This is a genomic window from Clostridium sp. AN503 (assembly GCF_040719375.1).
Taxonomy (GTDB): domain Bacteria; phylum Bacillota; class Clostridia; order Lachnospirales; family Lachnospiraceae; genus Brotaphodocola.
The window spans coordinates 230686-346028 of record NZ_JBFDTP010000002.1; the positions used below are offsets into that span (position 1 = coordinate 230686).

Consider the following 115343-nt stretch of genomic DNA (forward strand, 5'->3'; position numbering starts at 1 on the left):
AGCGGAAACCCAGTCCATATCATCCGGCATTTTGATCAGCATTTCCTCGGGGTGGGTGAAATACTCCGCCATGCCGCCGTCTACGTGAACGCCAAGAACGTGAAGATCCGTACAGCAGTTGGTGCGTCCGATCCCGCAGGCATAGCAGTGGCCGCAGTACAGATAGGGATCTACAATGACCTTATCGCCGGCTTTTAAGCCCTTTGGATTGTTTTCTGAAATTTCCTCCACAATCCCCGCAAGTTCATGGCCGATGATGCGGGGATAGGATACCAGCGTGTTCGTGCCGCGGAAGGCTCCAATGTCGCTTCCGCAGATGCCTGCGGAACAGATCCGTATAAGTGCCTCGCCGGGTTTTGGAACTGGTTTTGGAAGCTCGATACAGGAAACTTCTCCCGGTTTTGATAAATTGATTGCTTTCATAATAAACCTCCTTATTCAAATGTAAGTACAATTTTGCGGATGGACGGGTCATGGCTGTCAACAAAGTCAAATGCCTTCTGCGCGTCAGCCAGCGGAAAGGTGTGAGAGATGGAGCCTGACAGGTCTAACCTGCCTTCGCAGATCAGCTCGATCGCACGCCCAAACATCTGATTCTGCAGCCGGGAACCGCGCACATCCAGTTCTTTGGATGTGATCAGAAACTGATTTATTTCTGTGGGTGCCGTGGAAAAACCCATAGTCATGACCCTTCCCGCATTTCCGGTGATCTTTAAAAGGCTCATAAGGGAATCTTTGGTGCAGGCGGCATCGATGGATACGGTTGCGCCATGGCCGCCGGTATACTCTTTGATCTTTGCATCCAAATCCTCCTTCAGTACATTGATGGTGTGTTTTGCACCGTTTTGCTTAGCGGCTTCCAGCTTGTCATCCAGGATGTCGGTCACTATGATATGGTCGCACATCAGGCGGGCGATCTTTAAAATGGAACTGCCCAGAGCGCCTGCGCCGTAGATCACCAGCATATCATCTCTGCTCAGCTCTGCGCGGGTGCAGGACTGGATGCCTATGGTGGTCGGTTCGATCATAACGGCGTCTTCATCTGATATATTGCCGGGAAGGACGTAGCAGTCTGATTCGGGAACAGCAATATATTCCTGATAGCCTCCGTCGATATGTACGCCCCGTACGGCAAGGCGATCACATACGTTGCCGCGGCCGATGCTGCAGGGGTAACAGTGTCCGCAGCTTGTGACCTGATTGACGATGACTCGGTCGCCTTTCTTTAAATGATGTACATTGCTGCCCACATCAGCGACCCGTCCAACCATCTCGTGCCCGATGATCCGCGGGTAGGTGGCGGCAGCATTCGTTCCGTGATAGATGCCGACGTCAGAACCGCAGATCCCGGCCGCTGTCATTTTAATGAGCACATTGTTGCGGGAATCTATGACTGGTATCTTCGCGTCGAGCACCTTTATCACTCCTGGTGCAAAAACTTGTACAGCTTTCATGTCGATTTCACTCCTTGATTTGTTGAAAATTTACTAAATGCTACAGAACTACCATACCAGTATCCTAGTGATTTGGCTTTGAAATGTCAAGCAAATGTTGCGACGAAACGAAAAAATGTGAGATATACACAAAATTTTGGTGTAAATTTATGAAAAATTACAGATTGATAAAATTTAACTTTTATACTACCATACTAGTAGCGAGCGAAATGCTTTCGATGTGATGTTGTAAAACTATTTTAAGAGAAACGAGGAGGATCATGTGATGAGAAAGATCAAAAAACTGGCAGCACTTGGAATCGCCGCAGCGCTTACAGCAGGAACCCTGGCGGGCTGCGGAGGCGGTAAAGCGGCAGAAACCAGGGCTGAGGCCGCAGCTCCGGCAGGCGGAAATGGGGCGGCTCCCGCAGAGAACAGCGGAGAAAAGATAGAACTTGTTGTCGGGCATATCAATGCGGAGGACCACACCTGGCATCAGATGGCGCTGAAGTTTAAAGAACTGGTTGAAGAGAGATCCGGCGGACAGGTGACAGTGACCATTTATCCCAACTCCCAGTTGGGAACTGAGATTGAGACTATTCAGTCAGCCATCGCAGGCAGAGGGGATTGTGATATCGTATTTACAGGAGAGTCCATGCAGACCTACGCGGAGGAGCTGGGCATCATCGGTATGCCTTATGCGATCACCAGCGATGAGCATATGAAGGCAGTTCTGGAAGGGGATGTGGGAAAAGAGCTGGATGAGCTGATGCTGAAAGCAGGGCTGAGAAATCTTGGGGCGGTCACCCGCGGACCCCGTAACATTACTTCTAATAAGGTGATCAAAAGCCCGGCTGATCTACAGGGGTTTATCATCCGTACACCGGAATCCAAGATGACGATGGCTGCGTTTGAGGCCATGGGTGCCAAGCCGACGCCTATGGCATTTTCAGAGATTTTTACTTCTCTGCAGCAGGGGGTCATCCACGGGCAGGAGAATCCGTTAGCTAACATTTATGATGCATCCCTGTACGAGGTTCAGGACTATGTGATCTCTACGGAGCATCTGAGAGCGTGGGTATATTTTGCGATTTCTGAGGCAAGGTTTAGTTCTTTCCCGGCGGACATCCAGACACTTATTTCTGAGGCAGCAACTGAAGCGATCGCATATGAACATGAATTGTTCCTTGAAAACGAGGCTGAGCTTCGCAGCAGGTTAGAAGAGAAGGGAATGGAATTTATCGAGGTGGATCAGGCGCCGTTTAAGGAAAAAGCAGTTGCAGGAGTACTTGCGGTACTGTCTGACAAACAGAAGGCGATCTACGACAAGATCGCGGCAGCAGACCCGGCAGCAAATTGACTGAGTTGACAAACGGACGGGTGTCGGCAAACCATTCGTGGAATGCCGGCACTTTTCCGGATTATGGAGGCAGAGATGAAGAAAATAATTTATGGCTATAAAATGCTTATGACCTATCTGGGAATCCTGGGACTGGCGGGATTTATCGCCTGCGTACTGATCCAGGTCATAAGCCGGACATTTCTCCCGACAGCTCCCAACTGGACGGAGGAGGGCGCCCGCTTCCTGTTTATCTATATGGTAGCGTTTGCGGGGAATGCGGCTGTGATATCGGATGAGTATGTCGGTGTGGATCTGCTGCTTGAAGCGCTGCCGGCATCGGCCTGTAAGGGCATCCGTCTGGTCACACAGCTTGCGCTTTGCGCATTTTCTGCATTTGTATTTTATAATTGTGTCATTGGACCTGACGGTCTCCTGGCTGTGACGCCGCCGGCTATGGTTTCGACGGCGCTGGAACTTCCGATGAAAAATATTTACTTTGCACTTGTGATCCTGTTCGGATGCTATGTGATCAGTTATCTGTTCCGCATTTATCTGATGTTTACGAAGAAAGAGGAGGTGTAGAGACATGGTGGCGCTGTTGTTTATTACGTTTGTTATCTGCCTGGCGCTGGGAGTGCCGGTGGCGTTCAGCCTTGGGATCTCCTCGCTGGTGTATTTTATTGGGGAAAATATGTCCCTCTACATGTTTGCGCAGAGATTTTTTGCAGGATTGAATTCCTTTACGCTGCTTTGTATACCAGGATTTGTTTTTGCGGGGAGCCTGATGAACCAGGGCGGCATCACAGAACGGCTGATCGGGTTCTGCAATAAGATCGTAGGCCATATCACCGGAGGCCTTGCGATCGCCAATGTGGGGGCGTCCATGCTGTTTGCGGGGATCTCGGGAACGGCTCTGGCCGATACGGTCAGTGTCGGCGGCGTTTTGATCCCGGCCATGAAAAAAGAAGGCTATGACGCTGATTTCTCCTGTGCAGTTACGGCGGCATCCTCCTGCATTGGACCTATCATTCCACCGTCCGTGCCGATGATCATGGCGGCGACCATGACCAGCCTTTCTGTATCCAAGATGTTTATAGCAGGCATGGTTCCCGGTGTTTTAATGGGAGTAGGCATGATCGCAGTGTCCTACATCATCTCGAAAAAGCGCAATTATCCGAAAGCGGAGCGCCGTTCCAGCCTGAAGGAGATCCTGGTTTCGGCAAAAGAATCTTTCTTTGCGATCATGATGACGGTCATTATCCTGCTGGGGATCATCGGAGGCATGGTAACGCCCACTGAGGCATCGATCATTGCGGTGGTTTATGGAATCCTGGTTGGATTTTTTGTCTATAAGGAGTTGACGGTCAAACGCCTGATCGAGAGCATGAAAAGTACCGTGGTTTCCAGCGCGGCTATCATGGTGTTAGTGGGGCTTGCCAACGTATTTGCCTACATATTGACGAAAGAACAGATCCCTCAGATGGTGGCAGATATGATGCTTTCCATGACGACCAATAAATATATCATCCTGTTGATGGTAAACCTGCTGTTGATCTTTGTGGGTATGTTCATGGAGACGATCGCAGCGATCCTGATCCTGTTCCCGGTGCTCCTCAATCTGGTCGTGGCGGTTGGCGTCGATCCGATCCAGTTCGGCGTCATCTGTGTGCTCAATCTGGTTTTGGGGCTTTGTACCCCGCCGGTAGGCGTGTGCCTGTTTGCAGCTACCAATATTGGGGAGACAAAGCTTACGGGGGTGATCAAAGAATTGACACCCTATCTTATCAGTAACTTTACGGTATTGCTGCTGGTGACCTATGTGCCGTTTTTGACTACGGGAATCGCAAACCTGATCATGGGGGCGTAGTTTCAGTTTATCATGAAATGAAAAGAGAATACGTCTGTAAGCTCGGTATGGCTTACAGACGTATTTTTGTTTTTGGGGTAAGGATTTTTTTGCACCCTTTTCAGTGAAATCAGAGATTTGTCACCGTCCGCTTTTTCCAATATACTAAAATCATCAAAACTTAATGCATTAGGGAAATGGAGAGGAGAAGCTGTATGAAGAATATTTTGCTTGCCTGCGGTGCAGGCGCTTCCAGCGGATTTATCGCGCAGAAGATGAGGAAAGCCGCACAGAAACAGGGGCTGGAGATCAGCATCCGGGCGGTCAGCGACACGGAGATCATGGAGAACATCGACGGGGTGGGCGTACTGCTCATCGGCCCTCATCTCAAGCATAAATTTGCGGAGATCGAGGAGGAAGTCGGAGGCTTTGGCGTAAAAGCGGCAATCATTGACCGGAAATTTTACGCGACACTGGATGGGGAATCGGTGCTTAAACTGGCGCTGGGGTTGATGGAATAGGAGGAACGGTATGGAAAAGTTTATGAACTGGATGGGCGATGTGGTTGCCCCGAAGATGGAGGAGCTGACGGGAAATGCGTGGCTCTCCGCGATGCAGAAAGCGATCATTAAGACACTGCCTATGGTACTGGTAGGCTCTCTGATCACCATTTACAACGTTCTCAGGAACTTTATCCCGGCGCTGCCGGTGCTCACGGCATTGAGGGATTATACCTTTGGGCTGATCTCGCTGTTCATGGTATTTTTGATCCCCTACTATGTGCTGGAATTAAAAAAGAACAACAAGATGAAGCTGATCGCCGGGTTCACCGGAGTAGCCTTATTCATGATCCTGGTTAATCCGGAGATCACCGATGGGGGATATGTATACCAGTTCTCGGCCTTTGGCGCAGGCGGCATGTTTGTTGCGATCGTGGCCGGTCTGTTTACGGCGTTTATCATGAACCTGTATGCAAAGTTTACATTTTTCAAAGAGGATTCTGTGATCCCGGACTTTGTGAAAGAGTGGTTTGACTCCATGCTTCCGATCGCCACGGTGGTGCTGATCGGCTGGCTGGTGGTGATCCAGCTTCACTTTGACATGTACGCGTTTATCGTGAATTTCTTTTCACCGTTAAACAATATTGCCCAGTCCCTGCCGGGCATGATCCTGCTGTATCTGATCCCCACGATCCTGTATTCCATGGGTATCAGCGGATGGGTGTTCCAGCCGATCTTAAACCCGATCGCTCTGGTGGCGATCACGGCCAATGCGGACGCGCTGGCGGCTGGTTTGAGCGCTTCCCAGCCATTTACCAACGAGGCTGTCTATGCATGGCTGAGCCTGGGCGGGCGGGGCGCAACACTGCCTTTGTCCATTATGCTTTTGTTCGCTGCATCGAAACAGCTTAAGGCGCTGGGGAAAGCGTCGATCGTCCCGAGCCTCTTAAATATCAATGAGCCGGTGGTGTTCGGCTGTGTGGCCTGGAATCCGCTTTTGATGATTCCGATGTGGATCACGGCGATCGTGCTTCCGGTCATTACCTGGTTGGCGCAGGTAACTGGACTGGTGGCGATCCCGGTGGAGGTGTTTAACATGTGGTACTGCCCGGTGTTCATCAGTTCCTGGCTGGTGAACCACAGCCTGTCCGGGCTGGTGCTGACTGTGATCAACCTGGCAGTTGCAACGGCGATCTTCTTCCCGTTCTTCAAGATCTATGACAGGCAGCAGCTTAAGCTGGAGCAGGAAGAAGCAGAGTGACAATTGAGTGATTATGAGGGAAAATAAGGAGTTTTCTATGTGTGAGACGATGAGCAGCTATGAGGAAGAAAGAGAGAAAATGGCGACAGTAGCCATGCAGATCGTGATCCATGCCGGGGATGCCAGGAATCTGATCATGGAGGCCCTTGACTGCGCCGCAGAGGGGCAGTATGACCGGGGGGAGGGCGCGCTTAAGGAGGCTCAGGAGGAGCTGCGGCAGGCGCATATTTTCCAGACGGAGATCGTCCAGTCGGAAGCGGCAGGGAAGAAATATGAGTATTCCCTTTTGTTTACCCATGCCCAGGATACGGTGATGACGATCTGTACGGAGATGAATCTGGCTAAAAAGATGATCGCCATGTATAAAAGATTGGATGGGCGCATAAAAGCGCTGGAAGGAGGGGCCGGGGAAACGGATGTGGCTGGAGAAAAAGATACGGCTGGGAGGCAGGTATGATGAAAGTACAGCGGGGATTCCCGAAGGATTTTCTGTGGGGAGGCGCGATCGCGGCAAACCAGGCGGACGGGGGATTCGGGGAGGGCGGCAAGGGTATGTCCATTGCCGACTTCCACCCCTACCGGGATATTAAGAATCGTGATGACCGGAAAGAGGACAGCACGATCCGAAACGATGAGAGCGCCCTTGTGACGGAGCCGGGGCTTTACTATCCGAAGCGTCACGGGATTGACTTCTACCATCGGTTTGAGGAGGATTTAGGGCTTATGGAGGAGATGGGGCTTAAGGCCTTCCGCACTTCCTTCGACTGGAGCCGCATTTATCCCAATGGGGACGATGAGGAGCCTGACCAGGAAGGGCTGGAATACTATGACAGGTTGATCGCTTCCATAAAAAAACATGGTATGGAACCGTTTATGACCCTATCCCACTATGAAATGCCGGTGAACCTGGCGGTTAAATACGGCGGATGGATGAACCGGAGGCTGGTGGAGTTTTTCAGCCGGTACTGTGAGACGTTGTTTGAGCGGTACCATGATCAGGTCCGCTACTGGATCGTGTTCAACCAGATCAACCTGACGACGTTCAACTCTCTTGGCATACTGGGGAACCGGGCGGAGGATATGATGCAGGCGGAATACCAGGGGATCCATCACCAGTTTCTGGCCTGCGCCAGGGCGAAGGAGCTGGCAGGCAGATATCAGGGTGAGATTCTGGTGGGGACCATGCTCAGCGACAAGCTGGCATACCCGGCTACCTGCCGCCCGGAGGATATGCTTTTTAATACCCGGAAGAACCAGATGCAGTATTTTTTCCCGGATGTGCAGCTTCGGGGATATTACCCGGGCTATGCGGCAAGGTTTTTTGAAGATAACGGGATCAGGCTGGAGATCAGTGGGGCGGATGAACGGCTGTTGCAGGAAAATACGATGGATTTTCTCTCCACCAGCTATTACTATACAAAGATCAATGACGTATCTAAAAACACTTATGCGCCCATGGACAAATCCTCCAACCCATATCTGGGAAAGACCCAGTGGGGGTGGGAGATCGATCCTGTGGGGCTTCGGGTGAACTTAAATAACTACGCGGACCGCTATCCGGGCGTACCGATCTATATCACGGAAAATGGATGCGGGGCGGTGGATAAGCTGGAGCTGGACGGGACGGTTCATGATCCTTACCGGACCGAATATCTGAAAGAACACGTGATCCAGATGCGGGAAGCCATTGCGGACGGTGTGCCGTTAAAAGGCTATCTGATGTGGACGCCGATCGACATTGTCAGCTGTTCCTCCGCGGAGATGAAGAAACGGTACGGCCTGATCTACGTGGATCAGGACGATGAAGGCCGGGGCAGCGGGAAACGGTACCGCAAAGACAGCTTTTACTGGTATAAACAGGTGATCTCGTCAAATGGGGAGATCCTGTGATAGTGAAAGCGGTGTGAGAGCATTGTAAAATATGTCAGTAAAAAACTGGGAGTGGCAGATATATGAACAGGCAAAGAAGAAAGGCAGTTTTCTGTGCGGCAGCAGCGGGCAGTATGTGGGGAACCATCGGGCTGTTCGTCAACCTGGCGGGCCGTTATGGCATCCGCTCCCTGGAGCTGACTGTAGTGCGGATGGTGATCGCCGCCGCGGCCCTTGGAGTGTGGCTGCTGGCTGCCGACAGGAAGCTGCTTCAGATCAGGGCGTCTGATGTTCCGTGGTTTGCTGTTGCGGGAATCCTGTGCCTGCTGCTTTTTAATGTGAGCTACGGGATCGCTATCGAAAAGTCCTCCATGGCTGCTGCGGCTGTCCTTCTGTACACGTCGCCTGTGTTTGTGACGGTGATCGCGGTCCCGGTGTTTGGGGAACGGATCACCAGGCGAAAGCTGGCGGCGGTTTTGCTCGCTGTCACGGGCTGTGCCTTTGTATCGGGGATCATGTCTGGAACTGTGATGTTTCCGGCAGACGCCTTTTTCTGGGGCATCCTGGCGGCATTTGGCTACGCCATGTACAGCATTACGGCGGGGGCGCTGCTGAAACGGTACCATCCTCTGACGGTTCTGTTTTACGCATTTTTATCGGCGGCGGTTGCGGGATGTGTGCTTGCGGATATGGGACTGGTAGTGTATAGTATTACTCAAAAGCCTCAGGTGGTACCAATTTTGGCAGCAGCGGCGTGTGTCTGCAATATTTTTTCTTATTTGCTGTATAATACGGCCCTGAAATCCATGGAACCGGGCAGTGTGGCGGTCATCGCGTCGGTAGAACCGGCTGCTGCGGCCATACTGGGAGCGGTTGTGCTGGGGGAACGGATAGGATTTTTCGGCGCGGCGGGGATCGGGTGCATCCTGGCGGCGATCGTGGTGTTAAACGGACAGGCGGGGAGAAGGAAATATGAGAGAAAAGCATCTGGCGCTTATCAGGATCCTTGTGGATCAGGAGGGGTGGATGACAGCGAAACAACTGTCCCTCCAGCTTCACATTTCGGAGCGCAGTGTGAAAAATTACATAGGGGAAATTAATTATTTTGAGAACAGCCTGATCGAAGGCTCCAGGAAAGGCTACTGGATCAAACGGGAGCGGGGGAGGGAGCTGCTTGGGCGGCAGCAGGGCAGCCTGCCGGAAACGCCCGGCGAGCGGGTCAACTATATGATCGCCCAGCTTCTCACCAGCGACAGTGAGCATGGGGGAGGGATCGATCTCTATGATATCAGCGAGGAGATCTTCGTAAGCTACGAGACTCTTAAAAAGGACATGGTCAGGGTGCGGAAGAAGCTGAAGGAATACGGGCTTTATGCCAATGTCTCAGGTCCGGAGGTGACGTTAGAGGGGAGGGAGCTTGACAAGCGCCGTCTCTTAAGCGGCATTCTCTATGAGGAATTTAACAAGAATATCATGAGCCTGGATATGGTGCAGAAGGCATTTCCTGATTACGATATGGAGCTTTTGCGGGATATCGTCCTGACGGAATGCAAGCGGTATCACTATTTTGTCAATGATTATGCCATGGTGAACCTGATCCTGGATCTTGTGATCAGTATGGACCGGATACGGAAAAACTGCACGTTCCGCACCCACACGGCCCAGAGGCATCAGTACGGCATCCGGGAGACGGAGCTTTCCGGGAGGATCGCGGACCGGATTGAGGCGGTTTTTGCAGTGCGGTTTACGGAGCTTGAGATGGAGGAGCTGACGGCCCTTTTGATCAGCCATCTGATGAAGGTGGATTATGATACCTTGAACCGCGAGAATATCCAGGACTTTATCGGGCCGGAATGCGCGGATATTGTGGGGAAGATCCTGGAATATTTAAATGAGAATTATTTTATTGATACGGAAAATGATGAGTTTGTAGTGAAATTTTCCGTCCACATCCATAATCTGCTGCGGCGTCTGGAACATGAATACACCACCAAAAACCCGCTGACGGAGCATATCAAAAACTCCTGCCCGCTGATCTTTGAGTGTGCCGTGGGCGTGGCCAACTGTTTGAGCCAGATGACCGGCTACCGGGTGGACGAGGATGAGATCGCCTATATCGCCCTGCACATCGGCGGGAACCTGGAGACCTGGGAAAAGCAGAAGGATAAGCTGGGCTGTATCCTTTTGTCTCCCCAGTATTACGATCTGGCGGATATTATGATGGAGAAGCTGGAGGGGAGTTTTTCTGACGACCTGGTGGTAAAGACGGTGATCACCAAGCCGTCGGAGCTTAAGTCAGTCCGCCGGGAGGAACTGGTCATCTCAACCATTGCGCTTGAGCCGGAGGATGGACAGCAGGTGGTACAGGTCAATCCCTTCCTCCATGAACGGGATCTTGCGGCGATCCGAAAGAAGATCGCAGAGCTGAAGCAGGCAGGGAAGCGGAGACGTCTGCGGGAGATGCTCCTTCAGATCACATCCCCGGAGCTGTTCTGCAAAAATGGGGATATGAGTGACCGGAAGCAGGCGCTTTCCCATATGGTAGGCGCCCTGGAGGCGCAGGGATATGTGGGGGAGGGCTTTATGGCTGAGGTGGAGGACCGGGAAGCGCATTCTTCTACGGCCTTTGGCAGGCTGGCGGTGCCCCATTCCCTGAAAATGGAGGCCAGCCGGACCGGCATGTATATCCTGCTGAGCGACAAGCCGATCACCTGGGGGGAGCATATGGTGAACGTGGTGCTGCTGTTTGCCATCAACCGGCAGGACCGGGAGCTGTTCCACGAGATCTTCGACAATCTGATCGTGCTGCTTTTAGAATACCAGAGTCTGGAAAAGGTGCTTGGAAGCGGCAGCTATGCGGAGTTTATTGAGTCAATATTAGAATGTGAGCCGATATAAACGGCAAGGGGGAGATTGCCATGAGGATATACCGGTATGTGATCATGAATCCGGAAGGACTCCACGCAAGGCTCGCCGTGGAACTGGCAAAGATCTGCCGTGACGCGGAGAGCCGGATCGAAGTGTCCTGCGGTAAAAGGAAGGCCAACGGGAAGGAAGTATTCACGGTGATGAACCTGTATGCGGTCAAGGGGGATGAGCTTGAATTTCTGGTGGAGGGCGGTGACGAGGAGGAGATATTGCGGTTGATCGAGGAGTTTTGTGTTTTGCAGCTATAGGGGAAAAGCAGAATAGAAACACCGGTCGGACGAGCATAACAGGCAGATATTCAGAGATAATTGCTACTCTGGATATCTGCCTGTTATGTTTCAAAAGAAAGTTATTCTTTTTTGTAAGGTTTGAAATATTCCTGCACAAAATCACGGAACAATCCGGCCGCTGGGGAAAAGTATCCCCGGCTTCTCCAGGACAGGTTGATGTAACGCTTGCACTGGGGGGATTCAATCGGGATCAGTACCAGGTTTTCCGTCTCCATCCCCTGCCAGGTGATGGAGGGGATAAAGGAAATACCGATACCGGCACGGATCAATTCCCGCACTGTTTCCGGGCTGTCGCTTTCCAGGACGACGGAAGGCTCAAAACCTGCAATACGGCAATACGTATCGGTGATCGTCCTAAGGCTTTTTCCACGCTGCAGGCAGATGAATTCCTCATGAGCGACTTCACTTAACTGCAGGGAAGAACGATGCGCAAGAGGGTTGGATTCGGGCAGCGCCAGAAAGATATCCTCGGCGAACAGGGTCACGGAGTATTCACTGTCACTGGGCTGCATGGAAGAATAAAGGGTCAGGTCGCATTCTTTAGAAGGGTCTTTGTGCAGGTTTTCCTGGATGATCTGGAGCCGGACGGCCGGATGCGCCTTTTTAAAGGCCATGACCAGACCTGGAAGCAGCTTTGAGGCAGAGTACAGCGACAGGCTGACCGTCTGGCTTTTTTCATCAGAAGCTTCTTCCAGCTCCCGCTCTATGTCTTTGATCTCCTGAAATATCTGGTCTGTATGCTTCAGAACAATCTTTCCATAATCATTCAATATAATATTTTTCCCGGACCGTTCAAAAAGCGGTACGCCTAGTTCCTGCTCCAGCCGTGCGATGGTGCGGCTCAAGGAAGGCTGCGCCACATGGAGTTCTTCTGCGGCGCGGGTGATATGCTGCAATTCTGCGATTTTCTTAAATTGACTGAGTGCATGTAAATCCATAGTCCACCTTCTGATCATAACAATTTTGATATTAATATGTAACAAAGTATATATTGGACGGTATAAAAAGTCAATGATAAGATTTTATTAAAAGTACAGGGAGATGATGCTCCCGGGAGAATGGCAGGAGGTGGGGGTATGTTGGCAGGACAGATGATCAGCCTTGGTGATTCCTTTATTATTTCCCTGACAGGGATCATGGTTGTCATGCTGGAACTGGCGTTTCTGGCGGTGTTTATCCAGGTGATGTCAAAAGCTCTGAATGCAGTTGTAAAAAGAAAAGAGGCATTGGCGGCAGCTGCAGTGCCGGCCGTATCATCGGAAGAAGAGGATGAATTGGCGGTGATCATGGTGACGGTCCTGGAAGAGACGGGGCTGCCGGCGGAGAATGTGGTTTTCCGGTCAGTCACGCGGGTGCAGTGACAGGTGCAGTGACGTGAGATGGAGCCTGGGCGGACATTAGGGAGCGGGATTGGAATCAGAAAAAGGAATCTATGTATGAGAATTATGGTAAGGAGGAAGAGAAGATGAAATATACGGTAAAACTGAATCAGAAAGTCTATGAGGTGGAGATAGAGCGGGCGGGAGGCCATGCAACCTCGGAAGCGGCATCAATATCAGCAACACCACCCGCAACATCGGTTGAGGCCGCGGCCCCATCATTCGCTAAGCCCACATCCGCCCCCGCCCCATCATCCGGCGGTGCAGGGATCCAGGTGGAATGCCCGATGCCGGGCAAAGTGCTTTCCATCGCTGCATCCGTCGGGCAGACGGTAAGGGCAGGGGAATGCCTGTTGGTCATTGAGGCGATGAAGATGGAAAATGAGATCGTGGCGCCACAGGGCGGGACCGTTAAGCAGATCCTGGTATCCCAGGGGACGGCGGTAGACACGGGAGATGTTCTGGCAGTACTGATATAAGGGAAGCGGGAGGAAGCAGATATGAATATTGTTGACGTACTGGTTAATACGCTGCAAAGCTCCGGGTTTGCAGCTCTGACCGCCAGGCAGGGGATCATGCTTTTGGTCTCCTTTGTGCTTCTGTATCTGGCGATCGCAAAAAAGTTTGAGCCGCTGTTGCTTCTGCCGATCGCTTTCGGTATGATGCTGGCAAATCTTCCTCTTGCTGGATTAATGTATGACGCAGCGGAGGCGCCCCAGGCGGCTCTTCAGGCAGCCATGAAGGGCGGTTCCCAGGCGGAGGTCCAGACGGCCTTAGCGGAACTGGCGTCGGTCCACTGGTATGATTCGGGGGTGCTGAGGATCCTCTATATGGGAGTAAAGAGCGGGGTATTTCCCTGTCTGATCTTCATGGCGGTAGGGGCGATGACAGATTTTGGGCCGCTGTTGGCAAACCCGGTGAGCCTTCTTTTGGGGGCGGCGGCGCAGTTGGGGATCTATGTGGCGTTTATGATCGCAATTGCGCTTGGGATCTTCACGCCGCAGCAGGCGGCATCCATCGCCATCATAGGCGGGGCCGACGGGCCGACAGCGATCTTTCTTACCACGCGTCTGGCTCCGGAGCTGCTTGGGCCGATCGCGGTTGCCGCATACTCCTATATGGCGCTGATCCCGCTGATCCAGCCGCCGATCATGCGCCTTCTGACCACCAAAAAGGAGCGGCAGGTGAAGATGCAGCAGCTTAGAAAAGTATCAAAAGCAGAAAAAATTGTATTTCCCATTGCAGTTACGGCGTTCTGCGTGTTGATGCTGCCGTCGGTGGCTCCTCTGATCGGAATGCTGATGCTGGGCAATCTGTTTCGGGAGAGCGGCGTGACGGACCGGCTGAGTGATACGGCCCAGAATGCACTGAGTAATATTGTTACGATCATGATCGGGGTCACGGTAGGGGCAACCACAAACGGAGAGCAGTTTTTGCAGGTGCAGACGCTTGCGATCGTGGCGTTGGGACTGGCAGCGTTTGCATTTTCCACGGCAGGCGGCGTGCTGTTGGGAAAACTGATGTATTATCTCACCGGAGGAAAGATCAATCCGCTGATCGGTTCGGCGGGAGTTTCCGCAGTTCCCATGGCGGCCCGGGTGTCACAGGTGGAGGGAAGGAAGGCGAACCCGGCCAATTTCCTGTTGATGCACGCTATGGGGCCAAATGTAGCCGGGGTGATCGGGTCGGCTGTGGCGGCAGGGTTTTTGCTTATGCTGTTCCAGTAGGGGGGAGTAATGCAGATCGTACAGTGAAACAGGGAATCGGCGGAGGAAACATACCTTTCGCCGCTGTCAGGAGGCAATCGATGGAAGAAAATAAGAAAAACTGGGATACGCTGAAGCGGGACCGGATAAAACGGGTCCGGGAGGCGATTCCACTGGTGAGCATGGGAAAGATCGTAGATGCGTCTAATGCGGTGAAACTATTGGAGACGGTGATCAGACCGTTCGACAAGGTGTCCATAGAAGGGGACAACCAGAAACAGGCGGATTTTCTGGCGGAGTGTCTCTGCAGGGTTGACCCGGAACGGGTGCACGACCTGCATATGGTACAGTCGGCGATCTCCCTGCCTGCCCATCTGGATCTATTTGAGAAAAAGATCGCGCGGAAGGTGGATTTTTCCTATTCCGGGTCCCAGGCGGGACGGCTGGCGGAGTTTGTGCGGGATGGAAAGATTGAGATTGGCGCGATCCACACGTATCTGGAACTCTTTGGGCGGTATTTTATCGATCTGACGCCGAGAGTGGCGATCACAGCGGCGGTATCGGCGGACCGGGACGGGAACCTATACACCGGGTTTAATACGGAGGATACGCCGGTGGTGATCCAGGCTGCCAAGTTCAAGCAGGGGATCGTGATCGCGCAGGTCAATGAGATTGTGGACCGGGTCCCCCGGGTAGATATTCCGGGAGACTGGGTGGATTTTGTGATCCAGGCGCCGAAGCCGTTTTATGTGGAGCCGTTGTTTACCAGAGATCCGGCCAATATCACGGACTCCCAGATCCTGCGTGCCATGATGGTGATCAAGGGGATCTATGCGGAGTATGGGATTGAGAGCTTAAACCACGGCGTCGGGTTTGATACGGCGGCGATCGAACTGCTGCTTCCGACCTATGGGGAGGAGCTGGGGCTGAAAGGAAAAATCTGCAAATACTTTTCCCTGAATCCTCATCCCACCCTGATCCCGGCTATTGAGAGCGGGTGGATCAAGTCTATTCACAGCTTTGGCGGGGAATCCGGTATGGAGGATTATGTGGCGGCACGCTCCGATGTGTTCTTTGTGGGGCCGGACGACTCGCTGCGTTCCAACCGGACCTACTGCCAGGCGGCGGGGCATTATGGGATCGATTTATTTATAGGCGGCACGCTGCAGATAGACAAGTATGGAAACAGCAGTACGGCAACGGCCTCAAGGATTGCCGGGTTTGGGGGCGCGCCCAATATGGGCTGCGATCCGAGGGGGCGGCGGCATTCCTCTGATGCCTGGCTGAAATGCGGTTCTGAGGATGGGCTCCAGAGGCAGCTCATCGGAGAGATGCCCCGGGGACGGCGGCTGGTGGTGCAGCTCCAGGAAACATTCCGGGAGAAGATGGCGCCCGGTTTTGTGGACCGTCTGGATGCATGGAAGCTGGCGGAGAGCGCGGGGCTTCCGATCCCGCCGGTGATGATCTATGGAGATGATCTGACCCACATTGTCACGGAAGAGGGGATCGCCTATCTGCATAAGTGCGCGTCCCTTAAAGATCGGATGGCGGCGATCCGCGCGGTTGCCGGATATACGGAGATTGGGCTTTTGGAAAATCCAGAGGAGACGAAGGAACTTCGCAGGAAAGGGATCGTAAAAACCCCGGAGGATCTTGGGATCGACATAACCCGGGCAAACAGGAATCTGCTGGCGGCAAAAAATGTCAGGGATCTGGTTGCATGGTCCGGAGGGCTGTATCATCCGCCCGCTAAATTCCGCAACTGGTAGACCGTACAGGCAGCAGAAAGGAGTATTTTATGGCATTACAGGAGTTGAATTTCACATGGAAACCGGCAGACCCCTATGAATCCTTTGCGCCGGAATGGTCCCACAGCGGCGTGGCAGGCTCCGGGGATATGGAAGTCCTGATGGAGCATCGGGCGCAGGAGGGGAATGTGACGGTGAAGGTAGTGACGCCGGTGCGCGGGTTTGAAGGGGTATGGGAGAAGGTTCTGGAGAGATTCGTGGCGGAAAGCCATGTTGGAAATTTACATATGGAGATCAATGATAACAATGCGACGCCGTTTATTGTCTCCATGCGGTTAAAGCAGGCGCTGATCGAGGCGAAGGGAGGGCAGGGCGCATGAGAAGCTGGGCTGAGATGCAGGGGCAGAGCTTTTTTGAGTCCACCGCCAGACAGCGCGCGGTAGGCCTTGTGGATGAAGGGACATTTACGGAGCTGTTGTCTCCCATTGACAAAATGACAAGTCCTCACCTGCCGGTCCTGGGGGAGGCGGTCTCTTTTGACGACGGCGTTGTGACGGGAGTTGGAAGGATCGGAAAACGGACGGTATTTATCATTTCCCAGGAGGGGCGTTTTATCGGCGGCGCGGTGGGAGAGGTCCACGGTGCAAAAATGGTGGGGGCCTTCCGGCTGGCGCAGCAGGTATATGAAAAGACGATTGAGAAGTATCCGGATGATCATGAGGACCGCACCCCGGCGGTGATCATTTCTTTCGAGACGGGCGGCGTCCGCCTTCACGAGGCCAATGCAGGGCTGCTGGCCCACGCGGAGGTGATGGAACAGATCCAGCATTGCAGGGGCAGGGTGCCGGTCATCGGGCTGGTGGGCAGCAAAGTGGGCTGTTTTGGCGGTATGGGATTTGTGGCAGTATCCACGGACTTGGTGATCATGAGCCCTCTTGGAAGAATTGGCTTGACCGGCCCGGAGGTCATTGAGGAGGCCATGGGCAAGAAGGAATTTGACGCCTCCGACAAAGGGCTGATCTACCGGATCACAGGGGGGAAACACAAGTACATCATGGGGGACGCCGCCTATCTGGTTAAGGACTCCGTGGGAGCCTTCCGGGAACAGGTATGTCAGGTTTTGGAGTTGTCCTATGAGGAGATTGCCGCCCACCGGAGTATTGGGAGCCGCAGCCTGGTGGAGGATCAGCTTAAGCTGGTGCGTCTGGCAGCAGAGTTAAATCCGAAGGATGCCACGGATGTGTGGGAGTATTTTGGGAACGAAAACAGCAGGGCGATTCCGGATATGGACTATGAGACGTTTATGAGGGAAGTAAAAGTAAGGCCAGGGAGGTAGAGCGATGGGTACGACGATGCTTGGAAAGGGCAGGAAAGCGATTTCCATGATCCTGGATGAGGATTCTTTTGAGGAAGGGCGGATCGACGGGCTTGTGCTGCCGGAGATCGGGCCTGGCGCGGTCATTGGGACTGGAATGCTGAAGCGCCGCAAGGTGACAGTCATAGCCAATGACGCCATGGCTGCCAATCTCCGGTTCCCGGTGGTCTACGCGGGGATCATCGGTATGGAGGAAGCATATAAGATGGCCCTTGCGGTGTACAGCACCATCGAGGCGGACGCAGATAAGCCTTTAGGCCAGAAGCGGCCGCTGGTGCTGATCGTGGACACACCGGGCAACGGACCGGGAAAAGTAGAAGAAATCTTTGGAATGAACAAGGCGACGGGGGCGTATCAGCTTTCCCTGGCGGAAGCCAGGGAGCAGGGGCATCCGGTGGTGGCTATGGTCATCGGACGCGCGATCAGCGGGGCGTTTTTGTGCCATGGGCTGCAGGCGGATCATATCCTGTCCCTTTCGGAGGAATACCAGACCATGATCCATGTAATGCCTCTGGCGGGCATTGCCCGGATCACCAAGCGGGATATCGAGTCGCTGACAGAGCTTTCCCGCACGAATCCCGTGTTTGCCTCCGGAGCAGGATTTTTCTATCAGCTGGGAGGCGTGGAAGAGCTGGTGACGAGCGTGGATGAGATGGCGGATATGATTGACCGCCATATTTCAGAGATCATCCGGCGGAATGTATCAGGCAAATCCGAGTTATGCGGCCCATGGGGACGGGGGATTCTCGGGGACGAGCGGGGAGGAAGGACCGTTCGGGCCAGAGTGATTGAGAAGATGTATGAGGAATTCCGTGCGGTGGAGGAATCGTATCTATAGGGCATACGGATGTCTTTAGCTGGCAGTTGCAATATTGGAAAGGGGAATGGTCTATGGATAAAGTGGCTCAGTTAAGGGAGTTTGTTTTGGAGCTGGGGACTGCTCCGGCATTTTCGGAAATGGAACGGCGCAGCTTGAAGGATAAGGGCATCGATGGGCCCACCGGGGCGCATGTGATCGAGGAGATCCATGCGCCGCTTAACTTTGCCTATATTACAGCTACAACAGGGAGCAGCGCCTTCCAGAACCTGGTGGGTGTCACCTGGAACGAGATTGCGGACCGGGTGCAGGCTGCAAAAAAGCTTTTTGAGCTGGCGGATATCCGTCCTGGCTGCCGGATGCTTGTGACTTACCCGCCGCTTGTCAGCGTGTTTTCCAAAGCGGCGCTTATTGAGCTTGGGGTGGAGGTGGAGTTCATGCTGCGTTCTGAGCGGGCGGCATTGATCCTGGCGGTCTGTGAGAAAAGGCCGGATGTGGTTGTGGGGGAATCTTCTTTTTTAAAAGCCGCGCTCCTGGACGCAAAACATATGGGGATGCTGGGGGGATTTCCGGAAGGGCTTGTCTTTTTGGCAGCGGGCACGCCGCTGGACCTTGAGCTGTTGGAGGCTGCCAGGGATCTGCCGGGGGCCTGTGTCCATGATCTGTACGGCTGTCAGGAATTCGGTTTTCTGACTCTGGATGGGATACCGCTTCGGGATGATCTGTCTCTTTTAAAACGGAGAGAGGGGTATTATGACGTGTTTGCAGGCGGGCTTCCTACGGGGGACTGCTTTGCTGTCTCGGAAAAGGGGCATATCTGTAATCCGGAAGGCAGGATACTCACGTATTCCCGGGTCAGGCAGGAGGAAGAATGCCAGGTTGTGATCAGGCGGACCACGGCGGGCAGCCGTGATACGGCGGCGAGGCTTGCCAGGACGATCCTGCGGATCAAGGCAAAGATCGTCAGGCTGGACCCGGAACTGGAGCTGGGGGCGGACCACACGCAGCTTTTGATACAGAATGATGCAGGAAACAGTATGGTTTTGGATGGCCCGGTGAAGACCAGGCTGTTTGACTGTCTGATGGAGGCCCAGAAGGATTACCAGTCCAGGCAGAAATCAGATCCGGTGTGGAGAAAAACGCGGTGAAGGAGGATTCAGATTGTGAGGGAACATAAAACGTGCATTTCAGATATGAAAAATAGAACTGGCTGGATGCGCCATACCCTGATCTGGCTCACTCCCGCAGGACGGCGTTTTGCTGCGGCGCATATCCGGGGACAGCTGTGGACGGACAGCCAGTGGACGGGGAACCAATGGACAGATAGTCAATGGACAGGCAGCAGGCAGGGGGAAGAGGGGGATGTATGGAGAGAATCGCTTGTCATGGACAACAGGATTCCTGGAATCCTCTGCCGTCAGCCTAAAGATCAGTCTGGTATATGGACCTGCGGTTTTTCTCACTGGGAGTTTGAGGATGGACGCCGCAGACGCCTGTTGGCGGATTTCCGTGTGGAGGATGTGGAAAGGACATGTTCTCCGTTTGAACTCTGTTCCGGGAAACAAAAGGATGATCTGTGCCGCCGGTATCCGCAGCTGCGGGCGGTATTTTCTGCTGCGGAAGCTTGCGAACTGGAGTGTGGTATCTACGGTTCCACTGCTCTGGAATGGGTGACGGGGCTTATGTACCGTCATGCAGATTCAGACTTTGATCTTTATGTAAGGCAGAAGCCGGGAGGGGATGCCGGGCGCTTTGAACGTGAACTGGCCCGCCTGGAGCGGGATGAGGGAATCCGGCTGGATGTGGAGCTTGAACTGGACGGCTGCGGCGTCAAGCTGAAAGAACTGGCTGCGCCTGGAAGAACAGTCCTGGGAAAAGGGCTTTATGATGTCAGGCTGTTTGAGAAAAAGGAAGGGACCGTTATTCCATGTGGGATGGAATAGCGGTCTCTTCCTGCTGTGTTTCAGTCGTCCTCTGTCCTGTCTGCAATCTCACGCAGTCTTTCTACATCCCGGATGATATATCGGCTTTTTTCTTTTGCCAGGATCCCGTCGCGGATAAAATTAAGCATCGTATTGTTGGAGGTGACCCGGCTGGTATTGGCGATGGCCGCCAGCTCCGTGCAGGTGAAGCGGATATTGAGGAGGGTTCCGTTCGGGGTTTTCTGACCGTAGTTTTCGTACAGGCAGAGAAGGAGCCGTGCAATGCGCTGGGGCGCTTTCTCAAAGGCCAGCATGGTGATCTGGGAGATCAGCAGCCGGTTCTTGCGCGCCTCATACTGAAGCAGCCAGTCCGCAAGACAGACCTCGCTGTGGAACAGTCTTTGGACTTCCAGAGAGGGGATACTGTAGACCTCTGTCTCAGTGATAGCCGTGGCAGTAGTTACGTGTGTCTGGCTAAGGATACAGGCCACCTCGCCGATCATAGCGCCGGTGCACGCAATGTACAGATGCTTTTGCTGACCACTGCTGTGAAGGATGCTGACACAGACGCGGCCCTTCGCTATGATGTAGACGTTGGAATGCTGCTTGTCCTGCCAGTAGATCTCCTGGTTCGCCCGGAACTTGATACGGGGGCGGTCTTTGATGAGCGTCTCCCAGATATCCATGCTTACGGAAATCCACGGGGAATTAAGATTTCCCCAGTCCTTGCTTGGTATGGTAATCATGTGTGTTTACTCCTTCTGGTTATGCAGATTCGCTTTAGGGCAGTTTGTTGACGGTTGGTTTGTCACCATTATAATATCCTGTGGGTTGCTTTGTCAAATAGATGGGGACCGCGCGAAAGCTGATGTTGGAGGGAGCGGGGAAAGGTAACAGGTGGAAAGAAGGCAAATTAAAAGTGAAAAAATATACTGAAATATAAAATGCTTAACATCTTTTTCTCCGGTTTTTTGTTACATTAAAAAACAGAAGGGGAGCTGTTTTGGGCGGCTGAACCTGAATGAAGAAAGGAGAGATGATGATGGGAAAAGTGGAGGAGCGTTTGGAAGCTGCGGGTATCGTGCTTCCGGAAGTGCCGGTGCCGCTTGCGGCTTATGTGCCGGGGGTGGTGTCGGGGAAGATGGTGTATACTTCGGGGCAGCTCCCGATGGCGTCCGGTTCTCTGGCGTATAAAGGGCGCCTGGGAGAGGATGCTTCGGTTGAGGAGGGGTATGCGGCTGCCAGGCAGTGCGCGGTCAATTGTCTGGGCGTGTTAAAAAGCCTGTTGGGGGATTTGGACCGGGTTACCCGTGTGGTGAAGGTGGTCGGATTTGTCAACAGCGCTGCGGATTTTGAGGGCCAGCCGAAGGTGTTAAACGGAGCGTCGGAGCTGTTGCAGACGGCTTTTGGTGATGCGGGAGTTCACGCGCGGTCCGCGGTGGGAGTGTCGTCCCTGCCGCTCGGAGCCATGTGCGAGGTGGAGATCGCTGTGGAGTATCATGATTGGTGATGTCTGCGCAGCAGACGTGTCCATTTACCAAATAAAACCAGTAGAAGAAAAAGATAAGGAGCGATATGATGATGAATAGCAAGATTGACTGGAAGAAGATCCGTGAGGAGGAATTCCCGGTATTAAAGACGATGACATTTTTGGATGCAGCCTGTGTCAGCTTTGCGCCGCAGCGTGCGGTCAATGCGGTGAAGGCGTTTGCAGACATGACGGCGCGCCAGGATGAGGCCAACAGCAGCGCCCACCATATTGCGATGGACAGCCTTCGGGGAAAGGCGTATGAGGAAGCGGCTAAGCTTTTTAACGCGGACCCGGAGGAGATCGCACTGGTGGAGAGCACATCCCACGGGCTGAACATTGCCGCCCAGGGCATTGAACTGAATGAGGGGGACAGCATTATTACCACGAATCTGGAGTTTATACAGGTGGCGCTGCCCTGGTGTGTGATGCGAAAGGACAAGAAGATTGATATCCGTGTGTGCAGGACTCCGGACAATCGGTTCCGGGCAGAGGATTTTGCGAAGCTGGCGGATAAGACCACAAAGCTCCTGGTCATGTCCACGGTAGAGTGGTGCAACGGTTGGGCAAGCGATTTAAAAGAGATCGGAGACTGGTGCCGGGACAACAATATTATATTCGTGGTGGATGCGGTACAGCAGATGGGCGTCACGAAGATCGACACGAAGGAGTGCCACATCGACTTAATGACCGCAGGCGGACATAAATGGGGCAACAGCCCATACGGAACCGGAATCCTCTATGTGAATAAGAATTCTCTGGACAAGATCAAACAGAGCTATGCAGGCTACTTGAATACGACGGTGCCGGAGGGCGGATGGGGCGCTTATTGGGAGAAATGCGACGCTCAGGCGGTGTCTGACTGGACCTTCCCCAACACGGCGCGCAAGTATGAGATCGGCGGCACCTCCAACTATGCGGGAGCTATTGCCCTGGGAGAGTCTTTGGGGCTGGTCAATGAGATCGGCATTGAGAATATACAGGAACATGTCTGGGAACTGGGCGAGTACTGTATGGACCAGATTGAGGCCATCGGCGGGACGCTGATCACCCACCGGGACCCGGGGCGCCGTGCGGGGATCATTATCGCCCGACTGTATGATGATGTGGACATCGACAGGAAGATCATGAGGGAGCTTCATGCGAGAAAGGTATTTGTGGCGCAGCGGTTTACAGACAATGTGGGCGGGTTCCGCATTTCCTGCCAGTGGTTCAATGTGAAGGAAGATATTGATGCGATGATCGCAGCGATGAAAGATATCATTGCCCTGATTGGCCGGGAGCCGGATTATAAGGGGTAAGTGGCAAAAGGGGGTGAGATCCATGGGGCAGAGGCCTCATGGATCTCCATATTTCAGGAGGAGATACAGATGAAGTTTTTACAGGTGAAAAACTATATTGAGGAGCACCGCAGGGAAATGCTTGAGATGTGGAGGGATTTTGTGGAGACGCCCAGCCAGGCCAGGGACCGCGCCGCCGCTATGAAAATGAAGGAGAAGCTTGCAGGGATCCTTGGACAGATGGGGATGGATGTGAAGGAATACGACGTGGGTCCGGTCAACAGCCAGACCATTGAGGCGGTCCTTGGGGCGGACCGCCCGGGGAAGCCGGTCCTGTTTGCGGGGCATTACGATACGGTCAACTGTTCTCCGGTGGAGGATGCAAAACCGGGGGATGAGAGGGAATTTGACGGCACGCCGCATTTTCGCGTGGACAGCCAGGGAAGGGCATACGGCCTGGGGGCGCTGGATATGAAGGGTGGGATCGTGATCGCCATCTGGGTCATAAAAGCGCTTGAGGCGGCGGGGTATCAGGACCGTCCGATCAAAGTCCTGCTGGCCGGGGATGAGGACAAGGGACATTTTGACGCGAATACGCCGGAGGTCCTGATGCAGGCGTCTGCGGGGGCCCTCTGCTGTTTCAATATGGAGACTGGACGTGTAAACTCTGATATCTGCATTGGCCGTAAGGGCGGCGGGGAAGGCGAGATCTGGGTCAACGGCACTGCAGCCCATGCGGGGAATGATTTTGTGAGCGGGCGCAATGCGGTGCTTGGGATGGCGAACAAGGCCATAGAATTGTCGCGCCTGACGGACCTCTCAGAAGGCACCACCATTGCGCCGACGGTGATCAGGGGAGGGACGGTTCCAAACGGGATTCCGGACTATTGCCATATGTATTTTGATGTGCGCTACCAGAAATCGGAGGAGGCCAGGCGGGTGAAGGAAGGATTTGCGCGGATCGCGGGGACGACCCATATCGAAGGCACCTGCACTGAATATATCTACAAAGAATATATGCCGCCCTTTGATGTTACGCCGGAGGGGGAGGCCCTGGCGGATCTGGTTGCGGAGGTATCCCGGGAACAGGGGCTGGGGGATCTCGGAAAGATCTTTTTAGGGGGAAGCTCGGATGCCTGCTATTTTACGTTGGCGGGAGTCCCAACTATCTGTGCCATGGGAGTCTGCGGCCAGTTTAACCATTCCAGCAGGGAGTATGCGCTGGTGGAGAGCCTATATACCCGCGCGAAGCTTTTGGCATGCACGGTACTGGATATCGAAAAATTTGCCGGTCGTTGACCGGCGGCAGATGGAGGAAGGTCATATGGGGGCTGCAAACGGGAGATTCAGGGAAAGTGATACAGGAGTGTGGCGGAAATATCTGGAGCTGGCAGCCGGCACCATGATCAGCGTGCTTGGATTACAGCTCTTTATTACTCCCGCCGGTCTTTATAACGGCGGGACCATCGGTGTTTCTCAGATTATCCGGACGCTCTTGACGGAATATCTGGGCCTGTCAACAGGGATCGATCTGGCTGGTGTGATCAATCTTGTGATCAATATCCCTCTGATGGTTATGGCATATTTTATCCTGAGCAGACGTTTTTTTCTGCGGACAGCATTTGTGATGGCAGTGCAGACCGTCGCCATATCTGCTATCCATGTGGGGCAGCCGATCATCAGTGACAGGCTGACAAGTTGTCTGGTGGGCGGTATGGTGGTGGGAGTCGGATGTGGGATGATCCTGCGTGCAGGAGGGAGCGGAGCGGGTTTTGATATTATCGGCGTGTGGCTTGCCAGGACGAGGGTGCGGGCCGGGGTCGGAACCTTGACTACATTTATGAATGCCTGTGTTTATTTGGCCTGCGCCGCCCTGTTCAGCCTTCCTACGGCTATTTATTCCATTATCTATGCGGTATTTTCCGCTATGATGATCGACCGGGTGCACACTCAGAATATCAGCTGCGGCGTGATCATCATTTCCCGGAAGGAAAACCTGCACCAGCGTATCATGGCGGAGCTTGAGCGGGGAGTCACTTACTGGAAGGGCAGCGGCGGGCAGAGTGGGGGTGGCATGTATATCTATTATACGGTGGTCTCCAAATATGAGGAGATACTGCTGCGCCGTCTGCTCTGGCAGGAGGATGAACACGCATTTATCGTGGTGGATGAAAATCAGAGGGTATACGGGAATTTTATACGCCGTCTTAATTGAAAGATTCATACGGAAAGAGAAAAATATTGATAAATTGTAAAATACTTGATAGTTTACGGTACTATGTTTTAGTATAATTTCCCTAAACCGGGGGGATTCAAAAGACAATAAAGAATGATTCATCAATTTGCGCGCAAAAAAGAAACAAATTACGGTTGTTCTGGATGCCGGGCCGCTTCCTGTTTTGATAATACAGGGTTTTCCCCTTGAGCGCGGCTTCGGTGGTCCATCCACAAAAGGGAAAGGATAAAGTATGAAAAGAGACAGTGAAATCTTTGGTGCAGCCTGCGGCTATATTGACGCGCACCACGACGATATCATTGCCATGTGGAAACGGTTTGTGGATCTGCGCAGCGATGCCACTGAGAAGGAACGGGCGGATGCCATGGCAGTGCTTTTAAAATCGGAGCTGGAAGCAATCGGGTGCGAATGCAGGCTTTACGACGTGGGTGAGAAAAACGGATATGGCTTAGAGGCAGTTTTGGGCAAAGAACGTCCTGGCAGGCCGGTGATGTTTACCGGGCATTATGATGTGGTACCGCTGAAGGGGGACCATAAGTTCTTTATCGATGAGGAGAATAAAGCCCATGGCCTGGGGTGCCTGGATATGAAGGGCGGCATTGTAATGTCTATCTGGATCGCAAAAGCGTTGACTGAGGCAGGATGGAACGGGCGGCCCATCAAATTCGTGTTCGTGGGAGATGAGGAAAATGGGCATCAATGGGGAGATACCAAACACTTTTTAGTTTCCCATGGAGGCGGGGGCGTCTGTGCATTCAACATGGAAACCGGGCTTTTAAACAATGCGATCTGCATTGGCCGGAAGGGAACCGGGCAGGCTACGGTCACGGTCCGGGGAGTTGCGGCTCATTCCGGTAACAATTATTCTGAAGGACGCAGCGCTATTACAGAGATGGCGCAGAAGATCCCGCAGATAGAAGCGTTGACGGATCTGGATGCCAATACAACCGTTGCAGTGACTATGATTCAGGGTGGAACCGTGCAAAATAGCATACCGCCAGTCTGTTCCTGTACCGTTGACCTGCGGTTCGGGAGTGTGGCGGAGCGGGACAGGGTTCTTGCGGCGCTTGAGGAGATCTGTGGACACACCACAGTGGACCAGACCACAGCGGAATTTGAATTCCGGGAGTTTATGGCGCCGTTTGACAGCTCAGAGGAAGTCCTTAAGCTGGCGGATTTTGTGGGCGGTATTTCGGAGGAATACGGTTTTGGGAGTATGGGAAGGGTGTTTTTAGGCGGCGGCTCAGATGCTTCTTTCATCTTACTTGGCGGTACTCCGGTGATCTGTTCCATGGGCGTTCAGGGCCAGTTTAACCATTCTGACCATGAATATGCGCTGGTGGACAGCATGTTTAAACGCGCAAAGCTGCTGGCGGCGGCTGTCTTAAGAATATCGGATTTAGAAAAACACTGATGGGGTGCAAATGAGGAGGGTAAGAAATGTTCAGTTCAGTATATTTCTATTTAATGATCGTGGTGGTTGTATTTGCAGTGGGGGATTTGATCGGACATGCTACCGGTGGAAAGCTGTCCGGAATGATGATGGTCATGCTGCTTTTCCTGGTGGGATTTCTGGCAAATGTGATCCCGAAGGATATCATTGACCAGGCGGGGCTAACAAAGCTTGCGACGGCAGCTACGGCAATGGTTTTGTTTAACATGGGGTCTACGATCAACATCAGGCAGCTGGTCCAGGAGTGGAAGACCGTTCTGATGGCGGCGCTCTGTATGGTGTTCTCCTGTCTGGCTATGCTGTGTGTGGCGCCGCTTGTGGGATTTGACACGGTTCTGGTGGGCATGCCGGTTATCAACGGCGCCGCTATGGCTACTTCGCTGATGACCCAGGCAGCGACAGAGCGGGGGCTTATCACAGCGGCGGCCCTGTGCGCGGTTATCTATTCTGTGCAGAAGTTTGTCGGCGCGCCGATCGCATCTGCGATGGGTCTGCGCTATGCGAAAAAACTGGTAGCCGAATTCCGGAAGGACCCGGCCGCCCATATGGAGGCTCTGGCGGTCAAGCAGAAGGGAACGGCGTCCAATAAGCCCATGTTTTATGAGAAGCACAAGGAATTATTTACGGCAAATGTGCTGATCGCGATCGTCTGTATCGGCGCCTGGATCTCACAGGTACTGGGGTCCATCACACCGGTCAATTACAGCATCTGGGCCTTGCTGTTGGGCTCGGTATCCGGTATTGGAGGTTATATTCCGCCGAAACCGCTTCAGCGCAGCAACTCCTACGGCCTTATGATGATCGCAGTATTCGGTTCCATCATCCCGTCCTTAGGAAAGGTATCGCCTGCGGACCTGGGGACCATGGCATTTCAGACAATCGTGCTGTTTGCAGCGGCCTGTGTGGGAATTATCGTCATTGGCTGGATCCTTCCCGGTTGGAAGCTTGTCGGAGACCGTGATCTGGCTGTTGGGATCGGAGTAGAGCAGTTTTTGGGGTTCCCGTCCAACGTGGTTATCTGTCGTGAGGTCAGTGAGGCAGTTGGCAGGACGGACGACGAAAAGACCTTTATCGAGGAGACCTTAAGCGTTCCGTATGTGGTAGGCGGCATTACGGTGGTGACCATTTTGTCTACAATGCTGGCGGGAGTTGTCATAAATTTCCTGTAGTCAGTAGAAAAAGAAAAACCAGAGTATCCCGGTTGGATTCCGGTGTGTACTCTGGTTTTTGTATACTATCCTCAGCTGTTGCCGGCTGCCTGTCCGGCAAATACTAGTGGCCTGAGGCTGTAGTGCAGAAGGTTTGCGGCAGATATTGTGTCAAATACCGGGATATTTAAATAGTCTGACACATCGTGGGAATAGGTAGCAAGATTGCTGCATTCCAGGATCACAGCCCTGAGATCCGGAGTGCCGGCGTACAGATTTTTGGCAGCCTTAAGGACATCCCGCCGCATCAGATCGATATCCAGATGTCCAACGCCGTTGATCACGACTTCTGAAAAATGCTGCATACACTGCATTCCCTCGATGGACAGCGGTATGCTCTCCTGCCAGCCGGAATTTTTCAGATGGGTTTCTTTTAAGAAACCGGAATGGCCGGTGATGATACCGATGGTGCCGCTGCGCCCGATCATCTGCCAGATGACCGGGATCTGGCACAGGGAAGACCCTGCAAAGGGAATGTGTAGAGTTCGCCCGATCTCCGTTTGATAGAGAGACCAGAGTCCGCAGTCGCCCACGATGCCCCGGATTCCCTGGTGTTTTAAAGTCCTGCATGCATCGATCAGCCGGTCATGGATGGCGGGGGAACCGTCGATCAAGTCTGAAAATCCTCCGTCCACGATCTGATAGCGTACCGGATAGGAGAAAGTCCCCGCATGTCCGGCGTCGCCGGGGATCCGGGGGGCCGTGCCGGAAAATACCAGGATACCGATATCCTGGCCGTAAAAAGAGTAACCGGATTGTGCGCTCATAAATACCTCCATATGTTCAATATTTTTAAGTGAATATAGCATGGAATAGCAGGGACGGCTGTCAACTGGTTTACAAATAAGAAAATTCTTGCGTTGCCTTCCTGCATCCTTTATAATAAAAGTACGAGTAGAGTTTACCGCTGCTGCCGCATCAGAAAGGCAGGAGTATGGGGGAGAAGAAAGCATTTTATGAATTACAGTTTCCGGATGCGTTCATGTTTGCGGCGACGATGGAAGATGAGGAGATCTGCCGCGGCGTCCTGGAGCGTGTGATGGGGATTCCGATCAGGGCGGTAAAAGTTATAGGAGAAGCGAGCATGCTGGTGAATCCGGACTACCGGGGCGTGCGCCTGGATGTCTATGCGGATGACAGGGCGGGAAGCGTATACAATGTGGAGATGCAGACCACGAACAAGAAAAATCTTCCCAGGCGGAGCCGTTTTTATCAGAGCCAGATGGATATGGTGGAGTTAAAGCCGGGAGAGGAGTTTAATGAGCTTCCCAAGAGTTTTATTATCTTTATCTGTACCTTTGATCCGTTTGGGCACGGGCTTTACCGTTACACCTATATGAACCGGTGCAGTGAGACCGGTGAGGAACTTGGAGACGAAGCTTATAAGGTGTTTTTGAACACGAAGGGCAAGAATGATGCAGAGGAAGCTCCGGAGCTGGTCCGTTTTTTAAAGTATGTGGACGGCGCGGCTACTGCGGAGGAGAGTCAGTCAGATGAGCTGCTCAGTAAGATTGAGGCAAGGATTGCGGAGATCAAGCAGAGCCGGGGAATGGAGGTGAGGTATATGCTGTTCAGCGAGATGCTCAGCGATGAGCGGAAGGAGGGACGTCTGGAAGGCCTTGAGGAAGGTCGGAATAAGCTTTTGCAGCTTATGAATTCCATGATAGCTGATGGAGATGCCGATAAGTTACCTCTCCTCAGCAAGGATGCAGGATTTCTTCAGGAGATGTTTGAAAAGTATCATATAGAGGCTTGACATATCGGGCTTCGCCGCAGCCGGTATCTATACCGGCTGCGGGAATCTAAGGTTTTCAGGAATTAATCTTTTATCTTTTAATTCCGGCAGAGATTGTGAAAATGACAAATGAGTTCTACAAATCATAAAAATCATATGATAAAAGATGCATTGGCAGCGGTAAATCTATTCGGCACAGTGTGATCAGATTTGTATCTTTTAGTTACTTGGCGTATCGCCGCAGGTTTTCAAAAATTTTGGAATTGAATTGAGGATGGAGGGATGTCTCTGTGGTTGCAGCCTGATTTGGAGGATTTATGTTGAAATACACGCAGATAGACTTTATAATGGAGGTATCAGATACTTATATGCAAGGAAGTACGCAAAGAGTTACAGGAAACTGTGAGGAGAGAAGTTTTGGAAGAAGGCTCATGCCTTTTTCTGATCGGACAGGTCTGGAAAAAACTGGACAAAAGCGCAGCAAAAGCAGATATGGCAAAATTATGATAAGGGGATATGAAAAATGATAAAGATGGGGATTATCGGGGCGGGCAGGATCGCCGGCTTCATGGGGGAAACGTTACAGGGGATGGAGACAGTGGCAAGGTATGCGATTGCGGCACGGAATCTTGAGCGGGCAAAAGCCTTTGCGGACCAATATGGATTTGAGAAAGCATATGGCTCTTATGAGGAGATGCTTGAAGATCCGTCGGTGGATCTGGTGTATGTGGCTACGCCTCATTCCCACCACTATGACCATGTGAAGCTGTGTCTGGAGCACGGCAAGCATGTGCTCTGCGAGAAAGCCTTTACGGTCAATGAGGGGCAGGCGCGGGAGCTGTTTGCCATGGCAAAGGAGAAAGGGCTTCTCTTAACGGAGGCCATCTGGACCAGGTATATGCCGATGCGCAGGACACTGGAGGAGGTGCTGGCAAGCGGGATCATCGGGACGCCCCATATGTTGGCGGCCAATCTCTCTTATATCATCGACTGGAAGGACCGGATCACAAAACCGGAACTGGCCGGAGGGGCGCTGTTGGATATCGGCATTTATACCCTGAATTTTGCGTCTATGGTATTTGGCGATGATATTGAGAATATTACCGGTACAGCGGTATTCAATGAACATGGTATGGACATGCAGGAGAATATCACGCTTGTGTATAAGGACGGCAGGATGGCGGCCTTAAATGCCAGCGCCCGCAGCTTAAGTGACCGCAGAGGGATCATATATGGCGATAAGGGATATATCGAGACGGAGAACATCAACAACTGCGGAGGGATCAAGGTATTTGATACCGACCGGAAACTGGTTGCCGCCTATGAGACGCCGAAGCAGATCACCGGCTATGAATATGAGGTGGAGGCCTGTGTCCATGCGATCGAGCACGGGGAGCTTGAATGTCCTCAGATGCCTCATGAGGAGACGTTGCGTATGCTTCAGTGGATGGATGAGCTGAGGCGGCAATGGGGGATCGTGTATCCGATGGAATAATGTGGATTTATGCCGGGAGTGCTGCTTGTCCCACTCCGCCCGGTCCTTACCCGCAATAAAAGCCTCAGCATGATCCTTCCGATGGCGTTGGTTTTTATTATTAACGCATTTATTCCATTGGCTGGAAAAGAAGGGTTTGCTGTTTTGCTCTGCATGGCGGTTACTGCGGCTGGGGCATTTGTTTTATATAAAAAAGGAATCATTACGATGACACATAAAAGTGGATTGAAATAATAGACATTTTTTATACCACAAGTATAATGACAAATCCACCAAAAGATGTTATAGTAACATCAGAAAGAAAAGCGGACTGAAAAGTCCAGAAAGGAAATCAGGATGATGAACACAGTTATCAGGCGCGATTATTTTATAAGCGAACACTACCCGGCACTGAGTGAAAACCAGAGCCTGTGTTTCATGCACTCATTTAAGATAATGCGAGAACGATACTGTGTAGAGATCTGTTGACAGATTTCCTGTATATGCAGCAGTATAGTTTAGTATGGAAACCGCTTATCTTTTATGAGATTGGCGGTTTTTTTGATGCCTGGAGACGCGCGTTGCTTGTTTTGGTGAGAGAGATTTTGGCGGAGGATCCAGGCGGAAGATTCAGAGAAACAGGGAAAGGAGAAAAAACATGTTCGAGATAAAAGGAGCAGTGAACACGGCAATCTGCTACGCGAAGGTAGTGGAGGAGGAAGCTATAGCACAGATCAGGAGAATGTGCGATTATGAATTTACAGAAGGAAGCCGGATCCGGATCATGCCGGATGTCCATGCGGGGAAGGGCTGTACCATCGGAACGACCATGACGATCACCGATAAAGCGGTGCCGAATATCGTGGGGGTTGACATCGGCTGCGGCATGTATACGGTGGATTTAGGGAAAGCCGACGTGGATTTTGAGAAGCTGGATGAAGCGGCCCACTATGTGCCTTCCGGCATGCACATCTGGGAGGGGCGGCAGGAGAAGTTTGATCTAGAGGAGCTGCGCTGCTACCGGAGCCTTAGGAACACCAAATGGCTGGAGCGGAGTATCGGTACGCTTGGCGGCGGGAACCACTTTATTGAGGTGGATCAGGCGGGGGATGGCAGAAAGTATCTGGTGATCCATACCGGCAGCCGGAACCTGGGAAAGCAGGTGGCTGAGTTGTACCAGCAGCTTGCCATTGACTTAAATAAGGGGAAAGAGACCTATTTCCAGCAGAGGGATGAGATCATCCGGACTTATAAAGAACAGGGACGGCGCAGTGAGATCCAGGCAGCTCTTGAAGCGATCTCATGGAGTAAAAGGGAGGCCACGATGCCGGAGGACCTGTGCTATCTGTACGGGACGTATTTTGAGGATTACTTACACGATGTGGAGATCTGTCAGCGGTTTGCAAAAAGGAACCGGGAAAAGATCGCGGAAGTGCTCTTGGCCCGCACGGGAATGTGGGGCGGCGAGAGCTTTCACACCATCCACAATTACATTGATACAGAGGAAATGATCTTAAGGAAGGGCGCCATTGCGGCCCACAAGGGAGAGAAGGTGCTGATCCCGATCAATATGCGGGATGGAAGCGTGCTGGCTGTGGGGAAGGGCAATCCGGAATGGAATGACTCCGCGCCCCACGGGGCAGGGCGTCTCATGTCCAGGACCAGGGCAAAGAACACCCTTGACATGGAGGAATACAAACATGTGATGGAAGGGATTTTTACCACATCGGTGAATGAGGCTACCCTGGATGAGGCACCGATGGCATATAAATCCCTGGAGGACATCATAGACGTCATTGAGGAATCGGTAGATGTCATAGAGGTGATGAAACCGGTTTATAATTTTAAGGCATCCGACTAGGACAGACCTGTCCCGGTCGGAGCCGGAACAGGAGGAACAGGAAATGGTGACGATACCAGCCATTGATATGGTGGGAACCGGACGGAATATTGCGGAGTTAAGACAGCGGGCCGGGCTGTCGGTGAGGGAGCTGCAGGCGGTGTTTGGGTTTGCCACGCCGCAGGCGATCTACAAGTGGCAGCATGGGACCGCCATGCCCACGATCGATAACCTGGTGGTCCTGGCGGTTTTATTCCAGGTACACATTGATGATATTCTGGTCCTGGATATTGCAGGGACGGAGGCAGAGGAAGAATGTATGGCGGAATATCACTATGGGTATCAGCCGGAGTATGCCAAAATAAAGCATGCTGAATCGGAGTATGCGGTATCCGCCTGCGCGGCAGCCTGTGCATAAATGGTGCGCAGATTTATATAAAAGTCGCTGGCTCTGCACACGGAGACTGCGCATAAGCTGCAGGCTCTGCATATGGAGCCTGCGCCGGGTCCCCTGGTCTAAAGGGAAGGACGCCAGCCTTTCACGCTGGAGATGTCGGGTTCAAGTCCCGCGGGGATCATTTTGGATGGGTATGCCCAGCGGCGAGGGCAGCAGACTGTAAATCTGTTACAAGGAAACACCGCAGGTTCGAGTCCTGCCCCATCCATTTACGTTTACGTGACCGAGAGGCTTAAGGTGCCGCCCTGCTAAGGCGGTGTGCAGTTTTGCACCGAAGGTTCGAATCCTTCCGTAAACGTTTTTTGTGGTTTATCTCTGATAGAATCCATGGTCTGTATCATTTCCTAGAAAAACTATAGGGAAAATAGAAAAAAGTGCTTGACAATACATACTGTAACAAATATAATAACAGTATAAACGTAACAAAAATAATTACAATTAGGAGAATAGATCATGGATGAGAGAGCGAATACTAAAACATATGATGCGGTTGTGATCGGATTTGGAAAAGGCGGGAAAACCCTGGCAGGAGCCTTGGGCGCGGCAGGCAGGACGGTGGCGATCGTGGAGCAGTCCAACAAAATGTATGGCGGTACCTGCATCAATGTGGGCTGTATTCCAACCAAGCTGTTGGTGAACCGGGCGCGGAGCGCGGCGAAAGAGGTGGAGATGGCAGCTGCCTTTGAGGGCGTGGCAGGATCGGACGGGACACAGGGCAAAAGCTTTGAGGACCGTGACAGGGTATTCCGTGACGCCATGAAGAAGAAAGAGGAGCTGGTGACCAGCCTCCGGGGTAAGAATTACGGCAAGCTGGACAGCAATCCCAACGTGACCGTGATCGATGGGAACGCAAGCTTTGAATCCCCTCATGTGGTAAAAGTGGTGCATAATGGCGAAACACAGTATCTGGAAGGGGCACAGATCTTCATCAATACCGGTTCTTCCTCCTGGATGCCGCCCATCGACGGATTGAAGGATAATCCTTACGTACATAACAGTGACGGGATCTTAAGCCTGGAGAAGCTTCCGAAGTCCCTGGTGATCATAGGCGGCGGCTATATCGGCATGGAGTTTTCTTCTATTTTTGCTGATTTTGGATCAAAGGTCACGATCCTTCAGGATGGAGCAGTATTCCTTCCGAGAGAGGATGCAGAGATCGCGGAGGCCGTTTGGCAGACGCTGGCAGACCGGGGCATCGAAGTAAAAACAGGTGTCCGGGTGACTGGGGTGGAGCAGGCGGACGGCCATGCGCTGGTGGTGACTGAGGATGCAGACGGCGTGAAGAAGCTTCCGGCCGATGCGGTACTGGTGGCTACAGGCCGCAGACCCAACACGGCAGGTCTGAATCTGGAAGCAGCAGGAGTGGAGACAGACGCCAGAGGCGGGATCGTGACGGACGATCATCTTGCCACAACGGCGCCGCATATTTACGCTATGGGAGATGTGAGAGGCGGGCTGCAGTTTACGTATCTATCCCTGGATGATTACCGGATCGTAAAGTCGGCGGTGCTGGGAGACGGCAGCTATACCTTATCGAAGCGCGGGGCGGTTCCCTACAGCGTATTTTTGAGACCGGCATTTTCCCGTGTGGGTATGAGTGAGAAGGAAGCCCTGGCGGCTGGATACCGGGTCAAGGTTGGGAAGCTTGCGGTTGCGGCCATTCCGAAGGCTCAGGTATTGGAGGAGCCGGTTGGCCTTTTAAAAGCAGTCGTGGATGAGGAGAGCGGCAGGATCCTTGGAGCACATCTTTTCTGCCAGGAATCCTACGAGATGATCAATCTGGTGAAGCTTGCCATGGACGCGGGCCTTCCTTATACGGCGCTCAGGGACAATATTTTTACCCACCCGACCATGAGTGAAGCGCTGAATGATCTGTTTACAGGAATTTGACATAGTTAAGACAGGATAGATGAAAAGGAGATAAATTATATGGGTTTTTCTTTAGACGTAAGCGTACCGGCGATGACCGTGTTTTTCCAGGGGCTGATCAGTTTCTTCTCCCCCTGTGTGCTCCCGCTTCTGCCGCTGTATATCGGCTACCTGTCAGGAGGTACAGGTGTCCGCCAGGAGGATGGGAAGATCCATTATAAGCGGAGCAAGGTAATGCTGCATACGCTGTTTTTTGTGATCGGGGTCAGCTTTGCATTCTTCCTGCTGGGCTTGGGAATGTCGGCGGTCGGGACCTTCTTTAACTCGAAACAGGCGATGTTTGCCAGGATCGGCGGCATACTGGTGATCCTGTTTGGACTTTACCAGCTGGGAGTGTTTGGGACCTCCGATGTGATCGGGAAAGAGCGGCGTCTGCCGTTTCAGCTTGATAAACTGGCCATGTCCCCGCTCACGGCGCTCATCATGGGATTTACCTTCAGCTTTGCCTGGACCCCCTGTGTGGGACCGGCGCTGACCAGCGTACTTCTGATGGCGGCATCGGCATCGACCAAAAGTATGGGATTTTTGCTGATCGGCGTATACACGCTTGGGTTCGTCCTGCCATTTCTGGCGGTCGGGCTTTTCACCACCTCGCTTCTGGAATTTTTCAGGAAATACCGGGGTGTTGTACAGTACACCGTAAAGATCGGCGGTGTACTCATGATCCTTATGGGCTTCATGATGTTTACAGGAAAAATGAATGCGATCACCGGATATCTCTCCTCCGTAACGCCCGGGCAGGGCGTGGAGCAGACAGCCGAAGCGCGGTCAAATGGAGAGGAAGCTTCCGCAGGCAGTCAAAGCGCAGTGGGCAGTGAGGACGCAGCGGGCGGCCAGAGTGCGGCGGATAATGAGAACGCGGCGGGCGGCCGGAGTGCAGTGGGCAGTGGGAACGCAGCAGGCGGTCAAAGCACAGCGGACAATGAGAACGCAGCGGGCGGCCAGAGTGCAGCGGACAGCGGCAGAGCAGCAGGCGGTCAAAATGCGGCGGATGGCACAGGTGCAGGCGGCAGCGCCGCAGCGAACAGCGGGGATGCGGCAGCTTCGGAGCCGGTTGTCCTGCCAGCGCTTGATTTTGAATTAAAAGACCAGTATGGAAATACCCATACATTGGAAGATTATAAAGGAAAGACCATTTTCTTGAACTTTTGGGCGACCTGGTGCCCGCCGTGCCGTGCGGAGATGCCGGATATCCAGAACCTGTACGAGAATGCGGAGACAGAGGGCGATGATGCGGTGATCGTGCTGGGAGTTGCGGCCCCGAACATGGGGCAGGAGAAGGACGAGGCCGGGATCAAGGCATTCCTGGAGGAGAACGGATACACCTATCCGGTCCTGATGGATACTACGGGAGAGCTGTTCAACGGCTATGGCATCTATTCCTTCCCGACTACCTTTATGATCGACAGGGAAGGCAATGTATTTGGTTATGTCAGCGGAATGTTGTCGGAAGATATGATGCACAGCATTATCCGCCAGACTTTGGAAGGGAAAAGAGACGGAACGTAATGGAGAAAAGACGAAACAGCAGTACATTGCGAAGGATAAAAGAGAGAAGAAAGAAAAAACGCATAATGTTAGCCGCAGCGCTGGTCTCGGGAGTGTTAATTTCCGGGCTGGCGTTTGCCGGCGTCCGGGGATTGGTCCGGTCGATATCAGGCGGAGAGGTGAAAACTGCCGGTGAGAGTTATCCGGATAAGGACCTGGGCCTGCTGCCGGGAAATGAGACGAAAGGAACTGAAGAACAGGCGTCTGTATCCATACCGCAGGAGGTATTTCCTGCGGGTGTCAGTGCAGGCCGTGTGGATCTGACGGGACTTACCATGGCGCAGGCGGAGAAAAAGCTTAAGGAAGCTTACCGCTGGCGCCTCCAGGTATCGGATGGAGCGGATCAGGTTGTAGTCCCGGATTATCTTGCGGGATGGCTGGAGGATGTGACCGGCAGGCTGCGAAGCGGTGTGCTGCCGGATACAGAAGAACTCCAGCCGGATTATGATGCGTTAAAACAGCGTTTTAAGGAGTTTGCGTCGGAGCTGGCAGGGCAGTGGGACAGTCAGCCGGTAAGCTCCCAGGCCGAATCCTTTGACAGAGCCAGCGGAGTGTATACTTACTCGGAAGAAAAACGCGGAAGGGCGCTGGATCAGGAAGCGCTGGCGGACAGTCTTTTACAGGCGGTGGAGGAAGGCCGCATGGACGCTGTGGTCCCTGCGGGATTTGCTGTGCTGGAACCGGAGCGGACGAGACAGCAGGCGAAGGCTCAGTACCAGGTCATCGGCACGTTTACGACAAAAACAACGGATAATAAAAACCGGAACCAGAATATCAAACTGGCGGTGGACGCCATTGACGGCACAGTTTTGCAGCCGGGGGAAGAATTTTCATTTAATATGGCGACAGGGAACCGGACCAGTGAAAAAGGGTATCAGCCCGCCGGCGCTTATAAAAACGGCGTCCTGATCGAGGAACCGGGAGGCGGTGTCTGCCAGGTTTCCACGACGCTGTACCATGCCATCATTGAGTCGGGGTTTCGCACTACGGAGCGCAATGCCCACAGCTTTGCGCCCTCCTATGTGGAAAAAGGCCAGGATGCCATGGTCAGCTTTGACGGTTACGCAGGACCGGATCTTAAATTTGTCAATACGGGCAGCGCCTCCGTTGTGCTCCGGGCGGCATTTTCCGGCCGGGAGCTGAAAATGTCCATCGTAGGGCTTCCGATTTTGGATGAGGGAGTGGAAGTTTCCATCCGTTCTGAAAAAGTCCGGGACGTAGAACCGGGTGAGGCAGTGTATGAGGAGAATCCAGCACTCGCCTATGGGAGCGAGAAGGTAGTGGAGGCTCCGACGCCCGGTTCCGTCTGGAAAAGCTACCGGGTGCTTAAGAAAAATGGGGAAGTGATCGAGGAAAAACCGCTCCACAACAGCAGCTATAAGCCTAAGAATGGTGTGATCCATAGGAATACGACGGTCCAGAACCCGGTTGGAGCGGAAACCGGCGAGGCGGCAGGAGGTGGAGCGGGTACCACCACAGGTACCGGAGATGTGACGAATGCCGGAACAGCAGGAGGAACCGGGGAAACGTCCGGGACTGGAGCTGCAAATCAAAACGGTGCAGAAAACGGTCAGGCTGGTGCGGCAGGGCAGACCGGTGCGGCAGGCGGCCAGACCGGCGCGGCAGGAGATCAAACCGGTGCATCAGGCGGCCAGGCCGGTGCAGGAGGCCAAACCGGCACATCGGGAGGCCAGACCGGTGCATCAGGTCAGACCGCGACAAGTCCTTCCCAGGGCCAGGTCTCAGGAGGACCGGAAGGGATCCTGGTCGAGCCGCACAATGCCGTGGATCAAGCGCAGTAATGTGTGGAAACAGGGAAGGAAAGACAACCAGGAGATATTTACCAAAGAACAAGGGGGAAAAGAGGTATGACAAGCGAATTTACTGTAGCTGTACATGCTCTGGTATATCTAAACCACAGGCATGACGTCCAGTCCAGTGAAGCGGTGGCTGAAAATGTCTGCACCAACCCGGCCAGGATCCGCAAGGTAATGTCAGGTCTGAGCAGGGCGGGGCTGGTGGAAACGAAAAAAGGGATCGAGGGCGGTTATCAGTTTGTGAAAAAGCCGTCCCAGGTCACCCTGCGCATGATCGCGGACGCGCTGAACGTCTCATTTGTCTCGGCAGGCTGGAGGACAGGAGACCCTCACCTGGCCTGTCTGATTGCATCCGGCATGGATACGGTCATGAGGAATTTGTACCGGGATCTGGATGAGGGCTGCAGGACACGTCTGGGTCAGATCACCATCGAGGATATCGACCGGCAGATCTTCGGGGCTGCGCAGGGCGTGTCTGCCTGATCCTGCAGCGCGGCAGATACACGGTTCAGCGTAAGCCTGGCACTTGATAAATAAAGCCCCCCATGGTACATTATAAGTAAGAAAGAATTGGAAGACAGCCGGAAAACAGGAGGACTTACATATGTATCAGGACGGAAAGATATTGATCGGCAGGACAGGGGACAAAAACGTATATATTTACCCGAAGATGGCGAACCGCCACGGCATGATCGCGGGGGCTACGGGCACTGGTAAGACCATTACCTTAAAGGTCATGGCCGAGTCCTTCAGCGACTGCGGCGTGCCGGTATTTCTCGCGGACGTGAAGGGCGACCTGGCGGGGATGTGCCAGCCGGGGCTCATGAATGAAGCGGTGCAGAAGCGGGTCGACAAGATGGGGCTTGCGGCGGAGGGATTTCACTTCCAGCCATATCCCACCAACTTCTGGGATGTGTATGGGGAGAAGGGGCTGCCGCTGCGCACCACGATCTCCGAGATGGGGCCGCTTTTGCTGGCTCAGATCATGGATCTTAACGATACCCAGACAGATGTGCTGACCGTGGTGTTCAAGATCGCGGACGATGAGGGGCTGCTTCTGATCGACACCAAGGATTTGAAGGCTATGCTCCAGTATGTGGGAGAGAATAATAAGGAGTACGCGCTCCAGTACGGCAGCGTTTCCAAACAGAGCTTAAGCGCCATCGTCCGTTCGGTGGTGGCTCTGGAGGCGGAGGGCGGAGACCAGTTTTTCGGTGAACCGGCCTTAGACATCCGGGACTGGCTCTGTACGGACTGCAACGGCAAGGGGACGATCCAGGTGCTGGACTGCCAGAAGCTGATCCAGAATCCCACCATGTATGCAACCTTCCTTCTGTGGATGATGTCAGAGCTGTTTGAGACCCTGCCGGAGGCTGGAGATTTGGAGAAACCGCGGATGGTGTTCTTCTTTGACGAGGCCCATCTGCTGTTTGACACGGCCTCCAGGGCGCTTCTTACCAAGGTGGAACAGGTGGTGAAGCTGATTCGCTCCAAAGGGGTGGGGATCTATTTTATCACCCAGACTCCGCAGGACATTCCGGACGGGGTACTCAGCCAGTTGGGGAACAAGGTCCAGCACGCCCTTCATGCCTATACGCCCAAAGAGCAGAAAGCGACGAAAGCTGCGGCAGACTCCTTTCGCACCAATCCGGAATTTGACACCTATGAGACGCTGCTCCAGCTTGGGGTAGGCGAAGCGCTGGTTTCCGTGCTGGATGAAAAGGGGGTTCCCACTGTGGTGGAAAACTGCAAGATCCTGCCTCCCCAGAGCCTGATGGGGGCGCTTAATGACGCAGTGCGGGACAGCCTGGTGAAGGGAAGCCTTCTGTATATCAAATACGACCAGATGGTGGACCGGGATTCCGCGTATGAATTTTTGCAGCGCAAGTCCCTGACTGAGGCGGAAGAAGAGCAGAAAGCCGCGGAAGCGGCCGCTGCGGAGAAAGAACGCCAGAGAGCGGAGCTTGCCGCGGAGAAAGAGCGCCAGAAAGCGGAGCTTGCCGCAGAGAAGCAGCGCCAGCGGGAGGAAGCGGCGGCGGAAAAGCAGCGCTTAAAAGAGGAGGAAGCCCGGAGAAAGGCGGAGGAAAAAGCAGCCGCAGCCCGGGAGAAAAAGGTGAAATCCGCGGTGGGCAATGTAGCCAGCAGTGCAGCCGGGACCCTTGGCCGGGAGATCGGCAATGAATTCGGAAAGCATATCGGCGGCAGCTTCGGGAAGAAGCTGGGCGGCAATGTGGGCGCGTCCCTTGGCCGGGGGATACTGAGCACTCTGTTTAAGTTGTGATTGATTTGGGCAGAAGATGCCCGGGGAGGTGCGGATATGAGCTTTTTTGGTAAAGACATGGTTGATCCCAGGCCGACAGCGGCGGATTTTCCGAGACGCATGTGGGAGTACGAGGACATTCCCAGGGAATACAGGGCGAATCTGAGAAACTGCATCCGGGGAGAGCTGGACTATGAGCGGCTGATCTTTGTCCCACAGTCCAGGTACCGGAGAGAACAGCATGAATATATGCTGACCCGAAGCCCCCACCATCTGGTCTATCTGGAGCGGGAGCCGGACGGCAGTGTGAAGACGATCCGGATCCGCAAGGAGCAGATCTGCTGTGTCTGTGTAAAGGAGAATCTGCTGAAAGGCAGCTATGTGGTGTATTGGACCAACAACAGCGTTACCCAGCACATAGAGATCATGTTCAACACCAGCCGGAAAGAGCTGTTCCAGCCATTTTTAAACTGGATGCTGAACGCGGATGAGATGCTCAATGTGCATACGCTGTCAAAGCAGCGGGAGAGGCCCCAGGCGCTGAAAAAGATGCAGCTTGCGCTGTACAATTATTCAGAAGAACTGTTCCGGTTCGGCGGCACCCGGGGAAGCTGGCGCTGGTGGGATGTGCAGCGGCGGGGATTTTTCGGCAGGATCAGGGACGGCCAGTCCGCCTGCCTTTTAAGCGAGATGGACCAGGGCCAGACCGTTATCTGGTTCAGGGACACGGCAGTGGACATCTGGTATTTGTTCCAGGGAAAAGCCCAGGCCCAGATCTTAAACGAGAACGGTAAGACCAATATCCGCATTTATGCCGGAAAGGAAGAGGCCGGAGCGGTCACAAACCTGGCGGCAGACTAGGCGCTTCAAAGCTGCGGCCGATAGGACAAGCTGGCGGAGGCGTCATCCATCTCTGAAACATACATGGATGACGCCTCCGCCGACGGTCCTGCTGAAGGTAACTATTCTTTTTCTTCCAGTTATCTTGCGTCCTCATACACTTCTTTTGCCAGATTAAACGCAGCCCATGCATTAGGCCATCCGGCATAGAACGCCGCGTGGGTGATCAGTTCCGCCATCTCTTCGGCAGTCACGCCATTCTTTTTCGCATTTGAAATGTGCGTTTTCATAGAGCTGTCAAAAATCCCTTTCGTCATCAGTACGGTTACGGTGATCATACTGCGGTCATGCAGAGAAAGCTTATCCTCTCTGGCCCATACTTCGCCGAACAGCACATCATCATTTAACTCTGCAAATTTTGGAGCGAAAGCCCCAAGCCGGTTTCTTCCTGCTGTCTGTTTTTCCATGATTTTTATCTCCTTTATATTAAATTTAAATAGGTTTCATCCTTCACAGGTTCCAGCCATTCATTGGAATTGTCCTCGCCGGGAACCTCTATCGAAATATGGCTGAACCAGGTATCCGCTTTTGCCCCATGCCAGTGCTTTACGCCCTCCGGTATCGTGACCACCATGCCCGGAACCAGGCTGACTGCCGGTTTTCCTGCCTCCTGATACCACCCCTCTCCGGCGGTGCAGATCAAGATCTGGCCGCCTCCGCTTTTAGCATGATGGATATGCCAGTTATTCCGGCAGCCCGGCTCAAACGTCACATTGGACATATGAAGGCCTGCTTCCGGGGCTGTTAATGGCTTCAAAAAAGAATTGCCGATAAAATACTGTGCATAGGCCTCGTTGGGATTGCCCTTCCCAAACACATTGATTTCTTCAAATTTCTCTGCATTTTGATATTTCATGATCATGTATCTCCTTATTTAAACAATATGTATCATCAAATCACTTTATAGTGCTTCCATTTGCCCTGCTTCATGCGGAGCAGGAAGATAATCCCACGAACGGTCCAGTCCAGGCACATCGCCAGTGCGATCCCGATGACGCCCATTTGCCACACTACGGCGAACAGCATGGAAAATACCAGCCGCACTCCGATGGTTGTGAACAGGGAGATCCCTGTGGTAAAGGCCACATCACCAGTTGCGCGAAGCCCCTTGCCAAGGGAATCCGCCAGCGGCAGGATACCTGCGCAGAATACGTTGTGGATCAGTACCAGCCAGAAGATCAGTCTCTTTGTTTCGCTCTCGAGAGTATAGATGTGCAGGATGATCGGCGTCAGCGCCAGGATCAGCATATTCCAAACAGCGGAGAAGATCATGGTGATCTTTAACAGCTTCCGAAAATACAGGCCGGCAGCCCTCACATCCCCCGCTCCCATACACTGTCCGATCACCGTGATGAAAACCGGTCCCATAGCCACGCAGGCCAGCGCTGCCATGCTCCAGAAAGTCTGTGCCACACCATTTGCAGCGATCTGGTAAGTGCCAAACATGGATATAACGCTGCTCAGCGCGACCTTGACCAGTTGGAAAATGCCGCTTTCAAAACCATTTGGCACGGCGATGCGCAGGATTTTTGCCTGCAGGCCGCTCTCCAGGCGCAGCAGCCAGTTCCAACAGTAGGATACCGGATTTTGCTTTGAAAAGCAAAGCGCAGTAATGACAATGGCCGAGAACAGTCTTGCGATCAGAGAGGGCCATGCGACCCCGGCCACACCCGCATGGAGTACGAAGACGCCGATGCAGTTGCCCACCAGATTGATGAGATTCGACACCACGGAAATATACATGGTGACACTGGTTTTTCCGAAGCTGCGGTAAAGGGCGGCGCCTGCATTATAGACAGCCAGGGCCGGATAGGAATAGGCTGAGATGCGCAGGTATGTAACGCAGGCGGTCATGACCTCCGGCTCTACTTTACCGAACAGCATCCGCAGCAGCGGCTGGCTGCCAAGCAGGATCAGCAGGGCCGCCGCTGCCGAAAAAAGCGCTGCGGATGTGGCCAGCTGGCAGGCACAGCGTCCTGCCAGTTCATTCTCTTTTCTGCCGATATACTGGCTGATGACCACTGCGCCTCCCGCCGCCAGTGCAGTAAACAGATTCAAAAAGATCGTGTTGAACGAGTTTACCAAAGACACACCAGAGACAGCAGCCTCGCCTACAAAACCGATGACAAAAACATCCGCCATACCGACCAGCGCGACCAGAAGCTGCTCTAAAAACAGCGGTATGATCAATTGTTTCAAATCCTGATTGGAAAAGTGTTCCATCATCGTCATTCCCCTAACAAAATATCCTTTCTAATCCAGACATTCTCCATTTGATTCAATCAGCTTCTTGTACCAGAAGAAGGAATCCTTTTTCAGCCGTTCATAGGTTCCGTTTCCATTGTCATCCACATCCACATAAATCTGCCCATATCGTTTCGCCATCTCTCCGGTGGATGCAGATACCACATCAATGCATCCCCATGTGGTATAAGCGATACAGTCCACCCCATGGTCCATGGCAGCTTTCATAGCTTTAATATGGTCTCTGTGGTAGGCGATCCGGTAATCATCGTGGATGCGTTTGTCTTTTTCCACCTTGTCGTAGGCGCCGATTCCATTTTCCACGATCATCAGCGGGAGCCGGTAGCGGTCATAGATGACCTCCATAAAATACTGCATGCCGTCCGGATCCAGAGACCAGCCCCAGTCACTGTAGGTCAGATATTCATTTCTGGCGCCTGAACTGAAATTCCCGCCTACAAGCTCGGTCACCTTGTGGGTCGTTACAACATTGGTGTGGTAGTAGGAAAAGGTGTACATATCAACGGTTCCCTGTTTTAAGGCTGCCGCATCTTCCTCTGTAAAATCCAGCTCCACATGATGCTCCTTCCAGAGCCTTTTTGCATAGCTGGAATATGTGCCGAAGCAATGCACATCTCCTGCATAAAAAATATTCTTTTCCCATATATGGCGGTTCCATAGTATGTCTTTCGGATCCGGTGTCATCGGGTAGTTGGTAGATCCGCAGATCATACAGCCGATCTTATTTTCCGGATCTATGGCGTGGCCGATCTGTACTGCCTTTGCACTGGCGACCAGTTGATAATGGACCTTTTGATAAGCGTCTGCATAGTCCTGATCCGTCAGCGGCCTTCCGCCTGCACGGATAAACTGAATGGTATTGTTGATCTCGTTAAAGGTCAGCCAGTATTTTACCAGTCCTTGATACTCCATAAAGCAAGTAGTTGCAAAACGGACATACGCGTCGATCAGATCACGGTTCAGCCACCCGCCGCAATGCTCCTCCAGATAGAGAGGCGTATCAAAATGCCAGATGGTTACTAACGGCTCGATCTTATATTTGCGCAGCTCCTCAAACACCCTGCGGTAATGCTCAACTCCCGCTCTGTTCGGCTCTTTCTCCAGACCGGTCGGATAGAGGCGGGACCAGGATATGGACATGCGGTAGATCTTAAAGCCCATCTCGGCAAACAGGGCGATATCCTCCTTGTAGCGATGATATCCGTCATTTCCATTGTGATTTGGATAATAGTATTCATCCAGCACTGCATAGCGTGCGCCTTCCGGAAGCTTTCCGCCCCGCGTCATGGTCCCGCCTGTTCCATCTGCATTCCGGTATGTGATCCTTCGTTCCTCATTTGCCGCACCGCCGGTTGTCACATCCGTCAGCGCCGGACCCCTTCCGTCCTCATCCCAGGCCCCCTCAGTCTGATTGGCGGCTGTTGCACCGCCCCATAAAAAATTCTTTGGAAAGCTCATTGTTCTCCTCCAGTCTGTCGTTCTAATCTCAGGAAATCCTGACCTGCAGTGATCGCCCCTGCCGCATCAAACAGAACATCCTTATATTCGGGCGTATTGGTAATGAGTACCATGGTCTGGGTGGAAAATCCGGCCTTCCGGATCTCTTTTATATCAAAATCCACCAGAGGCTGTCCTTCTCTTACCCTGTCACCCTGCTTAACAAGCGCCTGGAATCCTTTTCCGTTCATCTCAACCGTATTGATCCCGATATGTACCAAAACCTCTGCGCCATCTGCTGAAGTGATGCCAAGTGCGTGGCCCGTCGGAAATAACGCAGAAACGATACCGTCGCACGGAGCGCATACCTGCCCGGCAGATGGCTCGATCAGGGCGCCTTTTCCCAGGGCTTCCTTTGCAAAAACCTCATCCTCTGCTTCTGATAAAGGCCGGGCCGTTCCTGTTACCGGAGCTTTTATCACCTCGGTTTTTATCTCGGACGGTGCCGCCTTTTCAGCCTTTATGCTGCCTTTGACCGATTCCTTACCATCATATTTCTGAAACAGGACTACGGTTATCGCCGCTGTGATCACGATGGTAATGCCGAGTGCGATCAGGATGTTATAGAAAAATGCCATGGTTCCATCACCGATGTACATCACCACAGCCGGCAGGCCTGATGAGCCGGTGGCATAGCGGTGCACATGGGTGAATCCTGCATACAGACCTCCGAACCCGGCGCCGATGGCGCCTGCCACCAGCGGGTATTTCTTTGGGACGTTCAGACCGTATAGAGCCGGTTCCGTGGTTCCCATGAGACCGGTGATCCCGGCGGATGTACCGATCTGTTTTGTCCTGCTGTCTTTAGAAAGAAGGCCGGTTACGAGCGCGGCCGTACCCTGTCCAATGTTGGCGCAGAGGACACCCGGCCCGAAGATGCCGTCATATCCCATCTGTGCCATCTGCATGGTCCCCAGCGGTGCAAGTCCATGGTGCAGGCCGAAAATAACCAGGGTAGAGTAGGTGGCGCCCATCAGGGCAGCTTCCAGCCAGCCGACATTTTCACTGAGCCAGCCAAAGATCAACGTAAAGATCTTACCTGCGTAATCCCCAAACGGGCCAATGATCGACAGGGCAAGGACACCCATCACAATAAATTCGATCATCGGTGCAAATACAAGGCGGACAGAACCCGGGATATGCTTATTCAGCCATTTTTCAAAGGGAGCCTGTACCAGCATGACCAAAACAATGGGGATCACGGAATTGGTATACCGCACCAGATACAGAGGAACCACATTCAGGAAATACACCGCTTCCTTTGCTGCGACTAAGTCAGCCCAGCCTGCATGGCACATGATCCCTGCCGTTACCGCAGCCAGGATCGGATTGCATTTTAATTTCTGCGCGGTGGTATATGCCAGCAGGATCGGCATAAACGCGAAGGTGGCATCTCCGATCATATTTATGATAATATAAGTCTGTGCCGTTTTGTCCACCAGGCTGAAGGCTGTAAGCAGCGCCAGCAGCGCTTTTACCATACCGGCCCCGGCAAGCGCCGGTACGATCGGTGAAAAGATACTGGAAACAAAGTCGGAAACGATGTTGAAGACACTCTGTTTTTCTTTTGTCTCCGCCCCCTTGTCATTGCCTGAATCCTTATTTGAGATCAGTTTCGCGACCTCATCATAGACAGCGGCCACTTCCATGCCGATGACGACCTGGAACATACCGCCCTTGTTGATCACCTGTACTACACCATCCAGTTCTGCAATGGCGGCTTCGTCCGCCTTTGCAGCGTCATCCAGTTTAAAACGAAGCCTTGTCTGGCAATGATGTAATGAATGAATATTGCTGTCCCCTCCAACGAGTTCTACGATCTGCTTTGCCAGGAACTCATAGTTTTTAGTTTGATCCATTACGGTTTTCTCCTTAACGTTTGAATTTGCTTCTTTATGGCCAGTAAAGAATCACCCGCGGTTTTTATGTAACCATAGGATACAACCCTTACTGCCTGATTTCAAGAGCTTTCTGCCGGTCAGACTGAAGTTGAAACAGCGGTTCGCGGTTTGGGCGGTGATCACGTTTTATCCCGAAACAAAACGAAACACAGGGGACCCGTCTGCTGCCGTTGGTCCCCTGTGCCGCTTAGTTTTCGGCGGTTGAAGTTTCCCTTGAAACTTCAAGAGCTGTTGAACTTTTTGTTTTGTATTCGTAATTGTTCTTATAGTCTTTTGAAAAGCAGTAAGAAAACAGTACGTTAAAGATAAACTGGATGGATTCCTCTGTAGTATAATTGGCGATCTTCGTATAAAGCCGTTCTCTTGACGAGATGGTCAGGCAGATATCTGAGTTTTGGCGCAGATAATTTTCTCCCTGACTGGTAATACCCACGATCGGCACCCCGCGTTCCCGAAGCCCCGGGATGTATCTGGTCGGAACACGAAACGGATTGTTGCCGGAATAGGAAACGATGACCGCGCAGTCATCCTGGTTTAAGGAATTGGCGATCAGCCCGCCCTCATCACTGCTGGCCAGATGGACCAGTATACGGATGCTCTCCATCTTACGCTTAAACAGTTCCCCCAGAAAAATATTGGGCGACATGGAAAATATCACGATCTTTTTGGATTTTAACAGCAGGTCACCCGCTTTTTCGATATCACTGTAATCCATCTGATCTATGGTATCCTTTAAGCTTTCCATCTGGATCCGGCAGATCTTTTCGATCATTTCACTGGTGTGGTCGTTTTCTGAAAATGGGATATTGGGGTCAACGTCCGTAAAATGGCTTTCAAGGTACTGGCATTCCGCCATAAAGTCAGCAAAAAAATCCGTCCATCCATTATATCCCAGCTTCTTGGCAAAACGTGACAGGGTTGGTTTTGAGGTAAATGTTTTCCGTGCAATATCCTGCATGGAAAATTCTCCTGCGCGAGAACGCTCCGTCAACAAAAACTCTGCGACATTTTTTCTGGCGTCATGATACTGCAACGCCAGTTCATCCATCTTTTGAAATAAATACATAGCGCCCTCCCCGTATACACTTTTCTGTATTCTATCATTATACGTTTCGTTTTGAGCAAATGCAATTATAATTTCAAGAGGCTGCGGACTCCGCGCGGCGCACTATGCCGTTAACCGGATCTGGTATTTGCGCATCCAGTAATCGATCTGCCAGATATAGGCCAGCATCTGCGGCCCGGCCATCAGCTGTCCATACCAGGGTTTTCCGTAGTCGGAGGGGGCGTTTAAAAAGGCGTCCACCTTCTTTAAGTCCAAAAATGGAAGGACCGGGGAGGAGGAGTCCGCAAGGATCTCCCGGACCTTTTCTGCAAGCAAAGCTTCGTAGCGGGTGTCATAAGTCTTGGGATAAGGGGATTTCTTCCGGTAAAGGACCTCGGCCGGCAGATAGTCCTTTCCGCACTGCCTCAGCAGGCTCTTTACCACGCCGTCCCGGGTCTTCATATCCCACGGCACATTGAAAATATATTCATTTAACCGGTAGTCGGCAAAGGGGACGCGGGCCGCCAGGCCGGAATACATGCTGGCCCGGTCCATGCGGTCAAGTAATGTCTGCATAAACCATTTCTGGTTCAGATATGCGATCTCCCGGCGGCGGGCCTCCTCTGCCGTGTCAGATTCCAGACGCGGCGTCTCGCTGACGGAAGCTTCATAGCGCTCCGCCACATATCCGTCCATGTCAAGATAATCCACAAACTCGTCTTTTAACAGGACCTTCCGGGCCCCTAAGTCCATGGTCCAGGGAAATGTCCCGGCTTCAAAGCATTCTTTTTTGTGAAACCAGGGATAGCCGCCGAAGATCTCATCGGCGCATTCCCCGGTCAGGGCTACTTTGCTGTGGTCTTTTACCAGGGAGCAGAAGTAGAGCATGGAGGAATCCACATCGGCCATAGCCGGCAGGTCATGGGCGTCCACCGATTGCTTTAAGTAATCGGCCTGGTCCTGGATGCTGCATTCCAGATACCGGTGCTCGGAGCCGAGAAATTGTACCATCTGATCCACATAGGGCCGGTCCAGGGAGGGTTGGAAGGAGTTGGCTTTGAAATACCGGTCATTTCCGGTAAAGTCAAAGGAAAATGTGTTGAGCCGTTCCCCCTTCTTTTTAAGTTCTGCCGCACAGACCGCGGATACCAGGCTGGAGTCCACACCGCCGGATAAAAAGGTGCATAAGGGCACGTCGGAGACCATCTGGCGGCGGATGGAGTCCAGCACCAGCTCTGTTGCCGTCTCCACAGTTTTTTCATAATCATCCTCATGGGAATGGCTTTCCAGCTTCCAGTAGCGGGTCTCATCCATCCCCTGCCTGCCGTAAGTCAGATAGTGCCCCGGCAGAACCTCGCTTACGCCTTTCAATATCCCGCATCCGCAGGTCCTTGCGGGGCCAATGCTGAAGATCTCATTCAGCCCCTGGCGGTCCAGGCGGGTTTCCATGCCCGGCCATGCCAGGATGCCTTTTAGTTCCGATGCAAAGACCAGCCGGTCATCCTGTTTACAGAAGAACAGGGGCTTGATCCCGCTGCGGTCCCGGTAAAGCAGCAGAAGCTCCTGGGCCGGGTCCCAGACAGCGAAGGAAAAGACGCCGTTTAAGCGTTTGACAAATTCCCTGCCATATTCCAGATAGGAAAGGAGGATGATCTCCGTGTCGGTCCCCGACTGAAGGATCTGTCCCCGGGAGGCCAGGTCCGCCTTAAGCTCCCCGGCATTGTAGAGTTCGCCGTCCAGCACGGCGGCCCAGGTCCGTCCGCCGATGGTCTTAAGCAGAGGCTCGCCCCCGGCATCTAAGTGGGTGACGGAAAGCCTGGAGTGGGCCAGGCCGATGTGGGGAGCCAGATAAACGCCCTGGCCGTCCGGTCCCCGGTGTGCCTGCGCCCGGTTCATGGATGCGAGGATCTGGCTGTAGTGTTCTGGGTCCTGGCTGTAATCGGTTGTAAAATCACAAAATCCACTGATACTGCTCATAATTTCAAGTCCTTTCTGTTATATCAAGAGACAGGCCAGCACAAAGGTGCAGGCGAATCCGATCATAACCGGAATCAGGTTTTTCCGCGCCAGCTCCATGGGGCTGACGTTGCAGATCGCAGCCACCGGGATGATCCCCCAGGGCACGATGGTACCGCCGCCCACAAAGATTGCGGTGATCTGGCCCAGTGCCGCAAAGATGGGAACGGAGCCGCCGGTGATCAGGGAGAACGTGTGGGACAGGGCGCCGGTGAGGGGCAGCCCGGAGAATCCCGATCCGTCCAGGCCGGTCAGCGCGCCGACCACCATCTGGAGCAGAGCGGCCATATATTTGTTCAGCGGAGCCTTTCCTGCCAGCCAGATCGCCCAGTCGCTCATGATCCCGGTCTTGTACTGCTCACCCAGGATCGAGGTGATCCCTTCTCCTCCAAGAAAGAAAAACGCGCCGATTAAAATCACCGGAGCGAAGATTTTGATGGCAAATAAAAATCCGTGGATCAGATAGTCCGTCACCTTCTCCGGGGCCTGCTTCCCGAATCCCAGAATGGCGCCCAGCACCATAAGGAGCGTGGCGGTGCCCGATACCAGGCTGGTGGCGTCCCCGCCCTTAAGGCCGTAAAAGAACATCATGGCGATATCGGCGAGAAATGCAAGGGGTGTGAAGATGGCGATAAACCGGGCCGCTTTCCTGTGATGAACGGCTGCGTCGGAGCTTAAGCTGCTGCCGGACAGATCGGCAGTTTTTGAATCCCTGATGGATCTGCGGTTCATCATAAATGCGGCTGCTACGGTGACAATGCCCATGGTGAGAAACAGCGGAGTTCCAGCTGTTACGACCTCGATGGTGTCGATCCCCGCGGAGGCTGCCGAGATGGCGGGCGCACCCTGGATCACGAAGTCATAGCTCAGTGCAAAGCCGTGGCCAAACAGGTTCATGGCCATGGCGGCCATCAGAGGATTTAAACCCTTGCGGATGGCTAAGGGGAGCATGATGGCCCCGACCAGCGCAACCGACGGGGATGGCCACAGGAACAGGGAGAATATCATCATGACGATCCCCAGGATCCACCAGGCGGCTGACGGGGTGCGCATGATCTTTGACATGGGTTTCATCATCAGATAGTCGCTTCCAAGGTCTGAGAGGCACTTGGAGAGGGCGGTGATCAGGGCGATGGTCGCGATGATCTCCATAAACTGGTTTGCCGCGTAGAGCGTGGCATTGAATACGGTCTGGATCCCTCCTGCCAGGGTTTTGGTAGCGGCCAGGCCGATGAGAAACAGGAATGCGATACAGACAGCGGGGGTATCCCGCCTTAAGACCATAACGGTCAATATGGTGATCACGCCTATCAGATAGATTACATGGAGCGTAGTCAGGGTAGTTGTTAATTCCAGCATATCGTTACCTTCCGAAGTTGATATAATAAAAGGATATGCGGTGGCGGCGGCATAGGTCCGGAAACCGGGGATAAATATTTTTGGTAAAAAGTCGTTGGGGAGGATCTGCCGGATAAATTGCCGGATATAAAATGCCGGAAAAGAATATGGAAATGCGGCTATGCCCGGTATGGACAATAGCCGCATAAAAATTCTGACTGATTATAAGCAATGATAATTAAAATTGATATAAGCGCCGCTTATTTCCCAATGGAATCAAACTCATCACAGATCTCTTTGGAAGGCGGAGCCGTGGCGAGAGATACGATGAGGATCGCTGCGGAAGCCACGATAAAGGCCGGGAGCAGCTCGTAGACGTTCCAGCCGCCGCCCAGCGGACGGACGCCGTATTTCCAGGCAAAGACCATGATACCGCCGGAGATCATGCCGGCCAGGGCGCCCTGTAAGTTGGTGCGTTTCCAGAACAGGGAGAACAGCATCACCGGGCCGAAGGAGGCGCCGAAGCCCGCCCACGCAAAGGATACGATCGTAAACACGGAGCTGTCCGGGTTCCATGCCAGGCCGATAGCCACCAGGGCGATGCCGATGACCGTAAGGCGCGCTGCCGTCATGGAAGCCTTATTGTCCAGTTTGATCTTCAAGAAATCCTGCAGCAGGTTCTGGGACACGCCGGATGCGGCGGTCAGAAGCTGGGAATCTGCTGTGGACATGGTGCAGGCCAGGATACCAGCCAGTACCACACCTGCGACGATGGAGAGCAGCAGGCCGTGGCGGCCCAGCAGGTCAGCCAGCCGGATGATAATGGTCTCAGATTCGGCGCTGCTGGCAAATGCAGGAATCTTCCCTGCAAGAGAAACGCTGTAGCCGATGATTCCGATCAGGATCGCCACAAACATGGAGATCACAACCCATACGGAAGCGATACGGCGCGAAGTCTTTAACTTGTTTTCGTCCGCAATTGCCATAAAGCGCAGCAGGATATGGGGCATCCCAAAGTATCCCAGCCCCCACGCGAATGTAGAAACGATGGAGATAAAGCCGTAAGGGGCTGCGGTCCCGGTGGCGGTGTCATGAAGGTGCGTCATGGACAGATAACCGCTTAAGGATTTTGCGTTTAGCATGACCGTATCCCAGCCTCCCGCCATGCTGATCCCGTAGAAGACGATGATCACCAGTGCGATGCTCATGACGATGCTCTGGATCAGGTCCGTGGTGGATACCGCCATAAATCCGCCCAGGACCGTATATCCGACGATGACAATGGCGCCCACGATCATTGCGGCATGATAGTCCACTCCAAACAGGCTGTTAAAAAGCGTCCCTACCGCCTTAAAACCGGAAGCCGTATACGGAATGAAGAAGATCAGGATCACGATGGCTGCGATACACATCAGGATATTTTTCTCATCCCGGTAGCGGCGGGAGAAAAAGTCCGGTATCGTGATGGCATTGCAGGCGATGGAGTAGCGGCGGAGCCGTTTGGCTACGATCAGCCAGTTCAAATAAGTCCCCACTGCAAGCCCGATGGCAGTCCATCCCGCGTCGGCGATCCCGGTTAAGTATGCCACGCCCGGGAGCCCCATCAGAAGCCAGCTGCTCATATCGGAAGCCTCCGCGCTCATGGCGGTCACTAAAGGTCCAAGCTTCCTGCCTCCAAGATAGAATTCATCCGCGGAATCACCGCTTCCCTTTTTGCTGAAATAGAACCCCACATATACCATTGCGATCAGATAGACAATGATGGATGTGAGAATCCCGATCTGTCCAGATGTCATAATCAACTCTCCTCCCTGTGCATTCCCATGAAATATATTTCGCCATTATAGCACAAAGAAAAATAGACTGCAATGCAGAACAAAGTATAGACTATATACTGTACTGTTTATTTTGGTTATGCAATTAAAGCTATAAAATATATAGGAAAATTGGCTGTACGATAATAAGAATAAAACACAGATAAATATTAGTAATATGAATATGTGATGTATTTTTTTGAGTACAATGTATGCGGCCTGTCCACCGTTTCTCATCCATATGACCGACCTGTCAGTTTTGCGGAAAAACTGACAGGTCCCGGTTTTGCGACCGGAGCCGGAACTGATGATGGGGTGATCTTACGGCAGAAAACTGCTCAAAAATCCCGGCATGACCCGGCAGCTATACTGGCGGAGGGAGTACTCGCCGCCGCACAGGCACCAGTCGTAGAGCAGCGCCCGCTCGCAGAGGGCATAGAGCTTGACCATCTCACTGACGCTGGACTGGGCGCTGAGCTGTCCGTCTGCCTGGCCTTTGGCGATGATCCTGCGCAGCAGCTTATAATAGATGCGGTTGTGGTCCAGAAGGTGTTTTGCCCCGTTTGTCGTCAGCTGGGTGGAGTAAAGGCGCGTCAGCAGATCCAGGGAAATACTGTTTTCGATCATGCCAAACAGCTCGCTGTTCAGAAAGAGAAGCTGGTCCATGGCAGGCATCTCAGGATCCAGAACTTCAGTGAGTTCCTCGTATTTTTCATCAAACAGAGAACTTAAGGTGCTCAACAGGGCGTCCTTTCCATCAAAATAATGATAGAAAGACCCTTTGGAGGTGCCGGAAAGCTCGATGATCTCCTCCACGGTCGTATCCTCATAACCCTGTTCGTAAAACAGCTTCCAGGCAGCGTTTACGATCTTTCCACGGGTATTTCGCGCGTTTTTCTTTGCCACAGTCCGTACCTCCCAGTATTTTGCAGTGATCCTGCGTACCAATAAACTGATTATAACAGAGGAAAGTGTTTAAATCAATTGATGTGGGGCGGCTTCTGTATTATAATAATAAAGATTATGAGGAGGGTAAAAGCAATGCCGGAACAGATTAAGATAGCGCATATTGATGCGGCGGCCGCGGTTTATGCAGTGAACGCCACATTACGAAGGATAGACGAGCGTCTTGTGGATCATGGAGAGAGGGTTGCTTTTATAGCCTGTGAACTGTGTGAGGAAGGGAATCTTCCGATGGATATGAAAACATTGTTCCTCCTCTGTGCATTCCATGATATCGGCGCTTATAAGACGGATGAGATCGACCGTATGCTGGAGTTTGAGACCCATGACGTGTGGAACCACTCTGTTTACGGATATCTTTTCATGAAATATATGTCGCCGCTGAAAGAGAGCGCGGAGGCGATCCTGTATCATCATACGTCCTGGGACGACCTGTGCCGGACAGATACGGATCAGAGAGACTATGCCTCTCTGATCCATCTGGCGGACCGGATCGATATTGCATTTACTTATGGGCTGGACGCCGCGGGGATTGAGCGGCTGATGCATGATGTAAAGGACCTGTTCCGGGCGGATTATTCAGAGATTGCCAGAACCTGTTACCATAAACATGAGATGTTTGAGCAGCTTGCCGACGGTTCTTATCTTCAGAAGAACCGGAAGCGTTTGGAGGAATTTTTCCCGATAGCAGATGAGACGCTGGAGTATTTAAAGATGATCGTGTATGCCATTGATTTCAGGAGCGAGCATACGGTGACTCACACGATCAATACAGTGTCCCTGGCCCTTGACATCGCCAGGCATTTTGGGTTTACAAAAGAGGAGCTTGAGAAGATCTATCTGGGTGCGCTTCTTCATGACGTGGGCAAGATCGCGATCCCCGTATCGATCCTGGAATACCCGGGAAAGCTGGCTCCGGAGGAGATGGAGGTCATGCGTACCCATGTAAAGGAAACGGAGTATCTGATCCGGGGGATAGTGCCGGAGGAGATCTGCCGTATTGCGGTACGCCATCATGAGAAGCTGAACGGCAGCGGTTACCCCTATGGGCTTACCGGTGACGATCTGACCTTGCCGGAGCGGATCGTGGCGGTGGCGGATATCGTGAGCGCTTTAAGCAGCAGGCGCAGCTATAAGGAGCCGTTTCCCAGAGAAAAGACCTTAAAGATCCTGGAGCAGATGAGCAAAAGCCAGTTAGACCCGTCAGTCTGTGCTTATGTATCTGAGCATTATGACAGTATCATGAAATCCACAGAGCCGGACCGTATCCGGATCATTGAAATGTACCAGAGTATTATGCAGGAGTATGAGAGGGTAGCGGCGCGGATGGAGGCAATGGGGATGTAGTTGAAGGGCTGTTGGCCTGTGGTCGTGAAAGACCGGGCGGACGGCCCTGTTCTTGATTTTGGTCCTGGTACTGTAGACGGGATCCGTTTCAGGACAAAAAACAAAAAATTTAAAAAAATATCGCAATACCTCTTTACTTTATAAAAAAAACAAGTAAACTGGTTTAGTAGATGGCGTTTTTTGCGGCAGACAGAGGAAACGCGGAGGTGAAAATGGAAAAAAAGATGAGTATCAAGAAGATTTCGGAGCTGGCTGGGGTATCTCCAACTACAGTTTCTTTTGTCCTGAATAACCGGAAGGGGATCGGTGAGGAGACCAGGAAAAAAGTGATGGAAGTCATCGAACGGGAGCAGTATGTCCCCAATATCAATTCCAGAAGGCTCAGCCTGAACCGGAGCTTTAATCTGGGCTTTATTACAAATGACAATTTTGCCATGCTGACAGACGCGTTTGCTTCCAGAGTCATGATCGAGGCTGTCAGAAAAGCCAACAGCCTGGGATACAGCATTACCCTGATCCCAGTCACGGGGAATGACATGGAGAAGGCCCTGCGTAAGTCCATCAACCAGGGCAATATAGACGGCGCGATCGTGATCCATGATATCAGCCAGACGGAGTATAAGGCGCTGAAGCAGGAGGGCGTCCCGCTTGTAGTTATCGATTCCCATATGAAAAACCCCGCGTATTCCTGCGTCAATGTGGACTACAAGGACGCTGCCTATAAAGTGGTGGAATATCTTTTGGATCAGGGGCACCGGGACATCGCCTACATTGGCATTGAGAGCCTGCCGGACTTATATGTCAGCTGCCTGCAGGGATATTGTGAAGCGCTGGCGACCCGGAGTATCAGCATTAATGCAGAGTGGATCATGAGCGTGGTGGACTACGAAAATGGTGTGGACGACAAGATTGCGGAGAAATTCCGGAAGGGAAACCTGCCTTCCGCTATTTTTTGTGCAAATGATTTTACGGCGATCGGTACCATCAACGGGCTTTACAAGCTGGGCCTTACGGTTCCGGGGGATGTTTCTGTGATCTCCATTGACGATATTTATCTTGCCAAGATGTTCCGCCCCTCCCTGACTACCATGAAGATCGATATTGAAGATATGGGCAGCAAGGCGATCGAGATCCTGGACCGCCTGATCAGCAAGAAGACAGACAGGGAAGTCCATACCATGAAGGCAGAGAACCTGGTGATAAGAGAATCTGTCAGGAAAATTAATAAATAATCGGGTTTTGTAAACCTGCAAATCTGGAATTACCTTCCATTTTTTGGATAATTCTCACTAATTAATCTCAAATATCAAAAAATATATGTGAATATTATTGACATTACTCCCAAATACGAATATACTTAACTAAACCGGATTAGTAGCGCGCACTAATTCAAAAGTTGTAGTTTCTGGCACATTTGACCAAAGAAAATGTATTGAAGGAGGAACCTATGAGAAGGAAAATATCTGCAGTCCTGTTGACGGTGGCAATGACGATGGCAATGACCGGATGTTCGTCCGGCACGCCGCAGACGGCGGCTGAGACCGGTGCTGCCAGGACAGAAGCGGCAGGACAGGGAGAGGCAAAGCAGGGCGAAGCAAAGCAGGAGGAGGCTTCTGCGCCAAAGAGTGATATCAAGCTGGGCTTCACGGTCAGCTTTATCACCGGATATTACAGTGCTATGGTGGACGGGGTCAATGAAGCGGCTGCCGCTCAGGGCGTGGAGGTGGTTTTGCTGAATGCGGAGAGCGATACGGTGAAGCAGAGCCAGCAGATGGAGAATCTGATCGCTCAGAAGGTAGATGCGATCCTCTGCAACCCGGAGGACGGAACGGCAATCTCTGCGTCGGTGCAGAAGGCCATGGATGCAGGCGTGCCGGTCATCGGAATGGACCGTGAGATCACCGAGGCCACGCCCGCCAAGCAGATCATTGCCAACAGCTATGACCTGGCTTATAAGCTGGTGGATGATTTTGGGAAATCCGGGGACTGTGCGGACTTGTCCGAACCGTTAAAGGTCCTGGTCATGGTGGGGACCATGTCGGATTCTTATGCGGTTAACTGCCTGGAGGCCCACAGAAAAGCCATTGAGGATAATCCGGACAAATTTGAGCTGGTTGCAGAGATCCCCGGTGAATGGAATCAGGATACGGCTCTGAAAGGACTTCAGAATGCACTTTCCGCCAATCCGGATGTGGACCTGATCATTACTCCCTCTGACATGTACCTTCCCTGTATCCAGAGCGCTTTAGAGCAGATCGGCAGATGGAAGAAGATCGGGGAGGAAGGCCATACCATGGTGCTTTCCATGGATGGAGATACCAACGGGATTCAGGCCATCAAGGACGGCTACACAGAGGCGGATGCCGTCATAGACGCCAAGGAGCTTGGGCGGATGGCAGTGGAAAATGCCATAAAGATCATAAACGGGGAGGAAAAATCCGATGGGGCCTATCTGGACATTCCCGGATTTATCGTTACCTATGAGAATTTCGACACGGAGGCGCCTAAGGCATACAGCTATGGTGATCTGAAGTAGGATTGGGGAAGGTCAGATGAAGAAAACAGGCGGTATTAAAAAATTAGTTTTGGATTACCCTGCAATTCTGTTTGTGTTGGTGACAGTTGTATTAAGCGTCCTGTTTGTCCCATATTTTGTTTCGGAGTATAACATAAAGAACCTCTGCCTGCAGATGTGCGACCTTTTGATCATTGCCTGCGGCCTCACCTTTACGGAGCTGAACGCCAGCACGGATTTTTCCTGTACGTCCGTGCTGGCAGTGTCCAGCATGACCGGGGCGTATATCATGGCGATGTCGCCCCTTAAGTCCCATCCGCTGCTGGCCGTGGCTGTGGCGATCCTGGCAATGCTCCTGATCGGCGTTTTATTCGGCCTGATCAACAGCTTTGCGATCATCAAGCTGAAAATGCCTGCATTTATTGCAACCATGGCAACCATGCTGATCGGATCGGCCTTCGCTTATTGGTTTGCCTCCAGGGTGAACTCGGGAAAGACCAGTATCGGCGGCCTTCCGGCGGTATTTGTAGCTCTGGGCGGTTCGGGGAGATTCTTTTTAGTCCCGATCGTGATCACCGCAGTTATGTGGTTTCTGGCGGATTTTATTCTGACAAAGACGAAGCTGGGCAGGGATATCTATGCGGTTGGGACCAACCCTACGGCGGCATTTATCTCCGGAGTCAGCGTAAAAAAGACCATTTTCTGGATGTTCATGCTGACGGCGGTATTCTCCTCCGTGGAGAGTATCATCCTGACAGCCAGGAGCGCAGCGGGGATGTCCGGCCTTGGGAGCACGATGTTTATCAATATCGTGTCTGCGGTCATCATCGGAGGAACCAGCGTCAGCGGAGGCTTCGGGGGTGTGAGGCAGACGCTTCTGGGAGCGCTGTTCATTGTCATCATCAACAATGCCATGAATCTGATCGGGATTGAATGGTATACGATCATGCTCTGCCAGGGGCTTTTGATCCTGGCGGCAACCGTGATCGATTACTTTATCAAGAAGTCACGAATGCTGGGGAAGGGAAAAACATGATGAGTGAACCAATTTTGCGTTTGGAGAACATCTGTAAGAGCTTCTTTGGGGTGCAGGTGCTCTATGATATCTCCCTTGAACTGTATGAGGGGGAGGTCCTGGGGCTTGTGGGAGAGAACGGAGCCGGAAAATCCACGATGATGAACGTGGTGGGCGGAGTGCTTCCCGGTGACAGCGGGACGATGTACGTGAATGGGAAGGAGTATAAGCCTTCAAGCCCGAGGATGGCAACGGAAGCCGGCATCGGTTTCATCCATCAGGAGCTGAGCCTGTTCACCAATTTAAGCGTGGCGGAGAATATTTTTATAGATGATTACCCGAAGAAATTTGCAGGCTTCATTGACAAGAAAGAAACCTGCAGCAGAACGAAGGGATTTTTGGAGCGTTACCATGTAGATGTTAAGAATCCCAACACGGTTGTGGGCAGCCTGTCCATGGGTACCAGGCAGATGATCGAGATACTAAAAGCCCTGGTCAAGGAGGCGAAGATCCTGATCTTTGACGAGCCGACCACATCCCTTTCGGGGCGTGAGAAGGAAACGCTTTTTGAGACAATCCGGGAACTTAAAAAATCTGGATATTCCATCGTTTATATCTCCCATATCCTGGAGGACGTGCTGCTTTTGAGCGACCGGATCAGCGTACTGAGGGACGGGCATGTGATCAGGACGGACCGGACCGCCAACTGGACGAAGGAAGAGATGATCCGCCAGATGGTGGGACGCGATATGAAGCAGGTATATCCGGAAGTGCAAAAGACCATCGGCAGCGAGACCGTTCTGGAGACAAAGGGGCTTTGCTGTGCGGGTTTTGTGAAAGACGTCTCTCTACAGCTCAAAAAGGGTGAGATACTGGGAATGTTTGGCCTTATGGGGGCCGGCCGCTCCGAGGTGGCAAGGGCTGTCTTCGGCGTGGATCCTATAGAGAGCGGAGAGGTGATCATAAAGGGAACGCCGTTTACAAGGATCACGCCGGAGCTCTGTATCCGGAATAAAATGGCGTTTGTCACGGAAAACAGGCGGGAGGAAGGACTTTTGATGCCCAAAACCGTGTGTGAGAACGCAGCGCTTGTACTGGAACGGGATCTGGTGGGGCGGCTGGGGATCATCGATGTGGCCCGGGAGGAGCAGATGACAGAAAAAGCGATCAGCGAGATGGGCGTAAAGTCTGCGGATCCCCGAACCCAGGCGGTCAACAGTCTGTCGGGCGGAAACCAGCAGAAGGTGGTCGTGGGCAAATGGGTGGTCACAGAGCCGGAGATCCTGATCGTGGACGAGCCTACAAGAGGCATCGACGTGGGGGCGAAGTATGAGATATACAAGCTGTTAAAAGGGCTGGCAGCCAGAGGCGCGGCTATCCTGTTCATATCCTCGGAGATGGAGGAGCTGATGGGGATGTGCGACAGCATCATCGCCATGAAGGACGGCGTGATCTCCGGGCGCGTGGATCGATCGGAGTTCAGCCAGGAAAATATTGGCACACTGGCTTTATAGGGAGGAGAGGTTACAGATGGGAAATGTGAAGGTTTCTGAGTGGACGGCAAAAGACATCCTTGTGAAGTACGGCGTATACCTCATCCTGGTAGTTTTGATGGTCGTTTTCAGTTTTGTCAATAAAAAGTTCCTTACCTTTGATAATTTTATGCTGATGCTCCAGCAGCTGGCGCCGTTTGGGATTGCAGTGATCGGAATGACGTTTGTCCTGATCACGGCCGGGATTGATATTTCTGTAGGCCGGATCATGTTTATTTCCGGCGTGGTGGTCGGCGAGGTGCTCACGAGGCTGCCGGCGCAGGTGGCGGAGTCTCCATTTGTCATCGTGATCTGCACGTTGATCGTTATGCTGGTGGGAGCGGCTTTTGGGCTGGCAAACGGGCTGCTGATCACAAAGATGAAGATCTATCCTTTCATCGCAACGCTGATCATGGGCTACATAGCAAGAGGGCTTGGGCTTTCCATAGCCGGGATCACAAAATATGATGTGAGCGTTCTTGGAAAGGTGACAAATGCCAGGATCGCCGGCGTTCCCGTGGCGTTTATCATCTTTATCATCCTGGCGGCGGGCATGAACTTTGTGCTGAGGAATACGAAATTTGGACGGCACACCATGGCGATCGGGAACAATCCCCATGCGGCGGAACAGATCGGGATCAATGTGACCAGGCATAAGATCATCATCTATGTTCTGTGCGGAATCTTCGCTGCAGTTGGAGGGATGTTCTCGGCAGGCCAGATCAGCGAGGTGTTTACGACCTTTGGTGAGAACAACGAGTTTCAGATCATATCAGCAACGGTCATAGGAGGGACCAGCCTGTTTGGCGGCAGGGGGACAATCCTTCCGGGGGCGATCTTTGGAGTGCTGCTGATCCAGGTGGTTTTAAACGGATTATCCATGATGAATGCGTCGGTGTATGTATTCAATATTGTGAGGGGCGTCATTATCTTTATTGCGGTGGCTTTGGACTGTATCAACTATAAAGGAGAATTGAGGTAGCAGATGGAAAGAATATGTATTCCCGATCATGAATTTAAGGAGAGGGTGAGGAAGGCTCAGCTGGCTATGGCGGCGGAGGGCGTGGATATCCTGTTTGCGTTTGCCAACGAAGCGGAGCCTCAGTTTGTGAGATATTTGAGCGATTACTGGCCGTCTTTTGAAACTGCGGCTGTCATGATGGGGCAGAAGGGGGAACCGGTCCTGTTGATCGGTCCGGAAAGCCTGACATTTGCGTCGGACCGTTCCAGGATACCGGACATCCGCCGGGTGAAATGCCTGCGGGAGTCCTCCAACCCGGAATATCCCGGACATAAGCTCGATACCATAGCGGAAGCGATCGAGAGCGTGAGGAGCGGGCCGGTCAGACGGCTGGCGGTAGCCGGATACAATCTGGTGCCGAAGATCGTGTATGATGATCTGCGGGAAGCCCTTGACGAGCTGGGCGGCGGCGAGATCGTAAGAGGGGATCAGATCATCATGGATCTCAGGATGGTCAAGTCGGAGAATGAGATCGCCTGTCTGAAAAAAGCCGGGGAGATTACGGTGAACGCACTCAAAAAGGTCCTGGAGAATATCAGGCCGGGGATGACGGAGCAGCAGGTCTGCGGGATCGCCATGGGGGAGATGTTGGCGCAGGGAGCAGAGAGCGAGGCTTATCCCTTCTGGGCGCTGGCCGGGCAGGGAAGCGACCAGGCCATCAGCAGGCCAAGGGCCAAGGTGATCGAAAAGCACGATTATGTCCATCTGGGGGTAGCTGCACGATATGAAGGTTATGCTGCGACTATCGGGCGCGGAGTGTTTTTCGGGGAACCGGACGCCTGGGTTCTGGATGCCATGAAAGCGGGCTATGAGGCCGCCGCAGTGGTGGAGGAACAGCTGTTTGACGGGAACAATGCGGGGACAGTTGCAAAACGCTATGTGGAGTCCCTAAAAAAGACAGGCCATGACCAGTATCTTCTGTACGGCCCCTGCCATGCCACAGGGTTGATGGAAGGGGAGCCGCCATGGATCGAGACCAATTCTGATTACGTGATCCATGAAAATATGTGTTATTGTATCGACATATTTATGGGAGACGGCAAAGGGAAAGGGCTGCGTGTGGAAGAGAGCGTGAGGGTTGGAAAGGAACGGGCGGATATCTATACGCCGTTCCCGAGAGAGATCATACGCCTGTAAGGGAAAAAGGAGAACGTATGGCTGAGAGAGCAAAAATAAGCAGGGATGAATTTAAAGAACGGATTGAGGTCATCCGGGCGCGGATGAGGGCGGAAGGCGTGGATGCCCTTTTCGTATACGGGGACGAATTCCGGAGAGAAAACTTGAGATATGTGTGCAACTACTGGCCGATCTTTGACCGGGGCGCTTTCCTGATCCCGATGCAGGGCGAACCGATCCTGCTGGCGGCGCCGGAGAGCATCACCGTTGCCCAGGAGATGACTCCCTGGAGTGATTTAAGAAATGTTCCGGATCTGTGCGCCGCCTATGTGGAGGACACGATCGATTATCCGCTGGCGTCCTACTGGAGCTTTTCTGCGCTGGCTGAGGAGCTGAAGGGGAGAGGTGCCTTCCGATGCCTGGGCGTGGTTGGGGTGGATGCCATGTGCTATGATCTTTATCTGTCGGTTGAGAGGGGCTTTGGCTGCCGGATCGTGAATATGGACCATATGTTTTATCAGATGCGGGAGATCAAGAGCGAAGCGGAGCAGGCATGTATGAAGGAAGCGGGACGGATTGCCCAGGAAGGGATCCGGGCGCTGCTGGAAGCGGATATTGTGGGCATGAGCGAGACCGGGGTGTGCGGGATCGCGGAGCAGGCAGCGCGGGCGGCCGGGGCTGAGGCGGTCGTATTTACCCTCTGCTCCTCCGGGGACCGGACGAACTACGTGGTTCCCAGGGCCTCCACCTCGAAGAAGATCGAGGATGGGGATATGGTTTCCTTTGGGCTTGCGGTGATGTATGAGGGATACACAGCCACCTGCCAGATCCCCTTTGGAGCGGGCAGCTGCAGCGAAGAGAGCAGGAGGGTCATAGACACGCTGATCGGGGCGTGGAAAAAGGGGCTTCCGGAGCTTAAGCCGGGCAATCCCATGAAGAATTTTGTGTCTGCTGTCAGGGACTATTTCCGGGAAAAAGGGCTGGAGGAGTATGACGTGTATCCGCCGCTCCATGGCTCCGGCCTCGCAGAGGCGGAAAACCCCTATCCAGATGAGAACACAGACCGGTGCTTTGAGGAGGGTATGGTCTTTAATACGGATATCAGCCTGTTTGGCGCTCCGGGCGATAGCAACCGCATCGAGGCCGGCTATATCATCACGGCGGATGGGTGCGAGCCGATCACTCCCTTTGTGGATGAGTATTGCCTGAAATGGCTCAACGGCTGATTCTGACCGCGGCGGCAGGCTGCTGCTTCTTTCTGGGATTTGAGAGCGGGAGCTATCAGTATGTGCTGGTAAAGGCTGCTGCCGAATTCAAAGTAAATGCGTTTGTTATGGGAGCTTTTGTGGCGGTCCAGTTTCTGGCTTCCATGATTTCCCCCGCCCTGTGCGGGGGACTGGCCGACCGGTATGGGAGAAAACGGATATTTGGCCTGTTTACGGGGATTTTCACTTTGGGCTGCCTGTGGGTTTTTGTCTCAAAAGGAGCGGCGGTATTTGCTCTGGGGATTTTTGTGACAGGGTTTGGCTACAGCATGTGTGAGAGCCTGGCTTCCGTAGTGGCTGCGGAGGAAACAAAACGGTGCCCGGACGGCGTGGTGAATCTTATACAGTCTGCATTTAGCTTTGGGGCGGTTACGGGCCCCTGGGCGGCTGATTTTATCATAAGGGTGTGGAGGCTTGACTGGCGTTTTGTGTTTCTGACAGCCGGTGTGGGCAGCGGGCTGATGGCGGTCCTGCTGGCTCTTGGGAGAAAAGGGGCTTCAGACGGGAGGGCGTCCTGGAGCCGTGCCAGTGAGGCGCGGAATCGAAAACACCGAAAACCAGGGAATGCTTTGGATCATCCGTTTGCGTTTGGGGGAAGCCTCTGGGTATTGGCTGTTCTCATGTTTGGATATTCCATGATAGAAACAGGCGGGATTTATTTTATCGGCACGCTGCAGGGCAGCCTGGGCGGAGGCAGGGAGAGCGCCTGGGGGATTTCGGCTGTCTGGCTGAGCATGACGGTGGGGCGTCTGATCGCTTCCAGAATAAGAATGAAAAGGCTTCCCGTGATTGCAGGAGGTTTTTTTGCAGCCTCATCTGCCATATTGGGACTTTCCTTTTGCGGCAGCGACCAGGCGGGCGGAGCCTGGATGATGACGGGGCTTTGTGCGGCCATGGGCATGTCCATGGGGCCTGTTTGGCCTGCGCTGGTCAGCTGCGCCATTGAACGGTATCCGCAAAAGGCGGCGCTGGCTGCCAGCAGGATGGTTATGGCGGGCAGCGCTGGCGGGGCGGTGATGCCGCTTTTCATGGGAGCGGTGACGGATGCGTATGGAGTGCGGACGGCTTACTGGATGGCAGCGGCGGTTGGGGCCGCAGCCTGTGGGACCGCCTGTTTGTGGGGACTGAAAAAGACGCTGTGTAAAAGCAAGTGAGAAGGGAGCTGGAAAATGGATTTTAAGCTGAAGAGAGAGCAGATCGAAGACTGGTGCAGGATACCGGCCAGGCAGCTGATGGATCGGGACGACTTAAATATGGAACTTCATGTGGAGAAGACCAAAGCTGAGACGATGGAGTATATTGGAAACCTTATGGCAGATGAGGTGATTCAAAACAATAAAATGGGGAGAGTCACCAGATGGATCCTTCCTGCGGGGCCGATGGAGGAATACAATACATTTATCAGAAGGGTCAATGGGGAGAGAATCAGTCTTAAAAACCTTTATGTTTTCCATATGGATGAATTTCTGGACTGGGAAGGGCGCCCTTACCCGGTAGAGCTGGCTTACCGGAGCTTAAAAGGAACCATGCTGCACGGGTTTTATAACAGGATTGACGGGGAACTGAACGTGCCGGAGGAGCAGAGGATCTGGCCGGATATAAACGATATAGATGCTTTTGACAGACAGATAGAGAAAGCCGGGGGGATAGACACCATATGGGCCGGGATCGGCTGCAAGGGCCTGGTTGCATTCTGCGAGGCGCCACATTCCAGATATTACAGGATTACAGAAGAACAGTTTAAAAACAGCAGGACGCGGATCCGGGAGATCAATGAGGACACTCTGGTGGCTTTGGCGGAGCGTGAGGCGGGCGGTTTTTATGACGCGATTCCTCCTATGGCGGTGACGATCGGGATGAAGTCGATATTGTCCGCGCGCCGGGCCGTGTATATGATCACCACAGGGTCCTGGAAAAATACAGTGATCCGGATCATGCTGCTTAACAGGGAGGTGACGCTGGAATATCCGGTGACATTTATGGTGAAGCATATTCCGGAACAGATCTTATGCTGCGATGAGCGGACGCTGGACCATCCGCTTGCACACCCGGCAGCGCTTTGGTGAGCTTATGGCGGATGTGATCGTTTTTAATAATCACGGAGTTGGGCAGAGCATCCGTCTGGAACGGCTGCCCCAGTGGGGAGAAACGGTCCAGGGTTTGGGCTGGAAGGTTGAAGAGGATGGAGGAAAAGGTTCAAATGTGGCAGTTGCTCTGGGCCGCCTGGGTGTGGATGCTGCTTTTATGGGGAAGCTGGGGGAGGATGACTGGGGACGCCAGGGGATTGGCTGGATGGAGGCTGCGGGGGTAGATGTCAGCCATGTCAGGACAACCCCGGAGGTCTCCACCTGCGCCGGGCTTGTCATAACCCGCAGCGATGGGCAAAATGCTATTATTGTGGGGAAAAGCAGCTCGGATTTCATGACAGAAGAGGAAATCTGCCGGGATATGGACGCGATGAAAGGAGCCAGGCTGTTTATCACGGGTTTTGAGATAGACAGGAAAAAGGCTCTGTTTGCAGCGCGCCGTGCGAAAAGCCTGGGCATGGTTACCATCCTGAATGCCAGCCCGCTGGACGGAACGGTAAAAGAGCGGCTGACGGGGATCGATATCCTGATCGTCAATGAGACAGAAGCGGGGATGATGCTGGAAGGCGGGATGGGACGGGAGGCAGAGCATAAGGCAAGGCTTCTGTCGAAGGTTTATGGGGTGAAAACAGTGATCGTCACACTGGGCGGAAAGGGCTGCGAGACCTGGGAATCCGGCAAAGAGACCTGGTTTCCTCCTGTGCCGGCGGAAGTGGTGGACACCACGGGAGCAGGAGATGGTTTCCTGGCGGCGTTTGCAGCGAATCTGGTCTGGGAAAAAAGCTTTGAGGAGGCATGTGCCAATGCGGGAAAGTATGCGGCTTACACGACCACGAAAAAGGGCACGGTAGCTGCATATCCGCATTACCGGAAATACAGGGCAATCCTTTCGGGGCAGGACGGGCAGGCAGGAGAGAAGTGATCAAGATGTCTGCATAAAAGCAGGGCGTGGCTAATAAGATGTAAAAAAGCTTTTCAGGGGAGAAGCCCATGAAAGATTATATCGAAGAACGTGCGGTAGCCATCGCCAATTACATCATAGACCACAATGCGACTGTGAGACAGACGGCGAAGAAATTTGGCATCAGCAAATCGACGGTACATAAGGACGTGACAGACCGGCTGGAGCACATTAACCCCACTCTGGCTGCACGGGCCAGGGTAGTCCTGGATGTGAACAAGTCAGAGCGCCATATCCGCGGCGGGCTGGCTACAAGAGAGAAGTACCAGCACCGGCTGGCGATATGCAGTAAAAAGGAAGATTAGTATTAGGTCAGTATTGGCATGACAGCGGGGGCAGAAGGCCGGAGAGAAGGCCTTTTGCCCCTTTTGTCTGCCGATGCCGTGTAAGGGTGCGGCAGTCAGTGGATGAAAACGCAAAAAAGCTTGATTTTTTTACCAGGATGTTTTATGTTGTGAATGTTATATATACAGTTCATAGATACAGAGGTAAAAAGCATGATCTTAAAAAGGCGGATTTCGGGCGCAGTAACAGATATGACAGAGGGAAATGCAGGAGAACTGATCCTGCGTTTCTCTCTTCCTTTGATCTTTGGAAACCTGTTCCAACAGCTATATGCGATCGTGGACGCGGTGGTGGTCGGTCGATATGTGGGGGTGGACGCGCTGGCTTCCATCGGCTGCATCAGCTGGGTCTGCTGGATGATCAACGCATTTCTGCGGGACTGTGCCAATGCATTCAGTATCTCTGCATCCGTCCGTGTGGGCAATCACAATGATAAGGGATTTCGCAGGATCGTGGGCAACGCTGTCCTGATCTGTGTGATTCTGGGCGCTTTGGTGACGGTTCTGCTGCTTGGCGGGATCCCGGTCATCCTGCGTCTTTTAAATGTACAGCCCAATGTGGCGCATATGACCAGGCAGTATCTGACGGTGTTTATCCTGGCGATCCCCGCCGGACTGGTGTACAGCGTTGCAACCGGGCTGCTGCGGGCGTATGGGAACAGTGGGATCACTTTTCTGTCTATGACCGTATCTACGGTGGTGAATATCGTGCTGGATCTGGTTTTTGTCCTGGGGTTCGGATGGGGCGTTCTGGGCGCGGCGGCGGCAACCTGGATCGCGCAGGCGGCTGCCATGGTGATTGCCCTGCGGGCGGTGGTGCGGGAGCCTGCCTTTTGCATCGGCAGGGAGGATCTGCGCCTGGATAAGGATCTTCTGAGAGAGCTTTTGCGGCTCTGGCTTCCGATGCTTTTTAACAGCCTGATCATCTCGGTTGGCGGATTGTTTGTAGAGAGCCGGACAAACCGGATCGGGTCTTCTTTTACAGCCGGGATAACGGCGTGTATGAAGGTGTTCAGTGTGATGGAAGCGGTGATCATGGCGATCCAGACAGGAGTCAGCGTGTATGTGGGCCAGAACCTGGGCGCAAGGCAGTTTAGGCGTATCCGGGAGGGGCTTGTAAAGCTTGTGAAGCTGGGGTTTGTCCTGACGGCGGTCATGATCCTCCTTGTTTTTGCAGTACAGCGCCAGATCCTGCCTTTGTTCCTCTCGGCGGAGGATCCGGCCGCGTATGAACGTGCATACTGGGTGGCTAATGCGGACACCCACATTATTTTACTGTCCATGCTGCTTATGACGCCCATGTATCTGCACCGGGTGACGATCCAGACCATGGGATTCTCGGTATATGCGGCGGCTGCAGGGCTTATGCAGCTTGTGATGCGGGTGGTGACGATCCAGTTTGGCCCGGCTGTGTTTGGGGAATATGCATACTTTATTCATGACGGCCTGGCCTGGCTGGCCTCCCTGCCGATCGTCGCCATACCCTGTTACCGGTATCTGCGGAAACAGATTGTCAGGGAGATCGCCAGTGGGGAGAAAAGCTTGTTTACAGATCAGAAAGAAACGGTATAATAGAACCGATGGCAGCAAATTCAGAACAGAGGAGCAAAAGAAATATGAGCAAAAAACGAATCCGCGACTACGGGATCCTGCCGGGCCGTTTGGAGACTGGAAAACGGAATAAGATCACAGATGTCCCCGGGGTGAAAGTGGGGCATTGTACCATAAAAAATGAGGAAAACCATACGGGCGTGACGGTCATCCTGCCTGGAGATGACAACAGCTTCGCGAACAAATACACGGCGGCGGCCTTTATCCACAACGGATTCGGGAAAAGCGCCGGTCTGGTCCAGGTGGAAGAGCTTGGCACTCTTGAGACGCCGGTGGCCCTGACCAACACGCTGAACGTGGGCCTGGTGTGGGACGCGGTGGCGGGATATGTGATCCAACAGTGCGAGCGGGAGCAGGTTCCGGTCACCAGTATCAATCCGGTGGTCGGCGAGTGCAATGACAGCCGGATCAACCATATCAGGCGCCGGGCGGTGCATGAGGAGCATGTAAGACGCGCGATCGCTGATGCGGCGGAGGACTTTGAGGAAGGCGGCGTGGGGGCAGGTACAGGGACGGTCTGCTACGGGCTTAAGGGCGGGATCGGTTCCGCTTCGCGCCTGGTGGAGATCGCAGGCAGGACGTATACGGTCGGCGTGCTGGTCCAGTCCAATTTCGGCGCTACCGCAGATTTCGTACTGAATGGGAAAGCAGCGGGAGAGCGGATACTGGAACTGAAGGAGGAGAAGGATCACATGGCGGAGGCGGAGCAGGATCAGGGTTCTATTATGACGATCCTGGCCACGGACCTGCCGGTGGACAGCCGCCAGTTAAAGCGGATCATCCGGCGGACGGCGGTGGGGATCGCCCGCACCGGGTCCTATACGGGCCATGGCAGCGGGGAGATCATGATCGGTTTTACTACGGCGAACCGGATCCCTGCTGCTGCGGTCGGCGGGGAAGAAGTGCTGCAGACCGTATCCGTGATCCCGGAGGATACCATCAACCGGGCATTCCAGGCGGCGGCGGAGGCTGCCCATGAGGCGATCCTAAATTCTATGGTCTGCGCGGAGACGACAAGAGGGATCGGAGGGGAGATGTATTATAGTTTGGCGGAGTTTTTGGCGAAGATAGGGTGATGTGTTGGGGGCATGAACCGAAGGGATGAGAAGAAAGCATAGGAATGGCTGAGAGCGGAGATTGACGGTAAAGGGTAACACGATAGCGTCAGGGTGTCGTGAAATGACAAGTTCCTTTATTGCGAAATTTGTGATCGAAAAAGATAAGATGTATGTGGAAAATGCAAGTCGTGCTTCTAAAGATGGCCTGATTACACCGGATAATCTGGAGCCAAATCCAAAGAATCCGATTATTGCGGCATTTTTTAGGAATATCGGGTATTCAGACCAGCTTGGTTCCGGTGTTCGAAATTTGTATAAGTATACGAAATTTTATTCCGGCAAGGAGCCACAACTAAAAGAAGGGGACATTTTTCGGATTATGGTTCCTCTTGATGATGAGTATTCCTTTGATTATGAAGTTGGAAGTGAGACTAACGGAAAAACTAACGGAAAAACTAACGTAAAGCAAATGGAAAATCTGACGCAGACAGAAAAAAGCATTTTGGAGGCGATTCGTGATAATCCAATGATCACGCAGCCGCAGCTTGCACAGAAGATTGGGATATCTGTTGAAGGAATCCGTTATTCGATCAGAGGATTGAGAAAAAAAGGAATTTTGAGCCGGATTGGATCGAATAGAAAAGGGAGTTGGTTCATTCATTGAGTATAAAATTTTCCGTCATACAGACAGCCTTCCCTGAATAGATTAGTAATAATCAATTTCATGGGGAGGCTGTTATGCGTAGAAAAATGAATGGTAAAATGCTGCTGGTTGCCTGTCTTTTGCTGTGGGCGTTTGTGGTAAGGTTTTTGACGGGCTGCAGCGTGGAAAAAGAGCACCAGGATAAAGTGCGTGATTTGGATTTTGCGGTGGTCGGCGAAACGGAACTGCCGGAGGAGCTTAAGAATCTGGTGGAAGAAAAAAAGCTGCGCCCTTTAAGCTGACCTACAGCAACGACCAGGGACTTTACATAGCGGTGGGATACGGAGAGCAGCCGACGGGCGGATACAGTATCTCCGTAAATGAGCTTTATCTGACGGAAAATTCCATCGTGATCGATACGGAACTGAAAGGGCCGGAAAAAGGTGAGGAAGTAGGCGTTGAGAAATCCTATCCTTATATTGTGGTTCAGACGGAATATCTGGAAAATCCGGTGATCTTCCAGTAGAGATAAACGCTCGAGCCGGACAGCCAGAAAAAACCGGCATATTGAGAGAGAACGGGCGTCGTTATCATCTGATCTGTTGAATTTAGAAGCTTGAAGGACAAAGTGATAACGATCGCCTGGTTGTATTGTGTTTGGCTTTTTCGTTATCGTTTTGCGGCTGCGGCCTATGGGCGTAGTTCGCGGCTTCGGTTTATATCTTTGGTTTACAGAATAATCTCCAGCGCAATCTATAGCGCAATCTCCGTCATAATCTGTTATTGGAATTTTCTTCCATACATCTCCGCATAAATAAAATAAGTAAAATTTTATCAACTTAAAAAAGAAAAAATAAAATAAACTGAAAATATAAGCGAAAATTATGGTAAATATAGCCAAAAACAACACTACAAATTCATGCAAAACAGAAAAACACACAACTGATTTGGTAAAATTATTGATTATTTTACCAAAATATAGTATCCTGAATTTACCAAATATAGAGGAGGATTTAACATGAAGAAAGGTGTTGTAAAGGTAGCGGCGTTAGGTCTTGCGGCGGCGATGGCGCTGTCAGGCTGCGGTGGCGGCGGAAGCGGCAAGGAAGCGGAGGGCGGTAAAGTGAAGCTTCGTTTCGCATCCTGGGACAGTGCGGAGGATCTGGATACCCAGCAGGAGCTGGTGGACAAGTTCAACGCCAGCCAGGACAAGATCGAGGTAGCGCTGGAGGCATACGGCCAGGACTATGATACGAAGATCAGCGCCGGCATGGGGTCGGGCGATACGCCGGACATCATGTATATGTGGGACTACCCGGCGTATTATCAGGGACTGGAGCCGCTGGATTCCTACATCGAGAAAGAGGGCGCGGACTTTAAGGCAGACTACTATGAAACGCTCTGGTCTTACAATTCCATGGATGGGAGCATCTATGGCATGCCGGTTGGCTTCACGACCCATGCGCTCTACTACAACAAGGATAAGTTTGACGAGGCAGGCGTGGAATACCCGACGGCAGACTGGACCTGGGATGACCTGCGCGCGGCGGCAGCCACGATCACGGAAAAATGCGAGGGCACCAAGGGCTTTGCCTTCCAGGTAAAAGCAGATCCCTACGACTATGAGATGTACTTATGGAGTAACGGCAGCAGCCTGGTGGATGACGCTGGTAAGTTGGAGGGATGTCTCAATTCCGCAAAATCCGTAGAGGTATTTAACTTCTTCCAGACTATGGAGAAGGACGGCATCGCCCTTCCGACCGAGAAGAACGGCACCGATGAGATGAAGAACGGCAAGTCCGCCATGTTCATCTACGGTTCCTGGGCGCTGGAATCCTTTAAAGAGGCGGGACTTAACTATGGCGTGGTGGAGATCCCGGCATTTGCAAACGCAGGCCATGATTCCGTCAGCATCTTAAGCTCCTCCGGCGTGTCCATTTCCAAGGATTCCAAGCATAAAGAGGAAGCCTGGGAATTCGTCAAATACTGGACCGGAGAGGAGATGAACAAAGCCCGTATCGGATATGAGCTTCCGGTGCTCAACTCGGTCGTGGAATCCGAGAACCTGATGGGCGATGAGTTCAAGGCGCCGTTCTACCGTATGCTGGAGCAGAGCGCAGGCTACACGCCGGCATGCTTTAAGACCGAGAGATGGTCAGAGCTTAGAGAGGGTCTGGAGCTGGCTTTGGAGCGGATCTACAATCCGAGCACATTAGAGGACCCGCAGACCGTTCTGGATGAGGCAGCGGCTGACCAGTGACCGGTGATGCCAGATAGTGGCAGGAGGAAAACGGATGAATAAGAAAAGTTTTTTGAGAAAAGCAACTCCATTCCTTTTTATAGCTCCATGGATCATTGGCTTTGTGGTGTTTACCGCAGGCCCGCTGATCCTGTCGCTGGTCATGAGCTTCTTTGACTGGCCCATCACGTCCAGCCCCACATTCCGGGGGCTGGGCAACTACATAGAGATGTTCACGGCGGATAAGCAGTTCTGGAAATCCCTTACGATCACGCTGAAGTATGCGGCGATCTTTGTTCCGCTGAACATGATCATTGCCCTGTTTTTGGCGATGCTGATCACCCAGCCCCTTAGCGGAGTGAAGATATACCGGACCATATTCTATATCCCGGCTGTCATCTCCGGCGTGGCGATCTCCATTATCTGGGGATGGATCTTAAACGGGGACTACGGCGTGCTCAACTACCTGCTGTCCCTGATCGGGATCGACGGCCCCAACTGGCTGGTGGACCCGGCATGGGCGCTGGTAGCGGTCATCATGGCAAGCGCGTTCGGCGTGGGGACCATGATGCTGATCTTTTATACAGACATCAAGAACATTCCCATCGATCTGTATGAGGCGTCGTCCTTAGACGGTGCAGGCCCGGTGCGGCAGTTTTTCAGCATTACCCTGCCGATCATCACGCCGACCATCCTGTTTAACCTGATCACGTCCCTGATCAGCGCATTCCAGCAGCTTACCCTGGTCATGCTCCTTACAGGCGGCGGCCCGCTTAAGTCCACTTACTTTTATGGAATGTACACCTACAATAACGCGTTTAAGCATCACAAGATGGGGTATGCCAGCGCCAATGCCTGGGTCATGTTCGTGATCATCCTGATCCTGACCGCACTGGTGTTCAAGTCATCGTCCGCATGGGTATTTTATGAAACTGAGGCGAAGAAATCCGGAAAGAAGGGAGGAAAGAAAGCATGAGTATGTCGAAGAAATCGAAGGCGCTTTTGTATACGCTTCTGACTATTGTGGCGGTTTATTTCCTGGCGCCGTTTATTTACATGCTGTTTACGACCTTCAAGACGGAGGCGGAGGCGATCGCATATCCGCCGAAGCTGTTTCCGGAGGTCTGGAGACTGTCAAACTTTGCGGATGCCTGGGGCGCGCAGGATTTTGGCAGGTATTTTATAAACTCCATGCTGGTCACCCTTGGAACCACCGCAGGGCAGATCATTTCCTGTTCCCTGGTGGCATACGGCTTTGCCAGATATGAGTTTAAAGGAAAAAATATCCTGTTCATGATCCTTCTCTCCACGATGATGATCCCGTGGGATGTGACCATGATCCCGCAGTACATGGAATTTAAAATGTTCGGATGGATCAACACCTTAAAGCCGCTGATCATCCCGGCCTGGTTCGGTTCGGCTTACTATGTATTCCTGATGCGCCAGTTCCTTATGGGAATCCCCAAGGACTTTGAGGAGGCGGCGCGCATCGACGGGGCAAATCCGTTCCAGATCTATTATAAGATCTTCATGCCGATCTTAAAGCCCCAGCTGATCCTGGTCGGGGTGCTCAATATGATCACGGTATGGAACGACTATCTTGGGCCGTTGATCTTTTTACAGGACCGGAGCAAATTTACCCTGGCTCTGGGGCTGGCGTCCTTTAAGGGCGTGCACAGCACACAGATCATACCCATGCTCTGCATCACAGTGATCATGATCATCCCGCCGATCCTGGTGTTTATCGTGGCACAGAAGTATATTGTGGAGGGTACCAGCGGTTCGATCAAATAACAGAATGAGGAGACTTGTATGGGAAACAGAATAAAAAAAAGATGGGAAGACCAGGAGCTTCTCCATATCGGCAGACGGGAAGCGAGAACTTCTTTTTACCATGACAGCGCCAGGAGCCTGTCGTTGGACGGACAGTGGAGGTTCTGCTATCTTAAAGCTCCGGAGCTGTCCCCGGAAGGGTTTTACGAGGAAGCAGCAGGGCAGGGCTGGGATGAGATCCGGGTCCCGTCCGCATGGCAGATGGAGGGGTATGGGCGGATGCATTATACGGATGTCCTTTACCTGTTCCCGATCCGTCCGCCCTTTGTTCCAACGGAAAATCCCACAGGGATCTACAAGCGGAAATTCCATCTGGATGCAGACTGGATGAAGCAGGACACGATCCTTAAATTTCACGGCGTGGACAGCGCTTTTGACCTGTGGATCAACGGGGTTCACGCCGGGTTTTCAAAAGTAAGCCGTCTGCCTGCCGAGTTTGACATCACCTCTTATGTGAGAGAAGGCGAAAATGACATTACCGTTCGGGTATACCAGTGGTCTGACGGTACTTATCTGGAGGACCAGGATATGTGGTGGCTGTCCGGCATCTACCGCAGCGTGGAGCTGATCAATGAGCCGGTAGACGGGATTCTGGACTGCGTGCTGGATGCGGGTCTGGATGACAGCTATGAAAATGGCTGTCTGAAGGGGATCTTTACAACGAAAAAAGCAGAGACAGAGCTGACCTGGAGGCTGGAAGCGATCGGAGATCCGCTGATCCAGGAGGGCAGGCTGTGTACAAAAGACGGCAGAGGCGAGATTTCCCTCGCTGTAGAAAATGTCCGCAGATGGACAGCGGAGACGCCGGAGCTATATCTGTTCACGCTGGAAACCGCTGAGCAAAAGATCCAGGTGCGCATTGGCTTCAAGCGCATTGAGATCAAGGATCACCAGTTTACGGTCAACGGAAATGTGATCCTGTTAAACGGTGTAAACCATCACGACTACAACCCGGAGACGGGCAGGACGGTGGGGGAGGGCCAGCTTCTGGCGGACATCCTTCTGATGAAGCAGAACAATATCAACGCCCTGCGCTGCTCCCACTATCCGTCGCTCCCTGTGCTGTATGACCTTTGCGACGAGTACGGCCTGTATGTGATCGACGAGGCGGATCTGGAGTGCCATGGTTTTGAGTGGGTGGAGCGGTACGACTGGATCAGCGATGATCCATCCTGGGAAAACGCCTATACGGACCGCAGCGTCCGCATGGTAAAACGGGACCGGAACCACGCCTGCATCCTGATGTGGTCCCTGGGCAATGAATCCAGCTTTGGCCGCTGCTTTAAAAAGTCGGCGGAAGCGGTGCGCCTCCTGGATCCCAGCCGTCTGATCCACTATGAGGGGGATTTTGAGGCGGAGATCACGGATGTCTATTCCACGATGTATACAAGGCTTAAGGCGCTGGAGGAGATCGCACGATCCACGGACAAGGGAAACAAGCCCCACGTCATGTGTGAATACGGCCATGCCATGGGCAACGGACCGGGCGGGCTTTTGGCTTACCAGAATCTTTACAGGAAATACCCGAGGCTTCAGGGCGGATTTATCTGGGAGTGGTATGACCATGGTTTTCTGACCCATGATGAAAATGGTGCGCCCTATTACCGTTACGGCGGCAACTATGGAGATTTCCCCACCAACGGGAATTTCTGTATTGACGGGCTTCTGATGCCGGACCGCACGCCGTCCCCGGCGCTTTCCGAGTATAAGCAGGTGATCGCTCCGGTGGAGATCCTTCGCAGACCAGGCAGGGAGTATGAGATTACCCTGAAAAACTGGTATGATTTCCGGGATCTATCTCACCTGGAACTGGGATGGGAGATCACCGACGGGGAGTACGCGATCGCAGAGGGGACCGTGGAGAAGCTTTCCGCGAAGCCGGGCTGTGAGGAGGATGTGACCATCCCGGCGCCCCAGTGGGAGACAGCAGAGAACACAAACTATTATCTGAACCTGTCAGTCCGCTTAAAGAAGGATGCTCCTTATGCAAAGGCAGGGCACGAGGTATCCGCAGGGCAGTTTGAGTTAAAGGCCTTCCGGCAGGCTCTGTGCCGCCATGAAGCAGGGGAGGCGTTAAAGACCCGCCGTGAAAACGGGCTTCTGATCGTGGAGAACAGCCAGGTCTGCGCAGTGTTCCATGAGGTGTTCGGCAGGCTGGAGCGTGTTTTGAGCAAAGGAAAAGAGTACATTGCCCGCGGGCCGGAGATGACCGTCTACCGCGCCACCATTGATAACGATATGTACAAAAAGGACGACTGGATGAACCGTTATTTTATCCAGCTTCCGGTAGAAGAGACAGAAGGATTTGCATACACGGAAAACGGTCAGGAAGTGACGGTCACCATTGACAAATACTTTGGCTGCTATAACCAGTCCTGGGGCTTTGAGTGCACCTATGAGTACCGCGTGCACAGCGATGGGACGGTCACCAGCCGGATCTGGGGCAAAGCGGTCCAGGCGGGCAGACTGGAGCCTCCGTTTTTACCGAGGATCGGGATTGTGATGCAGGCGGCAAAGCAGCTACAGAAGACCGCATGGCTGGGGCTTGGGCCGGGAGAGAATTATCCGGACAGCAGATCGGCAGTAAGGCAGGGCGTTTACCGTTCCACCGTGGACGGGATGGGGACCAGTTATGTATATCCCCAGGAGAACGGGCACCGGGAGCAGGTTTCCTGGTGGGCGCTTGCGGACGAGTCAGGCAGCATGGTCGTGACCTGTGAACAGCCGGTCGGGTTAAACCTCCACAACTATACGGAGGAGAGCCTGGAAAAAGCAGCTCATCCGCAGGAGATCGAACCGTCGGAGCATGTGGTCATCCATATGGACGCATTCCACTCCGGGCTGGGGAGCAACAGCTGCGGCGAAGAACAGCTGCCGGAACATAAAGTAAAACTCCAGGATTTCTTCCTCGGATTTACCATGCGTTTTACGGACGCGGGCCGGGAAACGGAGGAGGCAAAAAAGCGGTACCTTGATTGAATGACCGGAAAGGATAAGGACAGAGAGTATGATACGGGACAGATTTGGGACAACATTAAAAGATATGCTTTCAGAGGACAGATGGCTGGTGCTCCAGGACTCCTACGATGAAAAAGAGAATTTGAGCAGCGAGACCCTGTTCTGCCTGACAAACGGTTATATGGGGACGCGGGGGAGCTTTGAGGAGGGGACGAAACGGACCCTCCCCTACACCTACATAAATGGGATCTTCGACAAGTCGGAAACCTTTATGAGGGAGCTTGCCGCGCTGCCGAACTGGCTGGGGATCCGGCTCTACGTGGAGAAGCAGCCCATTGCCCTGGAGGACTGCCGCATCCTCTCCTTTGCCCGGGCGCTGGATATGAAGCAGGCGCTTTTGGCGCGCAGGACCATCCTGGAGGATGCAAAAGGGCGGCAGACCCTGATCGAGGGCGTCCGCTTCCTAAGCCGCAGCAATGTGCACCGCATGGGCGTCCGCCTGTGGGTGACTCCGCTTAACTACAGCGGGATCATCGAGGTGGAGAATATCCTGGACGGGACCATCTATAACTTCTACGATGCGCCCCGGTTCAAGGTGAAGCATACGTATCTTGTGGAAAATGGCAGGCTGGATGAGGAAGGCGCCTATATCGAGGTGGCAACCCGGGATGATGATATCAAGGCAGCCATCGGCTGCCGCCTGGAATGCCTGAGGGACGGAAAACCAGTTTCCAGGGCAAGGCAGTTTGGGGCCTTCGGGGAGCAGGCGGTGGAGTTCACGGATTTTGACGCCTGCGAAGGGCAGGCCACGGAGATCGTGAAGTATGCGGCGGCGTATACGGATAAGGACATTAGGGACAGTTCCCTGCATGATCTGGTACGGCGGGAAGTCCACAGCTTTATGGAAAACGGTTTTGACAGGGAGCTTGAACAGCACCGCAGCGTTTACGACCTCATGTGGCAGAATGCGGATATCCGCATTGAGGGCGACGGGGAGCTGGACAAGGCTGTGCGGTTCAACATCTTCCATCTGATGAGCACAGCCAGCGAGCACAGCGACCGGGTCAATGTGGGAGCCAAGCTGCTGCATGGCGAGGAGTACGGCGGACATGCGTTTTGGGATACGGAATTGTTCATGATGCCATTTTTTGCATGGACCTTCCCAAAGACAGCCAGGAACCTGGAAAATTACCGCTATCATCTGTTAGACGCCGCCCGCGCCAACGCCCGGAAGAATGGATACCAGGGCGCCCAGTATCCATGGGAGTCTGCGGACGACGGAAGCGAGCAGTGCCCGGACTGGACCATCGAGCCGGACGGAAGCTGCTACCGGTGTTATGTGGCTGTGTATGAGCATCATGTGACGGCGGCGGTGGCTTACGGGATCTGCAACTATGTAAAGATCACAGGGGACAGGGAGTACTTATATAACCAGGGCGCAGAGATCCTTGTGGAGACAGCCCGGTTCTGGAACAGCCGTTGCGAGTACAATGCGGCGCAGGACCGCTACGAGATCCGGAAGGTGACAGGACCCGACGAGTGGCATGAGCCGGTGGACAACAACTTATATACCAACTATCTTGCCCGGTGGAATTTGAATTTTGTGCGTGAGCTGCTGGCTGATTTAAAAGAGAACCAGGGCGTTATCTATGAAAAACTGGCGGAAAAGACTGGTCTTTTAGAAGAAGAGCTTTCCGACTGGAAACAGCATGCGGACAAGATGTATCTGCCCCGTAAGGAAGGCAGCAAACTTTTAGAGCAGTTTGAGGGATATTTTGACTTGCTTAACGTGACCATCGAGGAGTATGATGAGAAGGACTGGCCCATCAAACCTGAGATCTTAAACCGGGTAAACAAGAGCGAGACCCAGATCATCAAGCAGGCGGATGTGGTGATGCTGCTGCATTTAATGGGTGAGGAATTTGACGGGGAGACCCAGAAGGAAAATTACGCTTATTATGAGAAGCGGGCGCTCCACGGTTCTTCCCTAAGCCCCAGCATCTATGCGATCATGGGCCTGAAGGTGGGAGATGCGTCAAAGGCGTACCGGTATTTGAGAAGGGCGGCGCTCTTAGACCTCTTGAACCTGCAGAAAAATACCAGGGAGGGCTTCCATGCCGCCAACGCAGGCGGAGTGTGGCAGACGGTGGTATTCGGATTTGCCGGGCTGTCCAAACATGACGACGGCACCCTTCATTTAAAACCGCAGCTTCCGGAGCAATGGGAATCCTTAAGCTTCCGGGTGCGCCAGGAGAACTCCTGGCTGGAGATCACCATAGAAAAAGGAAACCAGGCGACCGTCCGGACGCTGGAAGGCGAACCGGTGACAATCATCGTAGAAGGAGTTTAAGACCATATGAAAAAATATCTTGCGATAACCGGCCTGATCCTGGTGACGATCATCTGGGGAAGCGGTTTTGTGGCAAGCGACATGGCGCTGGATGGGCTTTTGCCCTTCCAGATCATGACGGTGCGGTTTTTCCTCGCCGCTGTATTGATCGGCGCGGTCAGTCTTCCGGGGATTAAAAAAGTCACGCGGGAGGAGCTGCGGGCGGGATTTCTCATGGGGTGCGCGTTGTTTGCGGGGTTTGCCCTTCAGATCATTGCCCTTCAGTACACAACCCCTTCTAAAAATGCGTTTCTGACGGCTACCAATGTGGTGATGGTCCCATTTATCGCTTTTGTGATCCACCGCAAAAAGGTGGGGATCAAGGGGATCATCGGAGCGGTCATGGCGATCGTGGGCGTGGGGGTTCTCTCCCTGGAACGGGATTTTTCCCTGGGAGCCGGAGACGCCCTGACCCTGGTATGCGCGGTAGGGTTTGCATTTCAGATCTTTTTGACCGGGGAGTTTGCTCCCAAATACCGCGCTTCCGCCTTAAATATGGTTCAAATGTGCACGGCGTTTATCCTGTCGCTCATTTGCCTGTTCCTTTTTGGGGAGTTTCATTTTGAGGCGTCCTCCAAAGCGTGGATGAGCGCGGTCTACTTGGGCGTGTTCAGCACGACCCTGGCTTACCTGCTGCAGACGTCCAGCCAGAAATATATCGACGAGACCAAAGCGGCGATCATCCTGTCTATGGAATCGGTGTTCGGCACGCTGTTCTCCGTGCTGCTGCTCCACGAGGCGGTGACCGGACGGATGATGGCGGGGTGCGTGATCATCCTGGCGGCGGTGATCATCTCCAATGCCTCCGCCGAGGCAGGCGGGACATGCGGTGAAGGAAATTGTGCCGGAGGTGAGGAGACCGGGTGAGGCGCCGCTTGCGGAATTGACATATTGTGAGGAGAAGAATATGAAATATAGAGCAATTATTTTTGACCTGGATGGTGTGATCTGTCATACGGACAAATACCACTATCAGGCATGGAAACAGATCGCGGACGAGCTTGGCATCTATTTTGACGAGACCATCAACAACCGTCTGCGCGGCGTGAGCCGGATGGAGAGTTTTGAGATCATCCTGGAGCGCTGTGACAGGAGCCCTGGCGCCGATGAAAAGGAAATGTATGCCGGTAAGAAAAACGAAATTTACAAAGAGCTTTTGAAAAATATGACGCCGGAGGATTTAACGCCCGAGGTGAAATCCACCCTGGATGAGTTGAGGAGCAGGGGCCTTAAGCTTGCGATCGGTTCCTCCAGCAAAAATGCCGGGTTTATCCTTGGCAGGCTGGGACTGGACGGCTTTTTTGACGCGGTGTCCGACGGAAACAATATCACAAGATCCAAACCGGACCCGGAGGTATTTTTAAAGGCCGCGGAGTACTTGGGGGAGAAGCCGGAGGACTGCCTTGTGGTGGAAGACGCCCAGGCCGGGCTTATGGCGGCGAAAGCCGGAGGCATGGACTGCGCGGGCATCGGGGATGCGGCGGGAAGCCAACTGGCGGACTATTCCCTGGGAAGGTTCGGGGACCTGCTTTCTATCTGATTGAGTGTAACAGTTCAGACGGTATTTTCCAGCAATATCTAAGGATTGTATCAGACTCCGGGTTGTGTTAAAATAAAAGCGTCTGTCCATGTGGCCGGGAAGCCGATGCAGGGAGCACGCCATACAGGACAGCTATGAATGGGGCCGGCAGCGAATGCCGGGACAACGGGGGAAGTTATGGCGACGATTAAAGACATTGCAGAAAAAGCGGGAGTGTCCATTGCAACCGTATCGAGAGTGTTGAGCTACGATGAGACGCTCAATGTACCGGACACCACGAAGGCGCGTATATTTGAAGCTGCCGAAAAACTGGAATACAAGAAAAAAGCAAAAAAGCGGCAGGACAGAAAGTATAAGATCGGAGTCCTCTATTCCTACTCTCTGGAGGAAGAACTGGAAGACCCGTTCTATCTATCTGTCCGTGTCGCCATTGAAAAAAAGCTTGCGGACGACGGACATAAAAAGTATCAGATCCGCAGCAGTGACAAAGCGGAGAATTTAACCGGGCTGGACGGGGTCATCTGTCTGGGAACCTTCAGCCATTCCATGGTGGAGCGCATAGAGGCCTTCGGGAAGCCGGTGGTATTCGTGGATGCCTCGCCGGATGTGGAGAAGTTTGATTCCGTGATCAATGATATGCGCAGCTGTGTGAATAAGGTACTGGATTATTTGACCGGGCTGGGACATGAGCGGATCGCATTTATCGGAGGCCGGGACATCGACGGCGACGGAATTGTTGTGCCGGACGACCGGGTGGAGGCTTACCGGGAATATATGGACAAGAAAGGGCTTTACCGGGAGGATTATGTAAAGATCCAGGGGTATGCGCCCAAAGACGGTTATGTGAAGATGAAGGAGCTTTTAGAGCTTGGTGACAGGCCCACAGCCGTTATGGTAGCCAACGATTCCCTTGCGGTCGGATGTTATAAGGCGGTGAGCGAAGCGGGACTTAAGATCCCGGAGGATGTGAGCGTTGTGGGGTTCAATGATATTTCATTCGCCAGGTATCTGGTGCCTACATTGACGACCGTGCGCCTGTATATGGAATTTATGGGGGAGCAGGCCGTGACCCTGATGGCGGAGCGTCTGTCTTCCAAACGGGATCTGTGTGTGCAGATGCGCATCCCATCCAGGCTGATCGAGCGGGAGAGCGTAAAGCGGCTGACGCCGGACGCGGGATAGGATGAGAACTTGCTGTGGAAAGAGGATAGAGATGAATTGTGTGGAGAATCAGTTTTTAAAAGAGATATTGAGCACGGTTTCGGTATCTGGCAGGATTGCTGAGGTACAGGAGGTCGTGAAGAAATATATGGAGCCGGTTTCTGACGAGATCCGGGAGGACGAGATCGGGGATGCGGTGTGCGTGCTGAACCCGGAAGCGGGCAGCAGGATCCTTGCGACGGCCCACGCCGATGAGATCGGGCTTGTGGTGACCTGCATTGGAGAGGATGGGCGCATCCGCGCGGTTGACCGGGGAGGGATCATTCCCAAGTCCTATCTGGGGCATCAGGTGCAGATCATGACCAGAACCGGGATCTGTCACGGCTGTGTTGCAGCGGCCCGCCCCATGTGGGATGAAAAGGAGCTGAAGGCCTCTGCTCTGGTGATCGATATTGGAGCGGAGAGCAGGGAGGAAGCGGCGGAGCTGGTTGCGGTCGGCGATACCATCACCTTTGACAGCCATATCCGCGCGCTGGCAGGCGGACGTTTTACCGCCCGGGCTCTGGATGACAGGCTGGGCGTATTCATCATCATGGAAGCCCTGAAATACGCAAAAGAGCTGGGCTGTAAAAATGGGATATACTGCGGGGCGACGGCAGGTGAGGAGACCACGAAGAACGGGGCTTACTGGACCGCCCAGCGGGTGAACCCGGATCTGGCGGTTGTGGTGGATGTGACCTACGCCACGGATTATAAGGGGGCTGATCCGGCGGAGTCAGGAGATGTGAAGCTGGGACAAGGGCCGGTGCTATTAAGAAGCCCGATCGTTTCCGACACCCTGAATGACAGGCTGGAAGCCTGTGCGAAAAAGGCCGGGATTCCGGTCCAGTGGGAGGCGGCGAGCCGTCTTAGCTACACCGATGCGGACCGGATCCATTTTGCAGGCCAGGGGATCCCGGTGGTGCTCATGTCCATTCCGCTCCGCTACATGCATACGCCGGCGGAGGTCGCGGACAGCAGGGATGTGGAGAACTGCATCCGGCTGCTGGGGACGTTTTTTGCCGAGGGTTCCGTTTAATGGGCTAAGCTCTGTCTTTCATTTGAAAATGGAGTGCTGCGTTATCAGTATGCGGCACTCCATATAAGTTATGGCACTATGATATTTTCGACTGAAGAAATGCAAAGATATCTTTACGTTTTGTCACAGACAGCGTATGGGTCTTTCCAGTCTTAAGGGTAACCTTGATCCCGGTAGGAATGAACCGGACGAACCCGCCAACATTACACAGCTTCACTGACTCAATTTCAGAATAAGGAATCTCCAGTGCCGTGGTAAAACCGCCTCTGAATATGATCCTTTGATTTGTGAGCCAGTATTTTCCACGCTTCTGGCTGTAAAAACAAAGGGTTTTCTCCCAGTAATCAGATTTGAATTCTTTTTCAACTGCCTCACCGTCATGCAATTCTAATTCGTCTGCCATGATTTGATCTCCTTTTATGTATATGATTGTGATTGAAAAGCGTTTCCATTGTATCATAAACTATGGGGATTTACTACCTGATCTTATCCTGGATTTCCTCATTTTTTTGCCGCCTTGCTCTTTTTTTGATCTTACACTATAATTGGGGGTGGAAGACGGATAGAGCGAAGATTGGGAGGTGGATTTGCATGCAGATGGAGCAGATGTCCCTGTTTGACGACAGGGAGGTATATCATCCGTTAGCCAGCAGGCTGCGGCCGGAGACACTGGATGATTTTGTGGGGCAGAAGCATTTGCTTGGAAAGGGGAAGATCCTGCGCCAGTTGATCGACCAGGACCAGATCCCGTCCATGATCTTCTGGGGGCCGCCGGGCGTGGGCAAGACCACCCTCGCCAGTATTATCGCGCACCGCACCCATGCGGAGTTTATCAATTTCAGCGCGGTGACCAGCGGCATTAAGGAGATCAAGGAAGTGATGGCGCAGGCGGAGAGCAGCCGGCGCATGGGCACAAAGACGGTTGTGTTCGTGGACGAGATCCACCGCTTCAATAAAGCGCAGCAGGATGCGTTCCTGCCCTATGTGGAAAAGGGGAGCATTATCCTGATCGGGGCGACCACGGAGAACCCTTCTTTTGAGATCAATGCGGCGCTTTTGTCCCGGTGCAAGGTATTTGTCCTGCAGGCATTGGAGAAGGAAGACCTGGTGGAGCTGCTCAGGCGGGCTTTATCCAGTAAACGGGGTTTCGGTTATCTGAACATCGAGATAACCGACGATATGCTTGGGATGATCGCGGAGTTTTCCAACGGGGATGCCAGGACTGCCCTCAATACGCTTGAAATGGCCGTAAATAACGGGGATATCCAGGCGGACCGGACGGTCGTGTCGCCGGAAACCTTGAAACAGTGTATCGGGAAGCGGACCCTGATGTATGATAAAAAGGGCGAGGAGCATTACAACCTGATCTCGGCCCTGCACAAATCCATGCGCAACAGCGATCCGGATGCCGCTGTGTACTGGCTGGCCCGGATGCTGGAGGCGGGGGAGGACCCGCTTTATGTGGCGCGCAGGCTGGTGCGGTTTGCCAGCGAGGATGTGGGGATGGCGGACAGCCAGGCCCTGCCGCTTACGGTGGCGGCGTATCAGGCCTGCCATTTTCTGGGGATGCCGGAATGCAACGTGCATTTAAGCCATGCGGTCATCTATCTGTCCATGGCGCCCAAGACCAACTCCGCCTATATGGCCTACGAGACAGCGAAGCTGGACGCCCAGGAGATGCTGGCGGAGCCGGTTCCGCTCCAGATCCGCAATGCGCCGACGAAGCTGATGAAGGATCTTCACTATGGGGATGATTATATCTATGCCCATGATACGGAAGAGAAGGTGGCGCGGATGCAGTGCCTGCCCGATGCGGTGAAGGACCGGGTGTATTACCGTCCGGGTACCCAGGGGGCGGAGCGGGCTGTCAAAGATAAACTGGAAGATATCAAACGATGGAAACAACAATAAGCGGTATTGGAGTTAGATGTGGTTTGAATACTCTATATATAAGTAAATAAGGCGGCTGGATGGAAAAATACAACAAGAGAGAGTAAAAATGGCGCCGAGAAGAAGAAAAACAACTATAAAGAGTAAAATAAACTAAAAATGCAGGGAAATACAAATGAAAAGAGTAAAATGGAGGCAGGTAAATCAAAATAGAACTAGAGAAAGCAGACAAATGAAATAAGTAAAACGAAATAAGTAAAGTGAAATATATAAATCAGAATAAGTACAATGAAATTAAATGAAGTAAATACAACGAAATTAAACATAATAAAATAAGTAAAAGTGAAATTACACATTAAAACTAAGATAAGCGGATAAAGCAGGAAAAGCAAATCATATTAAATGAAGACAAGAGGAGATTACGATTATGACGTTTACCTACCCGGCGATCTTTACGCCGCATAAGAATGACAAAGGCTTTCATGTGGAGTTTCCGGACCTGGAGTGCTGCGAGGCGGACGGCCCGGATCTGGAGGATGCCATGGATGAGGCGCGGGACGCGGCCTACAACTGGCTCTGCCTGGAGTTGGAGGAGGGCGGTGAGTTCCCGGCCCAGACCCACGAAGCAGATATGGAGCTGCCGGAAGGGAGCTTTGTGAGAAAGATCATGGTGAGGATCAAGCTGCTTCCGGATAATGACTAGACGGGATGGGCAGCGAAGGAAAGGCTGTTTCCTGACTGACTGAAACATTTTTCCATCCTGAAAACGGTTGACTGTTAATCATATCAGTGATAATCTTAGTAATAAGAACAACTTGATCACGACCGATTATTCAGGAGGAGACCATGGATAAAAACCTGTATCAAAATTACGTACGGATTCTGGACAATGAGCTGGTTCCGGCCCTGGGCTGTACGGAGCCGATCGCGATCGCCTATGCTGCCGCCAAGGCGCGGGCGGTCCTTGGAGCATTTCCGGACTGTGTGGAGATGTGCTGCAGCGGCAACATTATTAAGAACGTAAAGGGTGTGACCGTACCGAATGCGGGGGGCCTGCGGGGGATTGACGTGGCGGCGACCCTGGGAGTCGTAGGAGGGGACGCGGACAAAGCGCTGGAGGTTTTGGAGCAGATCACGGAAGCAGATATTGAAAAGACAAAAAGGCTGGTGGCGGAAGGCTTTTGCAGCTGCACGCTTCAGGAGGGCGTGGAGAATCTGTATATTGTTGCCAGGGTTGTGAAGGGGGAGCATTTTGCGGAGGTGACCATCATCAATCGCCATACGCTGATCACCCGGATCGTGAAGGACGGCGAGGTGCTGTATGAGCATAAGGTCAGCGAAAAGTCCCCGGAGTATGTGGACAAGTCCCTCCTGAATGTAAAGGATATCATCGCGTTTGCGGATGAAGTGGCGATTGAGGATGTACGTGAGGTGCTTGGAAGACAGATTGCCTTAAATACTGCCATCTCAGACGAGGGCCTGAAAAACTGTTATGGCGCGGAGGTGGGAAGGACGCTTTTGGAAGTGTATGGAGATGACGTGAAGGTTCGTGCCCGCGCCCGCGCGGCGGCTGGTTCAGACGCCAGGATGGGAGGCTGTTCCATGCCGGTGGTCATCAATTCCGGCAGCGGCAACCAGGGGATGACGGCGTCCCTGCCGGTCATCGAATTTGCAAAGGAACTTGGAGCGCCGGAGGAGAAGCTGTACCGCGCGCTGGTGGTCAGCAATCTGGTGGCGATCCACCAGAAACAGTATATTGGCAGCCTGTCCGCTTACTGCGGAGCAGTCAGCGCGGCATGTGGTGCAGGAGCAGCGATCACGTATCTGTACGGGGGCAGCGCAGAGGAGATCGGCCTGACTATCACAAATACCATCGGCAATGTGGGGGGGATCGTGTGCGACGGGGCCAAGTCGTCCTGCGCGGCCAAGATCGCGTCCTCTGTGGAGGCGGCAATCCTGGCTCATTATATGGCCAGCAGGCATCACTGTTTCCAGCCGGGCGAGGGTATCGTACAGGATGATGTGGAAGGGACCATAAAAAGCATGGGCTACATCGGACGTGTGGGCATGAAGGCCACGGACACGGAGATCTTAAATATCATGATCGACCGGGTCCGGGTGGATGAGGCGTAGTGGATCATCGGTCGGTTATGCTCAGCGCTTCAACAGCCACGCTTCCGCCCCGGACGATCTCGATCCGGTTTACATAGCATTTTTCAAGGAGAGCGATCAGTGCATTGTTCCGTTCCTCTGTCTGCACACATTCCAGAAGGGCGGCAGAGGGACGGTAATCAATCATATCGATCCGGAAAATACGGCAGATCCGCTGAAGCTCCTCTAAGTCTTCGGCGGAACAGTTATTTACGGTGATAAACATCAATTCCTTCATATGAATGGCAGTGTCTGTTAAGTCAACCACTTTTATGACCTCAACGCTTCGGTTGAGCTGCTTTTCACCTGTTCAAAGGTCCGGTCGTCGCTTGTCAGGCTGATGGTCATGCGGGAGATGGTCTGGTCTCCGGTGGGGCCTACGGTCAGGCTGTCTAAATTATATGATTTCCCGGAAAACAGGCCGGATATCCTGGCAAGCACCCCAATCTCATTTTCTACAAACAGGCTGAGCCATCGTTTCTTCATATCAGTATTCCTCACTTTCCAGAATCATATGTTCCAGTGCATTCCCCGGCGGCACGATCGGCAGTACATTGGCTTCCGGTTCAATGATGAATTCGATGACGGCAGGCACGTTTTTTGTGTTCCTTGCCTCAGCCAGGGCGGGGGCAATCTCTGCTTCCCTGGTCACCCGGATTCTTATTGCTCCGTAGCTTTCTGCCAGCTTCATGAAATCCGGCGTATACGCCGGGCAGTTGTTTCCAGGCTGATTGCAGCCGGAGGGGCAGCCTTTTCGTCTGCGTATGCAGGTGCTGGAATAGCGCCTGTTAAAAAACATTTCCTGCCACTGCCGGACATTGCCGAGGTATCCGTTATTGAGGATGCAGATGATCACCGGCAGTTCGCAGCAGACGGCGGTAGCCAGTTCCTGTATGTTCATCTGTATGCCCCCGTCCCCGGTTATGACGATCACATCCGTGTCCGGATTACCGATCTTGGCTCCAATGGCGGCGGGAAAACCGTATCCCATGGTGCCAAGGCCGCCGGAAGTCAGGAGTTGTTTTTGTTCACTTAGATCCAGGAACTGAGTGGCCCAAAGCTGGTTTTGGCCTACGTCGGTAGCAATGACCGCACGGTCAAATGCACGATTGATTTCCTGCATGATCGTTTGCGGCGTCAGGCCGTCGGCTTTCATGGATATGGGATACCGGTTTTTCCATTCCTGGATCTGGGCAGTCCATTGCCTGATATCCGGCCTCGTGATCTTCTGGGCCAGGGCGCAGATGGCATTTTTCGCGTCCGCCACGATGGGGATATCCACTGCGATATTTCTTGATATGGAGGCCGGATCGATATCTACATGGATGATCGTGGCCCCAGGGGCAAAATGCTGGGGCTGTCCGGTGATGCGGTCATTGAACCTTGTGCCGATGGAGAAGAGCACGTCGCACTGGCTGATGGCGGTGTTGGCAGCATAGCTTCCGTGAATGCCGATATTCCCCACATACAGCTCATGGGTGGAGGGAATGGCGCCTTTTCCCATGATCGTCGTGACAACGGGAACGCCGGTCATCTCTGCAAGCCTGAGCATTTCTGCCTGAGCGCGGCTTAAGTTTACGCCTCCGCCCACTAAAAAAACGGGTTTTTTTGCGCGGGACAGAACGTCGGCAGCTTTTTGATCTGTCCGGCGTGGACTGCTGTATTTGGCTTATAACCTCTGATCTCCACATGCTCCGGGTAAATGCCGCTTCCTTCTGCCTGCTGGATATCCTTTGGCAGGTCAACTACCACAACACCCGGCTTCCCTGTGCGGGCAATGATAAATGCTTTTTTGATGACCTCACCCAGATCGCTCCTCCTGCGGACGGTCACGGCATATTTGCAGATGTTCCTTGTGATCCCCACAATGTCGACCTCCTGGAATGCATCATTTCCGATCAGTCCTGTTGGGACCTGACCTGTGAAGCAGACCAATGGGACGCTGTCGAAATTGGCGGTGGCAATGCCGGTGACCAGATTGGTAGCGCCCGGCCCGCTGGTGACCAGACATACCCCGGTCCGTCCAGTGGAACGCGCATATCCGTCGGCAGCATGGATCAGTCCCTGCTCATGCCGGGGCAGGATGACCTGGATATCCTCCTCGCCATAAAGTGCGTTGAACAGATCGATCGCCTGACCGCCCGGATAGGCAAACAGAGTATCCACCTGTTCTGCTTTTAACGCTTTTACAAATAATTCCGCTCCTGTTATCAATGCGATACACCTCCTTGACTCTGTGAATAGAATGTTTGCAAGTGCTTGCTTGCATGGTACTTATATGAAATGGCTCTGCCTGGGCAGCGCCATCTGATATCTGGTCCATATCTGGTTTTTATTCCGTTGGGGCGATTCCGTTTATAAAGATCCCGACACTATTTTTAATGAAATCCTCCTGTTCTACAGGGGTAAGCTCCTGGCGGAACGATGCTTTTAAAAATGTATAGCCAAAGGTGGCAGAAAAGAACATCATAGCCAGATTCTCAAAATCATGGTGGGGGAGCTTCCCTTTTGCCTCCATCTGGTTAAAATACTCTGCCAGGGATGAGAGGAAAGCCTGTGGGATCTGCATGATCAGAGGAGCGGTCTCTTCATAGAGCTGAGGCGCCCTCAGTCCAATGGACAGGTTCACAAAGTCGGGAGTGATCCGCTCCATATAGGCCCGCATGAACATCTCCAGATCCGGCCGCAGTTCATAACGTAGATCCTGAAAGATCTCCGGGGTCACATTTGCCCGCCATTTCTCCTGGGCGATCCCGTTCAGCACGATATCCTTTTTATTTTTAAACTTCCGGAACAAAGTGCATTCATTGACCTTTGCCAGATTGGCAATATCCTTTGTGGTGGTTGCAACATAGCCTTTATCACGGATCAGGGACATGGTTGCATCGATGATTCTTTGACTGGTATCGTCCAAGGGGGCACCTCCATGCAAGTACTTGCTATCATTTTATCTGGTTTCTGCTTTTTTGTCAACCCGGAGGTATGCCTGCGTTTAGACGCTTTTAAACTCCCGCAGGTCCAGCTCCAGTTTTTTGGTGGCGCCTTCGATATCTTTCTTTTCGATACAGTCCAGGATATCACGGTGGTAGCGCATGTCGATGGGATTGTATTCCTTGTCCCATTTGTCCCAATAGAACTGGGCGTAGGCGCGTTTTAAAATGCCCATGGAGCGTTTGAGCTGGTCCCAGGCATATTCGTTCCGGGCGCAGGAGAGCAGCGCTAAATGAAAATTGGTGTTGTGCTCCCAGTGGAGCCACATATCGTCCACGGATGCGTTGCACAAATCGTCCAGCCGGTACAGTTCTTCCAGCTGAGCCTGGGTGATGGATTCATAGCAATCACGCAGGAATCCGCTCTCCAGCAGGAACCGGAACCGCAGGATATCCTCCGCATCCCTGCTGGTGAGGCGGATCACCTCGTAACCATACCGGGGCAGGTTCCGCAGCACCCCGTCGTTGCACAGGGAGATCAGGGCTTCCCGTACCGGGGACTTGCTGAAGCCATACTTTTCTACCAGCTCCGATTCATTGATGATCTGGTTCGCTTTATATTCTCCCTGGATGATCCCGTCCAGGGTCTTTTGATATACAATGTTTTTAAGACTGCCATTTCCTTTTGCCATATGAATTCTCCGTATCATTAGTGGTTTTATCATAACAAATAAACGAGGCAAAGTAAAGTGGACAGCCAGATGCGGAAACACAAGAGGTTTTAACCCTTGACAAAGCCCCGGAAATGGCGTAGAATCAAGCATACGGGCGTTTGCCTTATAATGGAAAGACTGTGAAGGGGATTAGTAAGCCGTCATACACATGCAGAGAGAAGGCCATTTGGTGAGAGGCTTTTTGTGTCACTGAGCGCTGAACCGGCCCTGGAGTTTTGCAGAGAACTGCAACGTAAGATCCGGCGTTAGCGGATGAAAAAGAGAGCGCTTTTGGATACCGGAGGCCGTCATGGACGGACGCTGGCATAGGCCGGAAGGGCTAATCAGGGTGGTACCGCCGAATTTATCTGGTCATTCGGTCCCTTGTCATTGTGCAGCTGATATGCGCATGGCAGGGACCGGATGGCTTTTTCATTTACCCAATCATTTTTATATAATCGAATAGGAGAGAGGAGCATTGTTATGGCAAAGGATAAGAAATTAGTGGAGGCGATCACATCCATGGATGTGGATTTCGCCCAGTGGTACACCGATGTGGTCAAGAAAGCGGAGCTTTGCGACTACGCCAGCGTGAAGGGCTGTATGGTCATCAAGCCGGCTGGTTATGCGATCTGGGAGAACATCCAGCATGAGCTGGACCGCCGTTTTAAGGAGACCGGTGTGGAGAACGTGTACATGCCGCTGTTTATCCCGGAGAGCCTGCTTAACAAGGAGAAGGATCATGTGGAGGGCTTTGCGCCGGAGGTTGCGTGGGTGACCCACGGCGGCCTGGATGAGCTGCAGGAGCGCATCTGTGTACGCCCGACCTCTGAGACCTTGTTCTGTGATTTTTATGCGAAGGATATCCAGTCTTACCGTGACCTGCCGAAGGTATACAACCAGTGGTGCTCCGTAGTCCGCTGGGAGAAGACCACGCGTCCCTTCCTCCGTTCCAGGGAGTTCTTGTGGCAGGAGGGCCATACGGCCCATGCCACGGCTGAGGAGGCCGAGGAGCGCACAACCCAGATGCTGAATGTCTACGCCGATTTCTGTGAGGAGGTCCTGGCGATCCCGGTCATCCGGGGCCAGAAGACCGACAAAGAGAAGTTCGCAGGCGCAGAGGCTACTTACACCATCGAGGCACTGATGCATGACGGTAAGGCGCTGGCAGTCCGGCACCAGCCATAACTTTGGCGACGGATTTGCGAAGGCGTTTGAGATCCAGTATGCGGCGAAGGACAATTCCCTTCAGTATGTGCACCAGACCTCCTGGGGCATGTCCACCCGCATCATCGGCGCGATCATCATGGTGCATGGAGATGACAACGGGCTGGTACTGCCGCCCCGCATCGCCCCGACCCAGGTTATGATCGTACCGATCCAGCAGCAGAAGGAGGGCGTGCTTGACAAGGCATTTGAGCTTAAGAACGTGCTGTCCGGCTTCCGCGTGAAGGTGGATGACTCCGACAAGAGCCCGGGCTGGAAGTTCAGTGAGTCCGAGATGCGCGGCATCCCGGTCCGTGTGGAGATCGGCCCGAGGGATTTAGAGAACAACGAGGCGGTTTTAGTGCGCCGTGATACTCATGAGAAGATAACAGTCTCCCTGGATGAGATCGGCGCTAAGGTCGGCGAGCTGCTGGAAACGATTCAGCACGACATGCTTGAGCGGGCAAGAGCCCATCGCGACGCACATACCTATGAGGCTGTCACTTATGATGAGTTTGTCAAGACCATCAATGAGAAGCCGGGCTTTGTAAAGGCCATGTGGTGCGGCGACCTTGCATGTGAGGAGAAGATCAAGGAAGACACGGCGGCGACTTCCCGCTGCATGCCGTTTAAGCAGGAACAGCTTTCGGATCATTGTGTCTGCTGCGGAAAACCCGCGAAAAAGATGGTTTACTGGGGCAGGGCGTATTAAGACGCGCCTGTCAGGTGTTGGAGGGCATTCTGCCAGCTTGGAATGGAGGCTGGCGGAATGTCTTTTTTTCTGTTTTTATGGAAACAGGAGAATTTTCATGGTAAGATAAAAAGAAAAATGACCGGGGAGGAAGAGCGGATGCTTAAGATTGCTGTCGTGGACGATGAGCAGGTTTATATCGACCAGATCCAGGAATACATTGCGCAGTATGCAGAGGAAAAGAACCGTGACATCCAGACGGCGGTTTTCCATGACGGGAAGGAGCTTCTGGAGGATTACCGTTCCGGTTATGATATCATCCTGCTGGACATCGAGATGAATGAGATGGACGGGATGGAGGCGGCGCGGGAGATCCGGAAGCAGGATCAGGATGTGGTCCTTGTCTTTATCACCAACATGGCCCAGTATGCGATCAACGGCTATGAGGTGGGGGCTTTGGATTATGTGCTGAAGCCGATCAATTACTATACATTTTCTGTGCGCCTGGACAGGGCGGTCTCCCGGGTGAAGAAGCGCCAGCCGGAGGAGATCCTCTTAAGCCTGCCCGACGGGATCAGGCGGCTGAAGGCGGACCGGATCCACTATGTGGAGGTACAGAACCGGATGCTCCATTACTACACGGAGGACGGCGTTTTTGTGGTGCGCGGAACGCTGCAGGGAGCGGAGGAGCAGCTTAGGGAGTGCCATTTTGTCCGCTGCAACCACTGGTATCTGGTCAATCTCAGCTATGTTTCGGAGATCCGGAAAAATATTGTGATCGTAGCCGGGGATGAACTGGAGATCAGCCGGAGGAACAAGACTGCGTTTCTGTCGGCGCTTACGGATTATATGGGGATGGGAATATGATGTGGTTTGTAAGTGAATTGAATCTGACAATCTGGGCGGCGTGCATTCTTTACATGTGGCCGCTAAAGCACCGCCCGCGTTACGGTCTGAGGCTCTTTGCAATGGTGTTGGCCGGCAGCGCGGCGTTGACTGTTACCAGCATATTCCTTCCGGACCATATTATACTTCAGGCGTCCTGTCATTTCCTGCTCTGCGCAGCGGGGGTCTGCTTCTGCTGTGCGGTCCCGGTGGGAGATGCGGTCTACTGCGCAACCTGGGCGATGATCACCCAGCAGGTGGCGTACGAGATCACTTACCTGATGACAGAACAGCTCCGGATCTCCCAACCGGCGCTTATGGTTGGCGGTACACTGCTGGTTTTTGCCGGGATCTATGCTGTGGCCGGCGTGACGATCGTCCGGTATATGCCGGAGCAGGGAGTGTACCATGTAGGCCCCCGGCAGCTCTCGTCGGCCATGTTTCTGCTGGTTGTGTTTGAACTGCTGTTTAGCTTTCTGCGGGAGGGAGACCGGTCAGGCGGCTCCGATATGATGTACATCTGGAATGTGATGCTGGTGCAGTGCTACTGCGTTACGATCCTGTACCTCCAGAATACCCTGTTCAAGAAAAGCGCCATGAAACAGGAGCTGGACACCCTAAACCAGCTCTGGCACCAGCAGAAGGAGCAGTATGAGCTGTCACGTGAGACCATCTCGCTGATCAACCACAAATGCCATGACTTAAAGCATCAGATCGCAGCCATGCGCGCGATCACCAGTCCGGAGGAGCGCGAGAAATACCTGCGGGAGGTAGAGGACTCGGTACAGATCTACGATTCCATCGTGAAGACCGGGAACGAGGTCCTTGACACTGTGCTGACAGAAAAAAGCCTGTTCTGTGCGGCCAACAATATTAAGATCAACTGCATCGCCGATGGCAGGAGGATGGATGTCATGGATCCGGTGGATTTATATACCGTGTTTGGAAATGCGCTGGACAATGCCATCGAGAGTGTGAAGCAGCTGGAAAACCGGGAGATGCGCATGATCGACGTGCTGGTCTATGTCAGGCAGCAGTTTTTGATGATCAATATCATGAATCCCATCGGAAACCGGGTGGAATTTGAGGGAGAACTGCCTGTCAGTACAAAGACGAAGAATGGGTATCATGGATTTGGCCTGAAAAGTATACGGCATACGGTGGGGAAGTATAATGGATTTATGAAGATCGATACGGCGGAGAATATATTTTCGCTGAAGATTTTGATGCCGCTGAGGTGAAACTTTATCTTGCACCTGGCGCCCACATATGATATAATCTCAAGGAATTGTAAGCATTTATCATTAGGAGGCGAGAGATATGAAGCACGTAAAAACTTTAAATAACAAAACCTTAAAAGAGTCCATGAAGAAGGGCGGATGCGGCGAGTGCCAGACTTCCTGCCAGTCCGCATGCAAGACTTCCTGCACCGTTGGCAACCAGAGCTGTGAGAACGCAAACAGATAGTTCTTCTGGTTTACGCCGGACACCGAGATAAGGCAGATGAGAAAGACCCCTATGGTCCCGGATTGTAGGGGTCTTTTCCTTGTCTGCCCGTTCGTATTGGTGTTTCGGACAGGATTATGCCGGAGTCAGTACTAGATAAGGAGAAAACAGTGATTCATCAATACAAAAATAACGGTTACAATATCATTATGGATATTGCCAGCGGTTCCGTCCACGTGGTGGACGACGTGGTCTATGATGCGGTCGCTTTGCTAGAGCCGGCCATCGGCGAGATCGACAAGGCCGCGCCGATCCCGCAGGAGGCGCGGGACAGCGCTGCGGCAAAGCTTGAGGAAACTTATCCGTCCGAAGAGGTGGAGGAAGCGCTCGCAGAGGTCCAGGAGCTGATCGACGCGGAGGAGCTTTACACAAAGGATATCTACCAGGAATATGTGACGGATTTTAAAAAGCGCGAGACAGTGGTCAAGGCCCTGTGCCTGCATATTGCCCATGACTGCAATCTGGGCTGTAAGTACTGCTTTGCCGAGGAGGGAGAATACCACGGCAGAAGGGCGCTCATGAGCTTTGAGGTGGGCAAAAAGGCGCTGGACTTTTTGATCGCCAATTCCGGGAACAGGCGGAACTTGGAGGTGGATTTCTTCGGCGGCGAGCCGCTGATGAACTGGGACGTGGTGAAACAGCTTGTGGAGTACGGGCGGTCCCAGGAGGCAGAGCATAACAAGCGGTTCCGGTTTACCCTGACCACCAACGGAGTGCTGCTCAGTGACGAGATCATGGATTTCTGCAACAGGGAGATGAGTAATGTGGTCTTAAGCTTGGACGGCCGCAGGGAGGTCAACGACCTGATGCGTCCCACCAGGAACGGTCACGGCAGCAGCTATGATATCATTGTTCCCAAGTTCCAGAAGTTTGCGAAGAGCCGCGCCGGGAAAGACTATTATGTGCGGGGGACCTTTACCAGGAACAATCTGGACTTTTCTGAGGATGTGAAGCATTTTGCGGATCTGGGATTTGAACAGATGTCCATAGAGCCGGTGGTATCTGCTCCTGAGGAGCCGTATTCCATCCGGGAGGAGGATCTGCCGCAGATTCTTGAGGAATATGACAAGCTGGCGGTGGAGTACATCAAACGCAAAAAAGAAGGGAAGGGCTTTAATTTCTTCCATTTTATGATCGACTTGAACCAGGGGCCGTGCGTCGCGAAGCGGCTGTCCGGCTGCGGTTCGGGGACAGAATATCTGGCGGTCACCCCATGGGGAGACTTCTATCCCTGCCATCAGTTTGTGGGGCAGGAGGATTTCCTGATGGGCAATGTGGATACCGGTATCGTGCGCACGGATATCCGGGATGAGTTCAAGCTTTGCAATGTGTATGCGAAGGATAAGTGCAGGGATTGTTTTGCGAGATTTTACTGCAGCGGAGGCTGCGCGGCAAATTCTTACAACTTCCACGGGTGCATTACGGACGCTTATGACATCGGCTGCGAGATGCAGAAGAAACGGATTGAGTGTGCGATTATGATAAAGGCGGCGCTTGCCGACGAAAATTAAGGAGATAAAAGCCATGAAAAACAGTAAGGTAAAGGGCCTTCTCGGCGTACTGGCGCTGCTGTTCGCAGTAGGGCTGTTCGGATTTTTTGGCTATGATACCATGGATGATATCAAGCTGGGTCTGGACCTGGCCGGCGGTGTCAGCATTACGTATCAGGCAGTCGAGGAGAACCCCACAGCGGAGGAAATGTCCGACACGATTTACAAGCTTCAGCAGAGGGTACAGAATTACAGCACCGAGGCTGAGGTGTACCAGGAGGGAAGCAACCGGATCAATATTGATATCCCGGGAGTTTCCGACGCCAATGCAGTTTTGGAGGAGCTGGGAAAACCGGGTTCTCTGGTGTTCATTGACGAGAGCGGCCAGGTAATCCTGACCGGAGACCAGGTGGCATCCGCCAAGGCGGGCATCATCGACCAGAACGGCATGAAGTCCTATGTGGTAAGCTTAAGCTTTACCGACGAGGGGACCAAGGCGTTTGCAGATGCGACCACAGCCAATGTGGGTAAGCGGATCGCGATCATCTATGACGGAACCGTTTATTCCAACCCGGTTGTACGGGAAGCGATCACCGGCGGACAGTGCCAGATTGACGGCATGACGGATTTTGATGAGGCAGAGAACCTGGCAGCGACCATCCGTATCGGTTCCCTGTCCCTGGAGCTGGAAGAACTGCGTTCCAACGTGGTCGGAGCCAAGCTGGGGCAGGAGGCGATCAATACCAGCTTAAAAGCAGGCGCGATCGGTTTTGCCATCGTTGCAGTCTTTATGATGGCAGCCTATCTGATCCCTGGTGTGGCGGCAGTGATGGCTCTGGCCCTGTATGTGGGCGTGATCCTGATCCTGTTGAATGCATTTGAAGTGACCCTGACCCTTCCGGGTATCGCGGGTATCATCCTCTCCGTCGGGATGGCGGTGGATGCCAACGTTATCATCTTTACCCGTATCAAGGAGGAGATCGGTCTTGGGAAGACCGTGAAGTCTGCAATTAAGACCGGTTTTGCGAAGGCGCTGTCTGCGATCGTGGACGGCAACATCACCACGCTGATCGCTGCGGCTGTGCTGTACCTGCGCGGTTCAGGTACGGTGAAGGGCTTTGCCACCACCCTTGCCATCGGTATTGTGCTTTCCATGGTGACGGCGCTGTTTGTTACCAAGGGCGCACTGTACTCCCTGTATAATTTAGGGCTTCAGGACCCGAAATTCTATGGTACAAAGAAAGATGGGAAGCTCATCAATTTCCTGGGCAAGAGAAATATCTGCTTCATCATCTCTATTGTGGTCATCGTTGCAGGCTGGGCCGGCATGGCGGTGAACAATGGTCAGATGGGACGTATCCTCAACTACGGTATGGACTTTACCGGCGGTACCTCCACCAACGTTACTTTTAACGAGGATATGAGCCTGGAGGATATCTCCTCCAAGGTTGTTCCGGTAGTATCGGAGATCACAGGTGACGCGGATGTGCAGACCCAGAAGGTTGCAGGTACTAACGAGGTCATCATCAAGACCAAGACTCTGAACGTAGACCAGAGACAGCAGCTGGATGACGCTATGGTTGAGAAGTTCGGCGTAGAGTCGGAGAAGATCACGGCAGAGAGTATTTCCGGCGCAGTGAGCGCGGAGATGAAGCAGGACGCTTTCGTGGCGGTTATCATTGCGACCGTTCTGATGCTGCTCTATATCTGGTTCCGGTTTAAGGATATCAAGTTTGCAGCCAGTGCGATCATGGCGCTGGTGCACGACGTACTGGTTGTGCTGACCTTCTATGCCATTGCAAAATGGTCCGTCGGCTCCACCTTTATCGCATGCATGCTGACGATCGTGGGTTACTCCATCAATGCGACCATCGTTATCTTTGACCGTATCCGTGAGAACCTGGCAACGAAGGGCAGCAAGCAGTCCCTGGAGGAGATCGTGAACCGCAGTATCACCCAGACCTTCACACGGAGCATCAACACCTCACTGACTACGTTTGTCATGGTATTTGTTCTGTTCCTGCTGGGCGTATCCTCCATCCGTGAGTTTGCACTGCCGCTGATGGTTGGTATCGTATGCGGAACCTATTCCTCCGTATGCGTGACCGGCGCACTCTGGTACGTGATGACTGTAAGGAAGAACAAGAAAAATGAAGAAGCTAAAGCGGTTGCCAGGGCAGCGGCAAAGCAGAAGAAATAACGGGAAATAATATGAGATATCAATTGATTACAACGGATGGCCGTGCAAAGCGGGCCGAGGTCCAGACCGTGCACGGTACCATCCAGACCCCGGTATTTATGAATGTAGGTACTGTGGCAGCCATCAAAGGCGCAGTATCCACGGACGACCTGCGCCAGATCGGGACCCAGGTACAGCTCTCCAACACCTACCACCTCCATGTGAGGACCGGGGACAAGCTGATCAAGCAGTTTGGCGGGCTTCATAAGTTCATGAACTGGGACCGGCCGATCCTGACGGATTCCGGCGGGTTCCAGGTGTTCTCCCTGTCAGGCCTGCGCAAGATCAAGGAAGAGGGCGTGTACTTCAGCTCCCATATCGACGGCAGAAAGATATTCATGGGACCGGAGGAGAGCATGCAGATCCAGTCCAATCTGGCCTCGACCATCGCCATGGCATTCGACGAGTGCCCGCCCAGCCATGCGGATTTTGGCTACATCCAGAATTCCGTGGACCGCACCACCAGATGGCTGGAGCGGTGTAAAAAGGAGATGGCGCGGCTCAATTCCCTGCCGGATACGATCAACAGAGAACAGCTTTTATTCGGCATCAACCAGGGCGGCGTTGTGGATGAGATCCGCATCAGCCATGCAAAGACCATTGCAGATATGGACTTGGACGGCTATGCAGTCGGCGGCCTGGCAGTGGGAGAGAGCCACGAGGAGATGTATCACGTCCTGGATGTGACGGTTCCCCATCTTCCTCAGAACAAGCCCACCTATCTGATGGGAGTCGGGACGCCGGCCAATATCCTGGAGGCAGTGGACCGGGGCGTGGACTTCTTTGACTGTGTGTATCCGTCAAGGAATGGCCGTCACAGCCACGTCTACACCAACTTTGGCAAGATGAACTTAATGAACCAGAAGTATGAGCTGGATCCCCGTCCGATTGAGGAAGGATGCCAGTGCCCGGCATGCCGCTCCTACAGCAGGGCGTATATCCGCCATCTGTTCAAGGCGAAAGAAATGCTGGGAATGCGATTATGTGTCTTGCATAATCTGTATTTTTATAATACAATGATGAAAGAGATTCGCGACGCGATCGAGGAGCACCGTTATGCATCCTACAAGGCTGAAAAGCTGGGGCGGATGGCGGCGGGTCCCCAGGACTAGACCGGTAAGGACCGGAGCGGTTATCTACTAAAACTAAGAAAATTAAGAAAAGCGGGTGGCTGTAGCGAGGCGGCAGCCGGACTGCGAGGAGGACTTTTATGTTAACAGCAACAGGCGGAATTTCCCCAATGTTTTTGATCGGCTATATCATTTTCTTCTGTGCACTGATGTACTTTATGGCGATCCGCCCACAGCAGAAGGAGAAGAAAAAACAGCAGGAGCTGCTGTCCAGCGTAGCCATCGGCGACAGCATCCTGACCACCAGCGGATTCTACGGGATTGTGATCGATATGACTGAGGATACCGTGATCGTGGAGTTTGGCAACAACAAGAACTGCCGGATCCCGATGCAGAAGGCGGCGATCGTGCAGGTTGAGAAGCCGGAGGTATAAAAACCAGTAGGCAGTTCGGGATATTTGCAGTAAAAAAAGGGAAGAAAAGGTTTTGATTACAGAGCCTTTTCTTCCCTTTTTAAATGGCATTTATAGAAAATGAAGTTATTTTTTGTCTTCGCCATATAAAATGAATTGGTCATATGCAAGAATATTTTTGCCTAATCGCTGTCAGCGCTTCCATCTTCCTGAAGCCCCACAGGGCAGCACAAGCCCGGTCTCGGTGACGGGAAGGCCTACTTCCTGGGAATCCACATGTCCGCCGAATTTTGGCACGATCTCAGTTGCAAGCATGTAGGTTAAAACCGCCGGCGCCAGGCCGGTGGTGTAGGAATTGATAAGGAAGAAAAGCGGTTCATCGGACAGAAGCTGCACACACAGCTTCACCAGCGGATGGATCGCGTCCTCGATCTTCCAGATCTCACCCTTGGGACCCCGTCCGTAAGAGGGCGGGTCCATGATGATGGCGTCGTAATGGTTGCCCCGGCGGATCTCCCGCTCTACGAACTTGACGCAGTCGTCCACCAGCCACCGTATAGGTGCGCCGGACAGCCCGGAGGATGCGGCATTCTCCTTAGCCCAGCCAACCATGCCTTTGGAAGCGTCCACATGGGTGACATTGGCTCCGGCTGCTGCTGCGGCCAGTGTAGCTCCGCCGGTATAAGCGAACAGGTTAAGCACCCTTATGGGGCGGTCAGCCGGACGCCGGGCCTGCCGGATCTTTTCGCCAAACCAGTCCCAGTTGGCAGCCTGCTCCGGGAACAGTCCGGTATGCTTGAAACTGAATGGTTTTAAGTTGAAGGTCAGTTCCTTATAGCCGATCGTCCACTGCTCCGGCAGATCAAAGAACTCCCACTCGCCGCCGCCCTTGGCGCTGCGGTGGTAGTGTCCGTTCATGTAACGCCAGCCCTTGTGGGTCTTTGGCGTATCCCATATGACCTGCGGGTCGGGGCGGACTAAAAGATAGTCCCCCCAGCGCTCCAGCTTTTCTCCTTTCGAACAGTCTATGACCTGGTAATCCTTCCAGCCATCTGCTAACCACATAATATTTATCCAGCCTTTCCGGGCGTTATCCCCTTAATTTGCGTTGTTTCGGACACTTTCTGCGCGTCTCTACATTCATTATACAAAGTATGCTATAAAATAGTCAAGGATTTCAAAAATTGTAAGATTTTCCGACATTTTTTTGTTGAATAATTAACTATATCTTGTTACAATGTAAGTTAGATGTACTAAGGAATGAGGTAAAGGAGCGTCAATATGAAGAAAAAAGGTTTGGCAGTCCTTGCGCTGGCGGTGGTGATGACCCTGGGCACCGCGGGGATTACGGCGCTGGCAGCTGCGGGCTGGGTACAGGAAGGCAACGGTTGGGCATACTACAGCGCATCCGGCAGCCGTACCAGCAATGCGTGGCGTCAGGCGAATGATGGAACCTGGAGATATTTGAACGGCAGCGGTGTGATGGCGGTGGATTCATGGGTGGACAACGATAATTACTATGTGGATTCCAACGGTATCATGGTATCGAATAAGTGGCTGCAGGTGACCAATTCAAACAGCGATACCGGATACGACTGGTACTACTTTACCACCAGCGGAAAGTGCGTGAAGGAAAAGTGGGAGAAGATCAACGACAAGTGGTATTATTTCGGTGATACCGGTGCTATGCAGACTGGATGGATCCTGGACGATATGTATTACTGCGGTGCGGACGGCGTGATGCTGACCGGCTGGCAGAAGCTGGTACCGCCGGATGAGACGGAGCATGAGGATGATGATTACGGCCCGTTCAGTGAGACTGAGAACGACGGTAAGTACTGGTACTATTTCAGCACCAACGGCAAGAAGGTCGTGCCCGATGACGATGATGGTGACAATATCAAACAGAAGAAGATCAACGGAGTTTATTATTGTCTTGCAGAAGATGGAGCGATGCAGACCGGCTGGGTTTGTGTGACCGGGGATGATTCGGAGAACATCGAGGATTACCGTTATGTGGATTCCAACGGGAAGGTGCGTGTGGGCTGGTATTCCGCAGAGCCGCCGGAGGATCTTCAGAACAATTATGACCATGATGTAGAGTGGTTCTACTTCAACAATAAAGGCGTTCCCAAGGTAGGGCCGGAACGTGGTTCCGCTACTACAAAGGACTTAGTGAAGATCAACGGGAACACCTACCTGTTTGATGAGAAGGGCGTTCCGGTATACGGGATCCAGAAGGTTTATACAGACAGTGATGAGTCTGAGTACACTTCCTACTACTTTGGAACCCGGGCACAGAGCTGCATGATAAAAGGCAAGCACAACATCGATGAGGGCGGAGATACGCGCCAGTTCTATTTCAGCTCTACAGGCCGCGGATATACCGGAGTGTATGACAATTACCTGTATTACATGGGCAAGCTGCAGAAAGCAGATTCCGGCAGCCGTTACGAGGTGTTCACGATCCCGCAGGGCAACAGCTACAAGAACTACGTGATCAACACTTCCGGCCGCATTGCCAAGAACACCACGGTCAAGGACCGGGACGGTGTCAAGTACAAGACCAACAGCGGCGGCGTCCTGGTCAAGGAGGACGACGAGTCTGTAGATGGTGGGACTTACTCAAGCCCGGAGGAGCCGGACTGGAGCGCATTTGGTGATGATTATTAAATTTTGGGCGGAGGGTTACGCAACCTCCGCCTGTTTTGTTTCTGGGAGAGATCCAGGGGACACGGGGCTTTGGGCTCCGGTTCCGGGGATAAGGGGAACTAACGCAAAAAAACACCGGAAGCAGGGCAACGCTCCAGCTCCGGAATATTCTTGATGAATATTCCTCCGCGTCGCGCTACGCCTGGGACTTGTGGTCCCAGGCTCGGCCCTGATTCCGGCGCTTTTTTGCGCAAGTTCCCCTAATCCCCTCCACAGTCACCCAAATCCCCGTGTCCCCTGCCTCTCTCCCGGCTACGCTGCCTCGGAGGTTGCTGTTCCCTGGCTCCCATCGGTAGGTTGCTGGCAGAGGTCCAGGCTTATTAGCGCCCCTTTTTCTGTTTTGCATTTGTTTTTTTGTGGTTATGTTCCTATATAAAATGTCTATATTATCTGTATTATAATAGGTAAGAACCTTTGAAGACATAAGCTTATAAATGAGATGAAGTAAAGAATAGCATTAAGAATTGAGTTGTACAGTTGTACAGAAGGTGTTTCGAATGTTTACCTATTAATAATAAAGATGAAGCAATCATGTAATTTCATGGCAGAGTATAATACTGGACAATAAAGTTTAATATTGAAATATGATGCTGTAGTTTAAGGCTATAATTAAAGAATACAGTTCAAGGACATGCTTTAGGTGCTGATTTATCAAATTCAAACGTCCAATTTTACAGTAGAGAATCATGACGCATTAGATGGTATGGTAGTGGCCGCGTAGTTATTGAACGGTTTGGGTTTTTTTGCAGTAGTGGAAGAGATGCGCAGTCCGGGAATGGGAGCGGGAGGGGGAAGGGCGAGGCAGAGGGCATATTGCGGAGTATAATGTACCCATAAGTGTGGACACATTGGAAAGTGGGGGACCCTCTTTTTAGACAGACCGCCTTGTCAGCCCCTTAAATATGAACAGCCCCCTGCATTCCCGTCCCCTTATAATGCACACACTCTGCTGGTGTACCCGTTTTATTGGACTGCACCCCGGAACTTTAGCCTGGCCCCCGTTTTCTTTTGGCATATTCACTTTCCTTATGGTATTCTTAAATTAAGAACAACAGGAGGAATACCATGAGCAGAAAACCCTTTACCGAAGAAGAAATACTGTTGCTGCGACAAAACCCTTACACCTACAGCGTGACCCAGTTTCAATTGAACCTTACCAAAGAGTTCAAAGAGATCTTTTATTCAGAATACCAGAAAGGGGAACTTCCCCGGAAGATTCTGGAGGATCACGGCTATAACCCGGCCATCCTGGGGGAGCGCAGGATCTGGAGTATTTCCGGCCACATCCGGGAACAGTACAAGAAGTACGGCTGTTTCTACGAAGGGAACTACACACATGGAAAGAGGCAGCCCCAGGAGCAGACGGGTGATAACCATGCATCTGAAAAAGAAGAACTGAAACAGCTTCGGCATGAGGTCGATTACCTGAAACAGGAAGTGGAGTTTTTAAAAAAAATTTCTGCAGTCAGAACTACCAGAAAGTAGGTGCACTGCTCATGAACGACTCTTCGTGTATTTTTGAGATTATTCAGCAGACCCTGGCACAGAACGGGAACACCCTCTCCGCCAAAGAACTCTGTTCGGCAGCCGGGGTTTCCAGGAGCGGCTATTATGCCTGGCTGAAAGCTGCCCCGGTCCGTGAGCAGAAGGAAGAGGAGGACCGCCGGGATTTCGAGCTGGTACTGTCCGCTTATAAGCAGCACGGTTATCCCAAAGGAGCCCGGGGCATCCATATGGCTCTGCTCCACAGTGACCCTCCGGTCATCATGAACCTGAAAAAGATCCGCAGGCTGATGGAAAAGTTCCGGCTGTCCTGCCCATACCGGGGCCCGAATCCCAATAAGAGACTCGCAAAAGCGCTCCGGACTGGAAGTGTTTCGGATAACCTGCTCCGCCGTGAGTTCGAAAGTTATGGGCCGAGGATGGTGTTGCTGACAGATATCACTTACCTGCCTTATGCCGGAAGGTTTGCTTATCTGTCTACGATCCTGGATGCTTTTACGAAACAGATACTCTCTTATGTGCTCAGCGAATCGCTGGAAGTGGACTTCGTACTGGAAACAGTGGAGAGGCTGATCGCAGACCATGGAATCTCCCTGCATGCCGAAACAATTATCCACAGCGACCAGGGCTGTCATTATACCAGCCGAAGCTTTATCAACATCCTTTATGACAGAAAACTGCGCCAGTCCATGTCCCGCAAGGGCTGCTGCTGGGACAATGCCCCGCAGGAAAGCTTCTTCGGGCATATGAAGGACCACATCAGGGGAAACCTGGCGGATTGTGCTGCGTTCATCGAAGTAAAGTGTGTGATAGATGACTATATGGAGTACTACAATAATGAGCGTTACCAATGGAAACTTGCAAAGTTAGCCCCAAACGAGTTTTATGACTTTTTCATCACTGGGAAGTATCCACTGGATATCCCCAACAGGCCGTCCTGTCCGGTGATTACAAAAAGGCCGGAGGAATTAGGAGGCAGAATACTTCAAAGTAACAAGATTACTTAAAACTATCATAGAATACCATAATAATAGAAAACAGGACATCTGAGAACAGGATGTAGGTAAAAGAGGAGGAAAAATAAACTGCCCCACTTTTAAAAATGTCCTTGACAAGGGGGACAGTTCACCTCGCCACCCCCCCTCCCCTCAAAAAAAAATCCAAAAAGTACTTGCATTTGGAAAAAATGTGTGCTAATATACAAAGGCTGTGACATGATAGCGATGAAGCGCGAGGTTGCCGTCCAATGTGGCGGGTTTTCCGTGGAGCGAATGTCAAGTTAGGAAACTGACGACAAGTCACTGTACCAATTTAACAGCTGTAAAACTTAGGTCATGCAGTAACGCAGTGTGGGTCCACCGCGACACACACGGAGATGTGTACAGTCACCGCTTGTCGTACTTCAACTAAAAGTGCGAAAAGGAGGCGACTTTTTTTATGGCAAGTCAAGTAATGAGAATCACATTAAAAGCTTATGATCATCAGTTAGTTGATCAGTCTGCTGGAAAGATCATCGAGACCGTAAAGAAGACAGGGGCTCAGGTGAGTGGACCGGTGCCGTTACCAACCAAGAAGGAAGTAGTAACGATCTTGAGAGCGGTACACAAGTACAAAGATTCCAGAGAGCAGTTCGAGCAGAGGACTCACAAGAGACTCATCGATATCATCACCCCGAGCCAGAAGACAGTAGATGCTCTGTCCAAGTTAGAGATGCCGGCTGGTGTGTATATCGACATCAAAATGAAACAGAAATAAGCTTTAGTATGATTGCCGCAAAGGTAATCCGCTGTAAGGAGGAAAAGAAATGAAGAAAGCTATCTTAGCTACCAAAGTCGGAATGACCCAGATCTTCAACGAAGACGGCGTTTTAGTTCCGGTAACTGTTCTTCAGGCTGGCCCGTGTGTAGTAACCCAGGTCAAGACCCAGGAGAACGATGGCTACAAAGCCGTACAGGTTGGTTTTGTGGACAAGAGAGAGAAACTGGTTAGCAAACCGGTGAAAGGACACTTCGACAAAGCTGGAGTTTCCTATAAGAGATTCGTCCGCGAGTTCCGTTTCGACAACGCAGAGGACTACTCTGTAAAGGACGAGATCAAAGCTGACATCTTCGCGAATGGCGACAAGATCGATGCAACTGCTGTTTCTAAAGGTAAAGGTTTCCAGGGCGCCATCAAGAGACATGGCCAGTCCAGAGGACCGATGGCTCATGGTTCCAAGTTCCATCGTCACGCAGGTTCCAACGGTTCCTGTTCCGATCCGAGCAAGGTATTCAAGGGCAAGAAGATGCCGGGTCACATGGGCAGCAAGCAGGTAACCATTCAGAATCTCGAGATCGTCAAGGTTGACGCTGAGAACAATCTGATTCTGGTTAAGGGCGCTGTTCCAGGACCGAAGAAATCTTTAGTAACGATCAAAGAAACAGTAAAAGCTTGCAACTAAGCTTTGATGAGAAAGGAGGAACACACAGATGGCAAACGTATCTGTTTACAATATGGAAGGTAATGAAGTAGGCAAGATGGATTTAAGCGATGCTGTATTCGGTGTTGAGGTTAACGAGCACTTAGTACACATGGCAGTCGTTGCACAGCTTGCTAACAAGCGTCAGGGTACTCAGAAAGCAAAAACCCGCTCTGAGGTATCCGGTGGTGGAAGAAAACCGTGGAGACAGAAAGGAACCGGACATGCACGTCAGGGTTCAACCAGATCACCGCAGTGGACCGGCGGCGGCGTAGTATTCGCTCCGACCCCGAGAGACTACACCATCAGACTGAACAAGAAGGAAAAGAGCAGCTCTTAAGTCCGCTCTGACCAGCAGAGTATTGGAGAACAAGTTCATCGTACTCGACGAGCTGAAGTTAGATGAGATCAAGACCAAGAAGTTCCAGAATGTTCTTAACAACTTAAAGGTGAACAAAGCTTTAGTTGTGATCGGCGAGGACAGCGAGAACGTAGCAAAGTCCGCAAAGAACATCCCGACTGTTAAGACCGCTTATGTCAACACCATCAATGTGTATGACATTCTGAAATACAACACTGTAGTAGCAACCAAGGCTGCTGTAGCAAACATCGAGGAGGTGTACGCATAATGGCAAACATTCAGTACTATGACGTCATTTTGAAGCCAATCGTGACTGAGAAAAGCATGAATGCAATGGCTGAGAAGAAATACACTTTCCAGGTTCACACCGATGCGAACAAGGCCATGATCAAAGAGGCCGTTGAAAAAATGTTCCCGGGAACCAAAGTAAAGAGTGTAAACACCATGAACAGCGAAGGCAAGCAGAAGAGACGCGGCATGACCTTCGGCAAGACCGCAGCTACCAAGAAAGCGATCGTACAGCTGACAGAAGACAGCAAGGAGATCGAGGTATTCGCTGGACTGTAAGCGGCAATCCGCAGGGCACCCTCAAAAATGTTCAAACACATTTTTTCGGTCGCGGGCATTCGCCCTGTTCCTGCGAAACAAAATTGTAGCTAAACGAATATACAGCAGCGATGACAAATCAAACCTATATCGCGCTGTGATAAAAAGATACACGCGGGCGCGTTGAACCACAACGCAAACGGCTGTGTACAGATTTGAAAGGAGTTTAAAGTCATGGGAATTAAAACATTTAACCCATATACACCTTCCAGAAGACACATGACCGGTTCCGACTTCAGCGAGATCACGAAGTCCACTCCGGAGAAGTCTTTGGTTACTTCCTTAAACAAGAATGCAGGTCGTAACAACCAGGGTAAGATCACTGTGAGACACCGCGGAGGCGGCTCCAGAAGAAAATACAGAATGATCGATTTCAAGAGAAACAGCAAGGATGGTATTCCGGCAACCGTTATCGGTATCGAGTACGATCCGAACAGAACTGCCAACATCGCACTGATCTGCTACGCAGACGGTACCAAGTCCTACATTCTGGCTCCGGCTGGTCTGACCGATGGGATGAAGGTTATGAGCGGTGAGAATGCAGAGGCAAAAGTGGGCAACTGCCTGCCGCTTGCCAACATTCCGGTTGGTTCTCAGATCCACAACATTGAGCTGTATCCGGGCAAGGGCGGCCAGCTGGTTCGTTCCGCAGGAAACGCTGCTCAGTTAATGGCTAAAGAAGGCAAATATGCAACCTTAAGACTTCCTTCCGGAGAGATGAGAATGGTTCCGATCATCTGCCGCGCTACCATCGGTGTAGTTGGCAACGGTGAGCACAACCTGATCAATATCGGTAAGGCTGGTAGAAAACGTAACATGGGTATCCGTCCTACAGTCCGCGGTTCCGTTATGAACCCGAATGACCATCCGCACGGTGGTGGTGAAGGTAAGACCGGTATCGGCCGTCCGGGTCCGTGCACACCTTGGGGCAAGCCTGCTCTGGGACTTAAGACCCGTAAGAAAAACAAGCAGTCCAACAAGCTGATTGTAAGAAGACGCGACGGCAAGACCATTAAATAATTGAAGGAGGATACAAACCTATGGCACGTTCATTAAAAAAAGGACCATTTGCAGATGCGCACTTACTGAAAAAAGTTGACGCAATGAACGCAGCAGGACAGCATCAGGTAATCAAGACCTGGTCCCGCCGCTCTACAATCTTCCCGCAGATGGTTGGGCATACAATCGCAGTTCATGATGGCAGAAAGCATGTTCCGGTATATGTTACCGAGGATATGGTTGGCCACAAGCTGGGTGAGTTCGTAGCTACCAGAACTTACAGAGGACATGGAAAAGACGAGAAGAAATCCAAACGCTGATCGTCAGAATCGAAAGGAGGTTATTAGCAATGGCTAAAGGACATAGAAGTCAGATTAAGAGAGAAAGAAATGCCCAGAAAGATACCAGACCGAGCGCAAAGTTATCTTACGCACGCGTATCTGTTCAGAAAGCATGTTTCGTATTAGATGCCATCAGAGGCAAAGATGTGCAGACCGCACTTGGTATTGTAACTTACAATCCCAGATATGCTTCTTCTTTGATCAAGAAATTACTGGAATCAGCTGTCGCAAACGCTGAGAACAACAATGGTATGGACCCGGCTAAGCTGTATGTAGAAGAGTGCTACGCAGACAAGGGACCGACCATGAAGAGAGTAAAACCGAGGGCACAGGGCAGAGCTTACAGGATCGAAAAGAGAATGAGCCACATCACCGTTGTGCTGAATGAAAGATAGGAGGCAAATATGGGACAGAAAGTTAATCCACACGGCTTAAGAGTCGGTGTTATTAAAGACTGGGATTCCAAATGGTATGCAGAAGGCAACTTCGCTGATTGCCTGGTAGAGGATTACAACATCCGTACCTTCTTGAAAAAGAGACTGTACAGCGCTGGAATCTCCAAAATTGAGATTGAGAGAGCTTCTGACAGAGTAAAGATCATCATCTTCACCGCAAAACCGGGCGTAGTCATCGGTAAGGGCGGCGCAGAGATCGAGAAGCTGAAAGGCGAAGTACAGAAGCTGACCGATAAGAAAGTATTTATCGACATCAAGGAGATCAAGAGACCGGAGCGCGACGCTCAGTTAGTAGCTGAGAACATTGCTCAGCAGCTTGAGAACCGTACCTCCTTCCGTCGTGCTATGAAGTCCACCATGGGCCGTTCCATGAAGGCTGGCATCAAGGGCATCAAGACTGCTGTCGGCGGACGTCTTGGCGGCGCTGATATTGCGCGTACTGAGTTCTACAGCGAGGGAACCATCCCGTTACAGACATTAAGAGCAGATATTGACTATGGTTTCGCTGAGGCAGATACTACCTACGGCAAATTAGGCGTTAAGGTTTGGATCTACAAAGGCGAGGTACTTCCTACTAAAGGAAAAAAGGAAGGGAGCGATAAATAATGTTAATGCCTAAGAGAGTAAAGCGCCGCAAACAGTTTCGTGGTTCTATGGCGGGTAAAGCTTTAAGAGGAAATAAAATTAACTACGGTGAGTACGGCCTGGTTGCTACCGAGCCGTGCTGGATCAAGTCCAACCAGATCGAGGCAGCCCGTGTTGCCATGACCCGTTATATCAAACGTGGCGGTAAAGTCTGGATCAAGATCTTCCCGGACAAACCGGTAACCGCAAAGCCGGCTGAGACCCGTATGGGTTCCGGTAAGGGCGCTCTGGAGTACTGGGTAGCAGTTGTTAAGCCGGGCAGAGTAATGTTCGAGATCGCAGGTGTCCCGGAGGAGACCGCGCGTGAGGCATTACGTCTTGCTATGCACAAGTTACCATGCAAATGTAAGATTGCTGCTAAAGCAGATTTAGAAGGCGGTGATAACAGTGAAAACTAATAAATTCGTAGAAGGTTTAAAGGCAAAATCAGCTGCAGAGTTGAATGAAGAATTAGTAGCTGCAAAGAAAGAACTTTTCAACTTAAGATTCCAGAATGCAACCAACCAGTTAGATAATACCAGCAGAATCAAAGAAGTTCGCAAGAATATCGCCAGGATTCAGACTGTTATTACAGAAAAGTCTAAGTTGGCATAGGAGAGGAGCAAACATGACCGTGGAAAGAAATTTAAGAAAAACCCGCGTTGGTAAAGTCGTAAGCGACAAGATGGATAAGACCATCGTAGTTGCAATCGAGGACCATATCAAGCATCCTTTATACGGCAAGATCGTTAAAAAGACCGTTAAGTTAAAAGCTCATGACGAGAACAACGAGTGCGGCAAGGGCGATACCGTTAAAGTTATGGAGACCAGACCGCTGTCCAAAGACAAGAGATGGAGATTGGTTGAGATTATCGAGAAGGCGAAGTAATAAACGCCAAGTGAATACAGGAAGGAGTATCAGGCATGATTCAGCAGGAAACCAGACTGAAGGTTGCTGATAACACCGGAGCAAAAGAGTTACTGTGCATCCGTGTTATGGGCGGATCTACAAGAAGATATGCGAATATTGGTGATGTAATCGTCGCTTCCGTTAAAGATGCAACACCAGGTGGCGTTGTAAAGAAGGGTGACGTTGTGAAGGCTGTAGTAGTACGCACCGTGAAAGGCGCACGCCGTAAAGACGGTTCTTACATCAAGTTCGATGAGAACGCAGCAGTTATTATCAAAGATGACAAGACCCCGAAGGGTACCCGTATCTTTGGGCCGGTTGCTAGAGAATTACGTGAGAAGCAGTTTATGAAAATTGTTTCCTTAGCACCAGAAGTACTGTAAGGAGGTGTCGACTGTGCAGAAAATCAAAAAAGACGACCTGGTAAAGGTCATCGCAGGAAAAGATAAAGATAAGACCGGAAAAGTTATGCTGGTAAAAGACGGCAAGGTCCTGGTTGAGGGCTGTAACATGGTTACCAAGCACACCAAACCGGGCGCTGGAAACCCGCAGGGCGGCATCATCCATCAGGAAGCAGCAATGGATATTTCCAATGTTATGCTGGTGGTTGACGGAAAAGCTACCCGAGTTGGCTTCGAAGTGAAAGACGGTAAAAAGGTCCGCGTTGCCAAGGCAACCGGCAAAGCAATCGACTAATTTCAGAGAGGAGGAACGAGAGTTGGCAAGATTAAAAGAACAGTACCAGAACGAGATGGTTGACGCTCTGGTCAAAAAATTTGGTTATAAAAACGTCATGGAAGTCCCGAAGCTTGATAAGATCGTTATCAACATGGGCGTTGGCGAGGCAAAAGAGAACGCTAAGGTTCTGGATTCCGCAGTCAGAGATTTAGAGCTGATCACCGGCCAGAAGGCAGTAACCACCAAGGCAAAAAAATCCGTTGCAAACTTCAAACTTAGAGAAGGAATGCCGATCGGATGTAAAGTTACCCTTCGCGGGGAGAAGATGTATGAGTTTGCAGACCGCCTGATCAACCTGGCCCTGCCGCGTGTACGTGACTTCCGTGGCGTAAACCCGAACGCATTTGATGGCAGAGGCAACTACGCTCTGGGCATCAAAGAGCAGCTGATCTTCCCTGAGATTGAATACGATAAAGTTGACAAGGTAAGAGGTATGGACATCATCTTCGTTACCACTGCCAAGACTGATGAAGAAGCCCGTGAACTTTTGACATTATTCAACATGCCATTTGCAAAATAACAGGAGGAACGATCCATGGCTAAGACTTCAATGAAGATTAAGCAGGCACGTCCGGCAAAGTTCTCCAGCAGAGAGTACAACCGCTGCAGAATCTGCGGCCGCCCGCACGCATATTTGAGAAAGTATGGAATCTGCCGTATATGCTTTAGAGAATTAGCATACAAAGGCCAGATCCCGGGAGTTAAAAAGGCTAGCTGGTAAATCCTGCTATCCATCGGAACACGGGCTTAACACCCCGGATTATGCCAAGGAGTTGGCAAAATCGGTCAAAGGAAGAACGGTCCTGCTTGCAGGAGCCGGTCTGGATTTGACAGATTTTGGGAATTGCGCAGCAATTCCAGGCGCGCAAGCGCCGCTACCAACGGACGAACAGATCCGCGCAGAGCCTTACGCTCATCCAGAAAGCCGCCCAGTGCGCCATTTTGGAAAGCCAACCGTCATCGAGAAAACCGCAGGTTTTCGAGATGCCCCCGGCCCCTCGCGATCTCCTCATCCAACGACTCCCCTGGCCACCAGCAACTCCCCAATAACAACGAGTAGGCAAGGTCCGCAAAGGAAACCGGCCAACAAAAAAATCAGGAGGAATATATCTACCATGACAATGAGTGATCCCATCGCAGATATGCTTACAAGAATCCGTAATGCAAACACTGCTAAACATGACACAGTAGACGTACCTTCATCCAAGATGAAACTGGCTATCGCCGACATCCTGGTAAAAGAAGGCTACGTACAGAAGTATGATATCGTAGACGACGGCGCATTCAAGACCATCCGTATCACCTTAAAGTACGGTGCAGACAAGAATGAGAAGATCATCAGCGGTATCAAGAGAATCTCCAAACCGGGTCTGCGTGTATACGCAAACAAGGAAGACATGCCGAAGGTACTTGGCGGTCTTGGAACAGCGATCATTTCTACAAACCAGGGCGTGATCACCGATAAGGAAGCGCGTCAGTTAGGTGTAGGCGGCGAAGTTCTTGCTTTTGTATGGTAATCAGCAGAAGCAGTATTAACGAAAGCAACTGAAAACAGAAAGCATCCAAATGTGCTTTCCGAAAATTTAAGTAGGAGGTAAAAGGCATGTCACGTATCGGAAGAATGCCAATCGCAATCCCGGCAGGCGTAACTGTAACGATTGCGGAGAACAATAAAGTGACTGTTAAAGGTCCGAAGGGAACTCTTGAGAGAGAGCTTCCTGTAGAGATGGACATCAAAGAAGAAGATGGACAGATCGTAGTAACCAGACCGAGTGATTTAAAGAGAATGAAATCTCTTCATGGTCTGACCAGAACCCTG

111 protein-coding genes, 3 tRNA genes, 4 pseudogenes and 1 other annotated feature (2 of these 119 only partly in view) are annotated in these 115343 nt (G+C 52.4%); of the genes and pseudogenes, 97 read left to right on the forward strand and 21 right to left on the reverse strand.

The window, feature by feature from the left end:
• Both AB1I67_RS08215 and AB1I67_RS08220 read right to left on the reverse strand, forming a co-directional pair.
• Positions 1–423, reverse strand: partial view of a zinc-binding alcohol dehydrogenase family protein gene (locus AB1I67_RS08215; protein WP_367029406.1) — the 5' end (the start) only. The gene continues 597 nt to the left of window position 1, outside the view; only the first 423 of its 1020 coding nucleotides appear in the window; it begins with the start codon at positions 421–423; its stop codon lies beyond the left edge, outside the window.
• 11 nt (positions 424–434) lie between these two features.
• The gene (locus AB1I67_RS08220) at positions 435–1454 is read right to left on the reverse strand and encodes a zinc-binding alcohol dehydrogenase family protein (RefSeq protein ID WP_367029407.1); all 1020 of its coding nucleotides are present in this window, start codon (positions 1452–1454) and stop codon (positions 435–437) included.
• 265 nt (positions 1455–1719) lie between these two features.
• Here AB1I67_RS08220 and AB1I67_RS08225 point away from each other — a divergent pair, with 265 nt between their 5' ends.
• The 10 genes from AB1I67_RS08225 to AB1I67_RS08270 all read left to right on the forward strand — a co-directional run bounded on the left by AB1I67_RS08225 (position 1720) and on the right by AB1I67_RS08270 (position 11427).
• Positions 1720–2793, forward strand: coding sequence for a TRAP transporter substrate-binding protein (locus tag AB1I67_RS08225; protein ID WP_367029408.1), 1074 nt, complete (start codon positions 1720–1722; stop codon positions 2791–2793).
• 75 nt (positions 2794–2868) lie between these two features.
• On the forward strand, positions 2869–3357 hold the full coding sequence (locus tag AB1I67_RS08230) for a TRAP transporter small permease subunit (protein ID WP_367029409.1): 489 nt from the start codon (positions 2869–2871) through the stop codon (positions 3355–3357).
• Positions 3358–3361: 4 nt separating this feature from the next.
• Positions 3362–4642, forward strand: coding sequence for a TRAP transporter large permease (locus AB1I67_RS08235; RefSeq protein WP_367029410.1), 1281 nt, complete (start codon positions 3362–3364; stop codon positions 4640–4642).
• Between the two features lie 194 nt (positions 4643–4836).
• Positions 4837–5142 (forward strand): PTS sugar transporter subunit IIB, encoded by a 306-nt coding sequence (locus AB1I67_RS08240; protein ID WP_367029411.1) that lies wholly within the window; start codon positions 4837–4839, stop codon positions 5140–5142.
• 10 nt (positions 5143–5152) lie between these two features.
• Positions 5153–6382: a PTS transporter subunit EIIC gene (locus AB1I67_RS08245; RefSeq protein WP_367029412.1), complete on the forward strand. Its 1230-nt coding sequence runs from the start codon at positions 5153–5155 to the stop codon at positions 6380–6382.
• A 37-nt stretch (positions 6383–6419) separates the two neighbouring features.
• Positions 6420–6839, forward strand: coding sequence for a PTS lactose/cellobiose transporter subunit IIA (locus AB1I67_RS08250; protein ID WP_367029413.1), 420 nt, complete (start codon positions 6420–6422; stop codon positions 6837–6839).
• The gene (locus AB1I67_RS08255) at positions 6836–8272 is read left to right on the forward strand and encodes a glycoside hydrolase family 1 protein (RefSeq protein WP_367029414.1); all 1437 of its coding nucleotides are present in this window, start codon (positions 6836–6838) and stop codon (positions 8270–8272) included. Before AB1I67_RS08250 ends, AB1I67_RS08255 begins: the two co-directional genes overlap by 4 nt.
• 62 nt (positions 8273–8334) lie before the next feature.
• Positions 8335–9351 carry a DMT family transporter gene (locus AB1I67_RS08260; RefSeq protein ID WP_367029415.1) on the forward strand — a complete coding sequence of 339 codons (1017 nt, stop codon included), beginning with the start codon at positions 8335–8337 and terminating at the stop codon, positions 9349–9351.
• Complete coding sequence (locus AB1I67_RS08265) at positions 9278–11149, forward strand: PRD domain-containing protein (protein ID WP_367032587.1); 1872 nt, start codon at positions 9278–9280, stop codon at positions 11147–11149. The genes AB1I67_RS08260 and AB1I67_RS08265 overlap by 74 nt, the downstream gene beginning before the upstream one ends.
• 20 nt (positions 11150–11169) lie before the next feature.
• Positions 11170–11427 carry an HPr family phosphocarrier protein gene (locus AB1I67_RS08270; protein ID WP_367029416.1) on the forward strand — a complete coding sequence of 86 codons (258 nt, stop codon included), beginning with the start codon at positions 11170–11172 and terminating at the stop codon, positions 11425–11427.
• A gap of 101 nt (positions 11428–11528) precedes the next feature.
• Here the strand turns inward: AB1I67_RS08270 and AB1I67_RS08275 are convergent, their stop codons facing one another.
• Positions 11529–12407 carry a LysR family transcriptional regulator gene (locus tag AB1I67_RS08275; RefSeq protein ID WP_367029417.1) on the reverse strand — a complete coding sequence of 293 codons (879 nt, stop codon included), beginning with the start codon at positions 12405–12407 and terminating at the stop codon, positions 11529–11531.
• Between the two features lie 138 nt (positions 12408–12545).
• Here AB1I67_RS08275 and AB1I67_RS08280 point away from each other — a divergent pair, with 138 nt between their 5' ends.
• The 9 genes from AB1I67_RS08280 (at position 12546) to mdcG (ending at position 20437) form a co-directional block, all read left to right on the forward strand.
• Positions 12546–12830: an OadG family transporter subunit gene (locus AB1I67_RS08280; protein WP_367029418.1), complete on the forward strand. Its 285-nt coding sequence runs from the start codon at positions 12546–12548 to the stop codon at positions 12828–12830.
• Between the two features lie 104 nt (positions 12831–12934).
• Complete coding sequence (locus tag AB1I67_RS08285) at positions 12935–13327, forward strand: biotin/lipoyl-containing protein (RefSeq protein ID WP_367029419.1); 393 nt, start codon at positions 12935–12937, stop codon at positions 13325–13327.
• A gap of 21 nt (positions 13328–13348) precedes the next feature.
• Positions 13349–14575, forward strand: a complete 1227-nt coding sequence (locus tag AB1I67_RS08290; RefSeq protein ID WP_367029420.1) for a sodium ion-translocating decarboxylase subunit beta — start codon at positions 13349–13351, stop codon at positions 14573–14575.
• Positions 14576–14655: 80 nt separating this feature from the next.
• Complete coding sequence (gene mdcA, locus AB1I67_RS08295) at positions 14656–16323, forward strand: malonate decarboxylase subunit alpha (RefSeq protein WP_367029421.1); 1668 nt, start codon at positions 14656–14658, stop codon at positions 16321–16323.
• Between the two features lie 29 nt (positions 16324–16352).
• Positions 16353–16682, forward strand: a complete 330-nt coding sequence (gene mdcC, locus AB1I67_RS08300) for a malonate decarboxylase acyl carrier protein (RefSeq protein ID WP_367029422.1) — start codon at positions 16353–16355, stop codon at positions 16680–16682.
• Entirely contained in the window at positions 16679–17638 is a 960-nt protein-coding gene (locus AB1I67_RS08305) for a biotin-independent malonate decarboxylase subunit beta (protein ID WP_367029423.1), read from the forward strand. Before mdcC ends, AB1I67_RS08305 begins: the two co-directional genes overlap by 4 nt.
• Positions 17639–17642: 4 nt before the next feature.
• Positions 17643–18515: a biotin-independent malonate decarboxylase subunit gamma gene (gene mdcE / locus AB1I67_RS08310; RefSeq protein WP_367029424.1), complete on the forward strand. Its 873-nt coding sequence runs from the start codon at positions 17643–17645 to the stop codon at positions 18513–18515.
• A gap of 53 nt (positions 18516–18568) precedes the next feature.
• Positions 18569–19642, forward strand: coding sequence for a hypothetical protein (locus AB1I67_RS08315; RefSeq protein ID WP_367029425.1), 1074 nt, complete (start codon positions 18569–18571; stop codon positions 19640–19642).
• Between the two features lie 15 nt (positions 19643–19657).
• Complete coding sequence (gene mdcG / locus AB1I67_RS08320; RefSeq protein ID WP_367029426.1) at positions 19658–20437, forward strand: malonate decarboxylase holo-[acyl-carrier-protein] synthase; 780 nt, start codon at positions 19658–19660, stop codon at positions 20435–20437.
• A gap of 20 nt (positions 20438–20457) precedes the next feature.
• Here mdcG and AB1I67_RS08325 read toward each other — a convergent pair whose 3' ends face one another.
• Entirely contained in the window at positions 20458–21162 is a 705-nt protein-coding gene (locus AB1I67_RS08325) for a Crp/Fnr family transcriptional regulator (protein ID WP_367029427.1), read from the reverse strand.
• Positions 21163–21437: 275 nt separating this feature from the next.
• Between AB1I67_RS08325 and AB1I67_RS08330 the strand changes: the two genes are divergently transcribed.
• The 6 genes from AB1I67_RS08330 to AB1I67_RS08355 all read left to right on the forward strand — a co-directional run bounded on the left by AB1I67_RS08330 (position 21438) and on the right by AB1I67_RS08355 (position 28082).
• The gene (locus tag AB1I67_RS08330; RefSeq protein ID WP_367029428.1) at positions 21438–21926 is read left to right on the forward strand and encodes a RidA family protein; all 489 of its coding nucleotides are present in this window, start codon (positions 21438–21440) and stop codon (positions 21924–21926) included.
• A gap of 65 nt (positions 21927–21991) precedes the next feature.
• Positions 21992–23245, forward strand: a complete 1254-nt coding sequence (locus tag AB1I67_RS08335) for an aminotransferase class V-fold PLP-dependent enzyme (protein WP_367029429.1) — start codon at positions 21992–21994, stop codon at positions 23243–23245.
• 69 nt (positions 23246–23314) lie between these two features.
• Positions 23315–24523 carry a M20/M25/M40 family metallo-hydrolase gene (locus AB1I67_RS08340; RefSeq protein ID WP_367029430.1) on the forward strand — a complete coding sequence of 403 codons (1209 nt, stop codon included), beginning with the start codon at positions 23315–23317 and terminating at the stop codon, positions 24521–24523.
• 25 nt (positions 24524–24548) lie between these two features.
• A complete protein-coding gene (locus AB1I67_RS08345; protein WP_367029431.1) occupies positions 24549–25439 on the forward strand; it encodes a YitT family protein in 891 nt (296 codons plus the stop codon).
• A gap of 253 nt (positions 25440–25692) precedes the next feature.
• On the forward strand, positions 25693–26874 hold the full coding sequence (locus AB1I67_RS08350) for a M20/M25/M40 family metallo-hydrolase (RefSeq protein ID WP_367029432.1): 1182 nt from the start codon (positions 25693–25695) through the stop codon (positions 26872–26874).
• A gap of 26 nt (positions 26875–26900) precedes the next feature.
• A complete protein-coding gene (locus AB1I67_RS08355) occupies positions 26901–28082 on the forward strand; it encodes a hypothetical protein (protein ID WP_367029433.1) in 1182 nt (393 codons plus the stop codon).
• Positions 28083–28153: 71 nt separating this feature from the next.
• Here the strand turns inward: AB1I67_RS08355 and AB1I67_RS08360 are convergent, their stop codons facing one another.
• On the reverse strand, positions 28154–28888 hold the full coding sequence (locus AB1I67_RS08360) for a hypothetical protein (RefSeq protein WP_367029434.1): 735 nt from the start codon (positions 28886–28888) through the stop codon (positions 28154–28156).
• A gap of 167 nt (positions 28889–29055) precedes the next feature.
• Here AB1I67_RS08360 and AB1I67_RS08365 point away from each other — a divergent pair, with 167 nt between their 5' ends.
• The 15 genes from AB1I67_RS08365 (at position 29056) to AB1I67_RS08435 (ending at position 42042) form a co-directional block, all read left to right on the forward strand.
• Positions 29056–29877 (forward strand): Rpn family recombination-promoting nuclease/putative transposase, encoded by an 822-nt coding sequence (locus tag AB1I67_RS08365; protein ID WP_367029435.1) that lies wholly within the window; start codon positions 29056–29058, stop codon positions 29875–29877.
• Between the two features lie 296 nt (positions 29878–30173).
• Positions 30174–30383, forward strand: coding sequence for a hypothetical protein (locus tag AB1I67_RS08370; RefSeq protein ID WP_367029436.1), 210 nt, complete (start codon positions 30174–30176; stop codon positions 30381–30383).
• Complete coding sequence (locus tag AB1I67_RS08375; RefSeq protein ID WP_367029437.1) at positions 30380–31351, forward strand: Gfo/Idh/MocA family oxidoreductase; 972 nt, start codon at positions 30380–30382, stop codon at positions 31349–31351. The genes AB1I67_RS08370 and AB1I67_RS08375 overlap by 4 nt, the downstream gene beginning before the upstream one ends.
• Before the next feature lie 9 nt (positions 31352–31360).
• Positions 31361–31585, forward strand: a complete 225-nt coding sequence (locus tag AB1I67_RS08380) for a hypothetical protein (protein ID WP_367029438.1) — start codon at positions 31361–31363, stop codon at positions 31583–31585.
• A 403-nt stretch (positions 31586–31988) separates the two neighbouring features.
• The gene (locus AB1I67_RS08385; RefSeq protein ID WP_367029439.1) at positions 31989–33191 is read left to right on the forward strand and encodes an RtcB family protein; all 1203 of its coding nucleotides are present in this window, start codon (positions 31989–31991) and stop codon (positions 33189–33191) included.
• A 43-nt stretch (positions 33192–33234) separates the two neighbouring features.
• The gene (locus AB1I67_RS08390) at positions 33235–33588 is read left to right on the forward strand and encodes a helix-turn-helix transcriptional regulator (RefSeq protein ID WP_367029440.1); all 354 of its coding nucleotides are present in this window, start codon (positions 33235–33237) and stop codon (positions 33586–33588) included.
• A gap of 87 nt (positions 33589–33675) precedes the next feature.
• Positions 33676–33748, forward strand: a tRNA-Glu gene (locus AB1I67_RS08395).
• Between the two features lie 4 nt (positions 33749–33752).
• A tRNA-Tyr gene (locus AB1I67_RS08400) sits at positions 33753–33835 on the forward strand.
• 5 nt (positions 33836–33840) lie between these two features.
• Positions 33841–33925 (forward strand) — tRNA-Ser (locus AB1I67_RS08405).
• Between the two features lie 155 nt (positions 33926–34080).
• Positions 34081–35517, forward strand: a complete 1437-nt coding sequence (locus tag AB1I67_RS08410) for an FAD-dependent oxidoreductase (protein WP_367029441.1) — start codon at positions 34081–34083, stop codon at positions 35515–35517.
• Positions 35518–35556: 39 nt separating this feature from the next.
• Positions 35557–37065, forward strand: a complete 1509-nt coding sequence (locus AB1I67_RS08415) for a cytochrome c biogenesis protein CcdA (RefSeq protein ID WP_367029442.1) — start codon at positions 35557–35559, stop codon at positions 37063–37065.
• Positions 37065–38906 (forward strand): VanW family protein, encoded by a 1842-nt coding sequence (locus AB1I67_RS08420; RefSeq protein WP_367029443.1) that lies wholly within the window; start codon positions 37065–37067, stop codon positions 38904–38906. Before AB1I67_RS08415 ends, AB1I67_RS08420 begins: the two co-directional genes overlap by 1 nt.
• A gap of 66 nt (positions 38907–38972) precedes the next feature.
• Positions 38973–39404 (forward strand): Rrf2 family transcriptional regulator, encoded by a 432-nt coding sequence (locus tag AB1I67_RS08425; RefSeq protein WP_367029444.1) that lies wholly within the window; start codon positions 38973–38975, stop codon positions 39402–39404.
• A gap of 121 nt (positions 39405–39525) precedes the next feature.
• On the forward strand, positions 39526–41202 hold the full coding sequence (locus AB1I67_RS08430; protein WP_367029445.1) for a helicase HerA-like domain-containing protein: 1677 nt from the start codon (positions 39526–39528) through the stop codon (positions 41200–41202).
• A gap of 36 nt (positions 41203–41238) precedes the next feature.
• Positions 41239–42042 (forward strand): hypothetical protein, encoded by an 804-nt coding sequence (locus AB1I67_RS08435; RefSeq protein WP_367029446.1) that lies wholly within the window; start codon positions 41239–41241, stop codon positions 42040–42042.
• Positions 42043–42161: 119 nt separating this feature from the next.
• On the opposite strand, the gene AB1I67_RS08440 is transcribed toward AB1I67_RS08435, so the two are convergent.
• The 10 genes from AB1I67_RS08440 to AB1I67_RS08485 all read right to left on the reverse strand — a co-directional run bounded on the left by AB1I67_RS08440 (position 42162) and on the right by AB1I67_RS08485 (position 54863).
• Positions 42162–42488 (reverse strand): carboxymuconolactone decarboxylase family protein, encoded by a 327-nt coding sequence (locus AB1I67_RS08440; RefSeq protein ID WP_367029447.1) that lies wholly within the window; start codon positions 42486–42488, stop codon positions 42162–42164.
• 14 nt (positions 42489–42502) lie between these two features.
• Complete coding sequence (locus tag AB1I67_RS08445) at positions 42503–42937, reverse strand: cupin domain-containing protein (RefSeq protein WP_367029448.1); 435 nt, start codon at positions 42935–42937, stop codon at positions 42503–42505.
• 35 nt (positions 42938–42972) lie between these two features.
• Positions 42973–44307: an MATE family efflux transporter gene (locus AB1I67_RS08450; RefSeq protein ID WP_367029449.1), complete on the reverse strand. Its 1335-nt coding sequence runs from the start codon at positions 44305–44307 to the stop codon at positions 42973–42975.
• A 27-nt stretch (positions 44308–44334) separates the two neighbouring features.
• Complete coding sequence (locus tag AB1I67_RS08455; RefSeq protein WP_367029450.1) at positions 44335–45804, reverse strand: glycoside hydrolase family 1 protein; 1470 nt, start codon at positions 45802–45804, stop codon at positions 44335–44337.
• Positions 45801–47702, reverse strand: a complete 1902-nt coding sequence (locus AB1I67_RS08460; protein ID WP_367029451.1) for a beta-glucoside-specific PTS transporter subunit IIABC — start codon at positions 47700–47702, stop codon at positions 45801–45803. The genes AB1I67_RS08455 and AB1I67_RS08460 overlap by 4 nt, the downstream gene beginning before the upstream one ends.
• A 229-nt stretch (positions 47703–47931) precedes the next feature.
• On the reverse strand, positions 47932–48810 hold the full coding sequence (locus AB1I67_RS08465) for a MurR/RpiR family transcriptional regulator (protein ID WP_367029452.1): 879 nt from the start codon (positions 48808–48810) through the stop codon (positions 47932–47934).
• A 102-nt stretch (positions 48811–48912) separates the two neighbouring features.
• The gene (asnB, locus tag AB1I67_RS08470) at positions 48913–50766 is read right to left on the reverse strand and encodes an asparagine synthase (glutamine-hydrolyzing) (protein WP_367029453.1); all 1854 of its coding nucleotides are present in this window, start codon (positions 50764–50766) and stop codon (positions 48913–48915) included.
• A gap of 18 nt (positions 50767–50784) precedes the next feature.
• The gene (locus AB1I67_RS08475) at positions 50785–52164 is read right to left on the reverse strand and encodes a citrate transporter (protein WP_367029454.1); all 1380 of its coding nucleotides are present in this window, start codon (positions 52162–52164) and stop codon (positions 50785–50787) included.
• A 239-nt stretch (positions 52165–52403) separates the two neighbouring features.
• Positions 52404–53939 carry a sodium/proline symporter gene (locus AB1I67_RS08480; RefSeq protein ID WP_367029455.1) on the reverse strand — a complete coding sequence of 512 codons (1536 nt, stop codon included), beginning with the start codon at positions 53937–53939 and terminating at the stop codon, positions 52404–52406.
• Positions 53940–54278: 339 nt separating this feature from the next.
• Positions 54279–54863 (reverse strand): TetR/AcrR family transcriptional regulator, encoded by a 585-nt coding sequence (locus AB1I67_RS08485; protein WP_367029456.1) that lies wholly within the window; start codon positions 54861–54863, stop codon positions 54279–54281.
• A 135-nt stretch (positions 54864–54998) separates the two neighbouring features.
• Here AB1I67_RS08485 and AB1I67_RS08490 point away from each other — a divergent pair, with 135 nt between their 5' ends.
• The 26 genes from AB1I67_RS08490 (at position 54999) to AB1I67_RS08615 (ending at position 84633) form a co-directional block, all read left to right on the forward strand.
• Positions 54999–56267: an HD domain-containing phosphohydrolase gene (locus AB1I67_RS08490; RefSeq protein WP_367029457.1), complete on the forward strand. Its 1269-nt coding sequence runs from the start codon at positions 54999–55001 to the stop codon at positions 56265–56267.
• 212 nt (positions 56268–56479) lie between these two features.
• Entirely contained in the window at positions 56480–57499 is a 1020-nt protein-coding gene (locus AB1I67_RS08495; protein ID WP_367029458.1) for a LacI family DNA-binding transcriptional regulator, read from the forward strand.
• 215 nt (positions 57500–57714) lie between these two features.
• A complete protein-coding gene (locus tag AB1I67_RS08500) occupies positions 57715–58803 on the forward strand; it encodes a sugar ABC transporter substrate-binding protein (protein WP_367029459.1) in 1089 nt (362 codons plus the stop codon).
• A 16-nt stretch (positions 58804–58819) separates the two neighbouring features.
• Positions 58820–59818 carry an ABC transporter permease gene (locus tag AB1I67_RS08505; protein ID WP_367029460.1) on the forward strand — a complete coding sequence of 333 codons (999 nt, stop codon included), beginning with the start codon at positions 58820–58822 and terminating at the stop codon, positions 59816–59818.
• Positions 59815–61311: a sugar ABC transporter ATP-binding protein gene (locus AB1I67_RS08510; protein WP_367029461.1), complete on the forward strand. Its 1497-nt coding sequence runs from the start codon at positions 59815–59817 to the stop codon at positions 61309–61311. Before AB1I67_RS08505 ends, AB1I67_RS08510 begins: the two co-directional genes overlap by 4 nt.
• A gap of 16 nt (positions 61312–61327) precedes the next feature.
• Positions 61328–62311: an ABC transporter permease gene (locus tag AB1I67_RS08515; protein ID WP_367029462.1), complete on the forward strand. Its 984-nt coding sequence runs from the start codon at positions 61328–61330 to the stop codon at positions 62309–62311.
• A 3-nt stretch (positions 62312–62314) separates the two neighbouring features.
• Positions 62315–63487: a Xaa-Pro peptidase family protein gene (locus AB1I67_RS08520; protein ID WP_367029463.1), complete on the forward strand. Its 1173-nt coding sequence runs from the start codon at positions 62315–62317 to the stop codon at positions 63485–63487.
• Between the two features lie 17 nt (positions 63488–63504).
• Positions 63505–64692, forward strand: a complete 1188-nt coding sequence (locus tag AB1I67_RS08525) for a M24 family metallopeptidase (protein ID WP_367029464.1) — start codon at positions 63505–63507, stop codon at positions 64690–64692.
• Complete coding sequence (locus AB1I67_RS08530) at positions 64677–65885, forward strand: MFS transporter (RefSeq protein WP_367029465.1); 1209 nt, start codon at positions 64677–64679, stop codon at positions 65883–65885. The genes AB1I67_RS08525 and AB1I67_RS08530 overlap by 16 nt, the downstream gene beginning before the upstream one ends.
• Before the next feature lie 15 nt (positions 65886–65900).
• Positions 65901–66797, forward strand: coding sequence for a glucosamine-6-phosphate isomerase (locus AB1I67_RS08535; protein ID WP_367029466.1), 897 nt, complete (start codon positions 65901–65903; stop codon positions 66795–66797).
• Complete coding sequence (locus AB1I67_RS08540; protein ID WP_367029467.1) at positions 66748–67740, forward strand: ribokinase; 993 nt, start codon at positions 66748–66750, stop codon at positions 67738–67740. Before AB1I67_RS08535 ends, AB1I67_RS08540 begins: the two co-directional genes overlap by 50 nt.
• Positions 67741–67808: 68 nt before the next feature.
• Positions 67809–68084, forward strand: a complete 276-nt coding sequence (gene spoIIID / locus AB1I67_RS08545; protein ID WP_367029468.1) for a sporulation transcriptional regulator SpoIIID — start codon at positions 67809–67811, stop codon at positions 68082–68084.
• Positions 68085–68276: 192 nt separating this feature from the next.
• Complete coding sequence (locus tag AB1I67_RS08550; protein ID WP_367029469.1) at positions 68277–69695, forward strand: MATE family efflux transporter; 1419 nt, start codon at positions 68277–68279, stop codon at positions 69693–69695.
• Between the two features lie 44 nt (positions 69696–69739).
• Positions 69740–70810: a P1 family peptidase gene (locus AB1I67_RS08555; protein ID WP_367029470.1), complete on the forward strand. Its 1071-nt coding sequence runs from the start codon at positions 69740–69742 to the stop codon at positions 70808–70810.
• A 103-nt stretch (positions 70811–70913) separates the two neighbouring features.
• On the forward strand, positions 70914–71456 hold the full coding sequence (locus AB1I67_RS08560) for a winged helix-turn-helix transcriptional regulator (protein ID WP_367029471.1): 543 nt from the start codon (positions 70914–70916) through the stop codon (positions 71454–71456).
• 74 nt (positions 71457–71530) lie between these two features.
• Positions 71531–71737: a hypothetical protein gene (locus tag AB1I67_RS08565; protein WP_367029472.1), complete on the forward strand. Its 207-nt coding sequence runs from the start codon at positions 71531–71533 to the stop codon at positions 71735–71737.
• A gap of 32 nt (positions 71738–71769) precedes the next feature.
• Positions 71770–71961: a protease complex subunit PrcB family protein gene (locus tag AB1I67_RS08570; RefSeq protein ID WP_367029473.1), complete on the forward strand. Its 192-nt coding sequence runs from the start codon at positions 71770–71772 to the stop codon at positions 71959–71961.
• Between the two features lie 492 nt (positions 71962–72453).
• Positions 72454–73695 carry a sugar ABC transporter substrate-binding protein gene (locus AB1I67_RS08575; protein ID WP_367029474.1) on the forward strand — a complete coding sequence of 414 codons (1242 nt, stop codon included), beginning with the start codon at positions 72454–72456 and terminating at the stop codon, positions 73693–73695.
• A 34-nt stretch (positions 73696–73729) separates the two neighbouring features.
• The gene (locus AB1I67_RS08580) at positions 73730–74650 is read left to right on the forward strand and encodes a sugar ABC transporter permease (RefSeq protein ID WP_367029475.1); all 921 of its coding nucleotides are present in this window, start codon (positions 73730–73732) and stop codon (positions 74648–74650) included.
• Positions 74647–75468: a carbohydrate ABC transporter permease gene (locus tag AB1I67_RS08585; RefSeq protein WP_367029476.1), complete on the forward strand. Its 822-nt coding sequence runs from the start codon at positions 74647–74649 to the stop codon at positions 75466–75468. The genes AB1I67_RS08580 and AB1I67_RS08585 overlap by 4 nt, the downstream gene beginning before the upstream one ends.
• Positions 75469–75486: 18 nt before the next feature.
• On the forward strand, positions 75487–78486 hold the full coding sequence (locus tag AB1I67_RS08590) for a glycoside hydrolase family 2 TIM barrel-domain containing protein (RefSeq protein WP_367029477.1): 3000 nt from the start codon (positions 75487–75489) through the stop codon (positions 78484–78486).
• Positions 78487–78514: 28 nt separating this feature from the next.
• Complete coding sequence (locus AB1I67_RS08595; RefSeq protein WP_367029478.1) at positions 78515–80815, forward strand: glycosyl hydrolase family 65 protein; 2301 nt, start codon at positions 78515–78517, stop codon at positions 80813–80815.
• Positions 80816–80821: 6 nt separating this feature from the next.
• Entirely contained in the window at positions 80822–81721 is a 900-nt protein-coding gene (locus AB1I67_RS08600; protein WP_367029479.1) for a DMT family transporter, read from the forward strand.
• A gap of 40 nt (positions 81722–81761) precedes the next feature.
• On the forward strand, positions 81762–82394 hold the full coding sequence (pgmB, locus tag AB1I67_RS08605; RefSeq protein WP_367029480.1) for a beta-phosphoglucomutase: 633 nt from the start codon (positions 81762–81764) through the stop codon (positions 82392–82394).
• Between the two features lie 177 nt (positions 82395–82571).
• Complete coding sequence (locus AB1I67_RS08610; RefSeq protein ID WP_367029481.1) at positions 82572–83576, forward strand: LacI family DNA-binding transcriptional regulator; 1005 nt, start codon at positions 82572–82574, stop codon at positions 83574–83576.
• A gap of 31 nt (positions 83577–83607) precedes the next feature.
• Complete coding sequence (locus AB1I67_RS08615) at positions 83608–84633, forward strand: M20/M25/M40 family metallo-hydrolase (protein WP_367029482.1); 1026 nt, start codon at positions 83608–83610, stop codon at positions 84631–84633.
• Positions 84634–84709: 76 nt separating this feature from the next.
• Here AB1I67_RS08615 and AB1I67_RS08620 read toward each other — a convergent pair whose 3' ends face one another.
• A complete protein-coding gene (locus AB1I67_RS08620) occupies positions 84710–85036 on the reverse strand; it encodes a PH domain-containing protein (RefSeq protein WP_367029483.1) in 327 nt (108 codons plus the stop codon).
• Positions 85037–85230: 194 nt separating this feature from the next.
• Here AB1I67_RS08620 and AB1I67_RS08625 point away from each other — a divergent pair, with 194 nt between their 5' ends.
• From AB1I67_RS08625 to AB1I67_RS08635, 3 genes are all read left to right on the forward strand, one after another.
• Positions 85231–86544 carry a replication-associated recombination protein A gene (locus tag AB1I67_RS08625; RefSeq protein WP_367032588.1) on the forward strand — a complete coding sequence of 438 codons (1314 nt, stop codon included), beginning with the start codon at positions 85231–85233 and terminating at the stop codon, positions 86542–86544.
• 406 nt (positions 86545–86950) lie between these two features.
• Positions 86951–87226, forward strand: coding sequence for a type II toxin-antitoxin system HicB family antitoxin (locus AB1I67_RS08630; protein WP_367029484.1), 276 nt, complete (start codon positions 86951–86953; stop codon positions 87224–87226).
• A gap of 143 nt (positions 87227–87369) precedes the next feature.
• Entirely contained in the window at positions 87370–88656 is a 1287-nt protein-coding gene (locus tag AB1I67_RS08635) for an L-serine ammonia-lyase, iron-sulfur-dependent, subunit alpha (RefSeq protein ID WP_367029485.1), read from the forward strand.
• A gap of 4 nt (positions 88657–88660) precedes the next feature.
• Here the strand turns inward: AB1I67_RS08635 and ilvN are convergent.
• From ilvN to AB1I67_RS08655, 4 genes and pseudogenes are all read right to left on the reverse strand, one after another.
• A pseudogene (gene ilvN / locus AB1I67_RS08640) lies at positions 88661–89160 on the reverse strand (acetolactate synthase small subunit).
• 1 nt (position 89161) lies between these two features.
• Positions 89162–90894, reverse strand: a pseudogene (gene ilvB, locus AB1I67_RS08645) (biosynthetic-type acetolactate synthase large subunit).
• Positions 90895–91006: 112 nt separating this feature from the next.
• Positions 91007–91588 carry a TetR/AcrR family transcriptional regulator gene (locus AB1I67_RS08650; protein WP_367029486.1) on the reverse strand — a complete coding sequence of 194 codons (582 nt, stop codon included), beginning with the start codon at positions 91586–91588 and terminating at the stop codon, positions 91007–91009.
• Between the two features lie 78 nt (positions 91589–91666).
• A complete protein-coding gene (locus AB1I67_RS08655; RefSeq protein WP_367029487.1) occupies positions 91667–92296 on the reverse strand; it encodes a GntR family transcriptional regulator in 630 nt (209 codons plus the stop codon).
• A gap of 152 nt (positions 92297–92448) precedes the next feature.
• Positions 92449–92705: a binding site (T-box leader), on the forward strand.
• A 95-nt stretch (positions 92706–92800) separates the two neighbouring features.
• Between AB1I67_RS08655 and proS the strand changes: the two are divergent.
• The 8 genes and pseudogenes from proS (at position 92801) to yajC (ending at position 101838) form a co-directional block, all read left to right on the forward strand.
• Positions 92801–94235 (forward strand): annotated as a pseudogene (gene proS / locus AB1I67_RS08660) (proline--tRNA ligase).
• Between the two features lie 138 nt (positions 94236–94373).
• Positions 94374–95081: a LytTR family DNA-binding domain-containing protein gene (locus AB1I67_RS08665; protein WP_367029488.1), complete on the forward strand. Its 708-nt coding sequence runs from the start codon at positions 94374–94376 to the stop codon at positions 95079–95081.
• On the forward strand, positions 95078–96340 hold the full coding sequence (locus AB1I67_RS08670) for an ATP-binding protein (protein ID WP_367029489.1): 1263 nt from the start codon (positions 95078–95080) through the stop codon (positions 96338–96340). The genes AB1I67_RS08665 and AB1I67_RS08670 overlap by 4 nt, the downstream gene beginning before the upstream one ends.
• Positions 96341–96419: 79 nt before the next feature.
• Positions 96420–96566: a six-cysteine ranthipeptide SCIFF gene (gene scfA / locus AB1I67_RS08675; protein WP_118531699.1), complete on the forward strand. Its 147-nt coding sequence runs from the start codon at positions 96420–96422 to the stop codon at positions 96564–96566.
• A gap of 149 nt (positions 96567–96715) precedes the next feature.
• Positions 96716–98116 carry a thioether cross-link-forming SCIFF peptide maturase gene (scfB, locus tag AB1I67_RS08680; protein WP_367029490.1) on the forward strand — a complete coding sequence of 467 codons (1401 nt, stop codon included), beginning with the start codon at positions 96716–96718 and terminating at the stop codon, positions 98114–98116.
• A gap of 13 nt (positions 98117–98129) precedes the next feature.
• A complete protein-coding gene (gene secD, locus AB1I67_RS08685; protein ID WP_367029491.1) occupies positions 98130–100295 on the forward strand; it encodes a protein translocase subunit SecD in 2166 nt (721 codons plus the stop codon).
• An 11-nt stretch (positions 100296–100306) separates the two neighbouring features.
• Positions 100307–101446: a tRNA guanosine(34) transglycosylase Tgt gene (gene tgt / locus AB1I67_RS08690; protein WP_367029492.1), complete on the forward strand. Its 1140-nt coding sequence runs from the start codon at positions 100307–100309 to the stop codon at positions 101444–101446.
• A 128-nt stretch (positions 101447–101574) separates the two neighbouring features.
• Positions 101575–101838, forward strand: a complete 264-nt coding sequence (gene yajC / locus AB1I67_RS08695) for a preprotein translocase subunit YajC (RefSeq protein ID WP_367032590.1) — start codon at positions 101575–101577, stop codon at positions 101836–101838.
• 171 nt (positions 101839–102009) lie between these two features.
• Here the strand turns inward: yajC and AB1I67_RS08700 are convergent, their stop codons facing one another.
• Complete coding sequence (locus AB1I67_RS08700; protein ID WP_367029493.1) at positions 102010–102882, reverse strand: class I SAM-dependent methyltransferase; 873 nt, start codon at positions 102880–102882, stop codon at positions 102010–102012.
• Positions 102883–103098: 216 nt separating this feature from the next.
• Between AB1I67_RS08700 and AB1I67_RS08705 the strand changes: the two genes are divergently transcribed.
• The 20 genes and pseudogenes from AB1I67_RS08705 to rplF form a co-directional block, all read left to right on the forward strand.
• Positions 103099–104490, forward strand: a complete 1392-nt coding sequence (locus tag AB1I67_RS08705) for a cell wall-binding protein (RefSeq protein ID WP_367029494.1) — start codon at positions 103099–103101, stop codon at positions 104488–104490.
• Between the two features lie 1104 nt (positions 104491–105594).
• Complete coding sequence (locus tag AB1I67_RS08710; protein WP_367029304.1) at positions 105595–106014, forward strand: HTH domain-containing protein; 420 nt, start codon at positions 105595–105597, stop codon at positions 106012–106014.
• 11 nt (positions 106015–106025) lie between these two features.
• The gene (locus AB1I67_RS08715; RefSeq protein WP_367029303.1) at positions 106026–107039 is read left to right on the forward strand and encodes an IS3 family transposase; all 1014 of its coding nucleotides are present in this window, start codon (positions 106026–106028) and stop codon (positions 107037–107039) included.
• Between the two features lie 430 nt (positions 107040–107469).
• Positions 107470–107787: a 30S ribosomal protein S10 gene (gene rpsJ / locus AB1I67_RS08720; RefSeq protein ID WP_177958007.1), complete on the forward strand. Its 318-nt coding sequence runs from the start codon at positions 107470–107472 to the stop codon at positions 107785–107787.
• Positions 107788–107836: 49 nt separating this feature from the next.
• Entirely contained in the window at positions 107837–108472 is a 636-nt protein-coding gene (rplC, locus tag AB1I67_RS08725) for a 50S ribosomal protein L3 (RefSeq protein ID WP_367029495.1), read from the forward strand.
• Between the two features lie 28 nt (positions 108473–108500).
• Positions 108501–109119 (forward strand): annotated as a pseudogene (rplD, locus tag AB1I67_RS08730) (50S ribosomal protein L4).
• Positions 109119–109418: a 50S ribosomal protein L23 gene (gene rplW, locus AB1I67_RS08735; protein WP_367029496.1), complete on the forward strand. Its 300-nt coding sequence runs from the start codon at positions 109119–109121 to the stop codon at positions 109416–109418. Before rplD ends, rplW begins: the two are co-directional and overlap by 1 nt.
• Before the next feature lie 213 nt (positions 109419–109631).
• Positions 109632–110477 (forward strand): 50S ribosomal protein L2, encoded by an 846-nt coding sequence (rplB, locus tag AB1I67_RS08740; RefSeq protein ID WP_367029497.1) that lies wholly within the window; start codon positions 109632–109634, stop codon positions 110475–110477.
• A 20-nt stretch (positions 110478–110497) separates the two neighbouring features.
• Positions 110498–110776, forward strand: coding sequence for a 30S ribosomal protein S19 (gene rpsS / locus AB1I67_RS08745; RefSeq protein ID WP_006782235.1), 279 nt, complete (start codon positions 110498–110500; stop codon positions 110774–110776).
• 29 nt (positions 110777–110805) lie between these two features.
• Positions 110806–111192: a 50S ribosomal protein L22 gene (rplV, locus tag AB1I67_RS08750; RefSeq protein ID WP_367029498.1), complete on the forward strand. Its 387-nt coding sequence runs from the start codon at positions 110806–110808 to the stop codon at positions 111190–111192.
• A 9-nt stretch (positions 111193–111201) separates the two neighbouring features.
• A complete protein-coding gene (gene rpsC / locus AB1I67_RS08755; RefSeq protein ID WP_367029499.1) occupies positions 111202–111858 on the forward strand; it encodes a 30S ribosomal protein S3 in 657 nt (218 codons plus the stop codon).
• A complete protein-coding gene (gene rplP / locus AB1I67_RS08760) occupies positions 111858–112295 on the forward strand; it encodes a 50S ribosomal protein L16 (protein ID WP_367029500.1) in 438 nt (145 codons plus the stop codon). Before rpsC ends, rplP begins: the two co-directional genes overlap by 1 nt.
• Positions 112285–112491, forward strand: a complete 207-nt coding sequence (rpmC, locus tag AB1I67_RS08765) for a 50S ribosomal protein L29 (RefSeq protein WP_367029501.1) — start codon at positions 112285–112287, stop codon at positions 112489–112491. Before rplP ends, rpmC begins: the two co-directional genes overlap by 11 nt.
• 13 nt (positions 112492–112504) lie before the next feature.
• Entirely contained in the window at positions 112505–112765 is a 261-nt protein-coding gene (gene rpsQ / locus AB1I67_RS08770; protein ID WP_118533445.1) for a 30S ribosomal protein S17, read from the forward strand.
• Positions 112766–112800: 35 nt separating this feature from the next.
• On the forward strand, positions 112801–113169 hold the full coding sequence (gene rplN / locus AB1I67_RS08775) for a 50S ribosomal protein L14 (RefSeq protein WP_178364678.1): 369 nt from the start codon (positions 112801–112803) through the stop codon (positions 113167–113169).
• Positions 113170–113182: 13 nt separating this feature from the next.
• On the forward strand, positions 113183–113482 hold the full coding sequence (rplX, locus tag AB1I67_RS08780; protein WP_367029502.1) for a 50S ribosomal protein L24: 300 nt from the start codon (positions 113183–113185) through the stop codon (positions 113480–113482).
• Positions 113483–113504: 22 nt separating this feature from the next.
• Positions 113505–114044 (forward strand): 50S ribosomal protein L5, encoded by a 540-nt coding sequence (gene rplE / locus AB1I67_RS08785; RefSeq protein ID WP_367029503.1) that lies wholly within the window; start codon positions 113505–113507, stop codon positions 114042–114044.
• 15 nt (positions 114045–114059) lie between these two features.
• Positions 114060–114245 (forward strand): type Z 30S ribosomal protein S14, encoded by a 186-nt coding sequence (locus tag AB1I67_RS08790; RefSeq protein WP_367029504.1) that lies wholly within the window; start codon positions 114060–114062, stop codon positions 114243–114245.
• 394 nt (positions 114246–114639) lie between these two features.
• Positions 114640–115041, forward strand: coding sequence for a 30S ribosomal protein S8 (rpsH, locus tag AB1I67_RS08795; RefSeq protein ID WP_367029505.1), 402 nt, complete (start codon positions 114640–114642; stop codon positions 115039–115041).
• Between the two features lie 86 nt (positions 115042–115127).
• A protein-coding gene (rplF, locus tag AB1I67_RS08800) for a 50S ribosomal protein L6 (RefSeq protein ID WP_367029506.1) crosses the window boundary here: on the forward strand, positions 115128–115343 show its beginning. The gene runs 327 nt beyond the window's last position; 216 of the gene's 543 nt are visible here — the first part of the coding sequence; its start codon is at positions 115128–115130; its stop codon lies beyond the right edge, outside the window.

Excerpts from the sequence above, each read along its gene's own strand:
- AB1I67_RS08220 (WP_367029407.1), bottom strand. The coding sequence starts at position 1,454 with ATGAAAGCTGTACAAGTTTTTGCACCAGGAGTGATAAAGGTGCTCGAC.
- AB1I67_RS08225 (WP_367029408.1), top strand. The coding sequence starts at position 1,720 with ATGAGAAAGATCAAAAAACTGGCAGCACTTGGAATCGCCGCAGCGCTT.
- AB1I67_RS08230 (WP_367029409.1), top strand. The coding sequence starts at position 2,869 with ATGAAGAAAATAATTTATGGCTATAAAATGCTTATGACCTATCTGGGA.
- AB1I67_RS08235 (WP_367029410.1), top strand. The coding sequence starts at position 3,362 with ATGGTGGCGCTGTTGTTTATTACGTTTGTTATCTGCCTGGCGCTGGGA.
- AB1I67_RS08240 (WP_367029411.1), top strand. The coding sequence starts at position 4,837 with ATGAAGAATATTTTGCTTGCCTGCGGTGCAGGCGCTTCCAGCGGATTT.
- AB1I67_RS08245 (WP_367029412.1), top strand. The coding sequence starts at position 5,153 with ATGGAAAAGTTTATGAACTGGATGGGCGATGTGGTTGCCCCGAAGATG.
- AB1I67_RS08250 (WP_367029413.1), top strand. The coding sequence starts at position 6,420 with ATGTGTGAGACGATGAGCAGCTATGAGGAAGAAAGAGAGAAAATGGCG.
- AB1I67_RS08255 (WP_367029414.1), top strand. The coding sequence starts at position 6,836 with ATGATGAAAGTACAGCGGGGATTCCCGAAGGATTTTCTGTGGGGAGGC.
- AB1I67_RS08260 (WP_367029415.1), top strand. The coding sequence starts at position 8,335 with ATGAACAGGCAAAGAAGAAAGGCAGTTTTCTGTGCGGCAGCAGCGGGC.
- AB1I67_RS08265 (WP_367032587.1), top strand. The coding sequence starts at position 9,278 with ATGACAGCGAAACAACTGTCCCTCCAGCTTCACATTTCGGAGCGCAGT.
- AB1I67_RS08270 (WP_367029416.1), top strand. The coding sequence starts at position 11,170 with ATGAGGATATACCGGTATGTGATCATGAATCCGGAAGGACTCCACGCA.
- AB1I67_RS08275 (WP_367029417.1), bottom strand. The coding sequence starts at position 12,407 with ATGGATTTACATGCACTCAGTCAATTTAAGAAAATCGCAGAATTGCAG.
- AB1I67_RS08280 (WP_367029418.1), top strand. The coding sequence starts at position 12,546 with ATGTTGGCAGGACAGATGATCAGCCTTGGTGATTCCTTTATTATTTCC.
- AB1I67_RS08285 (WP_367029419.1), top strand. The coding sequence starts at position 12,935 with ATGAAATATACGGTAAAACTGAATCAGAAAGTCTATGAGGTGGAGATA.
- AB1I67_RS08290 (WP_367029420.1), top strand. The coding sequence starts at position 13,349 with ATGAATATTGTTGACGTACTGGTTAATACGCTGCAAAGCTCCGGGTTT.
- mdcA (WP_367029421.1), top strand. The coding sequence starts at position 14,656 with ATGGAAGAAAATAAGAAAAACTGGGATACGCTGAAGCGGGACCGGATA.
- mdcC (WP_367029422.1), top strand. The coding sequence starts at position 16,353 with ATGGCATTACAGGAGTTGAATTTCACATGGAAACCGGCAGACCCCTAT.
- AB1I67_RS08305 (WP_367029423.1), top strand. The coding sequence starts at position 16,679 with ATGAGAAGCTGGGCTGAGATGCAGGGGCAGAGCTTTTTTGAGTCCACC.
- mdcE (WP_367029424.1), top strand. The coding sequence starts at position 17,643 with ATGGGTACGACGATGCTTGGAAAGGGCAGGAAAGCGATTTCCATGATC.
- AB1I67_RS08315 (WP_367029425.1), top strand. The coding sequence starts at position 18,569 with ATGGATAAAGTGGCTCAGTTAAGGGAGTTTGTTTTGGAGCTGGGGACT.
- AB1I67_RS08325 (WP_367029427.1), bottom strand. The coding sequence starts at position 21,162 with ATGATTACCATACCAAGCAAGGACTGGGGAAATCTTAATTCCCCGTGG.
- AB1I67_RS08330 (WP_367029428.1), top strand. The coding sequence starts at position 21,438 with ATGAAGAAAGGAGAGATGATGATGGGAAAAGTGGAGGAGCGTTTGGAA.
- AB1I67_RS08335 (WP_367029429.1), top strand. The coding sequence starts at position 21,992 with ATGATGATGAATAGCAAGATTGACTGGAAGAAGATCCGTGAGGAGGAA.
- AB1I67_RS08340 (WP_367029430.1), top strand. The coding sequence starts at position 23,315 with ATGAAGTTTTTACAGGTGAAAAACTATATTGAGGAGCACCGCAGGGAA.
- AB1I67_RS08345 (WP_367029431.1), top strand. The coding sequence starts at position 24,549 with ATGGGGGCTGCAAACGGGAGATTCAGGGAAAGTGATACAGGAGTGTGG.
- AB1I67_RS08350 (WP_367029432.1), top strand. The coding sequence starts at position 25,693 with ATGAAAAGAGACAGTGAAATCTTTGGTGCAGCCTGCGGCTATATTGAC.
- AB1I67_RS08355 (WP_367029433.1), top strand. The coding sequence starts at position 26,901 with ATGTTCAGTTCAGTATATTTCTATTTAATGATCGTGGTGGTTGTATTT.
- AB1I67_RS08360 (WP_367029434.1), bottom strand. The coding sequence starts at position 28,888 with ATGAGCGCACAATCCGGTTACTCTTTTTACGGCCAGGATATCGGTATC.
- AB1I67_RS08365 (WP_367029435.1), top strand. The coding sequence starts at position 29,056 with ATGGGGGAGAAGAAAGCATTTTATGAATTACAGTTTCCGGATGCGTTC.
- AB1I67_RS08370 (WP_367029436.1), top strand. The coding sequence starts at position 30,174 with ATGTTGAAATACACGCAGATAGACTTTATAATGGAGGTATCAGATACT.
- AB1I67_RS08375 (WP_367029437.1), top strand. The coding sequence starts at position 30,380 with ATGATAAAGATGGGGATTATCGGGGCGGGCAGGATCGCCGGCTTCATG.
- AB1I67_RS08380 (WP_367029438.1), top strand. The coding sequence starts at position 31,361 with ATGCCGGGAGTGCTGCTTGTCCCACTCCGCCCGGTCCTTACCCGCAAT.
- AB1I67_RS08385 (WP_367029439.1), top strand. The coding sequence starts at position 31,989 with ATGTTCGAGATAAAAGGAGCAGTGAACACGGCAATCTGCTACGCGAAG.
- AB1I67_RS08390 (WP_367029440.1), top strand. The coding sequence starts at position 33,235 with ATGGTGACGATACCAGCCATTGATATGGTGGGAACCGGACGGAATATT.
- AB1I67_RS08410 (WP_367029441.1), top strand. The coding sequence starts at position 34,081 with ATGGATGAGAGAGCGAATACTAAAACATATGATGCGGTTGTGATCGGA.
- AB1I67_RS08415 (WP_367029442.1), top strand. The coding sequence starts at position 35,557 with ATGGGTTTTTCTTTAGACGTAAGCGTACCGGCGATGACCGTGTTTTTC.
- AB1I67_RS08420 (WP_367029443.1), top strand. The coding sequence starts at position 37,065 with ATGGAGAAAAGACGAAACAGCAGTACATTGCGAAGGATAAAAGAGAGA.
- AB1I67_RS08425 (WP_367029444.1), top strand. The coding sequence starts at position 38,973 with ATGACAAGCGAATTTACTGTAGCTGTACATGCTCTGGTATATCTAAAC.
- AB1I67_RS08430 (WP_367029445.1), top strand. The coding sequence starts at position 39,526 with ATGTATCAGGACGGAAAGATATTGATCGGCAGGACAGGGGACAAAAAC.
- AB1I67_RS08435 (WP_367029446.1), top strand. The coding sequence starts at position 41,239 with ATGAGCTTTTTTGGTAAAGACATGGTTGATCCCAGGCCGACAGCGGCG.
- AB1I67_RS08440 (WP_367029447.1), bottom strand. The coding sequence starts at position 42,488 with ATGGAAAAACAGACAGCAGGAAGAAACCGGCTTGGGGCTTTCGCTCCA.
- AB1I67_RS08445 (WP_367029448.1), bottom strand. The coding sequence starts at position 42,937 with ATGAAATATCAAAATGCAGAGAAATTTGAAGAAATCAATGTGTTTGGG.
- AB1I67_RS08450 (WP_367029449.1), bottom strand. The coding sequence starts at position 44,307 with ATGATGGAACACTTTTCCAATCAGGATTTGAAACAATTGATCATACCG.
- AB1I67_RS08455 (WP_367029450.1), bottom strand. The coding sequence starts at position 45,804 with ATGAGCTTTCCAAAGAATTTTTTATGGGGCGGTGCAACAGCCGCCAAT.
- AB1I67_RS08460 (WP_367029451.1), bottom strand. The coding sequence starts at position 47,702 with ATGGATCAAACTAAAAACTATGAGTTCCTGGCAAAGCAGATCGTAGAA.
- AB1I67_RS08465 (WP_367029452.1), bottom strand. The coding sequence starts at position 48,810 with ATGTATTTATTTCAAAAGATGGATGAACTGGCGTTGCAGTATCATGAC.
- asnB (WP_367029453.1), bottom strand. The coding sequence starts at position 50,766 with ATGAGCAGTATCAGTGGATTTTGTGATTTTACAACCGATTACAGCCAG.
- AB1I67_RS08475 (WP_367029454.1), bottom strand. The coding sequence starts at position 52,164 with ATGCTGGAATTAACAACTACCCTGACTACGCTCCATGTAATCTATCTG.
- AB1I67_RS08480 (WP_367029455.1), bottom strand. The coding sequence starts at position 53,939 with ATGACATCTGGACAGATCGGGATTCTCACATCCATCATTGTCTATCTG.
- AB1I67_RS08490 (WP_367029457.1), top strand. The coding sequence starts at position 54,999 with ATGCCGGAACAGATTAAGATAGCGCATATTGATGCGGCGGCCGCGGTT.
- AB1I67_RS08495 (WP_367029458.1), top strand. The coding sequence starts at position 56,480 with ATGGAAAAAAAGATGAGTATCAAGAAGATTTCGGAGCTGGCTGGGGTA.
- AB1I67_RS08500 (WP_367029459.1), top strand. The coding sequence starts at position 57,715 with ATGAGAAGGAAAATATCTGCAGTCCTGTTGACGGTGGCAATGACGATG.
- AB1I67_RS08505 (WP_367029460.1), top strand. The coding sequence starts at position 58,820 with ATGAAGAAAACAGGCGGTATTAAAAAATTAGTTTTGGATTACCCTGCA.
- AB1I67_RS08510 (WP_367029461.1), top strand. The coding sequence starts at position 59,815 with ATGATGAGTGAACCAATTTTGCGTTTGGAGAACATCTGTAAGAGCTTC.
- AB1I67_RS08515 (WP_367029462.1), top strand. The coding sequence starts at position 61,328 with ATGGGAAATGTGAAGGTTTCTGAGTGGACGGCAAAAGACATCCTTGTG.
- AB1I67_RS08520 (WP_367029463.1), top strand. The coding sequence starts at position 62,315 with ATGGAAAGAATATGTATTCCCGATCATGAATTTAAGGAGAGGGTGAGG.
- AB1I67_RS08525 (WP_367029464.1), top strand. The coding sequence starts at position 63,505 with ATGGCTGAGAGAGCAAAAATAAGCAGGGATGAATTTAAAGAACGGATT.
- AB1I67_RS08530 (WP_367029465.1), top strand. The coding sequence starts at position 64,677 with ATGGCTCAACGGCTGATTCTGACCGCGGCGGCAGGCTGCTGCTTCTTT.
- AB1I67_RS08535 (WP_367029466.1), top strand. The coding sequence starts at position 65,901 with ATGGATTTTAAGCTGAAGAGAGAGCAGATCGAAGACTGGTGCAGGATA.
- AB1I67_RS08540 (WP_367029467.1), top strand. The coding sequence starts at position 66,748 with ATGAGCGGACGCTGGACCATCCGCTTGCACACCCGGCAGCGCTTTGGT.
- spoIIID (WP_367029468.1), top strand. The coding sequence starts at position 67,809 with ATGAAAGATTATATCGAAGAACGTGCGGTAGCCATCGCCAATTACATC.
- AB1I67_RS08550 (WP_367029469.1), top strand. The coding sequence starts at position 68,277 with ATGATCTTAAAAAGGCGGATTTCGGGCGCAGTAACAGATATGACAGAG.
- AB1I67_RS08555 (WP_367029470.1), top strand. The coding sequence starts at position 69,740 with ATGAGCAAAAAACGAATCCGCGACTACGGGATCCTGCCGGGCCGTTTG.
- AB1I67_RS08560 (WP_367029471.1), top strand. The coding sequence starts at position 70,914 with ATGACAAGTTCCTTTATTGCGAAATTTGTGATCGAAAAAGATAAGATG.
- AB1I67_RS08565 (WP_367029472.1), top strand. The coding sequence starts at position 71,531 with ATGCGTAGAAAAATGAATGGTAAAATGCTGCTGGTTGCCTGTCTTTTG.
- AB1I67_RS08575 (WP_367029474.1), top strand. The coding sequence starts at position 72,454 with ATGAAGAAAGGTGTTGTAAAGGTAGCGGCGTTAGGTCTTGCGGCGGCG.
- AB1I67_RS08580 (WP_367029475.1), top strand. The coding sequence starts at position 73,730 with ATGAATAAGAAAAGTTTTTTGAGAAAAGCAACTCCATTCCTTTTTATA.
- AB1I67_RS08585 (WP_367029476.1), top strand. The coding sequence starts at position 74,647 with ATGAGTATGTCGAAGAAATCGAAGGCGCTTTTGTATACGCTTCTGACT.
- AB1I67_RS08590 (WP_367029477.1), top strand. The coding sequence starts at position 75,487 with ATGGGAAACAGAATAAAAAAAAGATGGGAAGACCAGGAGCTTCTCCAT.
- AB1I67_RS08595 (WP_367029478.1), top strand. The coding sequence starts at position 78,515 with ATGATACGGGACAGATTTGGGACAACATTAAAAGATATGCTTTCAGAG.
- AB1I67_RS08600 (WP_367029479.1), top strand. The coding sequence starts at position 80,822 with ATGAAAAAATATCTTGCGATAACCGGCCTGATCCTGGTGACGATCATC.
- pgmB (WP_367029480.1), top strand. The coding sequence starts at position 81,762 with ATGAAATATAGAGCAATTATTTTTGACCTGGATGGTGTGATCTGTCAT.
- AB1I67_RS08610 (WP_367029481.1), top strand. The coding sequence starts at position 82,572 with ATGGCGACGATTAAAGACATTGCAGAAAAAGCGGGAGTGTCCATTGCA.
- AB1I67_RS08615 (WP_367029482.1), top strand. The coding sequence starts at position 83,608 with ATGAATTGTGTGGAGAATCAGTTTTTAAAAGAGATATTGAGCACGGTT.
- AB1I67_RS08620 (WP_367029483.1), bottom strand. The coding sequence starts at position 85,036 with ATGGCAGACGAATTAGAATTGCATGACGGTGAGGCAGTTGAAAAAGAA.
- AB1I67_RS08625 (WP_367032588.1), top strand. The coding sequence starts at position 85,231 with ATGGAGCAGATGTCCCTGTTTGACGACAGGGAGGTATATCATCCGTTA.
- AB1I67_RS08630 (WP_367029484.1), top strand. The coding sequence starts at position 86,951 with ATGACGTTTACCTACCCGGCGATCTTTACGCCGCATAAGAATGACAAA.
- AB1I67_RS08635 (WP_367029485.1), top strand. The coding sequence starts at position 87,370 with ATGGATAAAAACCTGTATCAAAATTACGTACGGATTCTGGACAATGAG.
- AB1I67_RS08655 (WP_367029487.1), bottom strand. The coding sequence starts at position 92,296 with ATGGCAAAAGGAAATGGCAGTCTTAAAAACATTGTATATCAAAAGACC.
- AB1I67_RS08665 (WP_367029488.1), top strand. The coding sequence starts at position 94,374 with ATGCTTAAGATTGCTGTCGTGGACGATGAGCAGGTTTATATCGACCAG.
- AB1I67_RS08670 (WP_367029489.1), top strand. The coding sequence starts at position 95,078 with ATGATGTGGTTTGTAAGTGAATTGAATCTGACAATCTGGGCGGCGTGC.
- scfA (WP_118531699.1), top strand. The coding sequence starts at position 96,420 with ATGAAGCACGTAAAAACTTTAAATAACAAAACCTTAAAAGAGTCCATG.
- secD (WP_367029491.1), top strand. The coding sequence starts at position 98,130 with ATGAAAAACAGTAAGGTAAAGGGCCTTCTCGGCGTACTGGCGCTGCTG.
- tgt (WP_367029492.1), top strand. The coding sequence starts at position 100,307 with ATGAGATATCAATTGATTACAACGGATGGCCGTGCAAAGCGGGCCGAG.
- yajC (WP_367032590.1), top strand. The coding sequence starts at position 101,575 with ATGTTTTTGATCGGCTATATCATTTTCTTCTGTGCACTGATGTACTTT.
- AB1I67_RS08700 (WP_367029493.1), bottom strand. The coding sequence starts at position 102,882 with ATGTGGTTAGCAGATGGCTGGAAGGATTACCAGGTCATAGACTGTTCG.
- AB1I67_RS08705 (WP_367029494.1), top strand. The coding sequence starts at position 103,099 with ATGAAGAAAAAAGGTTTGGCAGTCCTTGCGCTGGCGGTGGTGATGACC.
- AB1I67_RS08710 (WP_367029304.1), top strand. The coding sequence starts at position 105,595 with ATGAGCAGAAAACCCTTTACCGAAGAAGAAATACTGTTGCTGCGACAA.
- AB1I67_RS08715 (WP_367029303.1), top strand. The coding sequence starts at position 106,026 with ATGAACGACTCTTCGTGTATTTTTGAGATTATTCAGCAGACCCTGGCA.
- rpsJ (WP_177958007.1), top strand. The coding sequence starts at position 107,470 with ATGGCAAGTCAAGTAATGAGAATCACATTAAAAGCTTATGATCATCAG.
- rplC (WP_367029495.1), top strand. The coding sequence starts at position 107,837 with ATGAAGAAAGCTATCTTAGCTACCAAAGTCGGAATGACCCAGATCTTC.
- rplW (WP_367029496.1), top strand. The coding sequence starts at position 109,119 with ATGGCAAACATTCAGTACTATGACGTCATTTTGAAGCCAATCGTGACT.
- rplB (WP_367029497.1), top strand. The coding sequence starts at position 109,632 with ATGGGAATTAAAACATTTAACCCATATACACCTTCCAGAAGACACATG.
- rpsS (WP_006782235.1), top strand. The coding sequence starts at position 110,498 with ATGGCACGTTCATTAAAAAAAGGACCATTTGCAGATGCGCACTTACTG.
- rplV (WP_367029498.1), top strand. The coding sequence starts at position 110,806 with ATGGCTAAAGGACATAGAAGTCAGATTAAGAGAGAAAGAAATGCCCAG.
- rpsC (WP_367029499.1), top strand. The coding sequence starts at position 111,202 with ATGGGACAGAAAGTTAATCCACACGGCTTAAGAGTCGGTGTTATTAAA.
- rplP (WP_367029500.1), top strand. The coding sequence starts at position 111,858 with ATGTTAATGCCTAAGAGAGTAAAGCGCCGCAAACAGTTTCGTGGTTCT.
- rpsQ (WP_118533445.1), top strand. The coding sequence starts at position 112,505 with ATGACCGTGGAAAGAAATTTAAGAAAAACCCGCGTTGGTAAAGTCGTA.
- rplN (WP_178364678.1), top strand. The coding sequence starts at position 112,801 with ATGATTCAGCAGGAAACCAGACTGAAGGTTGCTGATAACACCGGAGCA.
- AB1I67_RS08790 (WP_367029504.1), top strand. The coding sequence starts at position 114,060 with ATGGCTAAGACTTCAATGAAGATTAAGCAGGCACGTCCGGCAAAGTTC.
- rpsH (WP_367029505.1), top strand. The coding sequence starts at position 114,640 with ATGACAATGAGTGATCCCATCGCAGATATGCTTACAAGAATCCGTAAT.